This is a genomic window from Streptacidiphilus cavernicola (assembly GCF_042510955.1).
GTDB classification, from domain to species: Bacteria; Actinomycetota; Actinomycetes; order Streptomycetales; family Streptomycetaceae; genus Streptacidiphilus; species Streptacidiphilus cavernicola.
This window is the reverse complement of sequence record NZ_JBHFAB010000004.1, coordinates 337,308-419,375: the sequence shown is the minus strand read 5'-3', so window position 1 is coordinate 419,375 and position 82,068 is coordinate 337,308. Positions and strand designations below refer to the sequence as shown.

The window sequence follows — 82,068 nt, the reverse complement described above, 5'->3', positions numbered from 1 at the left end:
CCGGCGTCGGCGGGGAACACCCGCCGACGCCGGTGTCACCTCACGGCTTGAACTGGACCACCTGCGGGTCGTGGTCGCTGGTCTGGTTCGCGTACTCCGAGTTGATGTGCACCACCTGGTAGACCGGGGCGCTGATGCCGGGGGTCACCAAGATGTGGTCCAGCACCTCCGAGACGCCCTGGTAGTCGTAGGTGTACTGCTGGTTCACCGGCAGCGTGCTGATCAGGTCGGTCAGGATGGACGGGCCGGTGCCGTCCGCGGTGCCGGTGCGCAGCGAGGCCAGGGCCGGGCTGAACTGGTAGTCGTTGAGGTCGCCGAGGACGACGACGTCGGCCTTCTTCTTGGCGTTCAGGATGTTCTGGATGAAGTCGTGCTCCACCTGGGCCTGGCCCGAGCGCTGCAGGGCCGAGGACTGGGCCGGGAACTGGAAGCGGCCGTCCTGGCTCTGGTCGCCGAGCTTGGCGTCGAAGTGGTTGGCGATCACGAACACCGGCTTGCCGCCGAAGCTGAACTCCGCGACCAGCGGCTTGCGGCTGGAGTTCCAGACCGGGTTGGTCGGGTCGATCCGGCCGGGGGAGAGGGTGAGGTCCGGGGAGCCGCCGTCGGAGACCACCTGGGTGCCGGTGGTGGAGCGGTTGACCGTGGCCGAGCCCTTGTCGACGAAGCTGATCCGCGCGGCGTTGAACAGCAGCACCGAGCGGATGTTGCCGCCGGGCTGGCCACCGTCCTGGTCGTTGACCGGGTCGATCTCGCGGTAGCTGTACTGCGGGCCGCCGGCCGCGACGATCGCGGCGGTCAGCTTGTCCAGGGTGACGTTGGCCGCGACCGTGCCGTCGTCGGTGGCGCCGGAGTTGTCCTGGACCTCCTCGACCGCGATGATGTCGGGCTTGGCCAGGTTGGTGACGATGCCCGCGGCCAGCTTCTGGTACTTGGTCGCGGAGTCGCCGGGGGCGAGGTTCTCCACGTTGTAGGTGGCGACCGAGATCTGGTTCTTGTTGGTGGTGCCCTTGGCCACCACCGGCGCCAGGTTGCCCGCCTGGACCGTGCCGAGGCTGGACGCGGCCAGGACGTAACCGCCGTACTGGGAGTAGTCGATGGTGCCGATGGTCGCGCCGGTGAATGTGTCGCCCACGCTGACCTGCGGGTTGCTGCCGTTGTCGGCGACCACCTCAAGGCGTCCGGACGGGGTGGCGTTCTCGCCGAGCAGCTCGCTGCCGCCGCGGTAGGTGGCGGCCTCGCTCGGCTTCACGGTGACGTACTGCTCGCCGTAGGCGTCGGACGGGCCGACCACCCGGGCGTTGTCGACCTCGACCCGCATGCCCTCGATGGACTCGTAGAAGTCGAGCACCGACCGGGTCGGGGTGATCGGGGTGGACTCGATGTTGGCCCCGCCGAGGTTCGGCGCATAGGTGGACGGGACGTTGGCCGCGCTCAGCACGATCGCCGCCGGGAGCGGGTTGCCGCTGCTCAGCACGGTGACGGTGGGCGTCGCCAGCTCGGTGACGGAGAGGTTGGAGGTGCTGGCGAGGGTGTCACCGCTGGACAGCTGGTAGTAGTCGGAGACCTTGGCCGAGACCAGCACCGAGTCGCCGACGGCGACGGCGGGCGCGGAGGAGGTGTAGACGAAGATGCCCTCACTGGTCGCCGGGTTGGCGTCCGGGTTCGGGTCCTGCATCCAGAAGCCCTTGGACGCGCCGCTGGTGCGCAGCGCGGTGACGATGCCGGGGACGTTGCTGACGGTGTCTCCGTTGTGCGGCGAAACCCAGCTGGTGCCCTGGATGTCGTGGATCCGCAGCGGGCCCGGCGTCGCGGTGGACGTCGGCGTCGGCGAGGCGGAGGCGCTGTCGCTGCCCGACGGGGTGGGCGTGGGCGAGGTCGGCGCGCTGGAGCTGTTCGCCGGGGTCGGGGCGCCGGCGGTGAAGTCGGCCCCGTTCTGGTCCGTGTCCGTGCCGTTGGCGTCGCGCGAGTCCGAGGTGGTGTTGCTGGTCGCCGGGGCGTCGGCGGAACCCTCGTGGACCACGGCGGTGCCGTAGCCGACCAGGTCGCCGATGCTGCTGTCGGCGGCGCAGTCGGCAGAGGTCTTGCAGGTCAGCGCGGTCTGCGAGGTGACCAGGGCGACCGTGCCCGCGGTGCCGCTCATGTTGACGGCGCCGGTGGCGTCCGGGGTCGGCAGGTCGGCGGTGCCGCCGGTGCCCGCGGCCTCCTGGACCAGGTACGAGCCGCCGGGGGCGATGCTCCCGGTCAGCGGGGTGACCTGCCAGGTGGTGGTCGCGCCGGGCGCGGCTGAGATGTACTGCACCGACCAGGAGCTGAGGTCGACCGGCGCGCTGCCGGCGTTGTGCAGCTCGATGAAGTCGTTCTTCAGCGTGGCACCGGAGTTGCCGCCACCGCCGTAGACCTCCTCGACGACGACGCCCGAGGAGGACGACGCGGCGGAGGTGGCGTTGGCGGTCGGGGCCAGTGCGACGGCGGCGACGGTGCCGGCGGCGGCGATCGCGGCGAGCAGCACGTGGGAGCGGGATCTGGACACGGTCCTCCTAGACCTGAGACCTGAGGGTGAGACGGAGATCTTTGTGGAGCGGGGGCTGAGCCGTTGTCAGCAGCCATCATGGACGTCTCGGATGAACCCTGCATGACACTTGGGAATACTGCCGCCGGTAAATTCGCGACGGTCGGCATTTTGGCAGGTCAGGCGTGGTCTACGCGGGGCGTCTACGCGGATAGGCAACGCGCGTTGACCGGGCGCGTGGTTGGGGAGGGTTTGGGGTGATTGGCCGGTTGCCGGGGCGGGGTGGGTGGAGTGTAAAGGAGATGTAATGGCATGAACCTGTAATTGATGGCCCCACGTATGGTGCCAATTAAGTAGATTGACGGTTTGTCGGTGCCTCCGGCATGGGATGCTCAACACGATTTCCAGGGTGGAGTCGGGGCGGCTGGGGGTGGGCAGCGGCATGCCGTTGGAACGGAGAGCACAGGTTGCGGCCGGGGGGCCGAGGGGTGGCGGGGGTGTTGCCGGCGCCTTGACGGGGATTCCTATCTGGTTCCAACGGGAGGCTTTGGGGCGGGAGTTGAGGGATCTTGCGGACCGGCCCCGGCTGGCCCCGCACCGGGCGGCGCTGCGCGACATCGCGGACGCGGTCAGCCCGGATCCAGGGGCCTCGGGAAGGGCGGGGGAGGGCGCGGCGGGCGGTAGTACCGGCACTTCCGAAAAGGAGTCTGATTTAGCCCGGTGGGCTGGGGTCGACCTGGTCGCCGCGTATGCCGGTCCTGATGCGGTGGGGCCTGCGGCGGTCGGGGGTTCGGCGGTCGGCTTTTCGGCGAGGGGCTTCGCGGGAGGCTTCGCGAAGAGCTTTGCGGGGGGCGGCGGTTGGGGGCGCCGGTTCGGCGGGCGGCTCGGGGCGGTGCCGTCGGTCCTGGTGTTCCTGCCGCTGATGGTCACCTGGCTGGGGCTCGGCGCGGCGGCCCTCGCCTACCAGCGGATGCGGGCCGAGCCCGGCGGCGGGGGCGGCGGCTCGTTCCTGGAGCTCTGGCAGCAGGGCTTCGACGGGCACCTGTGGGCGCCGCTGCGGTTCGATCTGATGGTCTGCTACACCCTCGCGGTGCTGGTCGCCCTGGTCGGCACGACGCTCTGGCGGCATGCCTGGGAGCGGCAGGACGAGGCCGAGCGGCAGCAGCTGACACGGCGGCTGGCCGGGGCGCTGGCCCAGGTGCAGGTGCTGGCCGCGCGGGACGCGCGGGCCACCCCGGCCCGGTTCGCCGAGGTACTGCAGGAGTCGGCGGACCGGCTGGCGCTGCTGCTCGACCGGGCGAACGCCTCCGAGGCGAAGACCGGCGCCCTGCTCAGCCGGGCCGTCACCGCCGCGGAGGAGAGCAGGACCGCGACGCAGGCGCTGGGCGAAGCGGTGCGGACGATGCGGACCGGCACTCGGGAGGTGGGCGTCGCGGCCGGGCAGGCGGCCTCCGCTGCAGGCGAGTTGACCCGCGGTGCGGAGCAGCTCGGGGACCGGGTCAGCGCCGCGGTCACCCGGATGACCGAAGGTGTCGAGACGACGGGGCGGGAGGCAGCCGAACTGATCGGCGCCGCGACCGAGGCCGCGGCGCGGCGCTTCGACGCGGTGCTGGAGCAGGCCGCCGAGGCGCACGGGCGGCAGGCCCGCGCGGCGGCGGAGCTGCTGGCGGAGGCGGCCGGGGTGCTGGACACGGCGGTGCGGGAGGGGAGCACCGCGGTGGGCGCGGCGAGCACGGCGGTCGCGGCGGCGGTCACCGGGCTGGACCGCTCGGTCGCGGTGCTGCCGGAGGCGCTGGGCGGCGCGGCGGAGGACGGCGCGGACCGGATCGGCACGGCGTACGAGCTGGCGCTGGCCGCGGTCGCGGCGTCGCTCCGGGAGGAGGTGCGGTCGGTCACCGGGGAGCTGGCCGCGCGGATCGCCGAGGTGGGGGCGCGGATCGAGCAGGTGGGCGAGTTGGTCCGGGTCGGGGCCGAGGCGGACGAGGGGGTCAGGGTCGACCAGCGCGCGGCGGTGGACGCCTTGGCGGCGTCCACCGAAGGGGTGGGGGCGGTGCTGTCGGACTTCACGGCGGGACTGCGCCAAGGTACGGAGCAACTGGCCCGCGAACTCGCTGCGTTGAGCCAGGCGGTGGCGTCGGCGGAACGGGAGGCGGCCAGGGCGGCGACTCGCGCGGCGGAGGGCCGCGCCGAAGCGGCCCGAGCGGAGGGGCGCGCCCAGGCAGAAGCGGCGCGGGCGGAGGCGGAGGCCCGTGCGCGGGCGGAGGTGGTACCGGCGGACGCGGAGGGCCGCACTCGCCTGGTGCTGAGGCAAGTTGGGGCGGCGGATGCCGCTGGGGTGCGGCAGCCGGCTGCCGGTGCTCGCCGGGACGGCGTCGCCTACCCGGAGGGTGCGGCGCAGGCCGGTGCGCCACAGGGCGCACCGCCCCGGGGCGCGGGGGAGAAGGATGCCGCTGCTCCGGACAACGGCTTGTGGGGCGGCACGCCGGAGGCGGCTCCGCAGGACGCGGCCCCGGCGGAGAACGCCGCTGCGAACGCCGCTGCGTCGGACGCCACGGCAGGGGCGGAACCTCCCGGGCAACCCTGGGCCTCCGGGCAACCCTGGGCCTCCGGGCAACCCTGGGCCCGCGGGCAGGCCGGGGCCCCTGCTCAGGCCGGAGGCCCGAGTGCTGATGGTGACTCAGGGACTGATGTTAGGCCGGAGGCTGACGATGGGTCGGCCTCGGCCCAGCCGTCCGTGGGGGGTGGGGGCGAGTGAGTCGGCGGGGGGACGGAGTCGGGTCGCGGATGCCGCAGTTGGCCGGATGGTTGTTCGCGGATCTGCTGCTGGTGCTGGTGGTCGTGGTCCTCGGCGGGGAGGTCGTGGCCGCTCCTGCGCACCCCACGGCGAAGCCGAAGCCGACCGTGTCCGCCAGCGCCTCGCCGACCGTGCGGCCCACGGCAACCTCCCCGCCGGGGCTCGACCCGCACACCAAGTCGGTGACCCTGAAGGTCGACCCCGCCGCCGTTCTGGCGCACTCCGCACCGGCGTTGGCGGACCTGAAGCGTCAGGTGCTGCAAGGGATCGCCCCCTACCGAGGCCGCCACGCGGCCCTGGTGCTGGTCTTCGCCACCGCCGGGGACGTCAACTACAGCTCGCAGCTAGCGGAGACGGTCGCCCCGATGCTGCCGCAGTTCGCGCCGAACTTCTTCCCGACCTACCACCAGAGCATCATCCGCAGCTACTTCGACGGTCAGGGCAAGGCCGACACGATCCGGCTGGAGCTGTTCTTCGTAGGTCAGTGAACGTTCACCCACCAACGTGAAGGCAGAGGAGACCCGTGTTCAGTGACCCCCCAGCCCTCGCGGAACTCGGCGCGTACGCGCAGGAGGCCGTCGAGATGCTCGGCCGGCAGGCGATCCCCGACTCCGAGCAGGCCCGCGCCGCCTACGACGAGATCCTCAAGGCGGCGCGCGAGGTGGAGGCCCGGGTCGGCGCCCCGGTGACCATCGGCTTCGTCGGCGAGTACAACGTCGGCAAGTCGCTGCTGCTCGGCACGCTGCTCGGCGATCCCGGGCTGCTCCCGGTCGAGGACCGTCCGGCCACCGGCAACATCACCGTGCTGCGGCTGGCCCAGGGCCCGAAGGGCGGCGGCACCCGCGCCGCCGCGACCACCGAGATCCGCTTCCTCGGCCGGGAGCAGTTCTCGGCCTCCTTCCGCTCCGTCCTGGCCGAGCTGGTCGACGAGGTCGAGCACGACAACCCGGAGCTGGGCGCGCGGGAGATCCTCGGCGACTACGACCCGCTGACCCACCCGCGCGGCTGGGCCCCGTTCGACGCCTGGTACCCGCGGCTGTGGGGGACCACCCGCTCGGGCCCGCCGGGCCTCCCCGGCACCGCACCTGCGCTCAGCGGCATCCCCGCCCCCGGCGGCCGGACCCGGCCGGTCGCGGACGCGCACAAGGGCGCCGTCGGCGAGCTGTGCCTGATGCGGGACGCCTTCCTCAACCAGGAGGAGCTGGTCGGCGGCCGGATCACGGTCGGCACCGACGTGGTCCGCGACGCCCTCGCGCTGCCCACCGCGGAGCGGATCCCGGAGCACCCGCCGCGCCGGCGGACCTTCACGCTCACCCCGGACGGGTTGCGCCGTCCGGCCACCGCCGCGGTGCAGCTGCAGCACAGCTTCCCGCTGATCGAGCGGGTCCTGCTGGACGTGGCCGTCTCGCCCGAGCACTGGCCGCTGGAGGGGCTGCTCGCGGAGCACGAGGTGCAGATCCTGGACTTCCCCGGGATCGGCGCGGCCGGATCGTACGGCCGCGACGCCTACCTCAGCCGCCGGGAACTGGTGGACGTGCACACCATCCTGCTGGTGCTGCGCACCGGCCGGGCCGAGGCCACCGGCGCCAACGCGTTCTGGACCATGCTGAAGAACGACGGCCGCGGCGCGGCGGCGCTGGAGGACGCCGCGCTGGTCGCGGCCAACGCCTTCGACCTGGCCCACGTCCCGTCCTTCCCCGGCGCCGGGCCGCTCGGGCTGCCGGACTTCCTCAAGGAGGCGCACGAGGCCAACGGCGTCCACACCTACGCGCAGCGCTACGTCGGCCGGCACGAGGACCGGATCCAGGTGGTCTCCCCGGTCGCCGCGATCGACCGGCTGGGCCTGGGACTTGACGGACTGTCGACCAATACCCGAGCCCGGGTGGACGAGGCGCTGGCGTCGGTCCGCGCCGTCCCCGGCCCGCGTTGGGAGCCGATCGCCGCCCGCCTCGCCGCCGCCGACGCGGGCAACCCCTGGACCCCCCGGCTGCGCGCCTTCGAGGAGGACGGCGGCATCGGCGCGCTCCAGGAGTTGATGGTGCGTCATGTCAGCGTCCACGGAACCGCGCAGAAGCTGGACCGGGCCGGGGTCTCGCAGCAGCGGCTGGCCCGGCAGGTGGAGCTGCTGCGGCGGGAGGTGCACCGGCACGAGGGCGGCGACGACACCGCCGGGTACGCGGAGATCGGCGTCCGGCTGGGCTCTGTCAAGCTGCAGATCGACAAGCAGCTGGGCCCGGAGCTGGCCCGGCTGCGGGTGGCCGGGCGTTCGGACGACACCGGCGAGCCCCGCCCGCCCCGTACCGCGGACACCGCGGCGGCGGTGCGGGACGAGGTCTACGACTGGCCCGAGTGGCAGCAGTTGCTCGAACGCGCCTCCAACGACCCCGGGCACCTGGTCACCCGCAGCGAGAAGCGGGTGCCGCGGCCGACCCTGGTCAGCTACACGGCGGTGCCGGGCCTCCCGAACCGCGCCCCCGGCGGCTCGGGCGGCCCCGGCGGTTCCGGCGGTTCCGGCCAGGGCGACGGCACTCCCGGCGCGGACGGCTCGGAGGCGTTCGTCCAGAAGTTCGTCCACCTGGTCGAGGAGCGGACCGCGCGGGACCGGCTGGCCCTGCTGGAGTGGCTGGTCGAGTGGGGCGAGCGCTGGGGCACGGAGTTCGACCCGCAGGCCGAGTGGTGGCAGGACCCGGACGTGGCCGCGCGGTTGCTGGAGCTCTACGCCCGCCGCCGCGGCTCGGACGACCAGGCGGAGCAGCAACTGACGCAGCTGTGGCGGGCGCTGGCCGCGCGGACGAACGCGCAGGAGATCGCGCTGCGGCTGCTGCCGCCGACCGAGGAGGCCCGGCGGCGGTGGGCCGGCAGCTTCCCGGCGCTACCGGACCACGCGCTGCCGTGGCACCACCGGATGCCCCCGCTCAGCTCCTCGCTGGAGCAGCAGCACCGGCACCCGCTCGGGGTGGCGCAGTTGCGGGTGCACGCGGCGGAGGCCGCGGCCAAGCTGGCGACCGACTACCTGGACGGTCTGCTGGCCCAGGTCGCGGAGGGGCTCGGCGGCATCTACCAGGACGCCGCCGCGGTCATCCTCTCCGAGCGGGAGGCCGTCCCGCCGCGAGCCCGCGACCCGCTGGGCGCGGCAGGCCCGCAGGGCGCGGCGGGACCCCGGGGCGCGGCAGGCCCGCAGGGGTCGGAGCCCGCGGACGCCGGGGGTCCGCTCCAGGCCCAGCCCATCGACGTCTTCGTCCAGAAGTGGAGCGTGGCACAGGCATGAACGACGAGTTGGCGATCCGCTTCCAGGCCCCGGAGCGGCCCGGCGCGGCCCGCACCGTGGTCCCGTTCGGCGGCATGGGCTTTGTGCTCTACGCCTCGGGCGACGCCTACACCCTGCCGGAGGTGGTGTTCGAGCAGCAGGGCACCGCCGCCTACCTGACTGTGCTGATGCCGCCGCGGATCGTGGTGCACCGGCCCGAGGGCCGCGCCGACGGCTCGGTGCTGGAGCAGGCGCTGCGCACGGCCTGGGGTCCGTCGAAGAACGAGCGGCTCGGTGTGGTCGGCCGGACCGTGCTCGCGGCGCAGCAGGACGTCGGCACCGGCCTGGTGCACCGGCCCGCGGGCATCGCGCCCGGCCGCCTCCCCTTCCCGCAGCGGCCCGCGGCGACCGCGGAGCGGGTCGAGCTGGACGTCTCCTGGTTTGTCGAGTACGAGGGCGGACCGGTCGGCCAGCGGACCGCCCAGGGCAGTGTGCACCTGGTCTTCGCCGCACCCGACGAGGTCCCGACGGACAGTCAGCAACCGGACGAGGAAGTCTTTCTGACCCTGCGGCCGCCCCTGGACGGGCCCGACTACCAGCGCTTCGTGGTGGTCGACTTCGGCACCACCGCCAGCACCGCGACGCTGCACGACGGGGCGGTGGTCCCCAACGAGGCGGTCGACCCGGCGCAGAGCCGGGCGCTGGGCGAGATGCTGGCCGAGCTGACCGCCCCGCCGCCGGACGCCCCCGGGGTGTGGAAGCGGGAGCTGGAGCGGCTGCGCGGGGAGAGCGTGGTGCTCGCCCGCGAGGGCAGCCCGGCCATCGGCTGGGAGACCGCGCTGGAGCGGCTGGCCGAGGCCGACGTCGCGGACGCGGTGATGCTGGAGGTGGAGCACAGCTGCCGGGACGGCGGGCGGGCACTGCGCGACTGGCTGGTGCCGCGGCTGCACACCGGCTACGCACGGGTCGTCAACACCCCGGCGCTGGGACGGCACAGCCTGGTCCCGGTCCGCTACCCGGACGTCGGCCGGGAGCGCACCTACGCCCCGGCCAGCGCCATCGTGGAGACCTCCGACACCGAGTACCGGCGCGGCGTCTCGGCCCACGTCGACCACGGCTTCCGGCTGCACGCCGACAAGACCGGCGGCCTGGTCGGGATCAAGCGGGCGCTGTTCCAGCACCGGCCGAGGCCGGTGCCGGGGAGCGAGCGCCCGGCGGTGCACCTGGCCCAGCACATGTACCACCTGCTGCTGGACCAGGCCGAGTGGTCCACCACCGAGCGGGTGGACGGCCTGCCCAGCCGGGTCCGCACCGCCGTGCTCACCTACCCCACCACGATCCTGCCGGAGGCCAAGGCCCGGCTGGAGCGGCTGGTCCGGGAGGGGCTCTCGATCCCGGACGTGGTGATGGACTTCGACGAGGGCCTGGCCGCGGGCCTCTACTTCGTGATGCGGGACCTCTCCGGCAACCAGAACCTCGGGCTGGAGGCGCTGCGGGCCGGTTCCCGCCAGGTCGGCGAGGACCCGCCGACCTGGCAGCGGATCATGCTGGTGATCGACATCGGCGGCGGCACCACCGACGTCGCCCTGCTGGGGCTGACCCTGACCGACACCACCGTCGAACTCGGCCCCGACCAGGCCTTCGTGTCCGGCCGCGACTACCGGCTGGAACCCCGGCTGCTCGGCTCCACCGGGCACGGCCAGCTCGGCGGCGACCTGCTGACGCTCCAGGTCTTCTACTGGCTGAAGGCGCGGCTGGTCGACTTCCTCGGGGCGGGCGAGACCGTGCTCCCGCCGGTCGACGGCAGCCCGCAGCGCCGGGCCCGCCCGCTGGCCGAGCAGGTCGCAGAGCAGGCCGCGATCACCCTGCCGCAGGTCGTCTCCGACGAGGTCAGGGAGATCCTGCGGCAGCGGCTGCCCACCCACTTCGAGCCCGGGGCGACCGACCCGGAGTCAGCGGCGCGCAAGCGCAGGTTCGAGGAGCTGTGGCGGCTGGCGGAGGCGAAGAAACGGGAGTTCGGCCGGGGCGGGGACGGGGAGGTCGCGCTCTCGGTGAGCGAGATCGACCTCGCGCTGAAGGAGGGCGGACTCGGGCGCAACCGGCCGTTGCAGGCCCTTCCGCTGGACCGGGACCAGTTCCGGCGGCTGACCGCGCCGGTGCTGCACCAGGCCGCGGAGATCGGCGCCCACCTGGTGCGCACCACCTTCGAGCGGCTGCGCCGCCAGCGCGACACAGCGGACCGGGACGGACGGCCGGTGCCGGCCGAACCGGTGCTCGACCAGGTGGTGCTGTCCGGGCGGACCAGCGCGCTGCCCGAGGTCCGCAGCGCGGTCACCACCCAACTCACCAAGCAGGGACAGGAGTCGATCGACTGGAACCCGGCCGCGCTGTCGGTGGAGACCGGCTATGTCGCCAAGCAGGCCACCTCGATCGGCGCAGCCTGGGCGCACACGACACGGAACCGCTCCAACGTGGTCAGCACGGTCCGCTCCGCGGCGGGCCCCGGAGCCGACGGGGCTCTCGGGGAGACCGCCCACGCGGCCGGGATCCAGCTCAGCAATCTGCAGATCCACACCGACGGGCTGTTCTCCAGCCTGCCCTGCAAGTTCGAGATCGGGCTCCAGGCCGGGCAGTTCCTGCCGCTGTTCGAGGCGGGGGAGCCGTTCGCCGAACTCGACGCGTCGGGACGGGCAGGGGTCCGCTCGGCGGGCTGGAGCCCGCTGCCCAGGGAACTGGTGGTCTACCGGCCGGTGGCGGAGCTGACCCGGATCCAGTGGGGCAGCTTCGCGCTCCGCCAGGCCGCCATCCGCGAGGGCTTCACCCTGGCCGGACCGGTCTGGGACCTGGACCGCGGCGCGCTGGCGGCGTACCGGATCGAGGTGGACGACCGGCTGCAGCCGCGGATCCTGCTCTGCAACGGGGCGCCGCACCTGCTGGTCACCGGCGCCCGGCTGGACCTCAACGGCGCGGTCAGCGGCCTGGAGTTCAAGGAGCCGCTGGGGTACGGGGCGGTGCCCGGACGGATCTGCGTGGCCGTCGGCGACCCGGCCGAGGCGACGCCGACGCTGGCCGAGGTGTTCTCGGCGCTGTCGGCGCTGCCCCCGGTGCCGTCGTACCCGCCGGGGTCGGGTCGGGAGGAGGGCGGAAGTCGTGCGGGGAGCGGGAATCGTGTGGGGGGTGCGCCGGGCGGGTCGCCTGACCTGCTGCGGTACTTCCCCGAGTCCTTCCACGACGGCGACGACGCGCAGCAGCGCCCGGTGCCGGGACGGGTGGCCCGGCTCAGGGCCGCGCCGCAGCACGGGTACTTCCACTTCTACCTGGACCGGGGTGCCGGCACGTCCGAGTACCTGGGCCGACTGGAGGCCCCGGCCCAGGCCCGCTACGGCCTGGAGGACAACTACCAGGCCACGCTGGACGCCCGCGGCCGGCTCAGGGTGCACCGGGGCGAGATTCCCTACCTGGCGGCGGACTCGCTGGAACAGGTGCAGGAGCGCCCCGGGAGGGTGCTGACGCAGCGGATGGACGAGGGCATCATCGAGTTCAACGAGTTCTGGGACCCCTTCAACGGGAGGCACTGAGTGAGCGCCGAAGCAGAATTGACGGAGTCTCAGGGATCTGTCGGAGGTGGGGGCGGTGGTCGGCTGGCGGGGTTCGCGGCTGCGGCGGCGGAGTTGCTGGACGACCGGCCCTCGCGGTCGCGCGAGGTGCTGGTCCAGGCGCTGACCGCTGCCGCGGACGTGCTCGGCGCGGCGCGGGTCTACCGCGAGCTGGCGTCGGACGGGGCGGCGCAGATTGCGTTGTTCCGGCGGGTGGACGAGGCTTTGGCGGACGCGGTTCGGCAGGCGGGGGCGGGCGAGGCCGAGGTTGGGGCCGGGTCTGTGTCAGCGGAGGCGGGTTCCGAAGGGGCTGGGTCTGAGGAAGCGGAACTCCAGCGGACGGGCCCCGGGGAGCCGGACCCCAACGGGCTGGGAGTCGGAGAGGGCACGCCGGGGGAGAGGCCGGAGAGCCAGGCGCGGGCCGTCCAGGGGCGGTCCGCCCAAGCAGCGTCGTCGTCACCTGCGCTGTCGCCGTCGTCCCCGCCGATCCCCGCCTCGTCGTCCCCGCCGACGCTGCCCCCGCCGACGAGCTCGGCCCCCACCCCGCCGTTCCCCAACCCGCCGTCTCCGCTGGCCTCGGCTTCGCCGACCGTCCCGCCGCCGCCCTCGACCCCGCCGACGCCAGTGACCCCACCCGCACCGTCGTCTCCTGTGCTCGACCGGCAGGTCGTCCTCGCAGGCGAGTTGCGTGACCTGGCGGCCCTGGCCCGCCAGCACGCGGCGCAGCGCGGGGACGTCCCCGTGCCGCTCGGCGCCGACCCGGCGGCCCCCGCCGCCTCGTGGGAGGCCCTGCGGCTGGCGCTGCTGCGGCTGGCCCCTGACTCCGACGGGTACCAGCAAGTCCTGTCGCGGCTGCGCGAGTTGGCCGAGGAGTTCCCGGGCGCGGACGTGCCTCCCGGTGCCGGTGGGGCGTCGCGGTGGATCGTTCCGCCGCTGCCGGGGATCCATGGCGGGATCGAGCTGCCGCAGTTGGCGTCGAGCAGGTTCGCCGCCGCCGGACGGCTCGCCGACTGGGCGGTCAGGGCCGAGCAGGCGGTCGCGCTTGCCGCGGCCGATCCTGCCCTGTGGTGGGTCGGGCGGAACGGCACCTACCCGCTGGCCGAGCGGCTGCCCGACTGCCTGCAGCGCTACCGGGACGAGGGCAGCGAACTGCTGGGCAGGCTCCAGGCGTACGCCGAGGGAAACGTCCCCGCCGCCGACCATCTCACCATGGTCCAGCAGCTCGACGGCTGGTGCGGCGGGCTGCTGCACAAGGCCCCGGCAGAACAGGGGAGTTGGTGGTGGAACTGGCGGGCAGAGGTGGCCGCGGGGCCGCTCAGGGCGTATGTCCGCGGCTACGGCTACCGCCCGGTTCCAGCAAAGGAGTTGGCTGCCCCCTCACTGGTCGGCAGCATCACCGAGAATGCCTGCGGCGGCGAGCGGGACCACGGCTCGTCGGTGCAGTGGGTTCTGACGACCCCTCTGGTCCCGTCGGTGGGCAGTCGGAAGAGTGCGACGGTGGTGGTCTACCGGGGTCGCTTGGTCGAACGGCCGGAGGACTACGCCTGATGTCCCCGACCCCCATCGCGCTGCTCACCGCACGGGACGCGCGAGTCGCCCGTGTGCTGTCCCGGACCGACCTCGGTCGAGAACACCGGCTCACCCCACAACTCGCCGCCGACGTATCCGCGTTGGCGGGTTCGTCCGGACCGGTCCGGCTGCGGATCGGGGTGACCGGCCTGCCGGGGGACCGTGCCGCTGCCGAGGAGTTCGCCGCGCTGCTCGCGGGCGCGCTCGCCCTGGAGCCGTGCGGGACGCCGGGCCGGTTCCTGATCGGCTGCGGGCAGCAGCAAGTGACGGTTTGTCACCTCCTATTGGTGTTGCTGCCCGATGGGTTGGACGGGCGTGCCTCCGTCGGTCGGATCCCCGTGCTTGATCTGCCGGAGCCGCCGCGCGCCGTCTTCGTGGTGGGCGGGGACGGCGGCGGTGGCGGTCCCGAGGCCAGGGACGCGCGGGCGCGGTGGTTGCGCGGCAGGCTGGGGGTGATGCTGGGACCCTCGGCGGCCGGTAACCCGACGTACGCGGTGGCGGTGTCGGCGGCCCTGCGCGCGCTGCCCGGACTCGGCGACGGAGTCGGGGCCGGGACCGGCACCGAGGCTGGGGCCGCGCTGTCGGAGCCGTCCGGGCGGGCGGCGGCGACGGCCTGGGAGCGGTCGGGGCTGCCGACCCTGCTGCGGCGGGAGGTCGTGCCCGCCCTGGACCGGACCCCCGCTCTGGTCGCCGGGCTCACCGTGCGCAGGCTGCGGGCCGCGGTCCAGGACATCCGGCTCAGCTGCCGCGACCAGGCCGTGGCGGCAGGCTGGCCCACCGACGCCGACGGCTACCCGTCCGGCCTCCCGGCCCCGCCGCCGGGTGCTGCCGCACCTGCCGCCGCATCTGCTGCCGCACCTGCCGCCGCCTCGGGTACGGCGGAGGATCGCTGGGCCCAGTTGGAGGCGTTCACCGTCGCACCGGTCGCGGTCCGGGCCGGTCGCCGCCGTTCCACCCCGGAGGAGAAGCCGTGACCGATGTGCTGGTGGTCCTGCTCTGTGTCTCACTGGTCGGCAACGCCCTGGTCCTCGGGCTGCTGCTGCGGCTCCGCACCGCCTCCGCCCGGCCGCAGGGCTCCGCGTTGGAGAGCGGGTTGCGCGGCGAACTGCGGGACGCCCGACGGGAGGCGGCCGAAGCCGCGTCACTGCGGCGGCAGTTGGCCGAGCTGACCCGGGCGGCGGCCGATGCGGCGGACACCGCGCCGCCGCCCGGTCCCGGCGCCGACTCGCCCGCCGTGCCGCGTGAACTCCCGCTGGGGCGCGACGCGGTGGCCGACAGCGTGGTGGACGGCGCGGACCTCGGCCCGGTGGTGGTCCGGGCCGCCTCGGTCCGCGGCGACCGGCACCGGGTCGGCAAGGAGCACCGCAGGGACGCGGTGCGGCTCCGGCTGCTGGACGGCTTCGGCGGGCCGGTGCTGTTCAGCGCCGTCGCCACCGGTTCGCCGCGCGGGGAGTGGAGCCGGTCCGGTGCCGAGCGGGCCTGTGAGGGCGCCATCGACCAACTGGACCACTTCGGCCGGGCGGTGGGCGATCGGCTGTTCGACCCGGCTGCCGCGGCGGAGGTGAAGCGGGTGCTGCAACTGGCGGCACTGGGCGTGGCCGGGTCGATCCGGTCGCTGGCCCGGGAGTTGGACCGCACCGGCACCGACGGCAGCGCGGACGACGCCGCGGTGGAGACCGGGCTCACCTGCCTGCTGTCCCGGCTCGGCGACGGCGTCCGGCGGGAGCACCTGGCCTTCGGCGTGGGCGAGGGCGCGGTGCTGCGGCTCCGCGCCGGGGCCTGGGAGCGGGTCCACGACGTGGCCGGGGTCGAGCAGGGCCGCACCGCGCTGCTGCCGCGCGACGCCGAGCGGCTGACCTGGACCCGGTTCGAGTCCCTGCCCGGTGACCTGGTGCTGGTCTGCAGCAGACCGATGGCGGACCTGCTGGACCGGGACGACGTCGGCGCCTGGTTCGCCGAGCGCTGGCAGGGCCGCCGCCCGTACCTGACCACCTTCCTCTCCGACGTCAACGTCCGCGTCCGCTCACCCGGCGAGGATCGCTCCGTGGTGGCCCTCTGGGACTACGGCGCGACGCGATCGGCGAATTGACGAATACTCAGGCCCCGTCGCCCGCACCGTCCCCGTCGCCCGCACCGCCCCCGCCGTCCGCCGCGATCTCGGCGAGCGTCGCCCGCAGCCAGCGGTGCGCCGGGTCGGCGTCCAGCCGCAGTTGCCAGGCCATGCCGAGTCGGACCGGCGGCAGGTCCAGCGGGATGTCCAGGACCGCCAGCGGCAGGTGCCGGGCGGCCTGTGCGGCGACGCCGTCCGGGACCAGGGCCAGGGCGTCCGACTCCAGTGCGAACCAGCAGGCCGCGCCGTAGGTCGGTACGGTCGCCAACACGTCGCGGCGCAGGTCCAGTTCGGCCAGTCGTTGGTCCACCACGCTGTGGACCCGACCGCGTCGGCTGGTGGTGATGTGCGGCAGCGCCGCGAACCGCTCGGCGGTGAGCGGCTCGCCCGCGTACCAGGCGTCGGCGCGGGCCACCGCGAGGTAGCGGTACTCGACCAGGTCGCGGCTGCACACGTCCGGCGGCAGCGGCGGCAGCGCGCCGACGTCCAGGTCGATGTCGCGGCGCAGGTCGACCGGGTCCTCGTCGCCCTCGGGCAGCAGCCGGAGCCGTATCCCGGGGGCCTCGGCGGCGCAGCGCGCGGCCAGCGCCGGGCCGAGCACACTCGCCACGCCGTCATTGGTGCGGATGGTGAACTCCCGCTCCAGCGTCGCCAGTTCGACTCCGGCCGGAGGCCGCAGCGCGGTCAGTGCCGAGGCCAGCGCGGCCTGCACCTGCGGTTGCAGTTCCCTGGCCCGCGGGGTCAGCTGCAGCCCGCGTCCGGACGGGACCAGCAGCGGGTCGCCGACCACCCGGCGGAGTCGGCCCAGGGTGCGGCTCATCGCCGAGGCCGAGACGTTCAGCTCGGCGGCGGCGCCGGCCACGCTGCCCGCGCGGAGCAGGGCGTCCAGGGCGGGGAGCAGGTTCAGATCCGGGAGCTGCATGGGACGCAATCGTAGACTGCCAAACAGGAACTTGTGCGCAGCTGTCCGGCGCGTCAGCCTGAGTGCATGACCTCGATAACCCCGCGCCACCGCAATACCGCCCTCCTGGTGGCGGGCTGCTTCTTCATGGAGATGCTGGACGGCACCATCGTCTCCACCGCCGCCCCGCAGATCGGGGCGTCGCTGCGGACCAGCCCCACCTCGGTCGGCTTGGTGGTCACCGCCTACCTGCTGACGCTCGCGGTGCTGATCCCGCTGAGCGGCTGGCTCACCGCCCGGTACGGGGTGCGGCGGATCTTCCTCGGCGCCATCGCCCTGTTCACCGTCGCCTCGCTGGGCTGCGCGCTGGCCGGGAACCTGGGCGAACTGGTGGCGCTGCGGGTGGTGCAGGGCGTCGGCGGCGCGATGATGGTTCCGGTCGGACGGCTGGTGGTGCTGTCCAGGACCGAGAAGCAGGACATCCCCCGGGTGATGGCGTATGTGGTCTGGCCTGCTCTGATCGCCCCGGTGCTGGCCCCGCTGCTCGGCGGCGTGATCACCACCTACCTCTCCTGGCACTGGCTGTTCCTGGTCAACCTGCCGCTCGGCGCCGCCGCCCTCGCCACCGCCTGGCGGCTGATCGAGGACGAGCCGCTGCCCGCGTCCGCGCCGCTGGACTGGGCCGGAGTCCTGCTCACCTGCGCCGGACTCGGCGGCCTCACCTGGGCCGGGCACCTGGTCTCGGCCGACGGCAGCGGCGCTGGCGGCGCGTCCGGCACCGGCGGCGGGTCCGGCAGCGCCGCGACGGCCGCCATCGCCGCCGCCGTGGCCGCGGCCTCGCTGCTCGCCCTGGCCGCCGCCGTCCGGCACCTGCTGCGCACCGCGTACCCGCTGCTCAACCTGCGGACGCTCAAGGTCACCACCTTCCGCGCCGCGGTCGGCGCCGGATCGCTGTTCTGGGTGACCGTCAGCGCGATCCCCTTCCTGCTGCCGCTGCTGTTCCAGACCGTGTTCGGCTGGAGCCCGGTCAAGTCGGGGGCGATGGTGCTGTTCGTCTTCGTCGGCAACATCGGCATCAAGCCCGCCACCACCTACCTGCTGAACCGCTTCGGCTTCCGCCCGCTGCTGCTCACCGCCTCGCTCGGACTCGCCGGGAGTGCGGTGGCCTGCGCCTTCTTCACCGCCGGGACCCCGCTGCCGGTGATCGCCCTGGTCGCGACGGTCAGCGGCGCGGCCCGCTCGCTCGGGCTGACCTGCTACTCCGTGATCACCTTCAGCGACGTCCCGGGCGACCTGATGCGTGACGCCAACACCCTCTCCGCCACCCAGCAGCAGACCGCGGCCGGGCTCGGCGTGGTCGCCGCGACGGTGGCCCTGCGCATCGGCGACTCGGCCACCGGGCTGCTCCCCGGCGCGGCCCCGGCCGCCGTCGCCTACGGCACGGCGTTCTGCCTGCTGGCCCTGCTCGTCCTCGGCGCCACCGCCGGTGCGCTGCGGCTGCGTCCCGGCGCGGGCGACGCGGTCCGCCGGGTCCCCGGCCGGGCTCCGGCGAAGCGGCCGGGGCCGGTGTCCGGTTGATACGGGACCGCACTAGTATCCGCACGGCGGTGGCCGCCGGGCCGCCGTGAACCGAGGGGGAGGCACAGCATGACCGCACCGTTGTACGCACCGCTGCCGGAGTCGGCAAAGGGACGGCTGGTCAACTCGCAGCAGGGAAAACCCTGTTTCACCTCCGACCTGTCGGTGAACGAGTTCGTCCTGGTCAGCCAGGCCGGGTTCGAGCCGCTGGGGATGGTGATGGGCAGCAGCGTCTACCACGTCGGGGTGCAGGGCGCCGGTTGGAAGGTCAGCCAGGAGCTGGGCTACCTCAGCCAGGCGATGTACACCGCACGGGAGCTGGCGATGTCCCGGATGGAGGCCGAGGCAGCGCAGCTCGGCGCGGACGGGGTGATCGGGGTGGCGCTGCGGCCGATGAACTACCAGTTCTTCGGCGACGTGATCGAGTTCGTCTCGGTCGGCACCGCGGTCCGCAGCACCGACGGGCAGCAGTACCGCAACATCGACGGCAAGCCGTTCACCACCAGCCTGTCCGGGCAGGACTTCTGGACCCTGTGGCAGCACGGCTGGATCCCGCGCCGCCTGGTGCTGGGCAGCTGCGTCTACCACGTGGCGCACCAGACGCTCCGTCAGACCCTGTCCCAGGCCGGGGTGAACACCGAGCTTCCGGCGTTCACCCAGGCCATCTACGACGCCCGCGAGCTGGCGATGTCCCGGATGCAGTACGAGGGCCAGCAGATCGGCGCCGACGGCATCGTCGGCACCAGGGTCGACGACCACCGCTTCTGGGGCGAGCACGCCCTGGAGTTCCTGGCCACCGGCACCGCGGTGAACCGCATCCGCCCGGACACCGTCCCGGTCCAGCCGCACATGACCCTGCCGCTGGGCTGATCCGGGACCCGTGCGTCCACCGCGGCCCCGCACGGTGCGCCGAGGGCGGGCCGGCGACTTGTCGGCCCGCCCTCCGCTTTCGCCGGTCGGTTACGGGTAGCTGACCAGGTCGGCCACGTTGTTGCCGGAGTTGGACGGGCCGCCGGTCGAGTTGACGATGTGGCTGATGGTGCCCACGCCGCCGAGCGAGACGGTGACCATGTCGTGCAGCTTCACACCGGAGGTCTGCGGGACCTCGATGGCGTGGTCCGCCACGATCGAGTTGTTGACGTTGAAGTAGCAGTAGACGCCGAGCCCCCAGCCCTCATGCGTGGTGACATTGCTCGCCACCTTGTAGGCCGCGTAGCCCCTGGTCGTGCCGTTCATCCAGCTGGACTGGTTCGGCGGGTCGTAGGGGAGTTCGTTCTGCAGGAAGTAGGTCCGGCCGCCGTTGGCGTTCCAGAGCACCGCGTACTGCTGGTAGTGCTCCGCGGCCAGCCCGTACATGGTGACGTTGGTTCCGTTGACCACCAGCCCGTTCTGGGCGGTGTTGGAGGACCAGCCGACTCCGCTGCCGTGGTCGGCGCGCCAGAGCCAGAAGTCGTCGCCGATCGTGTTGTTGCTGTTGACCTGGACGCTCACGGTCGCCTTGCCGACCGCCGCGCCGCCGATCCGGGCGAAGATGTCGGACAGCACGGTCGGGTCGGCCGAGTGGTCCGCGCTGCTGCCGGTCGGGCCGACCTGGAGCAGCACCGGGGAGTTGGTGGTGCCGGCGTCGAACAGCAGCCCGCCGATCCGGATGCCGTTGACGTCCGCCGTGGTCATCGCGGTGACGCCGTTGTCGGCCTCCAGCGTGGCCAGGCCGAGGCCGAGCACCACGGTGTCGGCGCGGGTCACGTTGATGGTGCTGGTCAGGTGGTAGACGCCCGGGGTGAACAGCAGGTTCTGACCGGCCGCCAGCTGCGCGTTGATGGTCGCCGCGGTGTCGCCCGGCTTGGCGATGTAGAACTGGCTGATCGGCAGCGAGGTCCCGGCGGTGTTGCCGCCGCCCCAGGTGATGCCGCTGGAGTTGGTCCGGTCCGAGGGGACGAAGACCTGGTAGTTGCCGGAGGAGTCGACGTAGAGGTACGGCTTCTCGGCGACCACCGGCGTCTGCCCGACGGTGGTGTAGGGCGGGTTGGGGAAGGTCTGGGCCGGGGCGTTGGTGTCGCCGACGAAGACCATGTTCCAGTTGGAGCCGGTCCAGCTGCCCCACTGGTCGTTGCGGGAGAGCCACTGCTGCTGGCTGCCGGAGTTGACCTGCCCGTCGACCTTGGAGTCGCTGAGGAAGCCGCCGCTGGACCAGCCGCCGTTGTCGTCCAGCACCATGTTGCCGGTGATGTGCACCCGGCGCATCGGGGACGCCTGCGAGACGGCCCACTTGACGGTCCCGTTGGAGGGGCTGTCGGTGAGGTTCTCGACCGAGCGCCAGAAGTTCTGGGTGGCGTTGCCGCCGTCCCACTGCGCGTCCGCGTTGACGCCGCCGCCGGTGATGGTCACCTGGTTCGGGTTCTGCCCGAGGCCGAGGACCTGGGTGTAGTAGCCGACCGGGACGTTGACGTTGTAGCTGCCCGGCTTGAACAGCAGGGCGTAGCGCTGGCCGCCGAACTGGTTGGTCTGCTGCTGGTCGTAGACGTTGTTGATCTGGCTCTGGATCGTCGCGCTGGACATCGACGGGTCGAAGGTCAGCACGTTCGGGCCGAGATCGGGAGTTCCGGGCGGCGGCGGGGGAGTGGTACCGCCTCCGCCGTTCAGCGAGAAGGACTGCGCGGCGGTGCCGTTGCAGGTGTACTGCTGCAACTGGAGGCTGTCCGCGGTGGAGGCGGACGGCACGTCCAGGCACTTGCCGCTGTTGCGGTTGACGAAGTGGTAGGTACCGGTGGACTCGGCGACCGGCAGCCACTGCTGGTTGCTGCCGCCGCCGTAGGTCCACAGCTGGATCGGGGCGCTGTCGGCGGTGGAGACATTGGTGACGTCCCAGACCTGCGCGGTGCTCGCGGTGCTGCCGACCTGGAAGTAGCCGCCGCTGGTGGCGGTGAAAGTCCACTGCTGGGCGGTGGTGCTGTTGCAGGTGTACTGCTGCACCGCGGTGCCGTTGCCGGTCGCGGCGGCGCGGGCGTCCACGCACTTGCCGCTGTTGCTGTTGACCACCGTGTAACTGGTCCCGGAGACCACGGCGGCGGGGGTGGCCGCGACCGCGGTCGGGCCGAGCGCGACCGTCAGCGCGCTCGCGACCAGGGCTGCCACTGCGGTTCCTGCGAGTGCGGCGGTCCGTCGCCGCAGGTGTCGTTCTGCCCTCATGGGGGTCTCTCCTGCTCCTGGGTGATGCGACGTCAGCTGGGGATGTTCCACTGCTGGTTGGCCGAGTCGGCGCAGGTCCAGATCTGCAGCCGGGTGCCATTGGCCGAGCTGGGCCCGGTGGCGTCCAGGCACTTGCCGGAGGCCGGGTTGACCAGCTCGCCGTTGCTCTGGTGCTGCCAGACCTGCGCGCCGGTGCCGTTGCAGTCGTAGAGCTGGACCTGGGTGCCGTTGGCGGTGCCGGCCGCGGTGACGTCCATGCACTTGCCGAGCGCCTGCAACGAGCCGTTGGACGCGACGGTCCAGCTCTGCGCGTTGGTGCCGTTGCAGTCGTAGAGCTGCACGGCGGTGCCGTTGGCGCTGTTGGCCGCGGCCACGTCCACGCACTTGCCGCCGTAGCCGGTGATCTGGCCGGTGGGCGAACCGGGCGGCGGCGGGGGCGGGGTGACCGTGCCGCCGCCGGTGATCGCCTTGAAGGTATTGGTGAACTGGTAGGCGTTCTGCGCGGTGCCGCTGCAGTTGTCGGGGGCGCCGGAGAAGCCGCCGGAGCAGGCCTGGTCCCGGCCCAGCGCCCAGAAGGACAGCTCCTGGATGCCGTTGGCGGCGGCGAAGCCCTCCAGGGTGGACGCGTTGGCGGTGCTGAACACCTCGACCGTGGAGTCGTTGACCCCGATCATCGGGGTGTTGCCCTCCATGGCCCACAGCTGGGCGGAGGTCTTGCCGGTCCAGATCTGGCCGAGCTGGGTGTGCAGGGCGGTGGCCGCGTTGGTGGCGGCGGTGCCCATGTTCTGGGCGCTGCCGTAGTCCATGGTCATGATGTTGACCAGGTTGACGTTGAGGTTGTGGCTCTTGGCGTTGTTGAGCAGGCTCAGCGAGTCCGACAGCAGGCCGGTCGGCAGCACCGGCAGGGTGTAGTCCACGGTCAGCGTCTTGCCCGCGGCGGCGTACTGGGCCTGGAGGTTGGCCAGCGCCTGGTTGCGGCGGTCGTTGGCCGCGGTGTCGTCCAGCGGGGCGCCCTCGACGTCCAGGTCGATCCTGGACAGGTTGAGGGTGTCGATGACCGTCTTGTAGGCGGCCTGGAGCGAGGAGACCGAGGAGCAGGCCTGAGCCAGCTCGGTGCCGGAGGCGCCGCCGAAGGAAGCGATGACGTCGCCGCCGTTGGCGCGCAGGCTGTTGATGGCGCTGGTCCAACCCGGGTCGCTGAGCGAGACGTTGCCGTCGATCAGGCCGTTGCAGCCGCCGTTGCTGATGATGAAGGCCAGCGTGTAGTACTTGTTGCCGGTCGCGTTGTAGGCATTGGTCAGCGCGGAGGGGGAGTTCCAGGTCTCGACGTAGGGCGCGGCGTAGTGGGCCGGGAAGCCGGGGCCCGGGTTGGCCGCGGCGTGGGCGGCGGTGCCGCCGCCGAGCAGGGTGGCCGCCGCGGCGAGGGGGACGGCTACTGCGGTGGCGACGGTGCGGGCGCGGGACAGCCTGGTTCTGGGCATGCTTGACCGAGGCATGGCGGTGTCCTCCTGGGGACGGTGGGGATGCGTCCGGATACGCGGACGGGGCGGGGAGACATGGGGGGTCCCATCCCGGTCGGCGCACAAGAAACGAACAGGGGAAGCCGGGGGAGAGCGCTCTCGCTCCCCTTTGTTCAAGTCTTGATTGAACTCATCTCGCATGCCCCCGTCAATGGCCTGGTCCACAATTGGTGCAGACCATTTAGAGCCAACTGCTGATGGGAGGGCTCCCATTGGCGCCGGGTCAGAAGCCGGTGAGTCCGACCACGAGCGTGCGGGCCAGGGAGGCGGCGAAGCTGTCCAGCGGCTCCGGGGCGTCCTCCAGGAACGGTGCCAGCAGGGCGCGTTGGAAGCAGGCGCCGAGCAGCAGCGCGGCGGCGGCGTCCGGGTCGGTGTCGCGGCGGATCCGGCCCGCGGCGCGTTCGGCGCTCAGGTAGCGGGCCAGCGCGTGCAGCGGGTGGTGCGGTCCCGCGCCCAGCCGGTGCAGCTCGCCGACATGACGCCGCATCAGCGCGGGGTCGGCAAAGAGCGAGGCGGCGATGGGTGCGCTGGCCTCGTAGAAGAGGGTTGCAGTCCTGGCGATGGCGGCGAGGCACTGCTCGGTGCTGAGGCCGTCCGGGTTCTCGATCAGCTCCGCCATGGTGGGGCCGAGCGGGGGGAGGCGCTCGCGCAGCACGGCGACGAACAGCTCCTCCTTGCCGGAGAAGTGCTTGTAGAGGGCAGCCTCCGAGCAGTCGGCGGCGCGGGCGATCTCCTTGGTGGTGGCCCGGACCAGGCCGATGGTGCGCATCAGCCGCCACCCGGCGTCGAGGATGCGCTCCCGGGCCGGGGCGGAGGGGTCGGTGCCCGGAGTGGGAGCCGGGTCGGCGGCGGAGACAGAACCCCGGCAGGCGGCCGAGGCCGAACCCCGGTCGGGGACGGGATCGGAAGCGGGGCCGGGACGGGAACCGGGGCCGGGAACGGGGCCGGTGGCGGAGGCGCTGGGCGGCACGGGGGTCCGATCTCCTGGGGCGGATTGGGCTTGACGCCAGGGTAAGTGAATACTCACTCTAGGGGGGTGAGTGAATACTCACCAACCAGAGTTCGGCTAGGAGAGTCCTATGAAACTCACCGTCCTCGGTGCGACCGGCGGCATCGGTCGCCAGATCGTCCAGCAGGCCCTGGATGCGGACCACGACGTCACCGCCGTGGTGCGGGAGAAGTCCAGGCTCGCCCTGGACCACCCCGCGCTGCGGGTGGTCGCCGCGGACCCCACCGACGCCTGGGCCCTGGTCCCCTTCGTCACCGGCCGCGACGCCGTCCTCTCCGGCCTCGGGCCGCGCGGACGCAAGCTGGTCGGCATCGCCTCCGCCGGGACGGCCGCCGCGTTGCAGGCGATGGCCGCCGCGGAGGTCCACCGGGTGATCGTGGTCAGCGCGGCGCCGCTGGCCCCGATCCCTGACGGAGAGTCATTCTTCCTGCGCCGCATCGGAACCCCGATGATCCGCGCGGTCCTGCGGGACTCCTACGCGGACCTCGCCGAGATGGAGGCGCTGCTGCGCGACAGCGGCGCCGAGTGGACCTCGGTCCGCCCGCCGAGGCTCACCGACAAGCCGCTGACCGGCGGGTACCGCCGAGTGATCGGCGGGGCCGTCCCCCGGGGCATGTCCATCTCCCGGGCGGACGTCGCGCACGCGATGCTGTCGATGGTCGACGACCAAGCCGCCTTCCGACAGGCGGTGGGGGTGGCGTACTGAGAGAGGCCCGGCTCAGCCCAACTCGCTGAGCACGCCGTCCCGTTCCTGGTAGCGGCTGCCCGACTGCGGGCACTCCCACACGCCCGGCTCGTCGGTGCGTTCCACCAGGCGGACGCCGACCCGGCCGACCCAGCCGATTCTGCGTGCGGGCACCCCGGCCACCAGGGCGAAGTCGGGGACGTCCCGGGTCACCACCGAGCCCGCGGCGACCAGCGACCAGCGGCCCACGTGCACCGGGGCGACGCAGACCGAGCGGGCGCCCACCGAGGCGCCCTCGGCGACGGTCACCGCGACCGCCTCCCAGTCGCCGCCGCGCTTCTGCTTGCCGTCCGGGTCCACCGAGCGCGGATTGTGGTCGTTGGTGAGCACCACCGCGGGGCCGATGAAGACGCCGTCCGCCAGCTCGGCCGGCTCGTAGACCAGGGCGTGGTTCTGGATCTTGACGTCCGAGCCGATCCTGACCCCGGGGCCGACGTAGGCGCCGCGGCCGACCACGCACCGCTCGCCGAGGCTCGCGTTCTCGCGGATCTGTGCGAGATCCCAGATGCTGCTCCCGGCTCCGATCCCTGCGGTCGGGTCGACCTGGGCGGAGGGCTGGACCTTGAAGTTCACGCGCTGTTCCCTTTCGGAGCGGTTTGCCGTCCGGCGATCGTAAGAGGAAGCGGCTGGGTGGCTCCCAGGAAAACCCCAGGGTAATGGCCTGGTAATATGCGGACGGCCTTCGCCCCCCAGTAGTTCTTACCCTTGCCGGGACGGTGATCGGCGCGGTCCCGGGTGCGCCGGTCCCGCAGGTCGCATGAAATACCTTGTGAGCTGCGCAGGGGTCTCGCGCGCGGCAAAACCCCGCCGACACGTGCCGGTGGGGCGATGGCGTACAAGGGGTGGCCATGCGCCATTTACCATCTATATGTCCTTTTCATAACTAGCTGCATCGTTGGTGTCAACAAGGAGGACGTCCATGCCGGGTGACAACGAGATGATCCCGACCGCCAGACCGGTCATCGGCGAGGACGAGATCGAGGCGGCCGTGCGCGTGCTGCGGAGCGGCCTGGTGGTCCAGGGCCCGGAAGTCGCCGCGTTCGAGGAGGAGTTCTCCCGGCTGGTCGACGGACGCCACTGCGTCGCGGTCAACTCCGGCACCTCCGCGCTCCACCTCACGCTGCTGGCCCTCGGGATCGGGCCCGGCGACGAGGTGATCGTCCCCTCCTTCACCTTCGCCGCCTCGGCGAACGCGGTCCGCCTGGTCGGGGCCGACGTGGTCTTCGTCGACATCGAGCCGGACAGCTTCTGCCTGGACCCGGCCGCGGTCGAGGCCGCGATCACCCCGCGCACCGCCGCGATCATGCCGGTCCACCTGTACGGGCACCCGGCCGCGATGGACCGGATCATGGACATCGCCGGACGCAACGGCCTCGCCGTGGTCGAGGACGCCTGCCAGGCCCACGCCGCCGCGCTGAACGGCACCCCGGTCGGCGCCATCGGCACGGCCGGCACCTTCAGCTTCTACCCGACCAAGAACATGCACGCCCTGGAGGGCGGCATGATCAGCACCGCCGACGCCCAGGTCGCCCGCACCCTGCGGCTGCTGCGCAACCAGGGCATGGAGCAGCGCTACGCCAACGAGATCGTCGGCGCCAACGTCCGGATGACCGACGTCGCCGCTGCGATCGGCCGGGTCCAGCTCGCGAAGCTGGACACCTGGACCGAGCAGCGCCGCGCCAACGCCGCCTACCTGGACGGGCAGATCACCGGTGCCGTGGTCCCGCCGGTCGCCGACGGCGCCCGGCACGTCTACCACCAGTACACGGTCCGGGTGCGCGGTGACCGCGACGCGGCGATGCGCGCGCTCACCGCGGCCGGCGTCGGCAGCGCGGTCTACTACCCCACCCCGGTCCACCGGTTGAAGCCGTACTGGGAGCCGGACCAGAAGGCCGGCCGCAGCTGGGACCTGCCGGAGACCGAGCGCGCCGCGGCCGAGGTCGTCTCGCTGCCGGTGCATCCCTCGCTCACCCAGGAGGACCTGGCCCGCGTCGCCGCGGCCGTGAACGCGCTGGGTGGGGACCAGTGAGCGCCCAGGGCCTGCGAGCCGGACTGATCGGTCTGGGCTCCATGGGCCGCCACCACGCCCGGGTGCTGTCCGGCCTGGAAGGCGTCGAACTGGTCGCCGTGGTCGACCCGATGGGCGACAAGCACGGTGCCGCGCAAGGCGCTCCGGTGCTGTCCACGGTCGAGGAGCTGATCGACCTCGGCATCGACTACGCCGTGGTGGCCTGCCCCACCGCGCTGCACGAGGAGGTCGGCCTGGCGCTGGCCGGGGCCGGTGTCTGCGCGCTGATCGAGAAGCCGGTCGCGGACACCGTCGACGGGGCCCGGCGCCTGGTCGAGGCGTTCGAGTCGGGCGGCCTGGTGGCCGGGGTCGGCCACATCGAGCGCTTCAACCCGGCGCTGCAGAGCCTGCGGGTGCGGCTGGAGGCAGGGGAGTTGGGCGAGGTGTTCCAGGTGGTGACCCGCCGCCAGGGCCCGTTCCCGCACCGCATCGCCGACGTGGGCGTGGTCAAGGACCTGGCCACCCACGACATCGACCTCACCGCCTGGGTGACCGGCCGCGACTACACCTCGATCGCGGCCCGCACCGTCTCCAAGAGCGGTCGCCCGCACGAGGACATGGTCGCCGCGGTGGGCCAGCTGGCCGACGGCACCATGGTCAACCACCTGGTGAACTGGCTGAGCCCGCTCAAGGAGCGGTTCACCTCGGTCACCGGGGAGCGCGGTTGCTTCATCGCCGACACCCTCACCGCCGACCTGACCTTCCACTCCAACTCCGCCGTGGCCACCGAATGGGAGGCGCTGCGTGCCTTCCGCGGCGTCTCCGAGGGTGACATGATCCGCTACGCCATACCGAAGCGGGAGCCGCTGCAGGTGGAGCACGAGAACTTCCGCGACGCGGTGCTCGGTGTCTCCTCCAACATCTCCACCCTCCGGCAGGGCCTGCGTACTGTCGAGGTCGCCGCCGCTGTCCTCGAATCGGCCGAGCACGGGAGAACCGTCCGGCTGCCCGGTCCGGTCCAGGGAGAGCGGGATGACCAGTCCTGACGTCACCGTCGTCGTAGCGGTCTACAACACCATGCCCTATCTGACCGAGTGTCTGAACTCGCTGGTCGGGCAGAGCATCGGGCTGTCCCGGCTGGAGATCGTGGCGGTCGACGACGGGTCGACCGACGACAGCGGCACCGAACTGGACCGGTTCGCGGAGAAGTACCCGGACACGGTCAGGGTGCTGCACCAGGCCAACTCCGGCGGCCCGGCCGCGCCGAGCAACCGGGCCCTGGACCTGGCCGCCGGGCGCTATGTGTACTTCGTCGGCTCCGACGACTTCCTCGGCGAGGAGGCGCTGGAGCGGATGGTGGCCTGCGCCGACGAGAACGCCTCGGACGTCGTGGTCGGCCGGATGGTCGGCACCAACGGCCGCCACGTCCACCAGGCGCTCTACCGGGAGAACGACCCGGACGTCGACCTCTACGACTCGGCGCTGCCGTTCACGCTGGCCAACACCAAGCTGTTCCGCCGCTCCCTGGTCGAGGAGCACGGGCTGCGCTTCCCCGAGGACCTGCCGGTCGGCAGCGACCAGCCGTTCACCGTCGAGGCCTGCGTGCGGGCCCGGCGGATATCGGTGATCGCCGACTACACCTGCTACTACGCGGTCAAGCGCGGCGACGCCAGCAACATCACCTACCGGGCCGACCACCTGTCCCGGCTGCGCTGCACCGCCGCGATCATGAAGCATGCGGCCGGGCTGATCGAGGCCGGGCCCAAGCGCGACGCGGTGCTCAGACGGCACTTCATCTGGGAGCTGGCCAAACTGGTCCAGGACGACTTCCCGAGCCTGGACGCCGCGGTGCAGCGGGAGATCTGCGCCGGGATCGGGCAGTTGGCGGACGCCTACTTCACCGAGGGCGTCGCCGACTCGATGGACGTCAAGCGCCGGATCCGGATCGCGCTGGCCGGGAGCGGCGCCGTGGACGAACTGGTCCTGGCGATAAGGTCCGAGGCCGAGCACGGCGCGCCGCCGTTCCACCTGGAGGACGGCCGGGCCTTCGCCCGCTACCCGGGGTTCCGGGACGAGCGGCTCGGCGTGCCCGACCGGCGCTACGAGCTGGTGGGCGAGTTCGTGCCGGGCCGACTGGCCGCCCGGACCGAACTGCTGTCGGTCGCCTGGAGCGGCCGCGGCCGGAGCGCGGCGCTCGCCCTCACCGTCCGGGTGGGGGTGACCGGGGACACCTCCGCGGCCGTCCTCGGCACCGTCTCCGGCTCGATGCCGGTCGGTGCCGACAAGGCCGGCGCGCGCCGGCTGCCGGCCGGCCACGAGGGCGCCCCGCCGCCGGCGGCGCAGACCAGCTCGACCGATCCGGACGGCCAGGGCACGGTGCTGCGGGCCGAACTGCCGCTGCGCCGCCGCTCCGGGACGCTGGCGGCTCGGGCCTACCTGGAGCTGGCGGGCACGACCTACGAGATCCCGCTGCGTACCGGCGACGTCCCGCTGCCGGGGCCGCGGCGCTGGTACACCGGCCGCTACCGGGTCACCCCGACCACGAATCCCAAGGGCCGGCTGGTGGTCACCTCGGTGCCGCTGTCGTCCGTCCTGCGCAGTCGTTTGAAGAGGAAAGCATCCTGATGAATATCTGCGTCGTCGCGCTCGGCAAGATCGGCCTCCCCCTGGCGGTGCAGTTCGCCGCCAAGGGTCACCGGGTGTTCGGCGCCGACGTCAACGAGACGGTCGTGGAGCAGGTCAACGCCGGGGTGGAGCCGTTCCCCGGCGAGGCGGGGCTCGACCGGCGGCTCAAGGCCGCGGTGGACGCCGGGCTGTTGACCGCGACCACCGACACCACCGCCGCGGTGGCCCGGGCGGACGCGGTGGTGATCGTGGTCCCGCTGTTCGTGGACGCCGAGGGCGTCCCGGACTTCGGCTGGATGGACGCCGCCACCAAGGCCGTCGCCGCCGGGTTGAGGCCGGGCACCCTGGTCTCCTACGAGACCACGCTGCCGGTGGGGACCACCCGTGGGCGCTGGGCGCCGCAACTGGCCGAGGGCTCGGGCCTGGTCGCCGGACGCGACTTCCATGTGGTGTTCTCCCCGGAGCGGGTGCTGACCGGGCGGATCTTCGAGGACCTGCGGCGCTACCCCAAGCTGGTCGGCGGCATCGACGAGGCGTCCGCGGCGCACGGGGTGGAGTTCTACCGGCAGGTGCTGGACTTCGACGAGCGGGCCGACCTGCCGCGGCCGAACGGGGTCTGGGACCTCGGCTCGGCCGAGGCGTCCGAGCTGGCCAAGCTCGCCGAGACCACCTACCGCGACGTCAACATCGGCCTGGCGAACCAGTTCGCCCGGTTCGCCGACCGGGCCGGGATCGACGTCAAGAAGGTCATCGAAGCCTGCAACACCCAGCCGTACAGCCACATCCACCAGCCCGGCATCGCGGTGGGCGGCCACTGCATCCCGATCTACCCGCGGATGTACCTGTGGAACGACCCGGCGGCGACCGTGGTCAGGTCCGCCCGCGAGGCCAATGCCGCGATGCCGCAGTACGCGGTGGACCTGCTGGCCGCCGCCTACGGCGACCTGGACGGCGTGGGCGTGCTGGTGCTCGGCGCGGCGTACCGCGGCGGCGTCAAGGAGACCGCGTTCTCCGGCGTCTATCCGACGGTGGAGGCGCTCCGGGCCCGCGGTGCGGTCCCGTACGTCTCCGACCCGATGTACACCGCGGCGGAGCTGACCGCGCACGGGCTGCCGCCGCACGCCGGCGAGCGGGTCACCGCCGCCGTGCTGCAGACCGACCACGCCGAGTACCGCGAGCTGGCGCCGGCCGACCTGCCGGACGTCACGGTCCTGGTGGACGGCCGCCGCACCACCGACCCGGCCCGCTGGCAGGGCGTCCGACGGATCGTCATCGGCGGATGACACCGCCGCCGGAAGCACGGAGCAGGGACATGACGGGGGAGGGGCCTGTGGACGGGACGACGGCCAGGGAGGCCGCGGTCGTCACGCCGTGGTATCCGACCCGCGAACTGCCCTTCCGGGGGTCGTTCGTCCAAGCGATGGTCGAGGCCACGGCTCCCGGCTGCGACGGCATGACGGTCTACCACTGCGACCCCTGGGTCGCGCCGATGGCGCCCGGTGAGGCGGAGCGGGTCGAGGCGGCCAACGCCAGGCTGCTGCCCCGTGCGGCGCGGCCGGTTCCGACCGCGGGCGGCGCGCGACTGGTGCAGTTCCCGGTGACCACCCCGCGGAGCGAGGGCTACGGCGACCAGGCGCTGAACCACGAGCGCCAGTTGCGGAACCTCCTCGGCGGCAGGCCGGTCCCGGCGCCGGTGGTGCACGCCCATGTCGGGCTCCCCTCGGGGTGGGCCGCACTCAGGAACGCGGCCCCCGGCGCCCGGGTGTTCGTCACCGAGCACGCCTCCTACCTGGACCTGGTGCTCGCGGACCCGGTCGCGCGCGACCTCTACGACCAACTGCTGCACCAGGTCACCGGATTCCTCGCAGTGGGGGACAAAGTGGTGGAGGTGTTGGGCAAGGAGTTCCCGCACCACGCCGGGAAGATCGGGCGGATCCCCAATCCGATCTCCTTCGACACCCCGCGCCCGGCCCCGGTGACCCTGCTGCACAAGTGGCTGTACCTCGGCAGCCTGGTCGAGTCGAAGGGCGTCGACCTGCTGGTCGAGGCGTTCGCCCAGTGCCGCGCCGACGAGCCCGGACTCACCCTCACCCTGGTGGGCGACGGTGTGCTGCGCGGGCCGCTGACCCGGCGGGTGGCCGAACTCGGCCTGGAGCAGGCGGTGGAGTTCACCGGATCCCTGCCGCACGAGCAAGCGCTCGAGCTGATGCGCGGCCATGACCTGCTGGTGCATGTGAGCCGCTACGAGACCTTCGGGATGACCGTCGTCGAGGGCCTCGCCGCCGGGCTTCCGGTGCTGGTCACCCGCTGCGGCGGCCCCGAGCGGACGCTGGCCGGCATCGAGGACGCGGCCGGCCAGCTGATCGAGGTGGAGGACACCGCCGAGTCGGTCGCCGACGGCTACCGCAGGCTCCGGGACCGCTTCTCCGCGGGCGGTCTCGACCTCGAACGAGCCCGGAAGGTCCTCGCCGAGAGCTACGGCTTCGACGCCGTCGCCCAGGCGCACTACCGTCTCTGGTTCCCCGAATCCCCGTGATGGAGTGACATGCAGGTCCTGTTCCTGGCACTGGGCGCCTCCCGCAGGCGCGCCGTTCTGGAGGAGTCGGCCGCCGTGGCGGCATCCGGCGGCCGAGCCGTCGTCCTGGTCGGACAGCGCAAGCCGTGGAGCGCCCAGGAGTTCGCCCCCGGCGTCGAGGTGCTGACCGCCGACGAGCTGGAGGGCCGCCACCTGCCGCGCAGATGGGAGCGCCGAGTGCTGCACCGGGCGCCCCGGTCGCTGGCGAAGGCGCTCGGCCGTGCCACCGGGCAGCGGCGGCGGTTCGACCGGGTGCTGGCGTCGTACGAACGCGGGGTGGCCGGCCGGCTGCACCGGCGCGTGTTCCTGCCGTTCCACCGACGGGTGTGGCCCGATGCCGCGGCGGCCATGGCCAAGAACTGCTTCAGCGGTCCGGACGGCCCGGACCTGCTGGTGGTCGCCGACGCCCTGTCGGTGACCCACGCCCTGCGGCTGCTGGACGGCTGGGAGAAGGCCGGCGCGGCCGTACCCGGGGTCTCCTACAGCATCGACACCGCCGACACCCCGCCGTCCGCCGCCGCCCGCTGACGCCAACCACCGAGGATCACTGATGAAGAACCGCAGCGAACGACGCCCGCGGGTGCTCTACCTGGCCTTCTACTTCCCGCCGTCCCGGGCGAGCGGGGTCTACCGGGCCAGGGCCACCGCCAACCACCTGGCCGGGCAGGGCTGGGACGTCACCGTCTGCGCGGCACCGCTGGACTTTCTGCACCACGTCGTCGGCTCGGTGGACGAGAGCCTGGTGGAGACGGTCGACCCGAGGATCAGGGTGGAGCGGCCGCGGCTCAACACCTACTCGTGGCAGGAGGACCTGCGGGACTTCAGCCCGCTGCGCCGGAGGTTCCCGTTCCTCGCCAGGAGCCTGTACCGCTTCGGGCAGGGCCGGGTCTTCCCCGAGCGCTACCTCTCCTGGGCCAGGTCCACCGTCCGCCGGGCCCTGCGGATGCACGCCAGGAAGCGCTTCGACGTGGTGGTGGCGACCGGGAACCCGTTCGCCTCCTTCGCGGCCGCCTGGGTCTTCCACAAGCTCACCGGCGTCCCCTTCGTGATGGACTACCGGGACTCGTGGACGCTGGACATCTTCCACGACGTCCCGCTCTTCCCGGACGGTCACATCGCCTGGGCCTGGGAGCGGCGCACCCTGGCCGACGCGTCCGCCTCGGTGTTCGTGAACAACGCGCTGCGAGCCTGGCACGCCGAGCACTACCCCGACGTGGCCGACCGGATGATGGTGGTCCCCAACGGCTGGGACGCCGACGTGCTGCTGGACGCGCGGGCTCAGGCGGTCGCGGACCGCGAGGCGCTGGAGCAGGGTGAGCGGCCGCTGCGCTTCGCCTACCTGGGCACCCTCACCGTGAAGCAGCCGGTGGAGGAGATGGCCGAGGCGTTCCGGATCGCCCGGTCGCACCCCGACCTGGCCGACGCCGAGTTGCAGTTGCACGGACACCTGGGCTTCTTCAAGAACAGCCCGCGGGTGCTGCTCGAACGCCTGGGTCTGGACGGCGCGGACACCGAGGCGGCGGTGCGGGAGACCGGTCTGCGCTACTGCGGTCCGGTCGCCAAGACCGATGTGGCCAGGGTCTACGAGGACGCCGACGTCCTGGTGTTCGTGGCGGGCGGCGGTCGCTATGTGACCTCCGGCAAGATCTTCGAGTACATGGCCTCCGGGCACCCCATCGTCTCCGTGCACGCCGAGGGCATCGCCGCGGAGGAGGTGCTGGAGGGCTACCCGCTCTGGTTCAACGCCGAGGGCCTGGACGTGGAGGCCCTGGCCGCCTCGATGATCGCCGCGGGCAAGGCGGCCCGTGACCTCACCCGGGAGCAGCGCGCGGAGGCCCGTCGGCACGCGGACGAGTACGCGCGCGACGCGGTGCTGGTCCCGTTCGAGCAGCGGCTCCGCGAGATCGCCGGCCGCCCACGGGTCGGCGCCGCGGAGGAGTAGCCTGCCCGGCCCGTGCCACCGGGCCCCCGTGCCGGATCACCGGTGCGGGGCCCGGTGGCACGGGTGCCTCCGACGCGGCGTCAGCCGGTCTTCCCGGTGTAGACGTCGCTCCGCAGGCGCTTGGTGACGGTCAGGTGGGGGTACTTCTTGGCCCAGGCCCAGCCGGTCGCCACGCTGTTGTTGTCGGCGACGAACACATGGTCGGTCGCCGACAGGTCGATCCCCGGAAGCGCCCCGCGACGGGCGAGCCGGGCCAGCATGAGCGGCCTGGCCTGCGTGTAGACCGGCTGGAACAGGTGATCGTGGAAGCCGTCCGCCGCCTTGGTGTGCGCGCGGGACACCCGGGTCATCGCGTATTCGGGGGAGAGGCTCCCCTGCCGGGCGGCCACCCGGCGTGCCTTGCCGATGATCCGGCGCGGCGCGCTGTAGACGACGAACCGCTCGGCCCGGGGGACGAGTTGCCCCTTGTCGGCCTTCTCGATGGTCACGAAGGCGGTTCGGGGGTCGAGACCCGCCTTGTCCCAGAGCGACCTGCTCCTGGCCGTGACCACGGTGACCTGCACGCCGCGTTGGACCAGCTCGTTGGCGAACTGTGCGGTGCGTTCGGGAGCCGGTGGCGTCAGCGCGAGCACGACCGCGCGTCCGACCGGCTCGCTCGTGGTCGTGGTCGCCTTCGGTGCCGGTTCGGCGGCAGAGGCGGTGGCGGGGAGAGAGTCGGGGACCGCGGCGGTGACGGGGCCCAGGTAGGCGTCCATCAGCTGTTCGGCCACGGCGTCCCGCCCGAAGCGGGCCTCCAGCGACGCCCGTGCCGCGGCCAGGTCCAACTGGTCCACAGCGCCCCGGAGTCTCCAGTAAGCGTCCACGATGACCTGGGGGTCCTCGCTGACGTCCATCAGCGCACCGGCGGTGGATCCGATTCCGGCCAGTGTCTCCACCGGTCCGGCGCTGCGGGCCACCAGGACTGGGAGTCCGGCGGCGACGGCCTCGACGACCGTCATACCGAAGGTCTCGCCCCTGCTCGCGTGCACCAGCAGGTCGTACTGGTGCATCAGTTCGTTGACGTCCTCGTGGGAGACCGACGGCAGGATCTCGAGCCGGGCGCCTACCCCCAGCTCCGCTGCCCTGGCCAGCAGCGACGCCTTCAACGGGCCGCTGCCGACCAGGGTCAGTCGGGCGCGGGGCTCTGTCGCCGCCACCCGGCCGAACGCCTCGACCAGTTCGCGGACGCCCTTGTCCTCGACCAGTCGGCCGAGGTAGAGCCAGCGCAGCAGCTCAGGAGAGCGCGCGGGTCCCGGCGTGAACAGGTCGAAGTCAATGACATTCGGCACCACCCGGAGCTTATCCGCGTACTCCGGGAACTCCTGGGCGACCTGGTCGCGCAGTGATCCGCTGACGCAGAGGAACGCGTCGGCCCGCGCCAGCACCCTGCGGTAGAGCTCGCGTCCGCCCGCCTGCTCGAAGACCTTGGCGAGGAAGCTGGAGTGCTCGGTGACCACGATCCGGGCGTCGGGCCGGGCCAGGTTCATCGCCAGCACGCCGCCGTAGACGCCGGTGTGGGCGTGCACCACCGGGGCCTCGATCCGGCCGGTGGGGAGGGCCTTGGCCAGCGCGTGCGTCTGGGCGGCCACCCAGGGCTTGTAGTGCTTGCGGTGCATCAGCGGGACCGGGACGCGGGTCAGTTCGCCTTCCGGGGTGTCCAGCACCGGCACCAGTTCCGGCCGGGCCCGCAGCCGTTCCGCGGCGATCATGATGGTGGTGTTGGTCTTCGGGTCGACCTTCCCGGACCAGTCCTCGGTGTGGTAGGTCGCGACCTTGCCGAACCGGTCGGCGACGGCGGCCGTGGACGCCTTCACGAAGGCTCCGGCCAGCGGGTTGTTCGGCGAGGGGTACCAGGGGGTCAGCACGGCCAGGTCGGCAGGGGCGGCGGTGCGGCCACCGGTCTCGTGGCGCTCCAGGCGGAGTTCGAGGCCGGGCTTGCGCCGCTGGGCGTTCCAGGCCGCCGGCAGCGCCTGGGCGTCACCGGCGATCAGCACCTCGGCCGCCGCGAGCGGACCGGAGCGGCGGCCGAGCAGCCTCTCCGCCGCCTTCCCGACCGAGCCGTTCCGGTCGGGTTCGAGCCGGACCACCTCGACGCCGTCCAGGGCGCCGAGCGCGGTGGCCGGACCGTCCCAGGCCGGGGTCCCGGGCGCGACCAGCACGACGGAGTCACCCGCCGCGGCCAGCGCCGTCACCTGCTCGGTGGCGGCAGCCACGCGGTAGGCGCCGAGCGCGAGATAGAGCACATGGCGGTTCATCCGTTGGTCATCCACTCTTCCATGATCCGGACGGCGTTCCGTGCGGCCCTGCCGTCGCCGTAGGGGGTTCCGGGGTCCGTGGTCGGGACCGGCCGGGTCACTGTCGCCGCCCAGGCGTCGGCCGGCAGCAGCTGCGGATCGGCCACCAGGGTGTTCCAGCCTGTCCGGACCGTCTCCACCCACTCCGTCTCCGGGCGGACCGTGGTGCAGATGCGCTCCAGCAGGAACGCCTCCTTCTGCAGGCCGCCGGAGTCGGTGACGACGCCCTGCGAGGCCAGCACCGCGGCGACCAGGCCCGCGTACGGCAGCGGCCGGCCGACATGCAGCGACCCCTGGGTGAGCGGGATGGCGTGCTCCGCGGCGCGGGCGACCAGGCGGGGATGGGCCAGCAGCGCCACCGGCAGCGGCAGCGAGGCCAGCGACCGCACCAGGGCGGCCAGCCGGGCCGGGTCGTCGGTGTTGTCCGGACGGTGCAGGGTGGCCAGCAGGAACGGCTGGTCGGGGTCGATGCCCTCGGGCAGTTCGGGCCGCGGGTGCTCCCCGGCGCGGACCGCGTCGCGGATCCGCAGGCAGATGTCGACCATCACGTCGCCCGCCAGCACCGCGCGGTCCTTGAGGCCCTCGTCGGCGAGGTGGCGCATGGCCTCCTCGGTGGGGGCCAGCAGCAGGTCGGCGCAGTGGTCGGTGAGGACCCGGTTGTGCTCCTCCGGCATCCGCCGGTTGAAGGAGCGCAGCCCCGCCTCCAGGTGGGCCACCGGGAGGTGCTGCTTCACCGCCGAGAGGGCGCCGGCGATGGTGGAGTTGGTGTCCCCGTAGACCAGCACCCAGTCCGGCTGCTCCCGCTCCAGCACCGGGTCCAGGGCGGTCAGCACCGATCCGGTCTGCGCGCCGTGGCTGCCCGAGCCGACGCCGAGGTGGACGTCCGGGTCCGGGATGCCGAGGCCGGAGAAGAACACGTCGGAGAGGTCGGCGTCGTAGTGCTGTCCGGTGTGCACGATCAGGTGTTCGTGGCCTGTCCCGGCGAACGCGGCCGCGACGGCTGCGAGCTTCACCAGTTGCGGTCGTGCGCCGACGATGCTGATGACCTTCACTCAGTACTCTTCTTCCGGGCCGCCCCGTCGCGCACCGAGCCGGAGCGGCCCGGTGTCCTTCGGGAGATGTCTGCGCCCATCGTAGACAGCGGTGGCAGTTGTCGGGCCCAGGGCCCCGGGTCGGCGCCGCCGCGAGGTTCTACCAGCGGCTCCCTATCTGGCTGCGGGTGCCGAACGCGGTACCCGTGCCGTGGTAGACCCACAGTCGCCCGTAGTAGTCGCGTGCGATCTCGTCCGGGTGACCGTCACCGTCCCAGTCGGTGCTGCCGGCGAAGGTGAGGTTGCCCCAGTCGGTGCCGATCTGGATGCGGGCGCTGAAGCCGGTTCCGCCGTTGCCGGGGTAGACCCACAGCGTGTTGTTGGCGTCGAGGGCGACGATGTCGGGGTGTCCGTCGCCGTTCCAGTCGGTGACTCCGGCGAAGGTCAGCGTGTTCCAGCCGTTGCCGATCTGGAAATGGGGACCGAAGCCGGTTCCGCCGTTGCCGGGGTAGACCCAGAGCCCTCCGTTGGCGTCGCGGACGATGACGTCGGGGTGTCCGTCGCCGTTCCAGTCGGTGACTCCGGCGAAGGTCAGCGTGTTCCAGCCGTTGCCGATCTGGAAATGGGGACCGAAGCCGGCACTGCCGTTGCCGGGGTAGACCCACAGCACCCCGGTGGCGTCGCGGACGATGACGTCGGGATGTCCGTCGCCGTTCCAGTCGCCGACGCCCGCGAAGGTGAAGGTCCCCCACCCGTGTCCGATCAGGACGCGCGGGGTGTGCAGGTCGTGGCCCGCGTCACCGGGGTAGAGCCAGAGGAGGCCGATGCTGTCTGCGGCAATGATGTCGGGATGCCCGTCGCCGTTGAAGTCGGCGATCCCGGCGAAGGTGAAGGTGTTCTCCGCGCCGTCGATGCCCTCCAGCCCGTTGGCCGTTCCGGTGGCGACACCGGGGGCACCGAGCGTGGTCGGACCGGTGCACGGAATCAGACTGAACGTCATGCTGGCGGTGGAGATGCCCCACAGTTGCGGGCAGTTGCCCGGGCCGGTGTCCCCGGCGGACTCCAGCATGGCGTAGTCGGTGGTGGCGTACCCGCTGGTGGCGACGACGGTCCTGGTCCCCGGGGAACCGGCGACGACGATGCCGGTGGCGGGGTCGGAGCTGCCGGTGTAGAGGTCGAGTTCGCCGGTGGTGTTGTCGCGTGCCCACAGTGCGGGCAGACCGCCGACCGTTCCCGCATTGACGATCGTCTTATTGGCCCAGCCACTGGTCGAGATCACTTGGAAGGGGCTGTAGTCGCCGGTGGTCGAGCCGGCCGCGTAGTACCCGAGCTCGTCACCCTGGACGGCCCAGAGGTCCGCGCCCACCCCCGTGCTCACATTGGGGTTGATCCAGATCCCGCTCCCAAGGTTCGGGTCGAGGGCTCCCGCAGGGACGATCTGCCGGTCGTTGTCCCAGTCGGCGGGGACTTCCTGGCCGGAACCGTCGACCTGCAGCACCGGCGTGACGCTGTTGGCGTCGGCGGAGGCCGAGAAGCTGCTGCCGTCGCCGGGGTTGCCGCTGCCCGCGTAGATGTCCAGGGCCGGGCCGTTGTGGACCAGCAGGTCCTGGTAGGCCTCTTCATCACCGAGTAGGACGCCGTGGCTGACCTGGGCGCCGTCCCAGTCGTCGGCTGTACCGCCTCCGCCGAAGGTGCCCTGGTTGCCGATCTGGACCGGGGGCTCGAGCTTCTGTCCGGCAGCGCCGTTGTACAGCCACAGGCCAGGGTTGGCCGCGCTGCCGACACCGATCACGTCAGGCGTGCCGTCGTCGTTGAAGTCGTTGTCGAGCGTCGCCGTCGGGTTCGTGTAGTGCGTCCAGAAGTCCTGCTGGGCGGTAGTGGAGACATTGCCGCTCGCGTCGATCGCACGCACGTAGAGCGTGTTCAGACCCATGCCCGGCGGGATCAGGGTGATCGGGGTGGGGGCACTGCCGCCGGCGGCGGTAGTGGTCTGCGTGGGGTTGACGGTGGGCGGCGGAGTGCCCCAGGCGTAGGAGTAGCTCTTGACGTCGGTGGTGCCGGCGGGCGGAGTGAAGGTGAAGTCGTAGGGGCTGTTCGTGGTGCGGTCGGGGTTGGGGGTGGCGGTGGCGTCCTGGTCGGTGACGGGGAACAGCGAGGAGGTGATGGAGGGCGCCGCCGGTGCGTCGGCGTCGACAGTGAAGTAGCAGGTGGTGGTGGCCGAATGGTCGATGCCGTCGTCGGCGTAGACGTTCCAGCTGTACTTGCCCGAGGGCAGGTCACCGATGTTCCACTGCTCGACGCCGCCGCTCCGGACGGACGGGGAACCGGTGGCGGGGGACGCGGCGATCTGGGAGCCGCCGTCGTGCGAGTAGGTGAAGTGGGCGGTCATGGTGCTGCCGGACTCGATGTCGGTCAGCTCGGCCTTGAGCGTGATCGCGGTGCTGCCGATGGTGGGGGCGGTGGCGGACTTGGCGCAGCTGCTGCCGGGAGCGGTGTAGGCACTGGCGACCTTGGGCTTGTTGTTGTACTTGACCACCAGGGTCGGGGTGGTGGAGAAGCGCTTGAGGTAGTCGCGGTCGGCGGACTTCTCGTCGCCGGTCAGGGCGAAGGTGACCACCGCGCCCTTCTTGGCGCCGGTGATCGCGGAGGTGACGGTGAATCCAGTACTCGGCTGGGAGGAACTGGTGGCCGGTCCCACGGACTGGGGGTTCAGTGCCGCTCCGTAACCGGGGCGGGTGTTCCAACTGGTGGTCTTGCCGATGGCGCTGGTGGCCAGGTGGGCGCTGACGGTGGCGCTCAGCGAACCGGACGACGTGTAGGTCTCCAACGTCTTCAGCGTGGCGTCGTTGATGTCGGTGCCGTAGACGGCCGCCGGCAGGGTGAACTGGTAGTAGGTCTCCTCGACGCCGATGCAGCCGGACCAGCCGTTGTAGCCCACACCTTCGCCGTCGGACTCATAGGTGGTGTTGTCGTAGGAGTTCGCCGAGTCGGCGCAGCCCGCCTGGACCTCGGCGAAGCCGGGCCCGTTCTTGCCGGTCCAGAAGCTCCAGGTGGGGTCCACGTACACCGGGTAGTGCGTGGTACTGGCAGTGAGCATCGAGGCGTCCGGTGCCAGACTGACGGTGTGACCGCCCGTCACCCGGGTGGCGATCTTCGCGCGGTGCGCCCCGAAGCCGGGAGTGCGGAAGGTCGAACGGCCGTTGCCGACGACTCCGGCGGTGTTGCCGGTAGGGGGCGTTGAGGTGCTGGAGTCCCACATGGCGGGGGTGGGGGCGTAGAAGACGGGGTCGCCGTGGGCGTCGCTGGCAGTGAGGTTGCCGTGGGCGTCGGCGCTGACACTCAGGCCGGGGCCGGTGGTGGCCAGGTCGAGTTGCCTGAGGGCGGGGTTCGCGGCGGCCTGGGGGGTCTTGACCACCAGCACCTCGCTGACGCCGCCCTGGTCGGTGGCCGTCACCGTGAGGTCGGTGCCGGGCAGGACCTCGTGGTAGGTGGCGGTGTCGCCGGCCAGGGTGGGGACGGGCAGGGCGGTGGGCCACGCGATGGACAGGTGTCGGCCCGAGGCGGTCAGTGTGGCCAGGGCGGTGTCGCCACCGCCGGACAGGACCAGATCGGTGGCGACGGCGGTGGGGCTCAAGGTCCCGTCAGCGTTGCGTCGCAGGGTGGTATCGATCGGCACCCACCGGCCGCCCTGGAAGACCCGGGCGGGCAGGGCGCTGAGGGTGTCGGTGAGACTCCCGTCGGGCTGTGCGGTGACCTGCCGGGTCGCGGTGGTGAGCGCCGTGATCGGCACGGGCTTGCCCGTGGTCCGTGCCTTGAGGGTGGCGGCGGCGGTGGGGGAGCCGTCGTCTCGGGCCGCGGCGGGCGCGGTCTGCGGTGCGGCCTGGGCGGGAACGGCGAGGCCGGCCGCTCCCAGTGCGGTGACCGCGAGGAGCGCGGCGGTCCGCCGTACTCGGCGGGCGGTGGTCGGTCGTGGGTTCACGCCGTTCCTTCCGAAGTCGGAGTCGCTTTCCGGCGCAGGCTAGATCCCACCTGAGACAGCCGGGAGGCCGCCCCGGGATCCACGGGGTCACCTTGTCCGGATATGTTCTGAAACCCCCACCGGGGAAGCCGCAGAGTTTTTGCCAAACATTGGCAATCTTCTTGTCATTGCCCCGAGCTCTCTCGGCTCGCGCAGCGTAATGTCCGCAAATTTCGCTACTTGTGACCATGGTTGGGCAAAATGCTGTCGCCATATGTGGAGAAGAGATGACGTCTGTGTTCGGTATGAGTGTCTTACTCGTAGGCTCTGCCTGTTCATATGATCTTCAGAGGGGCTGTCATGGGCACGTGGGGGAAGGGCCGCTGGGTTCGCGGTTCTGCGGTGATCGCACAGGCGGTGGTGCTGGCGGTGCTGGCGGCCGGGACGTCGGTGCCGGTGTTCGCGGTCCAGGCAGCCGCCGCGCAGCCGCCGCACGTCTCCCAGGTGGCGTCGGTTCCGGTGCAGCGGGTCGCCGGCCACAAGGTCGCGCTGCGTGATGACACCCGTGTCGCCGTGACCAAGGCGGCGGCGGTGACCTGGCCGGCGGCCACCACCGCGACCGCAGCGCTCAACGGACCCGCCGCGCCCACGGACGCCCCGTCCACGGCTGCCGGACGGGTGCGTGCGGGGAAGCTCCCGGTGTGGGTGACCCCGGTTGCCGCCGCTGGCCGTTCCGGAGCCAAGGCGGCGGCCAAGGGAGCGGCGCCCACTCCGACCGCCACGCCGGGCAAGGTCGCGGTGCGGATGCTCGACCACGCCACCGCGCTCAAGTCCGGCGTCAACGGCCTCCTGTTCACCGCTGCCGCGACGGCCGGCGGCGGTGAAGCCGGGATCGCGGTCGACTACGCGGCGTTCAAGGGCGCCTACGGCGGCGACTGGTCGGACCGGTTGCGCCTGGTTCGGCTGCCCGCGTGTGCCCTGACCACGCCGACGGTGGCGGCATGTCAGCGGCAGACGCCGCTGGCGAGTACCAATGACCCGGTGTCCGCCCAGGTCAGCACCCAGGTCACGCTGGCCGCCGCTCCGGCGGCGACCGGTACCGCCGCCCGCTCCGCAGCTGTGGCCGGCTCGGCCGCGGCACCGATGGTGATAGCGCTGACGTCGAGTCCTACGGGCGGCGTCGGGGACTTCTCGGCGACCCCGCTCACCCCGTCCGGATCCTGGACGGCGGGCGGCTCCAGCGGTGACTTCACCTACTCGTATCCCGTCACCATGCCCCCCGCGGCCGGTGGCCTGGTGCCGTCGGTAGCGCTGTCCTACGACTCGCAGTCAGTGGACGGACGCCTGGCCTCCACCCAGAACCAGGCCTCCTGGGTGGGCGACGGCTGGGACTACCAGCCCGGATCGATCACCCGCTCCTACCTCGCCTGCTCGGACGATCCGACCCAGACTGCCCCCGCCGTCGACGACGAGTGCTGGGACGGACAGATCCTCCACGTCGCCTTCGGATCGACCTCCGGTGACATCGTGGCCGACGCCTCCACGCTCACCGGCTGGCGGATGTCCAACGACGACGGCGAGAAGGTCGAACTGCTGACGGATGGCAACAACGGCACCTACGACGGCGACTACTGGAAGATCACCACTACCGACGGCACCCAGTACTTCTTCGGCCTCAACCGGCTGCCCGGCTGGACCACCGGCAAGGCCACGACCAACTCCGCGTGGACCGTGCCCGTCTACGGTGCCCACAAGGGCGACCCCTGCTACAACGCGACGTTCGCCAGCGCCTCGTGCTCCCAGGCCTGGCAGTGGAATCTCGACTACGTCGTGGACCCGCGCGGCAACGCCATGGCGTACTACTACGACACCGAGACGAACTACTACGGCGCGGACAACAAGACCACCGGCGTCCCCTACGTCCGTGCCGGAAACCTGGACCACATCGACTACGGTTTCACCAGCGGAAACGCCTACAGCGCCAGCGCCCCCCAGCGCGTACAGTTCACCGTCGGCGACCGATGCGTGGCGGCCACCTGCGACCCGATCGCGGGCCACACCGCGGACTGGCCGGACGTCCCCTACGACCTGAACTGCGACAGCGGTGCCAGCTGCAGCAACCACACCCCGTCGTTCTGGACCACGAAGCGGCTGGCCAGTATCGCGACTGAGATCTATCAGAGTGGTGCCTACCACGCCGTCGACTCGTACGCGTTGACGCAGACGATGCCCAGCCCCGGAGACGGGACAGCGAAGACGCTGTGGCTGAGTCAGTTGGTCCATACCGGCAGCGACGGGACGACCGGCACGCCGGCGGTGACCTTCGCGGGTGCGCCGATGGCCAACCGCTACAACATCGGTGACGGATACCCGGATCTGGTGCGCTACCGGTTGACGGGGATCACGACGGAGACCGGTGACCAGATCGCGGTGACCTACAGTGACTCGTCCTGTACGCCCGGAGTGGCCCAGTCGGCGAACACCAGCCGGTGCTTTCCGGTGTACTGGGGTCCGCCGGGCCAGGCGACCCCGATCCTGGACTGGTTCAACAAGTACCTGGTCACTTCCGTGACTGACAACGACAGCACGGGTGGTTCGGCTGCACTGGTGACGTCTTACGTGTACCAGGGCAATCCTGGATGGCACTATGACGACAACGAGGTCGTGAAGCCGAAGAACCGGACCTGGGGCCAGTGGCGCGGCTATCCGAGAGTGGAGACTCTGACCGGATCCGCGGCCGACGGTCAGACCCGCACCGACACGCTCTACTTCCAGGGCATGGACGGCGACACCCTGCCCGCAGGCGGAAGCCGCACCGCCGGGGTCACCCTGGATTCGCACGTCACCGTCCCCGGCGCCGCGACCGTCGTCACCGACTCCGACCAACTGGCCGGGCGCACCCGGGAATCCATCACGTACAACGGCGCGACGGGTTCCGCTGTCGCCGCCACGGTCGACGACTACTGGATCAGCGCCGCCACCGCGACCCGCACCCGCAGCGGCCTGCCCGCGCTGACGGCGACCATGGTGCGCCCCTCAGCGACCAGCACCACCACGGCGATCACCTCCGGCGCGGCGACCACCTGGCGCAGCACCCGTTTGGACCAGGGCTACGACCCGGCCACGGGACTGCTCGAGTACAGCGACGACCACGGTGACATCGCGGTGCCCGCCCAGGAGAAGTGCACCAGTGTCACCTACGCCCCGGCCAACACCACCACCAACCTCAGCGGTCTGGTGGCGGAGTCGGAGACCGACCAGGGCCCGTGTGCCACCGGGAACAAGGCGACCACCGACGGCCTGGGCTATCCCACCGCGGTCTCCCGTCCCGACGGGGTCATCTCCGACACCCGCACTTTCTACGACACGGCCCCCACCAGCTGGCCGCCCACCGTTCCGGCGCTCCCGCAGACCCCGCCCACCCGAGGGGAACCCACTCTGCTGGAGAAGGCCAAGGGCTACGCGGGCGGAGCCTTCTCCTACCAGATCACCAACGCGACCTCCTACGACGGCTACGGACGTGCCAACGTCAGCTGGGACGCTTTGGGGAACAAGACCACCAGCACCTTCACCACTGTCGCCGGCCTGACCACCAAGCTCGTCGTCACCAACCCCAAGCAGCAGACGACCACCACCACGATCTCGCCGGACCGCGGCCTGACCACAGCCTCCGTCGATGCGAACGGAGCCGAGACCGACACCACCTACGACGCCCTGGGGCGCACGACTGCGGTCTGGCTGCCCGGCCGCTCCAAGGCCACCCAGAGCGCCAGCGTCACGAGCAGCTACAACGTCTCCGCGAGTGCGCCGAGCACGGTGACCACCAAAGCCCTCACCGACGGCAGCGGCGGTATCTACACCTCGAACGTGCAGCTCTTCGACGCCTTGCTGCGCCCCCGCCAGACGCAGACCCCCACCCCGGCCGGCGGTCGGCTGCTGACCGACACCCTCTACAACTCCCGTGGCCAGGCGTACAAGGTCAACAGCGCCTACTGGGACGGCACCGGCACACCCGGCACCACGCTCTACTCGGCCACCGACAACCTGGTGCCCGATCAGGACCTGATCACCTTCGACGCTCAGGGCCGTGCGGTACTGGACACCCCCAAGCAGTTGAACGTGCCCGTGCCCGGTGAGCAGACACGCACCGTCTACGGTGGTGACCGGACCACGACGATCCCGCCCACCGGCGGCACCACCGTGACCACGGTCACCGATGCCCGCGGCCGGACCGTCGAGACCGACGACTACCTCACCGCCCCCACCGTCAACGGCGACCAGGTCACCGGCGGCACGTCGGCGTCCACCCGCTACACCTACGACGCCGCCGCCGGGCGCGGCCAGTTGACCAAGATCGTCGATCCCACCGGGAACGTCCGGACCAGCAGCTACAACCTCCTCGGCGAGCAGACCGCGCAGAGCGACCCGGACACCGGCCAGACCCAGCTGTCCTACGACGCGGGCGGGCACCTCACGCAGACCGTCAACGCCGACGGCAAGGCCCTCACCTACGCCTACGACGTGCTGGGACGCAAGACCGCCGAGTACGACGGGACCACCACCGCCGCTCCCGAACTCGCCTCCTGGACCTATGACGACCCCGCGGTGGCCGACAGTATCGGACGGCAGACCGCGGCCACGCGCTACGTGACCGCAGGCAATGCCACCGCGACCGCTCCAGCCGGTGCTTACACCCAGGCCGTCACAGGTTTCACGGTCACCGGACAGCCGACCGGAACCAAGGTCACCCTGCCCGCCGCGCTCACCGCGTTCGGTGCGAGCACCTTCACCTACACCGACACCTACACCGCCACCACCGGTCTTCCGCTGGCCACCACCATGCCCAGCGCGGGGACCCTGCCCGCCGAGACCATCACGACCGGCTACAACGCCCTGGACATGCCCAACAGCATCGGCGGGCTTGCCACCTACGCCTCGGGGACGACGTACGATGCGTACTCCCGCGTCTCCAAGGAGTCCCTGGGCCTGCGCCTGAACAGCGCCTCACTGAACTACAGCTACGACCAGCACACCGGGCGCCTGACCGACGTCAACACCCAGCGAGCCACCGCGCCGGCCACCGTCGACGACACCGCCTACACCTACGACCCCGCAGGCAACATCACCCGCACCAGTGACGCGCAGAACAACGGCACGAGCACCGACACCCAGTGCTACACCTACGACGGCCTGGACCGCCTCACCGCTGCCTGGACCACTGCGGATCCCTGCCCGTCGTCCCCCGTCTCCGGGCCGCCGTCGACACCCGACGTGACCGGGCCCAACCCCTACTGGACCAGTTGGACGTTCGACGGGAACGGCAACCGCCTGACCCAGGATCAGCACGCCACAGGCACCCAGACCGGTGACACCACCACCAGCTACGTCTACGGCAAGCCCGGCGCCCCGACCCAGCAGCCCGACACCCTCTCCAGCAGCACCACCACACTGCCCGACGGCACCTTGACCGGTGCCACCTACGGCTACGACGCCGACGGCAACAACATCAGCGCCACCGCCACCCCCGGCACCGACAGCTTGACCTGGAACAGCGAGAACCAGCTCAGCTCACTCAGCAGCACGGGCCAGGACAACCCCACCACCTACCTCTACGACGCCGACGGCAACCAGCTCCTGCGCACCGACCCCGACGGCAGCGAAACCCTCTTCCTGCCCGGCCAGGAACTCACCTACAACCCCAACACCGCCACCCTCGGCGGCACCCGGTACATCACCCTTCCCGACGGCACCACCGTCTCCCGCTACGCGGCCGGTACCGGCTACACCTTCACCGCAGCCAACGACCAGGGCACCGGAGTCCTCAGCCTGAACTCCACTGCCCAGACGCCCACCTTCCGTGCCTTCGACCCTTACGGGAATCCCCGCGGCGCCGCTCCCACCGAGGCCACCTGGCACAGCGACAAGGGCTTCGTCGGCGGCACCCAGGACACGACGACGGGCCTGACCAACCTCGGCGCCCGCGAGTACGACCCGGCCTTGGGCCGCTTCATCAGCCCCGACCCCGTCCTGGAAGCGGCGGACCCCAACCAGATCGGCGGCTACGCCTACGCCGGCGACAACCCCGTCACGAAGACGGACCCCAACGGCCTGCGCTCGGAATGTGGTCAGAACGGCGACACCGCCTGCGACCCCAACGCGGGGGCGGCGGAAGGCGGCCAGGGGACCAGCGGCTGTGCGGACACCGACAGCTGCACCGCCCTGACCCAGTGCGACCGCACCTGCCAGGACATGTCCAAGCCTGACCCCACCACCACTACCGGCACGACGGAGATCTATCCGAACGTTTTCGTCCCCAACAACCTCCCCAATTTCTCCCAGTTCCGGCAGGCCTTCTACCAGATCGTGAAGCAGAATTGCGCGCAGAACGGGGGCGGCTACGACTGCGACGATCCCAGCGCGTACGACACGCCTGTGTCCGGTGCACGGTTCTCCGAAATGGAAACCGACCTGCAACGGGACTTCCTCCCCGCCTGCAGCGACGCCCACGACTGCAATGTCGGCATGGCCGTGGCGTCCATCGTCGCCGGCAAGGCGATGGAACTCAGCCTGGGCAAGGGATTCACGAACAGTGAACTGGCCGATGCCGTAGGTACTCTGTGCAATGCCAACAGCTTTCCTGGTGCCGCGCTCGTACTGCTGGCGGACGGCAAGGCCGTCGAAATCCGCGAGGTCAAGGTCGGCGACACCGTCCTGGCCAAGGACCCGGTCACCGGGACCGTCGAAGCCGAACCCGTCACCGCGGTCATCAAAACGCTCACAGACACGAAGTTCACGGACCTCACCGTCCACACCGCAGCCGGTGACCGCTTCATCACCTCGACCCAGCACCACCCGTACTGGGATGCGACCACCAAGCACTGGACGAACGCCGCCGACCTCGCCGTCGGCGACAAACTGAGCGTCGCCGGCGACACCTCGGCCACGGTGACCCGCGTACGCGACTACACCAGCCACATCGTCACCTATAACCTCACGGTCGCCGAGCTCCACACGTACTATGTACTGGCCGGTACTACGCCGATCTTGGTGCATAATGCGACGGCCTGCCCTCTTTCTGAAGCGGCCTTGAAGCCAGGGGAAGGCGACACTGCAGCACGTCTCATGGCCGATCCTTCGTATAGTGGAGGACAGCTGCGAGGATTTGTGGAGAACAATGCGCCAGAGGACTTCATTGACACAAATGGTAAGACCTATGATGCGATTGGCACCACTAGCGCCTATGAGCGATGGAACGCTCGACAGTTCCTATCCTCGCTGCAGAAGCATCTCTATCAGAAAAGCGCTGATTACACGGTGCTAGATCTTACTGGTGCTAGCAGCTCCCAGATTGACACTATCTTTTCCGCAATGGATTCCTGGGCTGCGACCAGGGGGCCCGCAAATAGCCCTGCAATCATTTTGGGAGATGGGTACTAATGTCCGCCATTGTAGGTTTTACCGATGGCAGTGATTGGTCTGTTGGTCAGCGCGGCTGGAATAAGCTGCTGGATAGGACCCGGGAAAGGCTCCGTGCGGCGGGTCTTGACGACATGCAGTGGGAGATCTTCGACTATGGTGTAGATTTTGAAGCGCATTTGAAGGAAGTCCGAGCACCATTGGCGCAGGCTCTCCTTGCTGCAACTCGCGAGCTGCAAGTGGAACTCGGTGGCGAAGAGAGCTGGGATGTCGCAAAGAATGGTGCCTATTTTGGCGAGCTGGAAAGGTTGCTCGAACATGAGGTAGCTTCCAGCTCTTAGAGGCCGTCTTGTGTTAATTTTTCAGGCGGCCTTGAAAGCTGTTCCCTGTGGAGTGTCGGTTCACGGTTGGTGATTACTGCGCCAGTTGCTGAGGTTGAACTCGTTGGGGTGGGCCGCCTGGCGTTCCATGATCGTTGCAGTACGACGAGAGGGTGAGATACGGGCGAGGGGGCGGGCTGACGCCGAAGGATCAGGCGGCCCGTGAGCGGGGTGAGGCTGGACGCGGCGCAGTGGTTCGCGCGCGGCGAGAGGACCACTGATATCGCCGCGGCTTTCGATGTCGGGGTGGGCCGGGTCGAGAAGTGGCGCAGGCTGTGGTGTGAGGGCGGGGTGGAGGCCCTGCGCTCGAGGGGCCCGGTGAGCGTGGAACGGCTGAGCGCCGAGTAGTGGGAGCGTCTGGAGCGTGAGCTGGGGCGCGGAACGCTGGCGCACGGGTGGGACGAGGAGCAGGGCTGGACGCTGCTCCGGGTCCGTGCTCTGATCATCCGGCTGTTCCGGGTGGAGTACACGGTGCAGGGTGTGCGGAAGTTGCTGCGGCGGCACGGCTGGACCCCGCAGGTGCCGGCCCGTCGCGCGTTGGAGCGCGACGACGCGGCGGTGGAGCGGTGGCGGAGCGAGGTGTGGACCAGGTAAAACCACCGCGGCGGCTGGAGTGTCTGACGGCAGTAGTTGACGGCAACGTCAGCGGACGAGTGCTGCACAAGTGGGCGGCTCGTCCCCGTCGTCGGGTCCCGCGAGGGGCTCGCTGGGGTTGCGGAGGGCGTTGGCGAGGAGGTCGATGGCGTCGCGTTGGAGGCGGAGCCGGACGTGGGCATACACCGTCGCGGTCACGCCGATGTGGGCATGGCCCAACAGCTCTTTGATCACGACGAGTTCGACGCCCTGTTCCAGAAGGAGCGTTGCTGCCGAGTGCCTGAGATGATGAAACCGGATTCGCCGCAGGGCAGCCCGGCGGAGCAGGGTGTTGAAGTGCCGGGTGAGCGTGGCCCCTTCGATCGAGTTGCCGTCGGGCCGGGTGAAGACGTAGCCGCTCGCCTTCCAGTCCGTCCCTGCCGCCTCGCGTTCCTGGCGCTGCCGGTCGCGGTGCTGTTGGAGGGAGTGCAGGCACTCGGTGGGCAGGGCGATGCGTCGTTCCGAGCTCTGGGTTTTGGTCGGCAGCGCGGTCAGGCCGTGGCTGTTGGTGCGCTGGAGGGTGCGGCGGATGCTGGCGGTTCCGCCGGCCAGGTCGAGGTCTTCCCAGCGCAGGCCGAGGAGTTCGCCCTTGCGGCAGTACGGTGCGCAGGGCGAGTTCGAACAGCGCGCTCAGCCGGTGCCCGACCGTGGCGGCGAGGAAGTCGCGCGCTTCCTCGGCGGTGAGGGGTTCGAAGCGGCGGGGTCAGGGTGTGCCCATGCGGACGTTGCGGGGGATCTCCTCTTCACGGACGGCGTGCTCCAGGGCGGACTTGAGCACGGAGTGTACGTAGGCCAGCGTCAGTGGGGACAGCCGCCTGCGGCAGCACTTTCCGACCGCGCAGCACTGCGGCTGGTCGCGGGTGGTGTCGAGACCGTGTGCAGCACCGGCAGGTGGTGCGGAGGTGGTCGAGCCAGGTGCGGACGTCCTTGGCGAGCTTCTTCTTGTCCAGGCAGGGGAGGAGGTAGAGGCGGACGACAGCGGTGTAGCGGGTGTGGGTGTTATCGCGGAGCCGGTGGACTGCGACGCTCTCCAACCAGTAGGTGAGGAACGCGGTGATGCTGCCCTGCGCGGAGGGTGCGGGGACGCCGCGGTTGCTGGTGGCTGTCTTCTCGGTGAGCTTGGCCAGAACCTCCTTCCGGGTGCTGTCGTAGACGCGGATGCGCTTGCGGGTGTCGCCGACCGCCAGGACGTATCCGGCAGCCTCCCACCGCCCGTCCTTGCGCTGGTAGACGGTGCCGTCGCTGTTGGCCCCGACCTTGCGCGAGTTGGTCGGGGTGTGGTTGGTGTCGGGGACGGTCATGCCTGTTCGAGTTGTTGGTGGATGAGGGTGTTCAGGGCGTCTGTGTGGGGATGCGGCGGGCGCGGCCGAGGGTGAGGGAGGCGAGTTGCCGGGTGCGGATGAGGTCGTAGACGGCGGTGCGGCTGATCTTGCGGTGGGCCATGACCTCGGGGGCGGTGAGGAGTTCGGCGTCGGCGGTCACGCGCTCGCCTCCGCCGGGGCGACGGTTCCGGTTGCCGGGCCGGTGGTGTGACCGGCTCGGTCGTCGGCGCGTCGCGCCTGCAGGGGGTGGGCTGTTCGGTCGGCCCGGGGTTGCGGTGCGGCGGCGAGGAGGTCGGCGAGGTGGGCGAGTTCGGGCAGGAGGCCCGTTCCGGCGTACTGCCAGTGCGCGATCACCAGGGTGGTGTCCGTGCTGGCGCCTCGCCCGCTCCGCGCGTGGTGACCGTTGCGGTGACCGGTGTCGGAGCCGGTGTGACCGGTGGTCGGGTCAGCGCGGTCACTCGGTCACTGTGCTGGTCAGTGACCGACCGGCCGTCAGCAGGCCGTTCCTGGGTGTCGTCTTGGCGGGTGCGCCAGGTGGTGCGTTCGGCGCGGAGGTGGGTGAGGGGGGTGGAGTAGTGGCGGGTGCGGGTGGAGAAGTGGCCTCGGAAGCCGAGCATGTGGGCCCACTGGCGCAGGCGGAAGTGGGTGTGCTGGGGCTGGGTGCCGAGGTGCCATGCGGTGTGGATCATGCGGCGGGCGTGGTCGGTGAGGCCGTGCTGGGCGAGTTCGGCGAGGAAGCGCAGTCGGCGGTCGATGGTGCCGGTGGTGGTCTCGGCTCCCTTGGTGGCGTACTTGGCGATGTAGGCGGCGACATGCCGGGTCGGTGACGGGTCCGTCGCCGGTGAAGTCGGTCGGGGGCGGCGGAACGACAGAGGGGCCCCACCGCCGGAAGGCGGTGGGGCCCCTCTGTGCGCGTCGACTACAGCGGGCGGATGTTCTCCGCCTGCGGGCCCTTGGGGCCCTGGGTGACGTCGAACTCGACCTTCTGGCCCTCGAGGAGCTCGCGGAAGCCCTGCGCGTTGATGTTCGAGTAGTGGGCGAAGACGTCGGCGCCGCCGCCGTCCTGCTCGATGAAGCCGAAGCCCTTTTCGGCGTTGAACCACTTCACGGTGCCAGTAGCCATGTCATATCTCCTTCAGGGGCAGAGTTCGGGGCCCGCACTGCGCGGGATCCGAGTTGTGGTGATGATCGCCCCGCTCCGGCATGCGACAGCTGACACAAAAGACCGGAAAAAACAAAAGTGCGCCCGGGGTCACAACCCGACAGGCGCACACAACGTTCATGGGAACCAAAACTGCAACAGCTCCCAAGCTAGCACACGCCGCGCCGGACCTTCCGTTCTTTCCGTCCGGGGCGCGCTGTGCGAGGCTGGGCAGCGGACGCCACCCCTGTCCGTCCGGTACCTCCCCCCTCCCCCTTCCCCCCGACTGCGAGGCACGATGCGCGTCACCATCGCCGGCTGCTCCTTCTATCTGCAGGCGCCCGAGGTGGTCGCCCTGATGAAGGACGTGAAGGCCGAGCCCGTCACCGGGGAGTCGGTCCGGATCGGACGGCGCACCTACCCGATCAAACAGGTCGGCGCCGTGATCACCAAGCAGGACCGGCGCGACTTCAGTGCCGCGGACGTGGTCAGGGCGATGCAGCGGCTCGGCTTCACCTGCAACCCGGCACCCGCGCCGGAGGCCCCCGCCCCGGCCGCGGAGCCCGAGGCGCAGGCCGGCGGCGGCAGTGGCGGCCTCGGCGGCGGCCCGTCGATGATGCTGGACCCGGACACCGAGGTCTGGCCGCTCAGCACGCCCGAGCAGCAGCTCTAGGCGCTGGCGGGCAGTCCTTCTAGGGCGCCGGCTCCAGGACCCCGTCCAGGTAGACCCAGGCGCCGCCCTCGCGGACGAATCTGCTGGTCTCCGCCAGCACCCCGGGCTCGCCGCGCTCGGTCCAGTGCGCCCGGAACGCGACCGTGCCGCCGACGTGGAACGGGCCGCCGTCGGTCGCGTCCAGCACCTCCAGGCGGACCCAGCGCTGCGCCGGGTCCAGCTCCAGCCGCTCCGGGCGGCTGCGCGAGTGCCAACTGCGCAGCAGGTACCCGGTGTCGCCGACGGCGAAGGCGCTGTAGCGGGAGCGCATCAGCAGCTCCGCGGTGGCCGGGGCGGGCGCGGGCGGGCCGCCGGCCGGGCCCGTTGCCGAGGCCGCCGAGGCCTTCGCCGCGGCGTGGAAGACGCCGCAGCAGTCGCCGTAGCGCCGGTCGTCCAGCCCGCACGGGCACGGGGAGTCGGCGGTGACGGCGGCGGGCGCGGCGGCCGGCCGCCGGACGGGGGTCTTCCTGCGTCGGGGCATGCCCCCGATTGTGCCTGCTCGCCGTCCCTGCTCCGGCCCTTCCCCCTCCCGTCCCCGCCCGTCCCCGCGTACCTGCCGGGGTGGCGCGGGAGGTGTAGCGGGGGCACTGGGGAGGGAGAAGGTCTACATGAACAGACTCGCGGAACGCGTGGCGGTACGGCGGGGCCTCCGCTACGGCCCCAGCGGGCAGCTCCTGGACGTCTACCGCCCGGCCGACCCCGGCGGGCGCCGGAGCGGCGGCCCGGACGGCTGCCGGGACGGCCAGGACGGCGGCCAGGACGCCGCCGGGACCCCGACGGTGCTGCTGTGGCACGGCCGCCCCGCCGACAACCGCGCGGTGCTTGCCTCGCTGGCCACCGCCGTCGCCGGGTACGGGCTGCTGGTGCTGGTCCCCGACTGGCGCACCGACGCCGCCGACGGCGGCTGGAGCCAGCTGCGGGAGTCCCTCCGCTACGCCCGCCGCCGGGCCGCCGACCACGGCGGCGACCCCGGGCGGACGGTGCTGGCCGGCTGGTCGCTCGGCGGCCGGGCCGCGCTGACCACCGCGCTGCGCCCGTCCGCGGCCAGCAACGACGGCTGGCGACCGCTGGCCGTGGTCGGCCTGGGCAGCAACTACCGCTCCGAGGACGAGCTGATGCACCCCACCGTGACCGAGGAGCTGCACTGCTCCGCCGCCGAGCCGGTCCCGGTGCACCTGCACCACGGCACCGCCGACGCGGTGGTGGACGTGGCCCGCTCCCGCGAGTTCGCCACCGAACTGCGGCGCCGCGGCTGGCCGGTGACCCTCACCGAGTCGGACTCCGACCACTCCGGCGTGGTGATGGCCGAATACGACCGGGCGCTCGGCCGCTGCCGGGGCGCCACCGCGGAGCACGCGCTGCGGGCGGGCGAGGTCACCGCCCGGATCATCGCCGAGGCGGCCGGGGCGCGGCTGCCTGCGGGAGTGCGCTGATCCGGCCACCGGTGTGGCAGGCTGGCCGGGAGTGATCCGCTCAGCACGCACGAGGAGCCCGGCCGACATGACCGACGCCAGCGCCGACCGGCGCCCGCACGTCCTGCTCAGCGTGGCCATGTCGATCGACGGCCACATCGACGACCGCACGCCCGAGCGGCTGCTGCTGTCCTCGCCCGAGGACTTCGACCGGGTCGACCAGCTGCGGGCGGACAGCGACGCGGTCCTGGTCGGCGCGGGCACCCTGCGCAGCGACGACCCCCGGCTGCTGGTGAACTCGCCGGAGCGGCAGGCCGCGCGGGAGGCGCGCGGGCTGCCCGCCCAGCCGCTGCGGGTCGCGCTGACCGGCAGCGGCGACCTCGACCCGGGCCTGCGCTTCTGGCACCACGGCGGCGACCGGGTCGCCTACGCCCCGGACGCCGCCGTGGCCAAGCTGGCCGAGCGGCTGGACGGGCTGGCCGAGGTGGTCGGCACAGGGCCCGGCCTCGACCCGGGCGCGGTGCTGGACGACCTCGGCGCGCGCGGCGTCGGCCGGCTGATGGTCGAGGGCGGCAGCGCCGTGCACACCCTGTTCCTGACGGCCGGCCTGGTGGACGAGGTCCAGCTCGCGGTCGCCCCGTTCTTCGTCGGCGACGACGCCGCCCCGCGCTTCGTCCGGGCCGGGACCTTCCCGCAGGACGCGCTGCACCGGATGACCCTGGCCGGGACCGGCGCCCTCGGCGACACCGCGCTGCTCCGCTACACCGTCGCCCGGCCGCCGCTCAGCGCCGCCGACCGGCACTGGCTGGCGCTGGCGATCGAGGAGTCCAGGCTCTGCCCGCCGTCCGAGACCGCCTACTCGGTCGGCGCGATCGTGGTCGCCGCGGACGGCACCGAGCTGGCCAGGGGTCACTCCCGGGAGGACGACCCGCGCACCCACGCCGAGGAGGCCGCGCTGGCCAAGCTGGACCCGGCCGACCCGCGGCTGGGCACCGCCACCCTCTACAGCACCCTGGAGCCGTGCAGCAGGCGGGCCTCCCGCCCGGTGCCGTGCGCGCAGTTGATCCGGGCCTCGGCGCTGCGCCGGGTGGTGCTGGCCTGGCGCGAGCCGGGTCTCTTCGTGGCGAACTGCGAGGGCGTGGAGCTGCTGGAGCAGGCCGGGTTCGCGGTGCTGGAGTGCCCCGAACTGGCCGCCGCCGCCAGGTCAGTGAACGCTCACTTGGTCTGAGCCACCCGGCGGGAACACTCCGGCGCGGTCCGGGCTACTCCGCCGGGTCCGGCTGCTCGGCGGCGTGTTCGGGCCAGACGCCGACGTGGTCCGGCTCCAGCGAGACGCCGACCCGGTGCTCCATGCCCAGCGCCTCCAGGAACTGCCGCGGCAGCTGCACCCGGCCGGTGCGGTCCAGCACCGCGTACTCGCGCTCCTCCACCGACTCCTCGCCGTGCTCGTCGGTGGCGAGCCGGCGCAGCACCTCGGAGCTGGTCCGGCCGTCCCTGATGGCGACGGTGCGGCGGACCTCCCCGGCGACCATCAGGTCATGGGTGACGATCACCACGGTCGCGCCCAGCTCGCGGTTGACGGTGCGGAAGGCCTCGAAGATCTGCGCCCCGGTCTCCGAGTCCAGCTCGCCGGTGGGCTCGTCGGCGAGCACCACCGAGGGCTGGTTGGCCAGCGCCACGGCGATGGCGACGCGCTGCTGCTCGCCGCCGGAGAGCTGCCCGGGGCGACGGTCCATGCAGTAGCCGACGCCGAGCAGGTCCAGCAGTTCGGCCGCCCGCGCGCCCTGCGCGCGCTTCCGTCCGCGTCCGCGTCCGTGCTCGCCGCTGCCGGTCAACTGCATGGGCAGCGCCACGTTCTGGCGGGCCGTCAGGAACGGCAGCAGATTGCGCGCGGTCTGCTGCCAGACGAAGCCGACCACCTCGCGCCGGTAACCGAGCCGCTCCTTGCCGCTCATCCCCAGCAGGTCGCGCCCGTCCACGGCGGCCCGGCCCGCGGTGGGCACGTCGAGTCCGGCCAGGATCTGCAGCAGCGTCGACTTGCCGCTGCCGGACGCCCCGACCAGGGCCATCAGCTCGCCCCTGGCCACGGTCAGGTCCAGGCCCTGGAGCGCCTGCACCTCCACCCCGTCGGTGGAGAAGATCCGGACCAGCCGGTCGCAGGCGATCACCGCGTCATGGCCGTAGGCGGGCCGGTCGCGTTCGGCGCTGACCCGGCCGCGCAGCTCCTCCAGCGTGGGGTCGCCGGAGCCGGGCGCCCCGGCCTGGCCGTCGGTCGCTGTGCTCATGATCGCTCCCCGTCCCTCACCGGCGGTCGCCCGCCCTCAACTCGGTGGCGATGTGCCGACGCGCGACCACCGCAGTCTCCAACAGCACCACGAGCGCCGCCAGGGCCGGCAGTCCGATCGCGGGCAGTACCAGGGCCTCCGCCTGCGGCGAGAGCGTGGTCGGCGCGACGGTGCCGATCAGCGCGCTCAGGTCGAGCGACGGGCCCAGCAGCGGGACCAGGGCCAGGCTGAGCAGGGCTCCGCCGAGCGCGGCCAGCAGCACCGACGGCAGCGACTCGGCCAGCGTCAGCGCATAGCCCTGGCGCGGGGCCAGGCCCATCGTCCGCAGCCGGGACAGCAGCGCCGCCCGCCCCGGCGCGGCCTGGACCAGCGACAGCACCACCGCGAGCAGGCTGAACAGCAGCGCCGCCGCCGACGCCTCGACATACAGCCGGGTGGCCGCCTGCTGGGTCGGCGTCGCGGTCAGCTTCCGCAGCACCTCCTGCCGGACGGTCACCGCGACCGGGGTGTAGTAGCCGGAGCGGTTCGCCGCGACGGCGGCCCGGCGCAGCGCGGCCGGCTGCGCCGCGTCCACGCTCAGCACCACGTTCCTGGACAGCTGAATCGGCGTCATCGCGCCGCTGAGCTGCGCCAGTTCGGCCTTCTCCGGGATCACCGCGAAGTCCGCGCCGACCGGGACGGCCGGGGTGCTCGGCAGCGTCCCGGCGACCCGCAGGTTGAGGGTGGCGCCGTTCATCGGGTAGCTGCCGATCCCGTCGCCGAGGGTGGCGGCGAGGCCCGGCGAGACCAGGGCCGGGGCCGCGCCCTGCCCGTCCGCGCCGGGGCCGGACAGCAGCGAAGGGGCGAACCCGCCGTTGCCCAGCTCCCGGGACAGCGCGGCGTAGTCGGCCGGATCCACCCCGACCAGGACGAACGGCGCCGTCTGGGTGCCGCCGCCGCCCGAGTCGCCGGTGCCCGGCTGCAGTTCCCTGACCGCGACCGCGCGGCTGACCCCGGGCACCTTGGCGATGGCGGCGGCGAATCCTGGCGGCAGTTGCGGGGTGCCGTCGAAGCGGGTGTCCGCGCCGACCTGGAGCAGCGCGGCGCGGTCCCGGCCGTGGTCCACGCCCAGCACCACGGTCGCCCCGAACGCCGCCGTGCTCAGCGCCAGCAGCAGGGCCAGCAGCGGCATCACCGCGACCCCGGCGGTGGACCGGCCGGCCCTGGCCGTGCCGAGGAACAGCACCGTGCTGCGGCCCCGGGCCAGCGCCCGTGCCAGCAGCCCCAGCGGCAGCGGGTAGAGCCGGACCACCAGCAGCGCCGCGGCCAGCGCCAGCAGCAGCGGGGCGACGCTGACCAGCGGGTCCACTCCGCCCGCTGCGGCGGCGGTGCCGCGGAACCGGAGCCCGGCCACGGCCGCCGCGGTCAGTGCCAGCACGCCGAGCTCGACCACGGTGCGGCGGCGTCCGCCGCGGTGGCGCGCGGCGTCCTGGCGGCCCGGACGGGCCACCGCCCTGCGGTGCGCGGCCAACGCGCGCAGCGGGAAGGCCAGCACCGCCACCAGCGGCACGGCCAGTCCGGCCGCCGCCGCGTAGCCGGGGCGCGGTCCCGGCAGCAGCAGTTCGGCCGCGACGATCCCCAGCGCCGCGGCGGGCAGCCCGACCGCGGCGGTCTCGCCGAGCAGCCGCCGGGCCATCCCGCCCAGCGCCATCCCCCGGGAGCGGAGCAGCCGCAGCTCCTCGGCCCGCCGGTCGACCGCGAGGACGGCGGCCATCAGCAGCAGGGTGAGCGCGGTCCCGGCCGCCCCGGTGGCGCCGATGGCGAGCATCGGCGCCACCGCGGCCTGGTCCTGCTTCGCGGCGGCGAGCACGGTCGGCAGGTCGGTGCCGAGCTGGACGCCGTTGGGCTCGCCGTCCGACTGGAGGTTGGCCTGCAGGTCCTCGCCCGCCGAGCCGCCGAGCAGTCCGGTCAGCTCGGTCTGCGCCGCCCCGATCTGGAAGGCGTGCAGTCGCGCGCCGAGGAACGGCTCGCGCCAGTACATGCCGAGGGAGCCCGGCGGCAGCGACTCGGCCCCGCCGGGCGCCAGCATCAGCTCCAGGTGCCAGTACGGGTGCGCCTCGTCGTTCTGGGTGGGGGCGGTCCAGTTGACCTGCGCCGCGGCCAGGTCGGGCTCACCGGTCCAGTAGCCGGCGGAGGGGTCGCGGGGGGTGAAGACACCGGTGATCCGGACCCGCGGCGGGGTCCCGCCGCCGGGCAGCACCGGCCGGATCAGCGCGCCGACGGTCAGGTGCAGGCTGCGCGCGGTGGCCGCGCTGACCGCGGCCTGCAGCTCGACGTCGGTCCGCCCGTTCGCGGAGGCGTCGTGGACCGGCCAGCTGCCGGCGGTGAGCCGGGCCTGCCCGGACACGCCCGGCTGCCAGTCCAGGTCCACCACCGAGGGGATCCCGGGGTAGAGCCTGGGCAGTTCCCCGGCGGCGGCGGGGGCCGTGGTGCGCACCCCGTAGACCGCGTTCGCCGGGTCCAGCCGCAGCGGCGGGACGATCGCCCGCCTGAGGTCCCGGTCGACCTCGCCCAGCACGCTCGGGGAGACCTGCTGGACCAGGTCCTGGGTGGTGGAGTTCAGGCCCGCGTACGGCACGGCCGACCCCTGCAGGCCCTGCTTCAGGGTGGGCAGCGCGGCGATCCGGCTGTGCAGCGCCCGGTCGTTGCCGCGGTCCAGCACCAGCGGGAGCGCCGCGGCCAGGAAGGAGGTGGCGAGGACCAGCAGGGCCAGCGCCGCGGTCGCGCCGGGGCCGCTGCGCAGCCGGGTGCGGATCCAGGGCGCGGGCACGGCAGGGCCGGTGCCGGACCGGCGGATCAGCCGGCGCGGAGCCGGCGGGGTCGCGGTCACAGGTCCTCCAGGGTGCGCAGCCGCTGCGCCGAGTCCCCGCCGCCGCGTCCGGCGAGCAGGGTGACCAGCAGCGGGACGGCGGCGGTGGCGGCCACGAACAGCGCCACCTGGCCGAGCGGCAGCTGCACCAGCACCGGTGGGTCGGGCCGGGTCGCGGCCGTGGTCAGCACGATCAGCGGAATCAGCATCCGGGTCAGCAGCGCGCCCATCAGCAGGCCCATCAGCACCCCGAGCAGCAGCGGCACACCCAGCTCCACCGCGGTGCTGCGGGCCAGGTCGCGACGGCCCGCGCCGAGCGCCCTGAGCACCCCGGCCTCGTTCGCCCGGCGGCGCACCGAGCCGGCCGCGCCGACGCCGAAGCCGACCGCGGCGAGCAGCGCCGCGATCACCGCGGAGCAGAGCAGCGCGGCCCTGGTGCCGGCCGCCAGCGGGTTGCCGCGCAGGCCGCCCAGCACCTCGTCCTGGACCAGCACCGACTGCACGTCGGGCCGGGCCCGCAGGGCCGCGGCGACGGCGGCCGAGCCGCCCGGGGCGTGCGGGGCGACGCCGATCCACCACTCGGTGGGCTGCTGCGCGGGCTGGCCGTCGGCGACCAGCCAGGCGTCGTAGGCAGCGAGGTCGACCAGCATCGCGCCGCCGTAGTCGGGGCTCGACGCGGGGGAGTCGGTCGCGCCGGGGGCGCTGCCGCCGGGGCCGGTGGTGGGCAGTTCCCGCACCGCGGCGGTGATCTTCAGCACCGGGGCGTCCTGGCCGAAGGTGACGGTCTGTCCGACCCGGGCCCCGGTGGCGGTCAGGAAGCCGTCGGTGACCACGGCGGGCACCGGCCCGGCCGAGCGGGACTGGACCGGGGTCAGCAGCAGCTCGTCCTCCTGCTGGATGTCCTGGGTGTTGGTGTCCACACTGCTGAAGCCGAGGGTGACCGGCGCCGAGGCGGCGGCGCTGACGCCCAGCAGCGTGGCGCCCGCGTCGTGCTGCGCCCCGCTCGCCGACTGCGCCCCGCTCGCCGGCTGCGCCTGCCACTGCATCCCGGCCGGGACGCCGACCTCCGCCCCGTCGGCGCGGACGGCGTGCACCACGAAGGCCTGCCGGGGCGCCGGGACGCTGCTGGGCAGTTGCGGCACCGGGAAGCTGACCCCGAAGCCGCTGATCGTCAACGGGTAGGAGGGCGCGCCCAGCGGGGCGTCGGCGGCGTCGTCCAGGTCGATCCGCAGGGTGTGCGTGCGCCCGTCCACCGGCACGGTGAGCGGCCGCAGCTGGTAGGGCAGGCCGTGCCGGTCGGTGACGGTGACGAAGAGGGTGTCCTCGCCGGGGAACGAGCCCCCGGCGGCGGTGGCGCCGACGTCCAGGTCCAGCTCGTGCGGTCGGCCGGGGACGGTCAGTCCGGCACCGGGGTCGCCGCTCGGCGGGCTCGGCACCGCCAGCGGGGCCAGCAGCTTCCCGACCGGGGCGGACGACAGGTCGGAGCGCAGCGGCAGCAGGGTGCGCTCGGCCCGGGTGTCCAGGGCCAGCAGCTCGCCGGTGCGGCCCTGCGGCAGCGCCAGCGACCCCCGGGCCACCCCCACCGCGGTGCCGACGCCGGGCACCCCGGCCAGCCCGGCGTTCTGCCCGAAGGCCTGGCCGCTGGAGCCGGTGACCCGCAGGTCGGCGCCGGTCTCGAAGGCGGCCTGGTCGGTCTGCGAGCGCTGGATGGTGCTGTCCTGACCCACCGCCAGGGTGCCCATGGCGACCGCCAGCACCAGCAGCATCACGGTCGGCGCCGCGCCCTGCTGCGGCCGCCGGGCCAGCTGCCAGCCGGCCAGCGCGCCGGGCAGCCCGCTGCTCCGCGAGGCGAAGCGGTCGCCGATCCCGGCCACCACCGGCAGCAGCCGCATCGCCAGCACCGCGCCCGCGCACAGGGTCAGCGCCGGGGCGGTGACCAGCACCGGGTCGATGCCGAGCGTCCCGCCGGAGCCGGTGGCGAGCAGCCCGGAGCCGGTCGCCGAGTAGTGCCGCAGCTGCCAGTAGGCGACTGCGGCGAGGACCAGCAGCACCACGTCCCCGCCGGCCTTCAGCAGGCCGGGCGGCACCCGGCGGCGGGTCCTGGCCGAGTTGCCGGCCACCGGCGTCCGGCGGCGCCGGAAGTAGGGGGTGAGCAGCGCGGCCAGGCAGCCCAGGGCGGCGACCGCGGCGGTGAGCACGGTGGGCAGCACCGGCAGCGCGCCGAGCCGGACGCCGGCCGAGGCCATCGGGCCCTGCCGGGACAGCAGCCGGACCAGCGGCCCGGCCAGCAGCGGCGCGGCCACCAGCGACGGCAGCACCAGCAGCGCGCCCTCGGCGCAGGCCAGCGTGGTCAGCCTGCGGCCGGTCGCGCCACGGGCGTTGAGCAGCGCGTCCTCGGACTCGTGCGCGTCCGCGATCAGCCGGGCCGCCAGCAGGATCGCGAACAGGGCGAGCAGCACCAGTTGCAGCGCCCCGACCAGCAGCGAGGAGCGGGCCACCACCAGCGCCCGGTCCAGCGCGGGGACCAGCTGCGGCAGCCCGCTGGTCGCGTTCGCCTGCTCGCCGAGCGAGGAGTCGCGGGAGGCCGCGGCGAGGGTGGCCGACACCGTGCCGGCCAGGGCGTCGGCCCGGCTCGCGGTGACCGTGGAGAAGTCCGCGACGGTCTGCCAGTACACCGTCTTCTCGGCCACCGCGCCGGCGCTGAACACGGCGGGGTCGGCCAGCAGCGGCCCGTAGCTGGTGAAGCCGACCTGACTGGAGCCCTTGCCGCCGAGCGGGTCCAGCTGCCAGTACGGGTCGGCGGTGCTGCGGGCCCGGTAGACGCCGACCAGCCGCACGGTCAGGGTGTGCCCGGTGAAGCGGTCCTTGAGCGCGAGCAGCCCGCCGACGGCCGGCAGCCGGGTCTGCGCCGCGGCCGGCAGGGCCACCGGGACCGGCTGCCCCGGCACCGGCGCGGTCGGCCAACTGCCCTTCAGCAGAACCAGTCTGCTGTGGTCCAGGTCGGCCAGGGTGGTCAGGTCCGGATCGGCTCCCGGCGCCGCGCCGGGGACGGCGGGCAGCCCGTAGGCGTCGGAGACGGCGCTGGAGCGGACCGCCACCGGCAGCCCGGGGAACGCCTGCCGGGCGTATCCGCGCACCGTCGCGTCCGCGTGCGCCCGCGCCGGGTACGGGAGGTCGCCGCTGATCAGCAGGGTGGTGTCGGCGGCCGAGGTGGACCGCAGCGCGCGGCGGACGCCCGCGTCGCCGACCGAGCCGGTGAACCCGGCCAGCGCGGCCAGCACACTGGTCGTCAGCAGCACGGTCAGCAGCGCCGCGGACACCAGCAGCCAGTGCGCCCGCAGCCGCAGAACGACGAAGCCGCCCACCGATCCCCCCGACATCCCTCTCCGCGCCACCCCGGAACGTGGGGATACTGTCACGCGGGTGAGTGGTGGCGGAAGGGTTCGCAGGCGGTCGATACCTGATCGCGGCCGTCGCGGCCGACAGAGCCGGACTAATCCGGCGTATTCACCATGGACGCGGCGGCGTACTCCAGGTAGTCCCAGAGCTGCCGCCGGTGCTCCTCGGCCAGGCCGAGGCCGTCCACCGCCGCGCGCATGTGGCGCAGCCAGGCGTCGTGCGCGGCCCGGTCCACCGTGAACGGGGCGTGCCGCATCCGCAGCCGGGGGTGGCCGCGCTCGTCGCTGTAGGTGCGCGGGCCGCCCCAGTACTGCATCAGGAACAGCGTCAGCCGCTCCTCGGCGGGGCCGAGGTCCTGCTCCGGGTACATCGGCCGGAGCTCCGGGTCCTCGGCCACCCCCCGGTAGAACGCCGCGACCAGCCGCCGGAACGTCGGCTCCCCGCCGACCTGCTCGTAGAAGGTCTCCGTCTGCAACGTGCCTCGCCTGATCTGGTCCACCCCGCCATCCTCCCAGACCGGGTTCAGGCGTGGTGCACGGTGATGGTGGTCCAGGCGCCGACATGGATCCGGTCGCCGTCCTTGAGGTGGACCGGGGCGTGCGCCGGGAGCGACTCGGCGGAGCCGTTCAGGGTGGTGCCGTTGGTGGAGTCCTGGTCGATCACCACCCAGCCGCCGTCCGGCTGCTCCTGCAGCAGCGCGTGCTGGTGCGAGGCGCCCGGGTCCTCGGGGGCGGTGGACAGGTCGATCTCCGGCACGGTGCCGCGCTGGTGGCTGCGCCGGCCGATCCGCAGCTGGCCCCGGCCGGTCATCGGCACCCGGCGGTCCTGCGAGTACGGCGGGAAGTAGAGCCCGGCCGCGTCCGGGCCGCTGCGGGCCATCATGTCGTTGAAGTAGTCGCGGTCGGCGGCGACGGTGGCCACCCAGGTCACCCGGTTCGGCTGCGGCTGGTCCGGTCTGCCGCCGCCCTGCGGGGGCTGGAGCAGGAAGTCGGTGCCGAAGCCGCCGCTGGTGTCGCCGGTCGAGTACTGCACCCCGCCGTAGGTCCCGGCCTGGACCCCGTACGGCGGGGAGGGGGTGGCCGGAGCCGGGGGCCCCTGGCGGTAGCCGGAGGGGGGCTGGGACTGCTGGGACGGCTGGCCGTAGCCCTGCTGCCCGCCCTGCTGCTGGCTGTAGCCGCTCTGCTGCTGGCCGTAGCCCTGCTGCTGCGGCTGTTGCTGCCGCGGGGGCTGCTGGGCGCGGCGGGAGGGGGAGGCGAGGTCGTAGTCGTACCCGCACTCCTCGCAGTAGCGCTCGGTCTGCGGGGTGCTGCAGATCGGGCACATCTCCAGGCCGGTCGTCGGTGGCGCGGTCGTGACCTGCGACGGGCCAGGGTTGCCCCACTGCTGCTGCTGCCCCTGGCGGGGCTGCTCGGCTATGGGCCAGCCGCAGTAGTCGCAGTAGTCGGCGGTCGGCGAATCATGGCCCTGCGGACAGATCGGCATGGGAGCCCCCCTTTGGCTCGTGCTACGGAGTCTTCTTGACGCGCACGGTCTTGGTCGAGCGTGTCTCCAGTGTCATCGAGTCTGCCTCGCTGACGTTCTTACGGAAGCGAACGGTACCTTCCTTCGCGTCCACCACATCAACCACCTTGGCCAACAGCCGGAAGGTGTCCTCATTGCCCGATTCGTGCGCCAGCTGCACCGCCTTGCCCAGTTTGGAGGTCGCGTTGTCAACATCCCCGCGCCGGTGCGCCTCCATGCCCTCCTGGATCGCGTTCGCCAGGTCGGCCTGCCCGGTGTAGTGGGCGACCTGTGGACTGATCCGGGTCGAGGCCGCGATGTCGTCCGTCCACACCGCCTTGACCAGGCCCTGCGACAGCACCTCGGTGCTGCCGTCCGGCTGCGGGACGACCAGGCTGATCCGCCCGGCCAGCATCTCGCTGCCGACCGCGGCCGAGGGGACCTCGATGCAGACGTGGTAGTCCCGGCTCTCGTCGCCCCAGGAACCGGTCGGGTAGTCCCCGGCCCGGGGGGCGGCGTCCTTGCGGCGGCCGGTCAGGTCCTCGACCGCGGGGGCGACCTGCTTGACGAACTTCACCGAGGCGTTGGCCGGGGTCCAGACCCGGAGGGCGACGTCGGCGACCTCCTTGCCCATGGCGTTCTCCATCATCGACCGGAAGTCGGCGGCGAGGCCGGCCGGGTCGGCGACGATGTCGACCGTGCCGAGCAGGGCGGAGGAGATCCGGCGCAGCTCCTCGACCTCCCAGTCGGTGCCCACGCCGCGGCAGTCCGCGGTGAAGTGGCCCTGCACCCGGTCCAGGGTGCGCTGCAGGTCGGCCGGCTTCTCGTGCTCGTTGCGGCCGTCGGTGAGCAGGATGCCGTGCCGGATCGAGATGTCCCGGCGGGACAGGAACAGCTGGTCGGCCTTGCTCAGCCAGGTGCCGATGGCGGTGCCGCCGCCGGGGGTGAGCCGCCGCAGCGACTGCTTGGCCTCCTCGCGGCTGCCCGGGTGCGACACCGCGAGCTGGCCGGAGCCCGGGTAGACCTCCTTGGCCTCGTGCGTCCCGGCGATCACCGCGAAAGCGACCCCGTCCCGCACCGCGTCGATCGCGGCGGCGGTGGCCTCGCGGGCGGCGTGGATCTTCGCGGACGGGTAGTCCATCGACCCGGAGCAGTCGACCATGATCACCACGGCGGCCGACGGGCCGTCGGAGAGGTTGCCGAGGCCGCCGAGGCCGCCGATCTGCGCGCTGGTGCCGCCGGCCGTGGCGGTGACCGTCACGATCGCGTTGACCTCGCGGGAGCCTTCGGCCAGGTACTCGTTCTGGAAGATGTCGACGTCGAACTGGGGCAGGTTGGACTTGGTGAGCCTGGCCATGGATCAGCTCTCCCGCTTCTCTCCCGCGCCCACCACGGGCAGCGAGAGCTCGGTCGGTGTGTAGGACGGGACGGAGGACGCGGCGGTGGCCGGGTGCTCGGCCGGCGGGGCCGGCGGCGGCGGGAGGCAGGGCAGCACGGCGACGGTGATGTTGTCGTGGCCGCCGCGCTCGCAGGCCAGCCGGACCAGTTCGCGGGCCGCCTCCAGCGGGCGGGTCCTGGCGTCCGCGGGGACGACCGCGGCCAGGTCGGCGGCGGACTCCCAGTAGTTCCACAGGCCGTCGGTGCAGATCAGCACGACCCCCGGGGCGGGGGGCGTGAAGCGGAGGGTGTGCGGCTCGACCTCGATCGCGTCCGCGCCGAGCCAGCCGGTGATGGCGTGTGCGCGGGGGTCGGCGTAGGCCTCGGCCTCGCCCATCAGCCCGGCCTCGACCATCCTGGCCGCCCAGGAGTCGTCCACGGTCAGCCGCCGGGCGCCGGAGCGGTCGTCCGGGAACCAGTAGCCGCGGCTGTCGCCGACCCAGCCGACGGTGACCTCGTCGCCGACCGCGACCGCGCTGACGATGGTGCAGGCGGGGGAGTTGCGGCTGGGCTCCTGCGGGCCCTCGGCGGCCAGGTCCTCGACCCGCTTGGCGGCGGCCATGATCGCGTCGTGCATCGCGGCGCCGGGGTCGGCGCCGGACTCCAGCGACTCCAGCAGGTACTCGCTCGCCGTGTCGGCGGCGGCTTGTGACGCCTCGTCGGGGCGGGTCGCCGAGGAGACGCCGTCGCACACCACCGCGACTACGGCGGGGGCGCCGGGAGCACCGGGAGCGCCGGAGGCGCCGGAAGGACGGGAGGTGGCGGCCACGGCGAAGGCGTCCTCGTTGCGGTGGTGCCGGTGGCCGCGGTCGCTCACGCCGGTGACGCCGGCCAGCGCGCGTTCCTGGTGGTCCCGGGGGCGGGGCTGGGCTCGGCCGCAGGCCTCGCAGTAGCCGTCGGCGTCGATGCGTTGGGCTTTGCAGCCGACGCAGTGGGGCCCTGCGCCTGGGGTGATCACGGGGTTGGGCTCGGTGGGGGCGTGGTCCTCGTCGTCGGTCCCGGGCTGTGGCTCGGGTTCGCTGACCAGGACTCCGGTGGGGGCGGCCAGGACGAAGTCGCCGGTGCTGCCGGAAGTCGCCTGCGCGGCGGGCAGCGGGGCCGGTGCGGCTGGCGTGGCTGGCGCGGCGGCGGGGGGCGGGGTGGGCGCGGGGGTGCCGCTGCGCGGGTCGGCGACGCCTGGCGGCGGGCTGACCGGCCGCGGTGGGATGGCGCCCAGGGCGCCGACCCCCACCGAGCTGACCGGCGTCGCCGACCCGGCTGCGCCGGAGGCGGTGCCTGTCGGGGCGGCGGTTCCGGCGGTGGGGCCCGGCGCTTGTGCTGCCGCACCGGCCCCGCCGAAGGCGGTGTCTGCGGTGGGGACGGGTGCTGGTGCCGCTGCGGCACCCGCCCCGCCGAAGGTGGTCCCTGTCGGCACGGCGGCCCCGCCTGCGGACCGCAGGGCTGTGCCGCAGCCTTCGCAGAAGCGGTCGGTGTCGGCGACCGGCTGTGCGCAGTTCGGGCAGGAAAGGGTCATGCGCTTACACCCACGTCCTGGGCCGGGTGCGGTTGGCCCGCTCCACCCACTCGATCCGCTTCTCCGGCTGTTCCGCGAGACGCGCAAGTACCCGGTACGACTGCTCCAGGGCGAGCCGCAGTTCCCGCTCCTCCGCAGGATGCCCCAGCAGCAGGATCGGGCCCGCGCCGGCCGGGCCGTCCGGGCGTCCGGCGATCACCCAGCCGAGGGCCTTGCCCAGCACCTCCACCGACAGCTCCTCACGCCGCCGCGCGTCCAGGCCGAGGCCGCCGAGCTGGGCCGAGCAGGCGTCCAGGTCGGCCCGCAGCGGCTCGGCCGCGTCGCGTTCGCGCAGTCGCGCCCGCACCGCGGCGACCCGCGCGGCGACGTAGTGGTTGGAGGTCTCCGGGACGGACTCCAGCGCGTGCACCGCCCCGGCCCGGAAGCCGGACGCGAGCCGGACCCGGGCCAGGCCGAACGCCGCGCTGACGTAGGCCCGGTCGGTGGTCCACACCAGCCGGTAGAACTCGGCCGCGTCCTCCCGCTCGCCCAGCACCTCGGCGCAGATGCCGAGCGCCAGCTTCGGGGCGGCCTCGCCGGGGAACGCGTCGTAGACGCCGTCGAAGGCGTCGGCCGCGGCGCGGGCCGCGGCCAGCGGGTCCGGGCCCGCGCCCTCGGCCGCCGCCGCGGCGGAGGCGACCAGCGCGGCCAGGCCGCGGTACCAGACCACCCGCCAGTCGTCCGGGTGGTCGACGGAGAGCGCGGTCAGGGCCGCGTCGATCGCGGGCAGGTCGCCCAGCTCGATCAGGGCGCGCAGCTCGCGCAGCCGCAGCTCCACCGAGTTGACCGGCGCCGAGCGCAGCGCGGCGATGATGTCGGCGGGCGCGGTGGCCATCAGCGCGGCCAGGAAGCCGGCGTTGGGGTCGGTCACGTCGATCCGCGGGACCGGCAGCGCGAGCGCGGCCTGCCGCGGGTCCAGCGGCAGTACCCGCGGCGCGGCCTCGGCCAGGCCGGGGGCCGCCGCGCGGGCCGCGCCCAGCGCGGGGACGCCGACCAGGGTCGCCGGAGCCCCGCCGGGTGCGCCCGGCAGCGGCACCGGGCCGCTCGGGGCGGCGCCCGGGGCGGGCGGGACCGGCGGCGGCGTTCGGACCGCGCCCTTGCGTCCGGCCCGTCCGCGGGCCTCGCGGCCGGGGGCGTCGAATGTCGCCGCGCCGACCAACTCGGTGTCGACCACCCGGAGTTCCGCGCCGAACAGGGTGGAGAGGGCCGGTCGCGGGCGCTCGTCCTGGAGCGCCAGGATCTCCCGGAGCACGCCGGTGAGCTGCTCCGCCATCTCCTGGGCGGAGGAGAACCGCTTGTCCGGGTCCGGGTCGGTGGCCCGGACCAGCAGCCGGTAGAAGGACTCGTAGCGGGCGAAGACCTCGACGTCCTCGGGCCCCGGCAGGGACTCCCGGTAGACCGTGGAGAAGCCCTGGAAGTCGAAGGTCAGCACGGCCAGCGAGCGGGCCACGGTGTAGAGGTCGGACGCGGGGGAGACGCCGTCGGTGGCGATCTCGGGGGCCTGGTAGCCGATGGTGCCGTAGATCGCGCCGTCGTCGTCCTGGCGGCGCACCGCGCCCATGTCGATGATCTTCAGCTGGTCCTCGGACTGGATCACGTTGTCCAGCTTGAAGTCGCAGTAGATCAGCCCCCGGCTGTGCAGGTAGCCCAGCGCGGGCAGCGCCTCCAGCGCGTAGGCGATGGCCTGTTCCACCGGCAGCGGGGTGCGCCGCCCGTCCGGGCCGCGCCGCTCGTCGGCGATGTCCTTGAGCGACTTGCCGCCGACGTACTCCATCACGATGTAGCCGTCGCTGGTGCCGGTGCGGATGTCCGGGTGCTCGACGAAGTTGATGATGCGGACGATGTTGGGGTGGTCCACCTCGGCCAGGTAGCGGCGCTCGGCGATGGCGACCGCCAGCGCCTCCTCGTCGCCGGTGTCCAGCAGGCCCTTGAGCACCACCCACTTGTCGTTGACCCGGCGGTCGATGCCCAGGTAGATCCAGCCCAGGCCGCCGTGCGCGATGCAGCCGACCACCTCGTACTGGCCGCCGACCAGGTCCCCGGCGAACAGCTTGGGGGTGAACGAGTAAGCGGTGCCGCACTTGGTGCAGAAGCCCTCGGGACGGCCGGGCACGCCGTTGCGGGTGCGGCCCACCGGGGACTCGCACTTGCTGCAGTAGCGCTTGCGCTCCGGCACCTCGGGGTTGGCCTGCACCATGCTGCGCGGGTCCGGGCGCGGCACCGGAGGGACCGTCACCAGACCGGCGCCGAGAGCTCCCCGGCTGGACTGCGAGGTGCTGCTGCGGCTGCTGCGCACCGAGACCGAGGCCCGGGAGGAGCCGCTGCGGGCGGAGCGGGAGCGCCCGGACATCGAGCGGGACGAGCCCCGGGAGGTGCTGCCGCCGCTGGACGTGCGCGAGGAGGCCTGCTGCGGGAGGCCCTGGACCGCCGCCTGGACCGGGGCGGGGGCGAGGCCGCACTCGGTGCAGTAGCCGTCCGGGTCGATGACCCCGGTGCCGGAGCAGTCCGGCCGGACGCACGGGGCGCCGGGACCGGTCGCCGGAGCGGCCTGCACGGCTGCCTGGGCCGGGACCGGGGCGGGGGCGAGGCCGCACTCGGTGCAGTAGCCGTCCGGGTCGATCACGCCGCCGCCGGTGCAGTCGGGCCGCGTGCACGGTGTCCCTGTGGTCGCCGTCATCCCTGCTGTCCCCCTGTCGCTGATGTCTCGGTCATCGTCGTCAACCCCCGTACGGGCGGCGGTCCGCCGGGCGCAGTGCCTGCTGGTACCGCAGCACCGCGTGCTCCGCGGCGCGCAGGTCGCACGGGGCGCTCCAGAGCATCCGCCGCGCCTGGTCGTAGCGCTCGATCAGTTCCGGGTCCTCGGAGACCCCGAGCCGCGCCGCCATCGCCTTGTAGGCGTCGAGCCGGCCGCGCAGCTCGGCGCGGATCGCCAGCGGCGCGGTGACCGAGGTCAGCGACTCCCGGGCGCGCTGCAGTTCGCGCTGCGCCGCGCCCTCCAGGGTGTCCAGCAGCGGGCCGAGCCGGTGCCACTGCCCGTGCCGGCGCAACTGGTCGGCCTGGGCCAGCCGTTCGCGCATCGCGCTGGCCGGTCCCGGGACCGCGGGGACCTCGGTGGAGGCTATCTTCGCCAGCACCTCGCCGCGCGCCCGCCGGGCCTCGGCCAGGGTGGCGTCGGCGCGGGCCAGCGTCTCGCCGATGCCTTCGAGCCGTTCGTCGGCGTCGTCGCGCAGCCGGAGCAGGTCTTCCAGCTCCACCCGCAGCCCGTCCACGCTGCGGGCGGCGCGGTCGTAGCGGGCGGTGTCCACCGCGCCCGGCGCGGAGCCGGGGGCGTGGGTGCTCGGGGCGCCGGGGCGCGGGGTCCAGAAGGCCAGCGGGTCGCCGACCACCTCGCCGCGCAGCGCGGCGAGTTCCTTGCCCAGCTCGGCCAGCGCGTCCCCGGCCGGGTGCTCGCCCGGGTGCACGCCGACCGAGCGGGCCAGCGCCACCACCCGGCCCAACTCGGCGGCCAGCAGGTCGATCCGGGCCGGCAGCGCGGTCCAGACCGCGTCGGCGGCGGAGGCCACCGCGATGATCCGGGCGTACCAGTCGTTCATCCGGTCGACCAGGTCGCTCAGGCTGACCTGCTCGCTCATCCGGGCTCCGCTGGTGAGCGACAGCGCGGTGTGCGCGGTCTGCCCGGCCGAGACGGTGACCCCGCGTCCGCGCAGCAGCTCGGTCAGCTCGGTCAGTTCGGCCTGGCCGGGACGGGTCCGGCGGGAGCGGACCGCGCGGGCGGCGGCCAGCGCCTCGGCGTAGGTGTCGAACATCGACCAGAGCAGGCCGAGGCCCGGCTCGGCCTGCGCCCAGCGCTCGCGGGTCTGCCCGGACAGCTCCGCGCCCTCCAGCAGCCGGCGCCCCGGGTGGTCCTGCAACGCCAGCAGCGAGGCCTCGACCGCGTCCCGCTCCGCGCCGAGGCGCGTCAGGGTGCGGTCCACCTCCTCCCGGGTCATCACCGGACCGTTGGGTCCTGTCAGCGCCATCCGCCCGCCATTCGTCTCGCCCCAAGCATGCACGTCGTGGTCGTCAGATTGTCAGATCAGTATCCGTCCAGGTGGTGAACAGGTGGCGGGTCAGCCGGCGAACCGCGGGACCGGAGCCGGGGGAGTGCTGCCGAGCGGCTTCAACCAGCGGTCGTACTCGGCCGACCACTGGTGCGCCAGGAAGTCCTGCAGCACGTAGTCGACCCGGCGGACCAGGTCGTCCGCGCCCAGCTTCATCGCGACGCCGTAGACCTCGACGTCCAGCGGGCCGCCGACCAGGTGCACGGTCGGGTCCTGGGCGGCCTGCCCGGCGCCGAGGGCGTTGTCGGTGATGGTGGCGTCGACGTTGCCGAGCTCCATCTGCACCAGGCAGTCCAGCTGGTTGGCCACGTGGAACACGGTGGCGCCGTGGTCCTTGGCCGGGTCCTTCAGCATGTCGTCGGCGGTGGAGCCGGTCGCCGCGCAGACCCGCGCGCCCTTCATGGTGTCGTTGAAGCCGGTGATCTTCGACGACTTGGGCACCAGCACCTGCTGCCCGGCGTTGAAGTACGGCACCGAGAAGGAGACCTGCTTCAGCCGGTCGCAGGTGATGGTCATGGTCCGCACCACCACGTCGACCTGCCCGGACTGCAGGGCGCTGATCCGGTTGGCGGTCGGCACGGCGAGGAACTCCACCGCGTCCGCGTTGCCCAGGATCGACTTGGCCAGCGCGTGCACCAGGTCGATGTCGAAGCCCTGCAGGCTGCCGTCGGTCGGATTGCGGAAGCCCCAGAGGTAGCTGTTGGTGTCGATGCCCGCGATCAGCTTGCCGCGCTTGATGATCCGCTGGACGTCCGCGCCCGCGTCCGAGGCGCTCGGCGTCAGCCCGGTGCTCAGGCTGTTGTTGTCGCAGGCGGCGGCCTTCGGCGCCAGCCCGATCCTGACCTGGCCCGCCGCCACGGCGTCCTGCCGCGGGTCGGCGGAGGAGCTGCCGGGCAGCACCACCGCGCCGAGCAGCAGCGCCCCCGCCGTCAGCACGGCCGTCCTGGTCCCGCGTCCCATGCCCGTCCTCCCCCTCATCACCGGTACTCCGCCGCGCGACGGTTGATCCCCAGCAGCGCGCCGGCCGCGGCCAGCACCGCCAGCACCCCGGCGCCCTCGGCCAGCAGCGCGGTGTCACCGCGCCCGGAGGCGGCCAGGGCCCGGAAGTTGGCCCGCTCCTTGCCGATCGCGCTGTTCAGGCTGCGGTCCAGCGAGTCGAACGCGGCGCTGGTGGTGTCCGCGGTGCCGATCGTGGCGTCCACCGCGGTGGTGTAGTCGCCGTCGTCATTGGCGGTCTTGGCCTTGTCGTGCCGCTGCTGCCAGGTGGCGAAATCCGCGGCGGCGGCCCTGATCGGCTGCTGGGCGGCCGGGTCGGCGCCGGTCATCGCCGTCGCCTGGGCCAGGAAGCCGTCCTTGCCCGCGAGTTGGGCACTGTCCTTGGTCCAGGCGGTCTCGTAGGCGTCGGTCGAGCCGCGGGCCACCAGGTTGAGGTTCTCCGCGCCGCGGCACTGCAGCGCCTTGATCCGCGCCTCGTTCAGCACCTGGAGCGGGGCCGCGCCCCTGCTGTCGCTGGCCCGCAGGTCGGAGCCGGCCAGGCTCTGCGCGGTGACCAGCCAGACCAGCGCCACCGCGGTCGCCGCGGTGGCCAGCACCAGGCCGACGTTGAACACCCGGTTGGTCTGCCGGAACAGCCGGACCTGCGCCCAGACCAGGGCGACCAGGGTGACCAGGCCGAGCCCGACGGCGGCCCAGGGCAGCGCCTGCGCGTCGCTGTAGTCCTGGTGCAGCCTGGCGGTCTCGGCGGCGTAGAGGGCCTGCGCCTCGACCAGCATGGTGTCCTGCAGCTGGCTCGACGCGAACCGCAGGTACGCGCCGCCGAGCGGCAGCCCCTGCCGGTCGTTCGACCGGGCGTCCTCGACCAGTCCGGTGTAGACCGGGAGTTGGGCGTTGAGCTGCTGGATCTGCCGCTGCCCCGGGTCGGAGTCGGAGGTGCTGGAGGCGGCCTGGGCCAGCAGCGTGGAGGCCGTTCTGATGTCGTCGTTGTACTGCTTCTGCACGGCCGGGGTCTCATTGCCGGCCTGCAGGAAGCCGGTGGCCGCGGTGGTGTCGGCGTCCGCCAGCGAGTGGAAGATCTGCGCCGCGTCGTCGCTCAGCGGCTGGCTGTGGTTGACCACGCTGGAGGCCGCGTCCGCGCTCTGCACCACCTGGGTCACCGTCAGCACGCCGAACAGCAGCGCCAGCAGCGCCAGCACCGCCCCGGTGCTCCACAGCCGTCGGGGCGGGGTGCTGCGCGGGCCGCGCCGGGTGACGGGGCCGGTGGTGGGGCGTGCCTCCAGTACGGCGGTGCCCCCGTTGGTGTCCATCAGTAGTGCGCCCTCCCCCTGTGCCGACCGTTGGGAGCAGTATGGCCAACCCTTCGGACATCCACACGGGACTTGCGTGGATCTTGAGGTTTCGTCGCCCAGCTGTGACGCGGCCGGTCGCTGCTCAGCTGGTGCTGCCCGCCGTGCAGTCGGACAGCGCGCAGAGGTTCGTGTACGCCTGGAGCGCCACCGCCTCGGTCGTCGCCCGGTCCACCGTCCCCGGCGCGCGGACCAGGACGTGCAGCAGCTCGCTTCCGGCCAGCACGATCAGGTCGCTCTCGGTGTTCCCGTCCCGGTCCAGGGCCGGGTCGCCGACACCGGAGCTGTCGGCGGCCCCGGGCAGGGTGAAGTCGCTGTCCCCGGCGTCGCTCTGCTCAAGGCCCGCCTCCAGCTCCAGGTACGAGGTCTTGGCGCCGACGCGGTCGCGGTAGTCGGCGACGATGACGGAGACCAGCGTGCCGCCCTTCTGCCGCCAGCCGCGCTGCGCGGCGAAGGTGAGCCCGGTCTGCTTCTCGGCCGGGAGCAGCTTGGCGCCGTCCTTGGCGCCGAACTCCACGGTCAGGTACTGGGCCGGGGTCAGCAGGCCGGCCGGGCCGCCCTTTCCCTTCCAGGGGGAGGAGCCGGTCGGGGCGGGCGGCAGTGCGGCGAGCAGCCGGGCCCGGGTGACCGGGCCGGTGGGGGCGGCTGCCGCCGGGGTGGAGGTAGGGGTGGCGCTGCCGCTCGCCGGGGTGGCGCTGCCGGTTGCCGGGGTGGGCGGCGTGGGGGTCTGTGTTTTGGTCTGGCAGGCGGAGGTCAGCAGCGTTGCGGCGATCAGCAGGGACGGGGCGGCGAGGGCGCGGGTGGAGCGGGGCATGCGGTGATCATCGCCCGTGCACCGGCGCCGCCGCGACGGGCTCCGGATAACAGTCCGGTGACACCGGGTCACCAACTGGGGCGGATCGGACCTCCCGGGTCCAGTCGGGCCAGGTCGCGGACCAGGGACTGGAACCGCTCCTCGCCCAGCGCGTCGATCCAGGGGCGGACGGCGTCGGCGGCGGCGGCGTCCGCCGCGCGGGTGCAGGCCCGGCCGCGCTCGGTGAGCACGATCAGCCGGGCCCGCGCGTCGCGGGGGTGCGGGCGGCGTTCGACGTAGCCCTTGCCGATCAGCTCCTCGACCAGTTGGCTGGCGGCCTGCTTGCTGACGCCCAGGTGTTCGGCCAGGGCCCCGGTGGTGGCGCCGTGGCTGCCGATCCGGGCGAAGGCGAACCCGTGCACCGGGCGGATGTCGTCGAAGCCGCGGGCCACCCCGGCCTGGATGCCGGCGACGAGCTCGCCGCTGAGCGCGAGCAGCAGATAGGGGAGGGCGCGGATCGCGGCACTGGTGTCCATGGCCGCACAGTCTTCCACAAATGGACAAGCAGCTTGACTATAGATAGACAAGCAGCTTGACTATCCCCAAGGAAAGACAAGCAGCTTGACCATTTTTCGAGGAGGCACCCATGCCCTACGTCCGCGGCGGCCAGGCCGTCGTCCATGAGATCCACGGCGTCCGCTTCACCGCCCACGCCAACCCCGGCACCGGCAGCCGGGCGATCGCCGCCTGGCGTGGCGAGATCCCGGCCGGGACGCCCGGGGTGCCGCACACCGTGAGCCACGAGGAGGTGATCCACGTCCTGTCCGGCACGCTCCGCTTCAGCGTCGACGGCGACACCGCCGACCTCGGCGCCGGGGACACCGCGATCGTCCCGGCCGGAGCCCTGTTCCGGCTGGACAACCCGACCGACCGCCCCGCCGCCACCTGGGTGTCCACCGCGGTCGGCCTCACCGCGGCCCTCCCCGACGGCAGCACACTCACCCCACCCTGGGCCAACTGACAGGCGACAGGCAGAGGCCCGACAGAGAGAAGCGCACTCCCTCCGCCGGGCCCCTGCCCGCCCCGCGCAGCCCCCTCAGACAGCGCGGGCCGCACGCCGCAGCGCGTAGGAGGCACGAAGCCGCTCCTGCGCCCCGGGCGTGCCGCCGAGCCCCGCCGCGGTCAGGTGGTCGAGCCCCAGCAGGGCCGCCCCCACCACCGGCGGAGTGGTCACGATGCGCGGGACGGCGTACGGGGCGTCCGCCGCCAGCCGCGCGTTGACGCCGTCCAGCAGCAGCGGCTGGCGCGAGGCCAGCACCCCGCCGCCGAGCACCACGTCGGCCGACGAGTCCAGCAGGTCCAGTCGCCGCAGCGCGACCACAGCGAGCCGGACCACCTCGTCCGCCTGTCGGTCGATCAGCGCCAGCGCGGTCGGGTCGCCGGCCTCGGCCACCGCGAACAGCACCGGGACCAGCTCGTGCAGCCGGCCCTCCGGGATCTCGCCCAGGTGCACCGCCTCCGCCACCGCGCCCGCGCTCGGCAGCCCGAAGTGCGCCGCCGCCGCGGGCGCCAGCGCGGTCTGCGGGCCGCGGCCGTCCTCGGCCCGGGAGGCGGCCCACATCACCTCGTTGGCGAGCCCGCCGCCGCCGCCCCAGTCGCCGGTGATCATGCCCAGCGCCGGGAACCGCGCGGTCCGGCCGTCCGGCAGCAGTCCGACGCAGTTGATGCCCGCGCCGCAGACCACGGCCACCCCGCGCGGGGCGTCGGTGCCGGAGCGCAGCAGCGCGAAGGTGTCGTTGGCGACGACCGTGGTCCTGGACCAGCCCCGGCCCGCGATCAGCTCCTGGAGCAGCTGCTCCTCGACCGGAAGGTCGGCGTTCGCCAGGCAGGCCGACAGGTGGGTGGCCAACGGGGCCTGAGCCGCCGTCAGGTCGAATCCCGCCTCGGCTGCCGCCTCGGCGACCAGCGGCGCCAGACCGGCCACCGCCGCCTCGGCGCCGACCAGGTGCGGCACGAAGCCGCCGCCGCGGGCGGTGCCGAGCACCTGGCCCTCGGCGGAGACCAGGGCCACGTCGGTCTTGCTGTTCCCGGCGTCGATGGCGAGCACCCCGGAGACCAGCTCCGGCCCGGCCGCACCGACACTGCCGGCCCCGATCGGGCTGCCACCCTGCATGTACGTCAACGCATTGTCGCTTTCTGTCCCCGTTGCCCGTTCGCCGATCGCGGTCACGCCCATGCCAGGTGCTCGTGGTTGTGGGCGATCAGACGGTCCGTCAACTGGTCGGCCAGGTCGATCTGGCCGACCAGCGGGTGCGCCAGCAGGGCCTGGAAGACCCGGTCCCGGCCGCCGCGCAGCGCCGCGTCCAGGGCCAGCTGCTCGTACGCCGTGACGTGGGCGATCAGCCCGGCGTACAGCGGCTCCACCGGCGGCACCGGCAGCGGCGCCGCGCCGTCGCGGCCGACCGTGGCCGGGACCTCGATCACCGAGTCGTCCGGCAGGAACGGCAGGGTGCCGTTGTTGGTCACGTTGACCACCTGGACCGCGCCGGCCGGGGAGCCGGTGCCGAGCAGCGAGGCGACCAGGTTGACCGCCGCCTCGGAGTAGAACGCGCCGCCGCGCTTGGCCAGCAGCTCCGGCTTCTGGTCCAGCGCCGGGTCGCCGTACATCGCCAGCAGCTGCTGCTCGATCGCGGCGACCTCGGACGCGCGCGAGCCCTTGACCTTCAGCTCGGCGACCACGTTGTCGTGCTCGTAGAAGTAGCGCAGGTAGTACGACGGCACCGTGCCCAACTGCCGTACCAGCGACAGCGGCAGCTCCAGGTCCTCGGCGATGGCCGGGCCGAAGTTCTCCAGCAGCTCCGGCAGCACGTCCTTGCCGTCCAGGCGGACGCCGCGCTCCCAGGTGAGGTGGTTCAGCCCGACGTGGTCCAACTGCACCCGCTCCGGGGCGACCCCGAGCAGCCCGGCGAACTTCCGCTGGAAGCCGATCGCCACGTTGCACAGCCCGACCGCCTTGTGGCCCGCGGTCTGCAGCGCCCGGGTGACGATGCCGACCGGGTTGGTGAAGTCGACGATCCAGGCGTCCGGGTTGGCCCGGCGGACCCGCTCGGCGATGTCCAGCACCACCGGGACCGTGCGCAGCGCCTTGGCCAGGCCGCCGGCGCCGGTGGTCTCCTGGCCGACGCAGCCGCACTCCAGCGGCCAGGTCTCGTCCTGGCCGCGGGCGGCCTGGCCGCCGACCCTGAGCTGCAGCAGCACGGCGTCCGCGCCCTGCACCGAGGCGTCCAGGTCGGTGGAGGTGGTGATCAGGCCCGGGTGTCCCTGCTTGGCGAAGATCCGCCGGGCCAGCCCGCCGACCAGTTCAAGACGGTCGGCCGCCGGGTCGACCAGGACCAGCTCGCCGATCGGCAGCGAGTCCCGCAGCCGGGCGAAGCCGTCGATCAGCTCGGGCGTGTAGGTGGACCCGCCGCCGACGACGACGAGCTTGAGCGGGCCGGAGCCTGAAGGTGTGGTGGTGCGGCTCATCAGCCCTTGACCCCTGTCAGTGTCACGCCTTCGATGAAGGCTTTCTGTGCGAAGAAGAAGATGATGATCACCGGAGCCATCACCAGCAGGGTCGCCGCCATGGTGAGGTTCCAGTCGGTGTGGTGGGCGCTGTGCAGCGTCTGCAGACCGTAGGAGATGGTCCAGGCGCTGGGGTTGGACGCGGTGTAGATCTGCGGCCCGAAGAAGTCGTTCCAGCAGTAGAAGAACTGGAACAGGGCGACCGCCGAGATGGCCGGCTTGACCATCGGGATGACGACCTTGAGCAGGGTGCGGACCTCGCCGCAGCCGTCGACCTTGGCCGCGTCCAGGTACTCCTTGGGGATGGTCAGCAGGAACTGGCGCAGCAGGAAGATGGAGTAGGCGTCACCGAAGATCATCGGGATGATCAGCGGCCACAGCGTGCCGGTCAGGCCGACCTGGTTGGTCCAGAACAGGTACATCGGGATGATCACGACCTGGGGCGGCAGCATCATCATCGAGATGACCGCCATCAGCGCCGTCCGCCGTCCCGGGAAGCGGAACTTGGCCAGCGCGTAGGCCACCGGGACCGAGGACACCACGGTGAACACGGTGCCCAGCACCGCGTACTCCAGGCTGTTCTTCCACCAGGTCAGGAAGTGCGGGATGTGGAAGATGGTGACGTAGTTGCTCCACACCCACTGGGTCGGCCAGATACCGCCGCCCAACGCCTGACTGTCCGACATCACCGAGGTGAGGAACAGGAAGACGAACGGCAGGATGAAGAACAGCGCCGCGGCGATGCCGAAGGAGTGCACCGCGATCCAGTTCAGCCGACGGTTGCGGGCGGCCTTTCTGGCGGCGGCGCCGGAGGCCCGGACCGAGGCGGGGGCGCCCTGGGTCGGGAGCTCGGTGGGGGAGAGGGTCTCGCTCATGGGTTCAACAGCCTTCTTTCCCGGTCCGCCGGCTCAGTCCTCGCCCATGAGGCCGGAGTTCCGGCGCATGAGCAGGGAGGTGAAGGCCATCGCGATCACGAACAGGATGATGGAGACCACGCAGGCCGAGCCGAGGTCGTCGTTGCTCTGGAAGCCCAGGTTGTAGATCAGCTGGGGCAGGGTCCAGGTCGAGTTGTCGGGGTAGCCGGGGAGGTAGGTCTGGCCGGACCCGCCGATCGTGCCGCTGGCCACCTGACCGGCCACGATGGCCGGGGTGTAGTACTGCAGCATGTTGATGACGCCGGTGACGACGGCGAACATGATGATCGGCCGGATGTTCGGCAGGGTGATGTGGCGGAACTTCTGGAACGGACCCGCGCCGTCCAGGCCGGCCGCCTCGTACTGCTCGGTCGGCACGTCCAGCAGCGAGGCCATGAAGATGACCATCAGGTCGCCGATGCCCCAGATGCCGAGCAGTACCAGGGAGGGCTTGGACCAGTTGGGGTCGTTGAACCAGCCGGGCTGTGGGAGCCCGAGGTCGCCCAGGATCTTGTTGACCGGCCCGGTGCCCGGGTTGAGCAGGAACGCGAAGCCGATGGTGGCGGCGACCGGCGGGGCCAGGTAGGGCAGGTAGAACGCGGTGCGGAAGAAGCCGGCACCGGACTTGATCTTGGTGATCAGCATGCCGATGCCCAGGCCGAACACGGTCCGCAGCACCACCATCACGACGACCAGCCAGATGGTGTTGCGCACGGCCGGCCAGAAGTACGGGAACACCGTGAAGACGTAGTGCCAGTTCTTGCCGCCGACGAAGTTCGGCGGGTTGAACCCGTCGTAGTGCATGAAGGAGAAGTAGAGCGTGGAGACCAGGGGGTAGAGGAAGAAGACCGCGAAGCCGACCAGCCAGGGGGCGAGGAAGGCCAGTGCGACCCGCAGGTCCCGGCGGCGCCGCTTGCGCAGGGCGGGCGGTACCGGCAGTCCGCCGTTCTTCGACTTGCTCTTCTTGGACGTCGTGGCCGGCGTCAGGCCGAGATCGGCCGTACTGCTCATGTCGTTCACCGCCGCGTGGGAGGGGTGGGGGGACCGGGGGCGGGCGGGGAGGGCCGCCCGCCCCCGGCTCGGGAGGGCTGCTACTGCTGGGCCTGGGCCAGAGCGTTGTCGATGGTCTTGTCCGCGGCCTTGAGACCGGCCGCGATGTCCGTCTGCTTGCCCGACTGGACCGCGATGCCGAGCTGCTGAAGCGTCGTCACGTACCCGTCACCGTCGGCGGTGGCCGGCTGGGTCTGCGAGTTCGGGTTGTTCGCGACGTCCATGAACGTCTTGAAGGCGGCCGGCAGCTTGAGGTCCGGCGACGCCAGCGCGGCGAAGGTGCTCGGCACGTTGTCGATCGCGTTGGCGAAGGTGACCAGCGCGTTGGTGTCGGTGGTCATGTACTTGGTGAACTCCCAGGCAGCGGCCTGCTGCTTGCTGTTCCGGTTGATCGCGATGATCGTGCCGGTCTGGTAGCCCTTGCCGTAGGTGGCGACCTGGTCGTCCGGCACCGGGAACGGCGCGGTGTCCCAGTTGAAGGACACCTTGTCCTGGGTGAGGTTGGCGATCCGCCACTCACCGTCGAGCTGCATGGCGACCTTGCCCTTGTCGAAGGCGTTGGAGGTCCACTCGTCGCCGTAGCCGGTGCGCAGCTTTTCCAGGTGGGCGTAGCCGCCGAGCTTGTTGACCAGGTCCTTGTTGAAGTTGAACATGGCCGCGAAGGACGGGTCGGTGGCCAGGTCCGACTTGCCGTTGGCGTCGAAGAACTTGGCGCCGTACTGGGCCGCGATGTAGCCGGTGTTCTGCTCGTAGTAGTCGTACAGCGGCACGTAGCCGATCTGCTGCGAGCCGTCGCCCTTGGTCAGCTTGACCGCGTCGGCGGCGAGCTCGGAGAAGGTCTTCGGCGGGCTGGCGATGCCGGCCGCCTTGAACATGTCCTTGTTGTAGTACAGGCCGTAGGCGTCGCCGAGCAGCGGCAGCGAGCACTGCTTGCCCTGGTACTGGGTGTAGCCGAGCATCGCCTTCGGGAAGGTCTTGACCGGGTCGATCCCGTCCTTCTTCAGCATCGGGCCGAGGTCCACGAACGCGCCGGTGGAGCAGAACTTGCCGACGTCGGTGGTGGAGAAGTCGGACACCACGTCCGGGGCCGCCGCACCGGTGGCGCGCATGCCCTGGTTCAGGGTGTCCGCGGAGACCGCGGAGACCGCCTTGACGTGGATGTTGGGGTGCGTCTTCTCGAACCCGGCGATGTTGTCGTTGATCGCCTTGAGCTCGTTCGGCTGGCTCCAGCCGTGCCAGAAGGTGATGGTCACCGGCTTGTCGGCACTGCCGACGCTTCCCTTGGAACCGGCGTTGCTGCTGCCGGTACAGCCGGCCGCGGTCAGTGCCAGCGCGGCGGTGCAGGCCAGCACCGCGGTGGCGCGGCCGAGGCGCACGGTGCGGAGTCTCTCGGAGGGAGAGGTCGTCACGGGTTTCCTCCAGTGGGATGGCGGGCGACTGTGCCCGGCCGAGGGGGGAGTTCGTACCTGTTTGCGGGTGTGCTGATCCACGGCTCGGCGCTGGCGCCGGTCCGGGACGTTCGTGGGGGTGTCGGGGCGGTCAGTTGATGGTGGTGAAGACGCGCTCCCTCGCGGTGCCGAGCGCCGACTGCAGCGCGCCGACCACCACCGGGGAGCCCTGGACGGTGCTGATGAGCAGCCGCGGCCTGGGCACGGCCAGTCCGGTCAGCTCCTCCTGGACGAGGGCCCGCAGCTGCTCGCCGCCGGCCTGCGGGATGTCCCCGCTGAGCAGGACCAGCTCGGGGTCGACCACGGCCACGATCGCGGCGAGCCCGGTCGCCAGCCGGTGCGCGAGCACCGCCAGCACCCGGTCGTCGCCCCGCTCGGCCGCCTCGGCGGCACGGGCCACGGCCTCCGCCGCGGTCCGCGCGCCGATGCCGTGCTCCCGTGCCAGCGCCAGCACGGCGGGCGCGCCCGCCAGCTGCTGGAAGCCGCCGGCGTTCTCCCGGCGGACGTTCTTGACCACCGGGGCGCCGGGCAGCGGCATGTAGCCGACCTCTCCCGCGCCGCCGGTGTGGCCCCGGTGCAGC

57 protein-coding genes and 2 pseudogenes (1 of these 59 cut by a window edge) are annotated in these 82,068 nt (G+C 72.5%); 25 read left to right on the top strand and 34 right to left on the bottom strand.

The window, feature by feature from the left end; translation table 11 throughout:
- Positions 1–40: 40 nt before the first annotated feature.
- Entirely contained in the window at positions 41–2,530 is a 2,490-nt protein-coding gene (locus tag ACEZDE_RS08155; RefSeq protein ID WP_380533963.1) for a lamin tail domain-containing protein, read from the bottom strand.
- Between the two features lie 871 nt (positions 2,531–3,401).
- On the opposite strand from ACEZDE_RS08155, the gene ACEZDE_RS08150 reads away from it, so the two are divergent.
- The 7 genes from ACEZDE_RS08150 (at position 3,402) to ACEZDE_RS08120 (ending at position 15,804) form a co-directional block, all read left to right on the top strand.
- Positions 3,402–5,264: a hypothetical protein gene (locus ACEZDE_RS08150; RefSeq protein WP_380533961.1), complete on the top strand. Its 1,863-nt coding sequence runs from the start codon at positions 3,402–3,404 to the stop codon at positions 5,262–5,264.
- A 29-nt stretch (positions 5,265–5,293) separates the two neighbouring features.
- Complete coding sequence (locus tag ACEZDE_RS08145) at positions 5,294–5,791, top strand: hypothetical protein (RefSeq protein ID WP_380533959.1); 498 nt, start codon at positions 5,294–5,296, stop codon at positions 5,789–5,791.
- 35 nt (positions 5,792–5,826) lie between these two features.
- Complete coding sequence (locus ACEZDE_RS08140) at positions 5,827–8,571, top strand: hypothetical protein (RefSeq protein ID WP_380533957.1); 2,745 nt, start codon at positions 5,827–5,829, stop codon at positions 8,569–8,571.
- Positions 8,568–12,128, top strand: a complete 3,561-nt coding sequence (locus ACEZDE_RS08135; RefSeq protein ID WP_380533955.1) for a hypothetical protein — start codon at positions 8,568–8,570, stop codon at positions 12,126–12,128. Before ACEZDE_RS08140 ends, ACEZDE_RS08135 begins: the two co-directional genes overlap by 4 nt.
- A gap of 669 nt (positions 12,129–12,797) precedes the next feature.
- The gene (locus tag ACEZDE_RS08130; protein WP_380533953.1) at positions 12,798–13,694 is read left to right on the top strand and encodes a hypothetical protein; all 897 of its coding nucleotides are present in this window, start codon (positions 12,798–12,800) and stop codon (positions 13,692–13,694) included.
- Positions 13,694–14,689, top strand: a complete 996-nt coding sequence (locus ACEZDE_RS08125; RefSeq protein ID WP_380533951.1) for a hypothetical protein — start codon at positions 13,694–13,696, stop codon at positions 14,687–14,689. Before ACEZDE_RS08130 ends, ACEZDE_RS08125 begins: the two co-directional genes overlap by 1 nt.
- Positions 14,686–15,804, top strand: coding sequence for a protein phosphatase 2C domain-containing protein (locus ACEZDE_RS08120; protein WP_380533949.1), 1,119 nt, complete (start codon positions 14,686–14,688; stop codon positions 15,802–15,804). Before ACEZDE_RS08125 ends, ACEZDE_RS08120 begins: the two co-directional genes overlap by 4 nt.
- A 7-nt stretch (positions 15,805–15,811) precedes the next feature.
- Here the strand turns inward: ACEZDE_RS08120 and ACEZDE_RS08115 are convergent, their stop codons facing one another.
- Positions 15,812–16,747, bottom strand: a complete 936-nt coding sequence (locus ACEZDE_RS08115) for a LysR family transcriptional regulator (protein ID WP_380533947.1) — start codon at positions 16,745–16,747, stop codon at positions 15,812–15,814.
- Positions 16,748–16,813: 66 nt separating this feature from the next.
- Here ACEZDE_RS08115 and ACEZDE_RS08110 point away from each other — a divergent pair, with 66 nt between their 5' ends.
- The gene (locus ACEZDE_RS08110; RefSeq protein WP_380533945.1) at positions 16,814–18,304 is read left to right on the top strand and encodes an MFS transporter; all 1,491 of its coding nucleotides are present in this window, start codon (positions 16,814–16,816) and stop codon (positions 18,302–18,304) included.
- A gap of 69 nt (positions 18,305–18,373) precedes the next feature.
- Entirely contained in the window at positions 18,374–19,174 is an 801-nt protein-coding gene (locus tag ACEZDE_RS08105) for a heavy metal-binding domain-containing protein (RefSeq protein WP_380533943.1), read from the top strand.
- A 90-nt stretch (positions 19,175–19,264) separates the two neighbouring features.
- Here the strand turns inward: ACEZDE_RS08105 and ACEZDE_RS08100 are convergent, their stop codons facing one another.
- The 3 genes from ACEZDE_RS08100 to ACEZDE_RS08090 form a co-directional block, all read right to left on the bottom strand.
- Positions 19,265–21,493, bottom strand: a complete 2,229-nt coding sequence (locus ACEZDE_RS08100; RefSeq protein ID WP_380533941.1) for an RICIN domain-containing protein — start codon at positions 21,491–21,493, stop codon at positions 19,265–19,267.
- A 32-nt stretch (positions 21,494–21,525) separates the two neighbouring features.
- Entirely contained in the window at positions 21,526–22,974 is a 1,449-nt protein-coding gene (locus tag ACEZDE_RS08095; RefSeq protein ID WP_380533939.1) for a ricin-type beta-trefoil lectin domain protein, read from the bottom strand.
- A gap of 262 nt (positions 22,975–23,236) precedes the next feature.
- On the bottom strand, positions 23,237–23,983 hold the full coding sequence (locus ACEZDE_RS08090) for a TetR/AcrR family transcriptional regulator (protein ID WP_380533937.1): 747 nt from the start codon (positions 23,981–23,983) through the stop codon (positions 23,237–23,239).
- 109 nt (positions 23,984–24,092) lie between these two features.
- On the opposite strand from ACEZDE_RS08090, the gene ACEZDE_RS08085 reads away from it, so the two are divergent.
- Positions 24,093–24,728, top strand: coding sequence for an NAD(P)-dependent oxidoreductase (locus tag ACEZDE_RS08085; RefSeq protein WP_380533936.1), 636 nt, complete (start codon positions 24,093–24,095; stop codon positions 24,726–24,728).
- 12 nt (positions 24,729–24,740) lie between these two features.
- Here ACEZDE_RS08085 and ACEZDE_RS08080 read toward each other — a convergent pair whose 3' ends face one another.
- Positions 24,741–25,340 (bottom strand): acyltransferase, encoded by a 600-nt coding sequence (locus tag ACEZDE_RS08080; protein WP_380533934.1) that lies wholly within the window; start codon positions 25,338–25,340, stop codon positions 24,741–24,743.
- A gap of 346 nt (positions 25,341–25,686) precedes the next feature.
- On the opposite strand from ACEZDE_RS08080, the gene ACEZDE_RS08075 reads away from it, so the two are divergent.
- The 7 genes from ACEZDE_RS08075 to ACEZDE_RS08045 are packed head-to-tail and all read left to right on the top strand — an operon-like array spanning position 25,687 to position 33,917.
- The gene (locus tag ACEZDE_RS08075) at positions 25,687–26,796 is read left to right on the top strand and encodes a DegT/DnrJ/EryC1/StrS family aminotransferase (protein WP_380533932.1); all 1,110 of its coding nucleotides are present in this window, start codon (positions 25,687–25,689) and stop codon (positions 26,794–26,796) included.
- Positions 26,793–27,821 (top strand): Gfo/Idh/MocA family oxidoreductase, encoded by a 1,029-nt coding sequence (locus tag ACEZDE_RS08070; protein ID WP_380533930.1) that lies wholly within the window; start codon positions 26,793–26,795, stop codon positions 27,819–27,821. Before ACEZDE_RS08075 ends, ACEZDE_RS08070 begins: the two co-directional genes overlap by 4 nt.
- Positions 27,808–29,400, top strand: coding sequence for a glycosyltransferase family 2 protein (locus ACEZDE_RS08065; protein WP_380533928.1), 1,593 nt, complete (start codon positions 27,808–27,810; stop codon positions 29,398–29,400). The genes ACEZDE_RS08070 and ACEZDE_RS08065 overlap by 14 nt, the downstream gene beginning before the upstream one ends.
- Positions 29,400–30,683 carry a nucleotide sugar dehydrogenase gene (locus ACEZDE_RS08060; protein ID WP_380533926.1) on the top strand — a complete coding sequence of 428 codons (1,284 nt, stop codon included), beginning with the start codon at positions 29,400–29,402 and terminating at the stop codon, positions 30,681–30,683. Before ACEZDE_RS08065 ends, ACEZDE_RS08060 begins: the two co-directional genes overlap by 1 nt.
- Positions 30,684–30,730: 47 nt before the next feature.
- Positions 30,731–31,936, top strand: a complete 1,206-nt coding sequence (locus ACEZDE_RS08055) for a glycosyltransferase (protein ID WP_380533925.1) — start codon at positions 30,731–30,733, stop codon at positions 31,934–31,936.
- A gap of 9 nt (positions 31,937–31,945) precedes the next feature.
- Positions 31,946–32,503 carry a hypothetical protein gene (locus ACEZDE_RS08050; protein WP_380533924.1) on the top strand — a complete coding sequence of 186 codons (558 nt, stop codon included), beginning with the start codon at positions 31,946–31,948 and terminating at the stop codon, positions 32,501–32,503.
- 22 nt (positions 32,504–32,525) lie between these two features.
- The gene (locus tag ACEZDE_RS08045) at positions 32,526–33,917 is read left to right on the top strand and encodes a glycosyltransferase (RefSeq protein ID WP_380533922.1); all 1,392 of its coding nucleotides are present in this window, start codon (positions 32,526–32,528) and stop codon (positions 33,915–33,917) included.
- Positions 33,918–33,997: 80 nt separating this feature from the next.
- Here the strand turns inward: ACEZDE_RS08045 and ACEZDE_RS08040 are convergent, their stop codons facing one another.
- From ACEZDE_RS08040 to ACEZDE_RS08030, 3 genes are all read right to left on the bottom strand, one after another.
- Complete coding sequence (locus tag ACEZDE_RS08040) at positions 33,998–36,226, bottom strand: glycosyltransferase family 4 protein (RefSeq protein ID WP_380533920.1); 2,229 nt, start codon at positions 36,224–36,226, stop codon at positions 33,998–34,000.
- On the bottom strand, positions 36,208–37,302 hold the full coding sequence (gene wecB / locus ACEZDE_RS08035) for a non-hydrolyzing UDP-N-acetylglucosamine 2-epimerase (protein WP_380533919.1): 1,095 nt from the start codon (positions 37,300–37,302) through the stop codon (positions 36,208–36,210). Before wecB ends, ACEZDE_RS08040 begins: the two co-directional genes overlap by 19 nt.
- Positions 37,303–37,441: 139 nt before the next feature.
- Positions 37,442–41,260, bottom strand: coding sequence for an FG-GAP-like repeat-containing protein (locus ACEZDE_RS08030; RefSeq protein WP_380533917.1), 3,819 nt, complete (start codon positions 41,258–41,260; stop codon positions 37,442–37,444).
- Between the two features lie 339 nt (positions 41,261–41,599).
- Between ACEZDE_RS08030 and ACEZDE_RS08025 the strand changes: the two genes are divergently transcribed.
- The 4 genes from ACEZDE_RS08025 (at position 41,600) to ACEZDE_RS33750 (ending at position 49,629) form a co-directional block, all read left to right on the top strand.
- The gene (locus tag ACEZDE_RS08025) at positions 41,600–48,676 is read left to right on the top strand and encodes an RHS repeat-associated core domain-containing protein (RefSeq protein ID WP_380533915.1); all 7,077 of its coding nucleotides are present in this window, start codon (positions 41,600–41,602) and stop codon (positions 48,674–48,676) included.
- Positions 48,676–48,996 (top strand): hypothetical protein, encoded by a 321-nt coding sequence (locus tag ACEZDE_RS08020; protein WP_380533913.1) that lies wholly within the window; start codon positions 48,676–48,678, stop codon positions 48,994–48,996. The genes ACEZDE_RS08025 and ACEZDE_RS08020 overlap by 1 nt, the downstream gene beginning before the upstream one ends.
- 201 nt (positions 48,997–49,197) lie before the next feature.
- Positions 49,198–49,383 carry a helix-turn-helix domain-containing protein gene (locus ACEZDE_RS08015; protein WP_380533912.1) on the top strand — a complete coding sequence of 62 codons (186 nt, stop codon included), beginning with the start codon at positions 49,198–49,200 and terminating at the stop codon, positions 49,381–49,383.
- Positions 49,384–49,392: 9 nt separating this feature from the next.
- Entirely contained in the window at positions 49,393–49,629 is a 237-nt protein-coding gene (locus ACEZDE_RS33750; RefSeq protein ID WP_449341703.1) for a helix-turn-helix domain-containing protein, read from the top strand.
- Positions 49,630–49,677: 48 nt separating this feature from the next.
- Here ACEZDE_RS33750 and ACEZDE_RS08005 read toward each other — a convergent pair.
- The 5 genes and pseudogenes from ACEZDE_RS08005 to ACEZDE_RS07985 all read right to left on the bottom strand — a co-directional run bounded on the left by ACEZDE_RS08005 (position 49,678) and on the right by ACEZDE_RS07985 (position 52,113).
- A pseudogene (locus ACEZDE_RS08005) lies at positions 49,678–50,969 on the bottom strand (tyrosine-type recombinase/integrase).
- Positions 50,966–51,150: pseudogene (locus ACEZDE_RS08000) on the bottom strand (helix-turn-helix domain-containing protein). Before ACEZDE_RS08000 ends, ACEZDE_RS08005 begins: the two co-directional pseudogenes overlap by 4 nt.
- Positions 51,147–51,344: a hypothetical protein gene (locus ACEZDE_RS07995; RefSeq protein ID WP_380533908.1), complete on the bottom strand. Its 198-nt coding sequence runs from the start codon at positions 51,342–51,344 to the stop codon at positions 51,147–51,149. The pseudogene ACEZDE_RS08000 and the gene ACEZDE_RS07995 overlap by 4 nt, the downstream one beginning before the upstream one ends.
- On the bottom strand, positions 51,341–51,790 hold the full coding sequence (locus ACEZDE_RS07990; protein ID WP_380533992.1) for a replication initiator: 450 nt from the start codon (positions 51,788–51,790) through the stop codon (positions 51,341–51,343). Before ACEZDE_RS07990 ends, ACEZDE_RS07995 begins: the two co-directional genes overlap by 4 nt.
- Positions 51,791–51,909: 119 nt before the next feature.
- Positions 51,910–52,113: a cold-shock protein gene (locus ACEZDE_RS07985; RefSeq protein WP_034088259.1), complete on the bottom strand. Its 204-nt coding sequence runs from the start codon at positions 52,111–52,113 to the stop codon at positions 51,910–51,912.
- Positions 52,114–52,429: 316 nt separating this feature from the next.
- Between ACEZDE_RS07985 and ACEZDE_RS07980 the strand changes: the two genes are divergently transcribed.
- The gene (locus ACEZDE_RS07980) at positions 52,430–52,804 is read left to right on the top strand and encodes an SCO5918 family protein (protein ID WP_380533906.1); all 375 of its coding nucleotides are present in this window, start codon (positions 52,430–52,432) and stop codon (positions 52,802–52,804) included.
- A gap of 19 nt (positions 52,805–52,823) precedes the next feature.
- Here the strand turns inward: ACEZDE_RS07980 and ACEZDE_RS07975 are convergent, their stop codons facing one another.
- Positions 52,824–53,324 (bottom strand): YchJ family protein, encoded by a 501-nt coding sequence (locus tag ACEZDE_RS07975; RefSeq protein ID WP_380533905.1) that lies wholly within the window; start codon positions 53,322–53,324, stop codon positions 52,824–52,826.
- Positions 53,325–53,451: 127 nt separating this feature from the next.
- Here ACEZDE_RS07975 and ACEZDE_RS07970 point away from each other — a divergent pair, with 127 nt between their 5' ends.
- Both ACEZDE_RS07970 and ACEZDE_RS07965 read left to right on the top strand, forming a co-directional pair.
- Positions 53,452–54,276 (top strand): alpha/beta hydrolase, encoded by an 825-nt coding sequence (locus tag ACEZDE_RS07970; RefSeq protein ID WP_380533903.1) that lies wholly within the window; start codon positions 53,452–53,454, stop codon positions 54,274–54,276.
- 67 nt (positions 54,277–54,343) lie between these two features.
- Positions 54,344–55,483 (top strand): dihydrofolate reductase family protein, encoded by a 1,140-nt coding sequence (locus ACEZDE_RS07965; RefSeq protein WP_380533901.1) that lies wholly within the window; start codon positions 54,344–54,346, stop codon positions 55,481–55,483.
- 34 nt (positions 55,484–55,517) lie between these two features.
- Here ACEZDE_RS07965 and ACEZDE_RS07960 read toward each other — a convergent pair whose 3' ends face one another.
- The 13 genes from ACEZDE_RS07960 to ACEZDE_RS07900 all read right to left on the bottom strand — a co-directional run bounded on the left by ACEZDE_RS07960 (position 55,518) and on the right by ACEZDE_RS07900 (position 75,047).
- Entirely contained in the window at positions 55,518–56,540 is a 1,023-nt protein-coding gene (locus ACEZDE_RS07960) for an ABC transporter ATP-binding protein (protein WP_380533899.1), read from the bottom strand.
- A 16-nt stretch (positions 56,541–56,556) separates the two neighbouring features.
- A complete protein-coding gene (locus tag ACEZDE_RS07955) occupies positions 56,557–59,409 on the bottom strand; it encodes an ABC transporter permease (protein ID WP_380533897.1) in 2,853 nt (950 codons plus the stop codon).
- Positions 59,406–62,768 carry an FtsX-like permease family protein gene (locus ACEZDE_RS07950; protein WP_380533895.1) on the bottom strand — a complete coding sequence of 1,121 codons (3,363 nt, stop codon included), beginning with the start codon at positions 62,766–62,768 and terminating at the stop codon, positions 59,406–59,408. The genes ACEZDE_RS07955 and ACEZDE_RS07950 overlap by 4 nt, the downstream gene beginning before the upstream one ends.
- A gap of 113 nt (positions 62,769–62,881) precedes the next feature.
- Positions 62,882–63,286 (bottom strand): globin, encoded by a 405-nt coding sequence (locus ACEZDE_RS07945; protein WP_380533893.1) that lies wholly within the window; start codon positions 63,284–63,286, stop codon positions 62,882–62,884.
- Between the two features lie 23 nt (positions 63,287–63,309).
- A complete protein-coding gene (locus ACEZDE_RS07940; protein WP_380533892.1) occupies positions 63,310–64,269 on the bottom strand; it encodes an FHA domain-containing protein in 960 nt (319 codons plus the stop codon).
- Positions 64,270–64,291: 22 nt separating this feature from the next.
- Positions 64,292–65,644: a vWA domain-containing protein gene (locus tag ACEZDE_RS07935; RefSeq protein ID WP_380533890.1), complete on the bottom strand. Its 1,353-nt coding sequence runs from the start codon at positions 65,642–65,644 to the stop codon at positions 64,292–64,294.
- 3 nt (positions 65,645–65,647) lie between these two features.
- Positions 65,648–67,237: a protein phosphatase 2C domain-containing protein gene (locus tag ACEZDE_RS07930; protein ID WP_380533888.1), complete on the bottom strand. Its 1,590-nt coding sequence runs from the start codon at positions 67,235–67,237 to the stop codon at positions 65,648–65,650.
- 4 nt (positions 67,238–67,241) lie between these two features.
- Positions 67,242–69,953, bottom strand: coding sequence for a serine/threonine-protein kinase (locus ACEZDE_RS07925; protein ID WP_380533886.1), 2,712 nt, complete (start codon positions 69,951–69,953; stop codon positions 67,242–67,244).
- 40 nt (positions 69,954–69,993) lie between these two features.
- Complete coding sequence (locus tag ACEZDE_RS07920; protein WP_380533884.1) at positions 69,994–71,265, bottom strand: hypothetical protein; 1,272 nt, start codon at positions 71,263–71,265, stop codon at positions 69,994–69,996.
- A gap of 120 nt (positions 71,266–71,385) precedes the next feature.
- The gene (locus ACEZDE_RS07915; protein ID WP_380533883.1) at positions 71,386–72,336 is read right to left on the bottom strand and encodes a glutamate ABC transporter substrate-binding protein; all 951 of its coding nucleotides are present in this window, start codon (positions 72,334–72,336) and stop codon (positions 71,386–71,388) included.
- A gap of 17 nt (positions 72,337–72,353) precedes the next feature.
- On the bottom strand, positions 72,354–73,679 hold the full coding sequence (locus ACEZDE_RS07910; protein WP_380533881.1) for a hypothetical protein: 1,326 nt from the start codon (positions 73,677–73,679) through the stop codon (positions 72,354–72,356).
- A 124-nt stretch (positions 73,680–73,803) separates the two neighbouring features.
- On the bottom strand, positions 73,804–74,532 hold the full coding sequence (locus ACEZDE_RS07905) for a hypothetical protein (RefSeq protein WP_380533879.1): 729 nt from the start codon (positions 74,530–74,532) through the stop codon (positions 73,804–73,806).
- A 68-nt stretch (positions 74,533–74,600) separates the two neighbouring features.
- Positions 74,601–75,047 (bottom strand): MarR family winged helix-turn-helix transcriptional regulator, encoded by a 447-nt coding sequence (locus tag ACEZDE_RS07900; protein WP_380533877.1) that lies wholly within the window; start codon positions 75,045–75,047, stop codon positions 74,601–74,603.
- A gap of 110 nt (positions 75,048–75,157) precedes the next feature.
- On the opposite strand from ACEZDE_RS07900, the gene ACEZDE_RS07895 reads away from it, so the two are divergent.
- Positions 75,158–75,532: a cupin domain-containing protein gene (locus tag ACEZDE_RS07895; RefSeq protein WP_380533875.1), complete on the top strand. Its 375-nt coding sequence runs from the start codon at positions 75,158–75,160 to the stop codon at positions 75,530–75,532.
- A gap of 75 nt (positions 75,533–75,607) precedes the next feature.
- Here the strand turns inward: ACEZDE_RS07895 and ACEZDE_RS07890 are convergent, their stop codons facing one another.
- The 6 genes from ACEZDE_RS07890 to ACEZDE_RS07865 all read right to left on the bottom strand — a co-directional run.
- Positions 75,608–76,684, bottom strand: coding sequence for an N-acetylglucosamine kinase (locus tag ACEZDE_RS07890; RefSeq protein ID WP_380533873.1), 1,077 nt, complete (start codon positions 76,682–76,684; stop codon positions 75,608–75,610).
- Positions 76,685–76,737: 53 nt separating this feature from the next.
- Positions 76,738–78,036 (bottom strand): 6-phospho-beta-glucosidase, encoded by a 1,299-nt coding sequence (locus tag ACEZDE_RS07885; RefSeq protein ID WP_380533871.1) that lies wholly within the window; start codon positions 78,034–78,036, stop codon positions 76,738–76,740.
- Positions 78,036–78,950, bottom strand: a complete 915-nt coding sequence (locus ACEZDE_RS07880; protein ID WP_380533869.1) for a carbohydrate ABC transporter permease — start codon at positions 78,948–78,950, stop codon at positions 78,036–78,038. Before ACEZDE_RS07880 ends, ACEZDE_RS07885 begins: the two co-directional genes overlap by 1 nt.
- 33 nt (positions 78,951–78,983) lie before the next feature.
- Positions 78,984–80,000, bottom strand: coding sequence for a carbohydrate ABC transporter permease (locus tag ACEZDE_RS07875; RefSeq protein WP_380533867.1), 1,017 nt, complete (start codon positions 79,998–80,000; stop codon positions 78,984–78,986).
- An 80-nt stretch (positions 80,001–80,080) separates the two neighbouring features.
- The gene (locus ACEZDE_RS07870) at positions 80,081–81,448 is read right to left on the bottom strand and encodes an ABC transporter substrate-binding protein (RefSeq protein ID WP_380533865.1); all 1,368 of its coding nucleotides are present in this window, start codon (positions 81,446–81,448) and stop codon (positions 80,081–80,083) included.
- A gap of 130 nt (positions 81,449–81,578) precedes the next feature.
- On the bottom strand, positions 81,579–82,068 hold the end of the coding sequence (locus ACEZDE_RS07865) for an ROK family transcriptional regulator (RefSeq protein ID WP_380533863.1). Its footprint extends 710 nt past the window's final position; the window shows 490 of its 1,200 coding nt (coding positions 711–1,200); its start codon lies beyond the right edge, outside the window — the gene reads right to left on this strand; it ends in the stop codon at positions 81,579–81,581.

Excerpts from the sequence above, each read along its gene's own strand:
- ACEZDE_RS07950 (WP_380533895.1), bottom strand. The coding sequence starts at position 62,768 with ATGTCGGGGGGATCGGTGGGCGGCTTCGTCGTTCTGCGGCTGCGGGCG.
- ACEZDE_RS08095 (WP_380533939.1), bottom strand. The coding sequence starts at position 22,974 with ATGCCCAGAACCAGGCTGTCCCGCGCCCGCACCGTCGCCACCGCAGTA.
- ACEZDE_RS07905 (WP_380533879.1), bottom strand. The coding sequence starts at position 74,532 with ATGCCCCGCTCCACCCGCGCCCTCGCCGCCCCGTCCCTGCTGATCGCC.
- ACEZDE_RS08100 (WP_380533941.1), bottom strand. The coding sequence starts at position 21,493 with ATGAGGGCAGAACGACACCTGCGGCGACGGACCGCCGCACTCGCAGGA.
- ACEZDE_RS08110 (WP_380533945.1), top strand. The coding sequence starts at position 16,814 with ATGACCTCGATAACCCCGCGCCACCGCAATACCGCCCTCCTGGTGGCG.
- ACEZDE_RS08145 (WP_380533959.1), top strand. The coding sequence starts at position 5,294 with ATGCCGCAGTTGGCCGGATGGTTGTTCGCGGATCTGCTGCTGGTGCTG.
- ACEZDE_RS08075 (WP_380533932.1), top strand. The coding sequence starts at position 25,687 with ATGCCGGGTGACAACGAGATGATCCCGACCGCCAGACCGGTCATCGGC.
- ACEZDE_RS08050 (WP_380533924.1), top strand. The coding sequence starts at position 31,946 with ATGCAGGTCCTGTTCCTGGCACTGGGCGCCTCCCGCAGGCGCGCCGTT.
- ACEZDE_RS07935 (WP_380533890.1), bottom strand. The coding sequence starts at position 65,644 with ATGGCCAGGCTCACCAAGTCCAACCTGCCCCAGTTCGACGTCGACATC.
- ACEZDE_RS07925 (WP_380533886.1), bottom strand. The coding sequence starts at position 69,953 with ATGACGGCGACCACAGGGACACCGTGCACGCGGCCCGACTGCACCGGC.
- ACEZDE_RS07900 (WP_380533877.1), bottom strand. The coding sequence starts at position 75,047 with ATGGACACCAGTGCCGCGATCCGCGCCCTCCCCTATCTGCTGCTCGCG.
- ACEZDE_RS08025 (WP_380533915.1), top strand. The coding sequence starts at position 41,600 with ATGGGCACGTGGGGGAAGGGCCGCTGGGTTCGCGGTTCTGCGGTGATC.
- ACEZDE_RS08065 (WP_380533928.1), top strand. The coding sequence starts at position 27,808 with ATGACCAGTCCTGACGTCACCGTCGTCGTAGCGGTCTACAACACCATG.
- ACEZDE_RS07875 (WP_380533867.1), bottom strand. The coding sequence starts at position 80,000 with ATGAGCAGTACGGCCGATCTCGGCCTGACGCCGGCCACGACGTCCAAG.
- ACEZDE_RS08125 (WP_380533951.1), top strand. The coding sequence starts at position 13,694 with ATGTCCCCGACCCCCATCGCGCTGCTCACCGCACGGGACGCGCGAGTC.
- ACEZDE_RS07940 (WP_380533892.1), bottom strand. The coding sequence starts at position 64,269 with ATGCCGATCTGTCCGCAGGGCCATGATTCGCCGACCGCCGACTACTGC.
- ACEZDE_RS08135 (WP_380533955.1), top strand. The coding sequence starts at position 8,568 with ATGAACGACGAGTTGGCGATCCGCTTCCAGGCCCCGGAGCGGCCCGGC.
- ACEZDE_RS07930 (WP_380533888.1), bottom strand. The coding sequence starts at position 67,237 with ATGACCCTTTCCTGCCCGAACTGCGCACAGCCGGTCGCCGACACCGAC.
- ACEZDE_RS07885 (WP_380533871.1), bottom strand. The coding sequence starts at position 78,036 with ATGAGCCGCACCACCACACCTTCAGGCTCCGGCCCGCTCAAGCTCGTC.
- ACEZDE_RS08060 (WP_380533926.1), top strand. The coding sequence starts at position 29,400 with ATGAATATCTGCGTCGTCGCGCTCGGCAAGATCGGCCTCCCCCTGGCG.
- ACEZDE_RS07915 (WP_380533883.1), bottom strand. The coding sequence starts at position 72,336 with ATGGGACGCGGGACCAGGACGGCCGTGCTGACGGCGGGGGCGCTGCTG.
- ACEZDE_RS07880 (WP_380533869.1), bottom strand. The coding sequence starts at position 78,950 with ATGAGCGAGACCCTCTCCCCCACCGAGCTCCCGACCCAGGGCGCCCCC.
- ACEZDE_RS07975 (WP_380533905.1), bottom strand. The coding sequence starts at position 53,324 with ATGCCCCGACGCAGGAAGACCCCCGTCCGGCGGCCGGCCGCCGCGCCC.
- ACEZDE_RS07960 (WP_380533899.1), bottom strand. The coding sequence starts at position 56,540 with ATGAGCACAGCGACCGACGGCCAGGCCGGGGCGCCCGGCTCCGGCGAC.
- ACEZDE_RS07920 (WP_380533884.1), bottom strand. The coding sequence starts at position 71,265 with ATGACCCGGGAGGAGGTGGACCGCACCCTGACGCGCCTCGGCGCGGAG.
- ACEZDE_RS07965 (WP_380533901.1), top strand. The coding sequence starts at position 54,344 with ATGACCGACGCCAGCGCCGACCGGCGCCCGCACGTCCTGCTCAGCGTG.
- ACEZDE_RS07980 (WP_380533906.1), top strand. The coding sequence starts at position 52,430 with ATGCGCGTCACCATCGCCGGCTGCTCCTTCTATCTGCAGGCGCCCGAG.
- ACEZDE_RS08045 (WP_380533922.1), top strand. The coding sequence starts at position 32,526 with ATGAAGAACCGCAGCGAACGACGCCCGCGGGTGCTCTACCTGGCCTTC.
- ACEZDE_RS07895 (WP_380533875.1), top strand. The coding sequence starts at position 75,158 with ATGCCCTACGTCCGCGGCGGCCAGGCCGTCGTCCATGAGATCCACGGC.
- ACEZDE_RS08085 (WP_380533936.1), top strand. The coding sequence starts at position 24,093 with ATGAAACTCACCGTCCTCGGTGCGACCGGCGGCATCGGTCGCCAGATC.
- ACEZDE_RS07910 (WP_380533881.1), bottom strand. The coding sequence starts at position 73,679 with ATGGACACCAACGGGGGCACCGCCGTACTGGAGGCACGCCCCACCACC.
- ACEZDE_RS07890 (WP_380533873.1), bottom strand. The coding sequence starts at position 76,684 with ATGCAGGGTGGCAGCCCGATCGGGGCCGGCAGTGTCGGTGCGGCCGGG.
- ACEZDE_RS08115 (WP_380533947.1), bottom strand. The coding sequence starts at position 16,747 with ATGCAGCTCCCGGATCTGAACCTGCTCCCCGCCCTGGACGCCCTGCTC.
- ACEZDE_RS08105 (WP_380533943.1), top strand. The coding sequence starts at position 18,374 with ATGACCGCACCGTTGTACGCACCGCTGCCGGAGTCGGCAAAGGGACGG.
- ACEZDE_RS08020 (WP_380533913.1), top strand. The coding sequence starts at position 48,676 with ATGTCCGCCATTGTAGGTTTTACCGATGGCAGTGATTGGTCTGTTGGT.
- ACEZDE_RS07970 (WP_380533903.1), top strand. The coding sequence starts at position 53,452 with ATGAACAGACTCGCGGAACGCGTGGCGGTACGGCGGGGCCTCCGCTAC.
- ACEZDE_RS07985 (WP_034088259.1), bottom strand. The coding sequence starts at position 52,113 with ATGGCTACTGGCACCGTGAAGTGGTTCAACGCCGAAAAGGGCTTCGGC.